Source organism: Chitinophaga vietnamensis, assembly GCF_902167635.1.
In the GTDB taxonomy this organism is placed as follows: domain Bacteria; phylum Bacteroidota; class Bacteroidia; order Chitinophagales; family Chitinophagaceae; genus Chitinophaga; species Chitinophaga vietnamensis.
Map to the genome: position 1 here is coordinate 692,057 of NZ_CABHMS010000001.1, position 115,343 is coordinate 807,399.

Consider the following 115,343-nt stretch of genomic DNA (forward strand, 5'->3'; position numbering starts at 1 on the left):
TACCGCCTGGGTGGCTGGAACCGGCAGCTGCCGGTAAAAGAGCGTTTGCTGCTGGCTACCTTCTTTTGCGAGTCGCAGCCCGGCGAGCTGCTGGCGCAGCTGAAGCCGGAGTGGAATAGGCAGATACAGGCTTCCCTGGCAGAAAAGGCCGCCCTGGCCGGACAGCCGCCTGTGGAACCTGCTGCTGTTTTTCCACTGCTGGATGAATTGTCTGAAGAGATAGATACTAACGCTTTCGCCTATACGTTTTTAACGCAGCCGCATTTTTTCATCCGCATACGGCCTGGCAAACAGGCGAAAGTATTGCCATTGCTGGATAAGGCTGGCATCTCTTATACCTTGCAGGAAAATAACAGCACGGTGGCTTTGCCCAATGGTACCAATATAGAAGCCTTGCTACCGGAGAAAAGCTGGTATGAAGTGCAGGATGCATCCAGTCAGCAAACAGGCGCGCTTTTCCATCCCAAGGCGGGCGAACGCTGGTGGGATTGCTGTGCAGCAAGTGGCGGCAAGTCGATCCTGTTGAAAGATCAGCAGCCGGATGTGCAACTGCTGGTGACCGACGTGCGCCGTTCTATCCTCGAAAACCTGCAACAGCGCTTCGTTTCCGCTGGCGTAAAAAAATATGAGGCGCGCGTGGCCGATCTTACTGCTCCCAACTTCGCCGCCACAATGGGCAAGCAATTGTTTGACGGCGTGATACTCGATGCGCCTTGTAGTGGTTCCGGCACCTGGGGCCGCACGCCGGAAAGCCTGTCTTTCTTCAAGCGGGAAGAGATACAACATTACCAGGACCTGCAAAAACGTATAGCCGCCAACGTGATCCCCTTTGTGAAGAAAGGCGGCTCGCTGATCTATATTACCTGTTCCGTTTTCCGGAAAGAGAATGAGGAACTTGTTAAGTTTATCGAAGACAACAGCACGCTGAGAAAGCAGGAGGGTGGCCTTATTCCGGGCTATGGCAAAGGCGCTGACACGATGTTTGCAGCGAGGTTGGCGTGATTATGTTATTTTTAGAGGAAATACCTGCCCATGAAAAGAACCGGTATACTGCTGCTGGTACTGTTACCCTTGCTGACTGCGGCCCAAACCCGCTTTAATGTCCGGTTCTCTGAACCCCTGGCCGTTTACCAGTTTGTTCAGAGCCTCTCGGCTCATGCGCCAGATAATGCCTTTAAAGATGCCTACCAGCGCTCCGCTTTCAATGATCCGGCTCATAATGGCCTGCTGGCGGTGTTTGACACCCTGCGCACCTATTACAGTTACGACTATACGAATTATCCCTATGGGCAGAGAACGCAAGGCTCCACGGAGGGGCTGCTGAAGAAACATCTTATCAATGCTGCTACTATCAATGATTTCAAGCTACAGGCAGTAGGTATCATTCCCAATATTGATCTCATCACGCTCACGGATATACTGAATCAGTTCCAGCCGGTTTACCGGTCACTTATTTATCTACCTAATAAAACTGCTTTCGAAAAGCAACTGGATACGCTCCGGTATCTCGTCAAAACAGTGAATATTCCTGCTTATTTCGACGCTGGCGTGCAATTCTATCATGCTGCCTGGGATAGCAGCATTCCTTTCGAGTTTGCAGTATATCCACTGCCGGATGCCGGCGGCTTTACGGCTTCGGCCTTCCAGAACATCGCGGTGAGCGCGATGCAAACGCATCTGGAAGACTACAATGTATTGTTGTCTGTGATGATGCACGAAATTTTCCACATCCTGTACGATGAGGAATCGCCGGCTTTTAAAATACAGCTGGAGCGCTGGTTCAACGACCGGCCCACGAAGAGTAGCCGTTATGCCTGGCTGCTGCTCAACGAGGCGCTGGCCACAGCCATGGGCAATGGTTACGTGTACCGGCAGCTCAATGGCCAGCTGGATAGCACCGACTGGTACAACCGTACTTATATTAATAAGATGGCGAAACGCATCTATCCGATGGTAAAAGATTACATTGATCGCAGGCAGGCTATTGACAAGGATTTTGCAGATGCCTACATCCGCATATATGACCGTGATTTCGACTGGCTCTATGATGTGGATAATGTGCTGGCTTATCGTTATCTGTTGACAGATGATGCACAGGATTTCCAGGCCCTCGGGCGGTTGTTCCCCTATCGTTCGGTGTATGAATTTAGCGATGAGATATCCGGATCATCGGTGGAGAAGATGAGCACGACGCCAATCACCAAGCTGGTGGCCATTTACAAGGATCATCAACGGAAACTTTCATTGGTGAAGAGCACATTTGAAGAGCTGAAAGATTGGGCTCCTGATGCTACCACTGATTTTACGCGCGCCATATTACTGAAAGACAAAACCTGGCTGATCATCTTTAATAATGTGAAAACCAATACCGCAGACAAGCTGGGGGTACTTAAACTAAAAAAGGATGGATATTAATATCCATCCCTTCCTTGTATCAATCATTCAAAACCGAGCTAAATAATGGCTGCACGCTGGATGATGCCGCCGCCTACTACATCGTCGCCTTCGTAGAATACGGCTGATTGTCCGGGTGCGATACCTTTTACATTTTCATAGAAATCCACTTTCACTTGTCCGTTTACATTGTACAGGTTGCTAAGTGCGCCTTTGTCTTTGTAACGGATCTTGGTGATGGCTTCCATGCCTTCAGGGATGGTATCATATTTCCCCATATTGATGCCGCTCACGAACATTTCGTTCTTTTGCAGTTCATCTTCGCTGCCGAGTACGACGGTATTGGTTTCCGGGATGATCTCGGTGACGAATACAGGGCGGCCAAGGGCGATTTCGAGGCCTTTACGCTGGCCGATGGTGTAGAAGGGGTATCCCTTGTGTTTACCTACGATGGTGCCGTCTGCCAGTACGAAATTGCCGCCGTTGACCCTTTCTTCGAGGCCTTCCACTTTACGTTTCAGGAATCCGCGGTAGTCGTTATCCGGCACGAAGCATATTTCATAGCTTTCAGCTTTCTTGGCGAGTTCAGGATAGCCGAAGTCGAAGGCCATTTGCCTGATCTCTGTTTTGCGGTATTTACCCAGCGGGAGCAGGGTACGGGAGAGCACATCCTGCTGGATGCCCCAGAGCACATAGCTCTGGTCTTTCAGCTCATCGACACCTTTGCTGATCACATAACGGCCGTTGGTATGCTGCCTGATCTGGCCATAGTGGCCGGTGGCAATAAATTCGCAGTCCATGGCATCGGCGCGTTTCATGAGGGCGCGCCATTTGATATGGGTGTTGCAGAGCACGCAGGGATTGGGCGTGCGGCCTGCAATGTATTCATCTACAAAATTATTGATCACAAAATCCCCGAATTCGTCGCGGATATCCAGCACAAAGTGCGGGAAACCGTGATGCACCGCGGCGGCGCGGGCATCGTTGAAAGAATCGAGGTTGCAGCAGCCGGTCTCTTTCTTGCTGGCGCCTGCTGATGCATAATCCCAGGTTTTCATGGTGATGCCCACCACTTCATAGCCCTGTTCGTGCAACATGAGCGCTGTAACGGTACTATCGATACCGCCGCTCATGGCTACCAGTACTTTTCCAAGCTTGCTCATTTCAAAAAAAGTTTAAGGAGGCAAAATTACTTAAATTCCGGCCAACCGCCATCCACACATTATTGATTGTAACAATGTCAGTATCGATTTTGATGATGGCAAAGGCACATTATTATAATTTAATTGCAAAATGTTAATCCGGAATTATATATTTATTGTGTCAAGACGTATTTAGCATAAATTACATGTGATGCTTCCGATTTTAAATAAAGAGCTAGTGCTCAACCGAAAAGATTCCGGCGTTCATGAAAAACAATTCCAGTTTCCGGAAAAAATATTGCAATTCGGCACCGGCGTACTGTTGCGTGGCCTCGTAGATTACCTGGTGGATAAAGCCAATAAAAAAGGGATCTATGAAGGACGGATCGTGATTGTAAAGTCCACCGATGGCGATACCAGCGATTTCGACCGCCAGGACAGCCTCTACACCACGCACATCAAAGGTATTGCCCAAGGCGAGCTCGTTGATCAGGCGCTGATCAACGCTTCTATAAGTCGCGTTTTGCAATCGAATGCAGATTGGCAGAAGATTTTGGAAACCGTTCACCAGCCTGCATTACAGACAATCATCTCCAACACCACAGAGGTAGGCATCCAGTATGTCGAAGAAAAACTTTCTGCCGGCGTACCGTCTTCCTTCCCCGGTAAACTGCTCGCTATCCTCTGGGAGCGTTATCAATATTTCAAAGGCGGCAGCAACACCGGTTTTGTGATCGTACCTACGGAACTGGTGGTGAACAACGGCCAGCTATTGAAAGAGATCGTATTGCAACTGGCCGTGTACAATGAGTTGCCAGCAGCCTTCATCGGCTGGGTGCAGGCAGATAACCACTTCTGCAATTCGCTGGTAGACCGCATTGTGCCGGGCAAGCCCCGCAACCTGGCGGAACAGGAAGCCAAAGCCGGCTATACCGACCAGTTGTGGATAGAAGTAGAGCCCTTCCTGTTGTGGGCCATCGAGGGGAATAGTTATATCCGTTCGGTGCTGTCGTTTCATGAGGCAGATGAGCGCATGCTCATCACGCCCAGCATCACGCCATACCGGGAACAGAAACTGCGCATCCTCAATGGCAGCCATACTATCACAGTGCCGCTGGCATTTCTTTCCGGCTTCAACACCGTGTATGAATGTATGGAAGATGAATACCTGCGCAACTTCTTTCAACAAGTAATATTACAAGAGATATTACCTACCATCAAGGATATTTGTCCGCAGGCGGGCAGCTTCGCACAAGATGTGCTGGACCGCTTCGCCAATCCTTTCATTGCGCACAAACTGATCAGCATCACTTTCCAGGAAAGCTCCAAAATGAATGCGCGCAATGTGCGCACATTTGTGCGGTATTATGAGCAACAGCAGTCGCTGCCTCCATACATGTGCCTGGGATTCGCTGCCATGCTGCTTTTCCTGAAACCGGTGCGTGAAGAAGGCGGTAAATATTATGGTAGCAGACAAGGAGAAGAATACCTGATCACCGATGATAATGCCGCCATCTTTGCAGCATACTGGCGTGATCATAATAATATCGGAGAGATGGTACAACAGATATGCCGCGATGAGCGCCTCTGGGAAACCAGTCTGGACGCGCTTCCCGGCTTCTCTGCTACGGTGGCTGAACATTTACAGCAGCTGCAAAGCAAAGGCGTAAAACAATTTATTCACCAGGGATCAGCTTCTTAAATCATTCATTGTATATGAAGGCATTCTTATCTGAAGACTTTTTACTCCAAACGGAAACGGCTAAACGATTATATTTCGATTATGCACAGGAGATGCCTGTGATCGATTACCACAACCATTTGCCGCCCGATGAAATTGCACAGAACAAAGCATTCAGGAACCTGACGGATATCTGGCTTCGTGGCGACCACTACAAGTGGCGTGCGATGCGCGCCAATGGCGTACCTGAAAAATATATCACCGGCGACAGCGACGACTTCACCAAGTTCCGTCACTGGGCCGCTACAGCGCCTTACACCATGCGCAACCCGCTGTATCATTGGTCGCACATGGAACTGCGCAATCCTTTTGGCGTAAAGGAGCTGCTGAATGAATCCACGGCAGAGAAGATCTATCAGCAATGCAATGAGCAATTGCCTGCGCTCACTACACAAGCCCTGCTGAAACATTTCAAGGTAGATGTGTTGTGCACGACAGATGATCCGGTGGATTCGCTGGAACATCATGCGGCCATTGCCGCGCATCCTTTCGGGCCGCGCGTGTTGCCTACTTTCCGGCCAGACCGGGCCATGGCGGTGGATAATCCGGCCGCTTTCAATGCCTTTGTGGATCAACTGGCGACCGTTACCAATAATGATATCAGCAGCTTCAAAGCGATGATGGAAGCGCTACACCAGCGCCATACCTATTTCCATGAAAAAGGCGGGCGGCTGAGTGATCACGGCATCAGCACCTTTGTATTTGCACCAGCTACGGAAAGCGAGTTGGAAAATATTTTTGTGAAAGCCCGCAAAGGCCAGCCGGTCAATGATCTGGAGAATGAACAGTTCAAGACTGCCGTGCTGCTGCAAGTATGTGGATGGAACCATGCACGCGGCTGGGCGCAGCAGTTCCATGCGGGCGCTATCCGCAACAACAACAGCAGGCTGTTGCAGTTGCTGGGCGCCGATGCCGGCGTGGACTCCATCGGCGATTGGAGCAATGCTGCGCGTATGAGCGCATTCTTTAACGAGCTGGAAAGAAAAGATCGTCTTGCTAAAACCATCGTGTACAATCTTAACCCGGCAGATAATGAAGTGTTTGCCACCATGATGGGGAATTTCCAGGATGGTACTGTGGCCGGAAAGATGCAATACGGCTCCGGATGGTGGTTCCTGGATCAGAAAGACGGTATGGAGAAGCAGATGAACACGCTTAGCAATATGGGCTTGCTGAGCCGTTTTGTAGGCATGCTTACCGATTCAAGAAGTTTTCTTTCTTATTCGCGGCACGAATATTTCCGTCGTATTTTGTGTAACCTGTTAGGACAAGATGTGGAGAACGGAGAGCTGCCGGATGATATCAAATGGCTGGGCAAGATGGTACAGGATATCTGTTACAATAACGCGAAAGCATATTTCGGATTTTAGATGAAAGCAGTAAAAGTAATTACATTCGGAGAGATACTCCTGCGTTTGTCGCCACAGCTGGCGCAGCATACTGCCGCTGCGTATGTAGGCGGCGCAGAAGCCAATGTGGCGGCGAGTTTGGCGGGATGGGGCACCCCGGTAGCCTACCTGAGTAAAGTGCCTGATAATGGTTTTTCAAGAGATGTATTGCAGCAATTGTCCAATATTGGCATTGACACGGGCCGAATGTTATGGGGCGGCGATCGCATCGGGTTATATTACCTGGCGCAGGGCAGCGATCTTAAACATGCGGAAGTCGTGTATGACCGCAAATATTCTTCTTTCAGCGAGATTGAATCGGGAACAGTGAACTGGGACGAATTGCTGGGCGATGCCGAGTGGTTCCATTGGAGCGCTATTACGCCGGCGTTGAGCCAACAAGCGGCAAACGTTTGCAGAGAAGTGCTGGAAGCGGCCGCCCGCAAGGGAATGATCATCTCCACAGATCTTAATTACCGCAGTAAATTATGGCAATACGGCAAGAAGCCTTTTGAAGTGATGCCTGAACTGGTGCAGTATTGCGATGTAGTGATGGGCAATATCTGGGCAGCGCATACCATGCTGGATACCGCATTGGATACCGTGGCCATGGAAAACGCTACCAAAGCGGTTTTCCTGCAAACGGCGGAAAAGGTGGCAAAGGAAATAACGGCAACGTATACACGCTGTCAGCGCGTAGCGTTCACTTTCCGTTTCTCCAGTGCTCCTTCGCATAATCAATACTATGCGTTTTACTATCATGCGGGGCATATCAGCATTTCAAAAGAGTATGAAACAAATGCAGTAGTAGACCGTGTAGGCAGCGGCGATTGTTTTATGGCAGGCCTGATCCACACGCAATTGCAGGGGCAGAACGATCAGCAGATCATTGATTTTGCAGCAGCGGCGGCCTATTCCAAATTCTTTGTGAAGGGAGATTTCAACACCACACCGATTAATGATATCATTAAACTTATATAGCCATGAGTGCACCACAACCTGAAGTGATCATTGCGGCATTTGAGCAGAGCGGGATCATTCCTGTGTTTTACCATGATGATGCCGGCGTTTGCATCGCAGTGCTGCAAGCCTGTTACGATGCGGGTTTGCGCGTATTTGAATTTACCAGCAGGGGCGCTCATGCGCGTGCTAATTTCAAGGCGCTGCTGGACAAGCGGAATGCGGCGATGCCGGGAATGCGCCTCGGTATTGGCACGATCAAGAACCAGGCAGATGCCGCCTACTATGCCGGTGCAGGAGCTGATTTCATCGTATGCCCGATTATCGATACAGAGATCACGGCCTGGTGTAAATCGCAGCAAATACTTTGCGTGCCTGGCTGTATGACGCCTACAGAGATTTCCGTAGCGGAGAAACAGGGGGCGCAGCTGGTGAAACTGTTTCCCGGAAACGTGCTGGGGCCAGGCTTTCTGAAGGCGATCAAGCCTTTGTTCCCGCAATTGAAATTTATGCCTACCGGCGGCGTAGAGCCCACGCCGCAGAGTATCAACAGCTGGTATGAAGCAGGTGTGGTTTGTGTAGGGATGGGTTCCAACCTGCTCACCAAAGCATTGATCGATGCGAAAGACTGGGCGGCCCTGAAGGAAAAAATTATGCAAACGTTTGCAATTGTCCGGCGTAATAATTAATTTAAGCCACTTATAAATTCCAAAATCAGCCGTAATGAATTCCACAACTATTGGTAAGTATCGCTGGAGAATCTGTGCCTTGCTTTTCGTTGCCACCACCATTAACTACATAGACCGTCAGGTATTGGGTTTGCTGAAGGGTGATCTCTCTAAAGAGTTCAACTGGTCAGAAACGGATTACAGTAACCTCGTAATGACTTTTTCTGCGGCTTATTCTATTGGCCTGCTTTTTTTTGGCCGCCTGGTAGACAAGCTCGGTTCCAAGATCGGGTATACCGTTTCTATTGTGGTATGGAGCCTTTCCGCGATGGCGCATGCTTTGGTAAGAACCACGCTGGGATTCGGCATCGTACGATCTGTATTGGGTATCAGTGAAGCGGGCAATTTCCCGGCGGCTATCAAAGCAACGGCGGAGTGGTTTCCGAAGAAAGAGCGCGCACTGGCCACTGGTATCTTTAACAGCGGCGCTAATATTGCAGCCGTAGTAGGGCCTTTGATGGTATATTGGCTGGCCCGCAACCATGGCTGGCGTCATGCCTTTTTCTGGACGGGCGCTATCGGCTTTGCCTGGCTGATACTCTGGATCATCTATTACGAAATCCCTGGCCGCCACAAGAAAGTAAGCAAGGAAGAATATGATTATATCCATTCCGATCAGGAAGTGGAAGCAGAGAAGCCCAAGCCGGTGAAATGGGCGAAGCTGCTGGGTATCCGTCAAACATGGGCATTTGTGTTCGGCAAGTTGCTCACCGACCCGGTATGGTGGTTCTTTCTTTTCTGGTTGCCTACTTACCTGGAATCTATCTTCCATGTGGATATGAAGTCGAACCTCGGTTTACCGATCATCGTCATCTATTCTATCACCAGCTTTGGCAGTATTGGCGGCGGATGGTTATCTTCCTATCTGATCAAAAGCGGCTGGCCTATTTTCAAGGCGCGTAAAATATCGATGCTCATTTTCGCTCTATGTGTGTTGCCAATCACATTGATACAATTCACCAATAACGTATGGATGGCCATCCTGATCATCAGTTTGGCTACAGCGGCGCACCAGGCCTGGTCTGCCACTATCTTCACCACTGCTTCCGATATGTTCCCGAAACGCGCCGTTAGCTCCGTAGTGGGTATCGGCGGCATGGCCGGCTCTATTGGCGGCACATTGTTCCCGATAGTAGTAGGTTCCATGTTACAGCATTACAAAATGATGGGCAACATCGGTATTGGTTACAATATCCTTTTCGGTATTTGCAGCGTCGCATACCTGCTGGCATGGCTCGTGATGCACCTGTTCGCCCCGAAGATGGAACAAGTTAGATTGCCTTAGGATTTACGAATTTATTGATTTACGGATTTATTGATTTAAATAAAAGCGGAGATGACAACATTGTTCATCTCCGCTTTTTTATTTAAATCAATAAATCCGTAAATCAATAAATCCGTAAATCCTCCTAAAGGCTTACGCCGCGCTTCCAGGGGATGAAATCATCCTGGTGCAGTTGTTCTGCTTTGGTATGCACTTCACCGCTGGCGGCTTTGATCACGTATTCGAGAATTTCTTCGCCCATTTCAGCGATAGAGCGTTGGCCGCTGATGATGGAGCCGGTGTCGATGTCGATGATATCGGGCATGCGGGTGGCAAGACGGGTATTGGTGGCGAGCTTTACGACGGGGGCGATCGGGTTGCCGGTAGGCGTGCCGAGGCCGGTGGTAAAGAGTACGATATTGGCGCCGGAGCCTACTTCTGCGGAGGTGGACTCTACGTCGTTGCCAGGTGTGCAGAGGAGGTTGAGACCTGGTTTGGTCACATACTCCGTATAGTCGAGCACGTCAGTAACGGGGGAGGTGCCGCCTTTTTTCGCTGCCCCGGCGGATTTGATGGCATCGGTGATGAGGCCGTCTTTGATATTGCCGGGAGAGGGGTTCATGTAGAAGCCTGAACCTACAGACTGGGCCTGGTTTTCATACGCACGCATGATGCGGATGAATTTATCGGATATTTCGTCGGTAGTGCAGCGGTTGATCAGTTCCTGTTCTACGCCGCATAGTTCCGGAAATTCAGAAAGGATGCTGGTGCCGCCCAATGCAACGAGGAGGTCGGAAGTATGACCTACAGCAGGGTTGGCGGAGATGCCGGAGAAACCGTCGGAGCCGCCGCATTCCAGTCCTATTACCAGTTTGGAGAGCGGTGCGGGTTGGCGGGACAGTTTGTTGGCTTCTACCAATGCGAGGAAAGTATCTTTGATGGCGGCTGATAGCATGGCAAATTCAGAAGGGCTCTTCTGTTGCTCGTATACCAGTACCGGTTTGCTGAAGGCAGGGTTGAGTTTTTTCACTGATTCCATGAGGATGGATACCTGCGCGTGCTGGCAACCAAGACTGAGCACTGTGGCGCCGGCAACGTTCGGGTGGTGGATATAACCTGCCAGCAGGGCGCAGAGCGCGTCGGAGTCCTGGCGTGTGCCACCGCAGCCGCCCTCATGTGTGAGGAACTTGATGCCGTCGATATTCGGGAATATTGTATTTCGTTTATCCGTTTCCGTTACCTTGCCTGCTTCATATTGCCTGATGGCGTCGAGATCACCTTTTTTGTAGAGTGATACGAGGTCTTGCACCTGATCGTTATATACCTCTGCGGGCGCGAATCCCAGGCCTTTTTCGAAGGCGGTTTTGATCACGCTTACGTTTCTGTTTTCGCAGAAAACGAGGGGGATCACCAGCCAGTAGTTCCGGGTGCCAACTTGTCCGTCTTCACGATGATAACCCATGAAGGTGCGGTTGGCCCATCTGCTCACATCAGGCGCCTGCCATTGCTCGCTGTCATCTTTTTCATGGAAGGCGTTGGCGTCGTGCACTACATTTTCAGTGGTCATGCCTTCGCCGCTTCTGATGGTCCTGGTGGCTTTACCTACCAGTACGCCGTACATGAGGATGGCGTCGCCGCTGTTGATATCGTTGATCAGGAATTTATGTTTAGCAGGAATATTTTGCTTTAATTCGATCTGGTGGCCGTTAAAGGAGATATTGGTTCCGGCTGGCAGGTCCTGAAGGGCTACCAACACATTATCGTCTGGATGAATTTGTAAATAAGCGTTCATAAAAGCTAAAGTAGTAAATAACGGTTCCTGCTGGTAATACTAAAATATTAATCCATGATAAGATTTTGACTATTTGCTCAAACCGCTGAAATCGCGTTGTATGGCAAGTTACGAATGAATCAGCATTAGTTAATACCGTATTACCAGCCCTTTGAGCGAAGAAGAAATATTTTTTATGCAAACGTTTGAATTATTGTGACATTTAAATACTTTTGAATGCATGCATTAGCAGCAGTGAACAATACGCCCCGGGATAATTGTCGGGGCGACAAATTAAAACCTTGCATCAGAATGAAGCTGAAGCGTATCGTATTCCACGTTTGCCTGCTGGCCGGAATGGCCGGCACTGCGGCATTGCGGGCACAGGGACCTGCACCGCGCAACTACCTGTACCAGGAATGGCAGCATGCCGGCGGCGAAGCGGCCTTCAGCCAGGTGGATCACTGGAAACAATCTCAATACCATCACATCCTGCAACAGGTGGATGCCCTGCCGGCAGCGGTCCGCGCAACCCTCGCGCATGATGCCGACCAGGCCATGTCGTTTACCTGGCCGGCTCTCACCGCCGCGCTGTACCTGCAATTCCGCGACAATGGTAACCGCACCAACTACGAAAATGCACAGTTCGAACGACGTAAAGTGCTCAGTACATTAGTGGCAGGAGAGCTTGCCACCCGCAATGGCCGCTATATCCCGCAGATCGTGAATGGTCTCTGGGCCATACTGGAAGAGAGCTCCTGGGTGCTGCCCGCGCATGTGGGCGCGCAGAAAGCAGGCACCGACCTGCCCGATCCTAATGAACAGATCGTTGACCTCTTCGCCGGCGAAACAGCCGCCACTGTGGCCTGGACGCAATTCCTCCTGCATGATGCGCTCGACAAATATTCTCCCATCATCAACAAACGCATCAACTATGAACTGCAACGCCGCATCGTTGAGCCGTTCCTGCAACGTAACGACTTCTGGTGGATGGGCTTCCAGGGCAATCATACCGTCAATAACTGGAATGTATGGATCAATACCAATGTGCTCGAAACAGCTTTGCTGTCTGTAACGGACACGGATACACGAAATAAGGTGATTGAGAAAACAATCCGCAGCGCAGATAATTTCGTGAACGCCTATCCTGAAGATGGCGGCTGCGATGAAGGCCCTTCCTATTGGGGACATGCCGGCGGCAAACTGATAGAGCTATTATCCTGGCTGCACAGCGCCTCGCAGCAAAGGCTCGACTGGAGCCACCAGCCGCTGATCCATGAGATCGGCGCCTATATCTACAAGATGCATGTAGATGCTAACCGCTTTGTGAATTTCGCAGATGCTTCTGCCATCAACATCCCGCCGCCACATACGGTGTACCTTTACGGGCAACTCTTCCAGGATGCTTTGCTGAAAAGGTTTGCAGCCTATCTCTATCATCTCGATAATCCTGATACTAATAAAATAAAAGCAGGTTCATTACCTTTCTTTGTATACGACGTGCTGCTGCGCGATTCCCTGTTGCAGACTACCCCCGCCGCACCTTATACAACCATGAACTGGCTGCCGGGCTTACAGGTATTGTCTTTGCGCTCACAGCCAGGTATGGCGAAAGGCTTGTTCTTTGCCGCACAGGGCGGGCACAATGCTGAAAGTCATAACCATAACGATGTCGGCAATTTTGTGTTGTATATGGATGGAAAGCCCGCCATCATTGATGTGGGCGTAGGCACCTATACCAAACAAACCTTCAGTGCCGACCGTTACAAGTTATGGTATATGCAGTCGCAATGGCATAACTGCCCTACCATCAACGGCGTGCAACAAAAGGATGGCAGGCAGTTTCAGGCGAAAGACGTACATTTCTCTTCCAACAAACAAGGCCAGGTGTTGCAGATGGACATCGCTGCGGCCTACCCGGAAACCGCCATGGTGGCACGTTGGCAACGTACCTTCACTTTCACGCCAGCGAATGCATCTTTGCAACTGGATGAAGACTATGCGCTCAAAAGCTGGAATACGCCTTACCTGCTGCATTTCATGACATGCCTGCCGGCGGATACCAGTACCCCCGGCAAGATCATATTGAAAGGAGAAGGTACACAACTTACTATGACTTACGCCCCCGCTTTGTTTACCGTGATCACTGAACAGCAGTCTATCAATGATGCGCGTTTGTCGCCCGTATGGGGCAGCAGTGTAACGCGTATCAGTTTGCGTGCACGGCAACAGCAGCTGACAGGCAAACATACCATCACATTTACACAAGGCCGCTAAAACAAGATGGTAGCGGGTTGTAGCGGAAATTGAAAAATAGCGTTTGAATATTGCAAACGTTTGCATTAAATTGGGGTTTGAAGCGGTATGGTGGATGATTAGATACGTGTTACCGGGCTATCGCTACCGGGCTATCGCTCCTACGGAGCTGAATGATGGTTGACGACAACGGAGGCTACCGAGCTATCACCCCTACGGGGTGTATTGTAGCGGATGAATATGATCCACGAATGTATCATTGTATCGGATGAAAAAACGATCTACCAATATATCGCCCCTATGGGGGCGGATTGCGGTATATGAAAAACGATCTACCAATATATCGCCCCTACGGGGCGGATTGTGGTGGATAAAAAATGATCTACCAATATATCGCCCCTATGGGGGCGGATTGTGGTGGATAAAAAATGATCTACCAATATATCGCCCCTATGGGGGCGGATTGTGGTGGATAAAAAATGATCTACCAATATATCGCCCCTATGGGGGCGGATTGTGGTATATGAAAAATGATCTACCAATATATCGCCCCTACGGGGCGGATTGCGGTAGATGAAAAATGATCTACCAATATATCGCCCCTATGGGGGCGGATTGTAGCAAAAAAAATGATCTACCAATATATCGCCCCAGCGGGGCGGATTGTGGTATATGAAAAACGATCTACCAATATATCGCCCCTATGGGGCGGATTGCGGTGGATGAAAAATGATCTACCAATATATCGCCCCTATGGGGGCAGATTGTAGCAAAAAAAATGGTCTACCAATATATCGCCCCAGCGGGGCGACATATTGGTAGAGAAATAGCTATCAAGAGCATCACGCCCCGTAGGGGCGTAATATTGGTAGAAAAAAAATTCAATAATTACTAAAACATCTAACAGCAATATATGAGCACATATTATGAATCGAGGTATGCGAATAGCCCCGCGGAAGTGAAACAAATGAATACAGAACAGCTGAGAACTGCTTTTCTGATAGAGAAAATATTTTCCAGTGATACCATATCCTGGGTACATACTCATTACGACCGCTATCTCGCAGGTGGCGCAATGCCTGTAAGTGGGCCACTGAAGCTGGAAACCATCGATCTGTTGAAAGCCGGCTACTTTCTTGAAAGAAGGGAACTAGGTATGATCAATGTTGGCGGCGATGGCATTGTAGAGGTAGATGGAGAAAAATTCGAGCTTGCTTTTAAGGAAGCATTGTATATCGGTAAAGGAAAAAAAGAAGTCATCTTCCATAGCAGGGATAAAAGCTCTCCGGCGAAATTCTACCTGAATTCCACTCCGGCGCATCATACTTACCCCACCAGGAAAGTATCGAAGAAAGAAGCGGAGATCGTTACGCTCGGTGCCCTGGAAACGTCCAATCACCGTACGATCAACAAGCTGCTGGTTAATTCCGTACTGGAAACCTGCCAGCTGCAAATGGGTATGACGGAACTGCAACCTGGCAGCGTGTGGAATACGATGCCGGCGCATACACACGACAGAAGAATGGAAGTATATTTTTATTTCGAAGTGCCGGAAGGGCAATCGGTTTGCCACTTTATGGGCCAGCCGCAGGAAACCAGGCATATCTGGATGCAGAATGAACAGGCTGTTATATCTCCGCCCTGGTCCGTGCATGCCGGCGCAGGCACCAGCAACTATACATTCATTTGGGGTATGGCCGGCGAAAACCTGGACTATGGCGACATGGACCATTGCAAGATCACTGATTTACGTTAATGAACTGATAACATCCGCATCATGAAAAACATTATCGCAGGAAGTTTGATCGGATTGGCGCTTTTACATACGCCCTCCGCTTATGCCTTGCCGAAAGACTCGCTGAGCGAGACTTTCAGCGCACCCAGCGTGCGCGCGCAGATGGAAAAAGTAGCCAGCTGGCAATGGCGCAATATCGATAACAAAGGCTGGGCCTATCCACAAACCAACTGGACCAACGGCGCCATGTACACCGGCATGGTGGCGCTTAGTCGACTGACAGATAACCCTTATTTCATCAACCGCCTGGTGCAGGTAGGAAAAGATAATAACTGGAACACAGGACCAGACCGGTTTTTCGCTGATGAGTATTGCATCGGTCAGCTATACGCACAACTTTACAGCGTGTATAAAGATCCTGTGATGGTGGCGCGTTTCAAAGCACTGGCCGACAGTATCGTAGCGGCGCCGCACACGGAATCGCTCGACTGGAAAAACGGTATTCATCACCGTGAGTGGGCCTGGTGTGATGCCCTGTTCATGGGCCCTCCCGCGCTAGCTTACCTCTCCACTGCCACTGGTGATCCTCGCTATCTCGAAACAGCGGATAAGCTCTGGTGGAAAACCACCGATTTTCTTTTTGATAAAGAAGAGAATTTGTATTTCCGGGATGCAAGCTATTTCCCCAAGCGGGAGAAGAATGGCGCTAAAGTGTTCTGGAGCCGTGGCAATGGCTGGGTGATGGGCGGCCTCGCCCGTACGCTGGAAAACATGCCGGCCACTTATCCCAACAGGAGCCGCTTTGTGGAGTTGTTCAAGAAGATGGCCTATCGCATCGCTTCCCTGCAAACCGCCGATGGCACCTGGCATGCAAGCCTGCTCGATCCTGCTACTTACGAAGGCAAAGAAACTAGCGGTACTGGTTTCTACGTATATGCGTTGATGTGGGGTGTGAACAATGGCATCCTGCCGGAAAAAGATTTTATGCCGGCGATCTACAAAGGATGGGCTGCACTCACCAGTTGCGTGCATCCCAATGGTAAACTGGGATTTGTACAGGCCATCGGCGCAGCGCCCGGAAGCGCCACCGCAGATGATACGGAGGTATACGGCGTAGGCGCGTTCCTGTTAGCCGGCGCAGAACTGATCAAATATGATCTGCATAAAAATGCAGTCGCAGATATTGAGATCGTCAACAACACGGGCCTTAACCGTCCGGATGAAATGGTGGAGATACCTTATCAGCAATTTACTGCTCATCTCTCCAAAAATGTAAAAAAGAATTTTCGTATAGTGAATAGCGTTAGCGGGCAACCTATCGTTTATCAACTCTTATACGAAGGCAACAAAGAGCCGCAGAAAGTGCTGCTGGCGCTGAATCTGGCGCCTGGCGCTACGGTGCATGCCGCCGTGCTCGAAGGTGATCCTGGCGCTGTTACCGCCAGAGCTTATGGCCGTTTTGTACCGGAACGTAAAGATGATTATGCCTGGGAGAACGACCGCATCGCTTTCCGTATGTATGGCCCCGCCCTGGAGAAGACGCCGCAAGAAATGGCCCACGGTATTGACGTATGGGCGAAACGTACGCCGGAGATGGTGATCAATACCTGGTATAAATTGGATAACTATCATCACGATAATGGCCAGGGGCTTGATTTCTATAGTGTTGGTATGACCCTCGGCGCAGGCGATAACGCCCCCGTTGGAAAAGATACCATCTACTATCCTAAAAATTTCCGTCAATGGAAAACGTTGGACAATGGCCCGCTGCGTACCGCCTTCGCGCTCACCTATGATAGCTGGGATGCTGGCGGTGTAGCCGTTACCGTTACTAAAACCATTTCGCTTGATGCGGGTTCGCAGCTCAACAAAGTACAAGTGCAATATCATTTCAAAGGCGCTTCGTTGCCCGTGATCACCGGTATCGTAAAACGCAAGGAAGCCGGCAAAGTATTGCTGGATGAGACCTCCGGCGTGATGGGCTATTGGGAACCCACGCATGGAGAAGATGGTACGCTGGGCCTGGGATGCGTATTTACGGCGCCAGTTACCGGTATGAAAACTGACCAGGTACATGTGTTCACGCCCGGTACTGTTAATAACAATCAGCCTTATGTGTACTACACTGGCGCAGCCTGGAGCAAGGGCGGATACATTGCCGGCGCAGATGACTGGTTCAATTACCTGGAAACGTTTGCACAACGCGTAAAACAGCCGGTGACCGTAAAAATGACCGGCAAGCAATAACAGTGCGGAAAAAATTAATTATTATTAGAGATGAATATATTTGAACTGAATGGCAAAACGGCCCTGGTGACCGGTTGCAAGAGAGGTATTGGTAAGGCGATGGCGGTAGCGTTAGCAGCTGCCGGCGCTGATATCATCGGTGTATCTGCATCACTGGAATTAACCGGTAGCGATGTGGAGAAAGAAGTGACCGCGCTGGGCAGGCGTTTCAAAGCCTACCAGTGCGACTTTGCAGACCGCAAGGCTTTGTATGCTTTCATTGCAAAGGTAGGGAAAGATGCACCCGCGATCGATATACTGGTGAACAATGCAGGCACCATTATGCGGAAGCCTGCCGCCGAACATCCCGATGAATACTGGGACCAGGTGATAGATACCAACCTCAATGCGCAATTTATCCTGACCCGTGAAATCGGTAAGGGCATGCTTGCCAGGGGCAAGGGAAAGATTATCTTTACAGCATCACTGCTGACTTTCCAGGGCGGGATCAATGTGCCGGGCTATGCAGCCAGCAAAGGCGCTGTGGGTTCATTGGTGAAGGCTTTCGCCAACGAGTGGGCGTCAAAAGGGGTGAATGTGAATGCCATTGCCCCGGGATATATTGCTACCGACAACACCGCCGCGCTGAGGGCGGATCAGCAACGCAGCACCTCCATCCTGGAACGTATACCAGCCGGGCGTTGGGGCGAGCCGGAAGATTTCGCTGGCCCTGTGATATTTCTGGCCTCCCGGGCTTCCGACTATGTACACGGTACCATCCTCACCGTAGATGGCGGCTGGATGGGAAGATAGCAGCATTCAATCATTGCAGGAAAATGTAATTGGCAAATGAGCAAACGTACCGAAAAAACAATCGTTGATATCGCAGCAGAACTGCAATTATCTGTATCCACCGTTTCCCGCGCACTGAACGACCATCCGGCCATCAGCGCACGTACGAAAGACCGCGTGAAGAAGACGGCCCGCAAAATGGGATACCGCCCCAATGCACTGGCCGCCGGGCTGCGCAACAACAAAAGCAAAACTATCGGCCTCATTGTGCCGCGTATCTCCATGTTTTTTCCTGCTGCCATCAGCACCATCATCCAGAATAAATTACAGGAGTTTGGATATAACCTGATCATCTGCCAGTCGAACGATTCTTATGAACAGGAAGTGGCCCTCGTTAATACGCTGTATTCCGCCAGGGTAGACGGTTTGGTGGTATCTACCACTTTGTACACCACCGATTTTTCGCATTTCGATGTGTTCAAAGACAATAATATTCCGCTGGTATTTTTTGACCGTGTTCCGAAAGATTATAACGTGAAGGTGATCAAGGGAGATGATTACCTGGGAGGATATACGGCTACTTCGCATCTCATCTCGAAGGGATGTAAAGATATTGTGCATATCTCCGGGCCGCTCACCTGTAACCTTTACAGCGAGCGGGTGGCGGGCTATAAGAACGCCTTGCAGGAACATAAGCTACCGTTTAAGAAACAACGTATCTTTTACCAGGAGTTGTCGCGCGATAATGCCTGGGCGGCCTGTGAAAGAATATTTGCGCAAAAGCCATATCCCGATGGCATCTTCGCGTCTAATGATACCACCGCCATTGCGATTATGGAGTACTGCCGCAAGATCAATCTGCGCGTGCCGGAAGATCTCAAGATCGTTGGGTATTCCAATGATCCGCGTACCGAGATCGTAACGCCGCCAATCACTTCTGTGGATCAATATCCGGGTATGATGGGCGAGCGGGTAACTGCTGCATTGATGGACCTGATCAATAACCGGCAAACCGGCGCCTCCCGCTATTCACAAGAGATCATTCCTATTCAGCTCATTGCCCGGGAATCCACTGCCGGCGCTACAAAAGGCAGCAAGAAAAAGAAAACCGCATTGACCTAACTCAGACGCATATACGATGATGAAAAAGAACTTTTTTATAGCCATTATTTTGTCGGCCATATGTATGCAAACGTATGCACAGTCCGGCATTGCCAATAAGGAACTGTTGAAAAAAGCAGACGCCACTTTGCAATTCGCTGCACGCCAGTACAAACACATGATGCAGCATGTACCCGACAGCGTACTGCCACGTACCACCAATACCAAAGACGGCAGCCTGCTCACTTCCAATACTTCATGGTGGACCTCCGGCTTCTATCCGGGTACCAACTGGTATCTCTTCGAATACACCAAAGACCCGGCCTTCAAGGCAGAAGCCCTGAAGCGCATGGCGCTGGTAGAAAAAGAAAAGAATAACAAAGGAACGCACGACCTGGGTTTTATGATGTATTGCCCATTCGGCAATGCTTACCGCATCACCAAAGACCCGGCCTATAAAGCAGTACTGCTCACCAGCGCAAAATCATTGTCTACCCGTTTTAATCCAACAGTGGGCTGCATCAAATCATGGGATCATGGCAGCTGGAAATTTCCGGTGATCATCGACAATATGATGAACCTGGAACTGCTCACCTGGGCCACCAAAGTGAGCGGCGACGCGCAATTCGAGCATATTGCCAGAACGCATGCCAATACCACCATCCAACATCATTTCCGTCCGGACTACAGTTCTTACCACGTCGTAGATTATGATCCGGCTACCGGCGCAGTATTGCAGAAGAAAACACACCAGGGCGCTGCGGATAGCTCTGCATGGTCGCGCGGGCAAGCCTGGGGCCTCTATGGCTACACTATGATGTACCGGGAAACAAAAGACAAAGCCTACCTCGATCAGGCTCATCATATTGCTGATTATATACTTAGTAATCCTAACATGCCGGAAGACCTGATCCCTTATTGGGATTATAATGCGCCCGGCATCCCGAATGCCCCGCGCGACGCATCTGCCGGCGCTGTAGCGGCATCCGCATTGCTGGAACTGAGCCGCTATGTGAATAAAGCAGATGGCAAACGCTACTGGAACGCCGCAGAAAAAATGCTGGCCAGCCTGTGCAGCCCTGCTTACCTTGCTAAAGAAGGAGAGAACAACGACTTTATATTGATGCACAGCGTAGGTTCCCTGCCGCACAATTCTGAAGTAGATGTGCCGCTCACCTATGCAGATTATTATTTTGTAGAGGCCTTGTTGCGCTATAAACAATGGGCTAAATAATTGAAGATGGACAGACGTCATTTCCTGAAAGCAGTACCACTGGCCGGCGCGGCCACTGCCTTGCATACCGACAAAGGGCTATTTCATGATATCGCGGCGCCTGCTGCTCCCAAAGGGTCTGACCGTGATTACCTGGCGAACCTGTTACTACGTATATGCCATCCCGTTATTGACCATTTGAGCAAGGAACAGCTGCGCTGGCAGATGCCTAAAGCCACTTCGCCGGGTTATGGCAAGCCGGTGGATAAAGTCACTTACCTGGAAGCCTTTGGCCGCACGCTGGCCGGCCTGGCGCCCTGGCTGGAAATAGGGCCCGACAATACGGTAGAGGGAAGCCAACGCATTCAAATGATCGACGCTACACGCCTGGCACTGGCCAATGCCGTGAATCCGGCCTCAGCGGACTATATGAACTTCACCGGTAAGTACGATGCACAACCCCTGGTGGACGGCGCTTTCCTGGCGCATGGACTGCTGCGTGCGCCAACACAGCTGTGGGAGCCCGCCAGCGGCCATACCAAGCTACAGGTGATCGATGCATTGAAAAGCCTGCGCAGCATCAAAGCCTTCAACAATAACTGGCTGCTGTTTGCCGCCATGATAGAAACCGCCCTGCTGCAATTCGGCGCGGAATGGGACCGTCAGCCGGTAGACCTGGCCATCAACAAAATGATGGAATGGTACAAAGGCGACGGCATGTACGGCGATGGCGCACAATTTCATTTCGACTACTACAATTCCTTTGTGATCCATCCGATGCTCACCGATATCCTGAAGGTGCTGGCAGAGAAAGGTGTGGGCAGCAAAGAACAATATGCCTTGCAGCTAAAACGTATGCAGCGCTATGGCGAGATACTGGAACGCCAGATATCGCCCGAAGGCGCTTTCCCCGTGGTAGGGCGCTCTATGGCTTACCGCAGCGGCGCTTTCCAGGCGCTCGCGCAACTGGCGCTGGAACGGCAATTGCCGCCTTCACTATCGCCGGGACAAGTAAGAAGCGCACTAACGGCTATGGCTAAACGCATTTTTGATACTCCCGGCACTTTTGATGCCAATGGCTGGTTACAGATCGGCTTCTGCGGCCATCAACCGCAGATCGGTGACGGATATATTTCTACCGGCAGCCTTTACCTCTGTACCACCGGTTTCCTGCCGCTGGGACTTCACACAGGAGATCCTTTCTGGACCTCCCCATCAGAGGACTGGACGGCTAAGAAGGTGTACGGCGGCAGCGGGGTGAAAGCGGATCATGCGATTGATATTTAAGCGACTGTTGTCTGGCTCAGGATTATAATGATTGAAAGGATTACCAGGATTTTTTTTTATCAGGATTAATAAAGATTAAAGGAGATTGATGGGAAGATCAACGAGGTTCCAGCCCTTGAAGCGCTCAAAGCGCTTCAAGGGCTATTATCGCGAATATCTTTCCATCAATCTCCTTTAATCTTTATTAATCCTGATAAAAAAAATCCTGGTAATCCTTTCAATCATTATAATCCTGAGCCAGACAACAGTCGCTATTTCTTAAATAGCGGAATACTATTTTCCCCGTCAGGCGTCAGCCATTTTTCGTAGACGAGCCTCACCGGTTCATAGTCTTTGCTGGCGAGGAATTGCTGCATGCGTATGTTGTTGGCGAGCGTGTATCTTACGATGCGGCGTACGCCTTTATCGATATATATTTTTTCCAGCGCCTCATTCATGCTGCGGTAGATACCTTGTCTGCGAAAAGCCGGATCTACATAGCCGTCAGACACATAGAGGGTATCGCCGGTATAGTCTTCGATGCGGCTTTCATCGCAGGGTTCTACGTAGGCGAAGATGAATCCTGCCGCTTGTTGATCAACGTAGGCAACGATGCAGGCGCCGTCATATTCTTCCTGCATCTCTATCACATGCTGCATATAATCGGTGGCAATCTCTTGCCAGTTGGCGGTTTTATGGAAAAATGCCTTTTCCGATTCATGCAGGGCTTTCATCATGCCTGCGATCATTTCGTAGTGATCCTTTATTCGTACAGGCGTTAACGTTATCATGGAAAATGATTTTATTCAGGCCTTATAGGGCTGCCGGTCCAGTCGGTGCCGCTTTGTAATTTTTCTCCTTTCATTACCAGCGACAATGGCGCGAGGTTTACATCGTCGCCGATCTCGCTGTCGTAGAGGATGATGGAACGTGCGCCTACGCTGCTTCTGCGGCCGATCTTGATGGGGCCGATCTTCATCACGCGGTCTTCGAAGAGGTGCGTTTGCGGGCCGCTGTCTTCATTGAGTGCGGTATCGCTGCCTATTTCCACCATATCAAATTCGGTGATATCGGTGGTGAAGAGCCATACGCGGCGGCCGGTTTTAACGCCGAGGAAGCGCAGCAGTACCGGGAGCCAGGGCGTGCCTTTCAGGTATTCGAGCAGGAATGGCACGGAGAGCGCTTCGTAAGTAGACGTGATGCCTTCGCTGCGCCATACCTGCGAGGTCCACATCGGGTTCTGTTGCGGCTTGTAACGGCCGGTGAATACCCATTTCAGGAGTACGGTGAATATGAATGCGGGCAGGCCCAGGAAGAAAAGATAATAGAACGGGAATTGCAGTACTATCATCCACCAGGGCTTGTCGGTAACGAGGTCATGGCCATAGGCGATGAACAGGACGCTACAGATGATCACCACTGTTTCAGGGATGAGGATACGGATAAACTCCGCGATGCCGCGCGCCAGCTTCCTTTGCGGCGATGGATTGGTGGTGAGTTCCGGCGGGAAGAAGCGGCTTTCCTGTCTTCTCGGTAATGCGATGGCCGGAGATCCGAACCAGTCGCGCGCATTGCTGCTGGCCAGCTGCTCTTTCGATGGCGGTGTGGATAACACGCCGATCAGCATATTTTCCGGCAGCACATAACCTTGTGGTATCAGTGCGCTGTTGCCTACGAAGCTGGTATTGTGGATAATTGTTTTTTCGAGCGTGAGCTGCTGTGCGCGCACATCAGATTCGCCGAGTGTTACAGCGTCGGCTACGAATGCGCCGTCGCCGATTTCCAGCAGGGGATGGGTAACGCTGCTGGCGGTAGATACTTCTGTATTCTTGCCGATCTTGGCGCCCAGTGCGCGGAACAGGGAAGATATATATATCGTGGCGAAGATCGGATGTATCACAATGAGTGATAATGACATCATCTGATCGGCGAACCATTTGCGCACATAGAACATGCTGTAAACGGGATACACACCGGGTTTGATGCCCCATTGCAGCAGGCGGGTAAGCACGACAGTCTGTAAGGAGAAAAGGATAATATAACTCAATGCCAGTGATGGCGTGATGACCATATAGTTGAAGTTATAATCCGGTGCAGCGTTATCCAGCTGATTGAGCGTGATGATGGTAGGCAGTAATGGCAGCAGTACGGTGAAAGGAAATACCAGCAGGAACATCGAGAAGATGACGCTGTATTTCATACGGGTAGCCTTTGAAACTGGCAGTGGTTGCGGCAGTTCGCTGATTGCTTTTTTCACTTTCAGTTGCGCGGGGCTGCCATACCATACTTCACCAGAGGCGATGGTGCTGCCGGCGGGCAGGTAGCTGAGGTCCTGTAATTCGCCCCAGTCTTCAATTACGGTATCGCCGGCGATGACGGCGCTACTACCGATATAAGCATGATCGCCGAGATGTACGGCGCGTAATTTCAGGAGGCCGTCTTCCACCCAGGCATTGTTGATCACGGCTTGTGAGCTGATGCTTACATCGCTGCCGATGGTCACCAGGTCTTCCGCGCCGATGGTCACTGCGCCGAGTTGCGCGTCCGGGGCTATTTTCACGCCGAGCATACGCAGGAAGGCAGGGTATAACGGCGTGCCGTTGAGGAACTGTGAAGGCATGAGCCTTTGCATGGTTTTCACCAGCCACCAGCGGAAATAGTAAGCGCCCCATAGCGGGTAGTCGCCGGCTTTCATTTTGCCGATCACCAGCCATTTGGTGGTGATGATGAGAGCGGAGAACACAGGCGGGAGGAGGCAGAACATCCCTAGAGCGGTAAAGATCGCGTAGGATAATTTGCCGGTAGCCTGTTCGATATAATAATACCCGAGATAGGGGAGAAATATCTGCATGGCGAAGAGGCCGAAGATCACAAGTACTGCGATGGTTTGGGCGGTCCAGCAGCCGAGATGGCGCCACCAGGGCACTTCATTGAACTGGCGTTCTTTTTTCTTGCCGGGTTGTTTTTGTGCGGCCCAGGTATCTACGAGGGCTTGCAGCGGGCGATGGATATAGATATCTTTCAGCGATGCCTGTGGCACGTTGCCTTCGCGGCGCAGCCTGGATACAAAGGCGGCGGCGAGCAGGGAGTGGCCGCCGAGATCGGTGAAGAAATCTTCCTGCAGGTCGATCTTGCGGTCGGGGAATACTTTGGCCAGTACGGCGTTTACCCTGTCGGCCAGTGGCGCATTCGGATCGATGGCTTCGTGCGAGGCTTCCTGTGCAAAGGCGGCTGGCAGCGGCAATGCTTTGCGGTTGATCTTTCCGCTGGGCAGGCGCGGCATATCGTCCAGCGTAACGATCACGCCGGGGACCATGTAGGCAGGTAGTGTTTTGGCAAGTTCCGTGCGCATGGTTTGCTCGGTGATCTCCTTGTTATCTTCCTTCACTACATATCCTACCAGTTGATCCTGGTCGTTATTATCTTTCTTCACGGCTACCGCTGCTGCGGCGATGCCGGGAATATCGTGCAGTTTATTTTCTATCTCTCCCAGTTCAATGCGGTATCCGCGTAATTTGATCTGGTCGTCGAGCCTGCCCTGGAAGTCGATGTTGCCATCCGGTAATATGATGGCGGCGTCGCCGGTGCGGTATACGCGGTTGCCGGGCAAGGCATCGAGGGAGGCGGGTTTGTCCACAAATTTTTCCCGGGTGAGTTCGGGGCGATCGATATAGCCGAGGCCTACGCCGGGGCCGGTGATCACGAGTTCGCCGCGGTCGCCCATCGGGAGGAGATTGAGTTGTTCATCCACTACGGCCATGTTATAGTTGGGCAGCGGGTGACCGATGGTGATGGTATCGCCGGGTTTCAGTGCGGCGAAGGTGGCGCTCACGGTTGTTTCCGTAGGTCCGTAACTGTTATAGAACTGCCGGGGCGGCGTGGCCCAGCGGGCGAGCACCTGTGGCGTACAGGCTTCGCCGCCGGCGTTGATGAGACGCAGGGAAGGGATGTTATCTTCCATTACGGCCAGCAGGCTGGGTACGGCATGCAGTACGGTGATCTTTTCGCGTTTCAGCACATCGCCGAGTTCGTCGATGGCTTTGGCGGTGGTAGCGTCGGCCACCCACAGGGTAGCGCCTACAAAGTAGCTGATCCAGGTTTCTTCGCACCACATATCGAAGGATACGGAGAAGCCCTGGTATACTTTATCGGTAGGGCGGATATTGAGCACGGTTTGTTCCGCTCTAACGAGATGACATATTTGTTGATGGGTGATGGGGATACCTTTGGGTTTGCCGGTGCTGCCGGAGGTGTAGAGCACGTAGGCAAAATTTTCGGGCTGCGGTCCTGCGGAGAGGGTGAAATGCTCCTGCGCTTCGGGTACCGGCGGTACGGCGAGGATGGCGGCTTGCAGCTGCAATGGTTCCTGGCTGAAGCAGGCGGCTGCTTTCACTTCGGCGAGTACGCCTTCCACACGTTCTGCGGGCATTTCACGGTCGAGCGGCACATAGGCTGCGCCGGCCTTTACGATGCCGAGAATGGCGGCATGCAATTCGGGGCCGCGGGGCCACCATACGCCTACTACGCTGCCGGGGCCGATGCCTTTTGATTGCAACATGGCAGCTACTGCATCGCTCCAGTGATTGAGCTGAGCGTAGGTAAACGACTGGTGCTGGAATATCAGCGCCGTATGCTGTGCATGCTGCTGTACCGAATGGGCAAAAAGATCTGCCAGGGTTTCGTGTTGAATCAAATCCGGCCGTTGGGGTCCCAGGACTGTACTATAACCATTCATATTTTGCTGCCAGAAAATTGGTGAAATTAAATTTGATCGTGATTGTTTTGTTGCGCATTATGCGGCGCTCGTGTGTTGCTCGTGGTAATAAAATCTTACCCGTAAGATAAGCACAAATTCCTGAAACCGCGTCAATGCTGATGTTCGCAAACATATTCACGAAAAAGTATATAAATTAAAGGTTGCGGGCAAATTTACGTTTTATAGTAGATGAAACGCTTATAATCGCCTTAAAAAATCTTTATCATAGCGCATTACAGCCTGTAGAACAACAACAGAAACGTCAAAAAGGTTGACGGATAACGTTGACGGATATACGTTGAGAAACCGCCGGAAAGGATTAATACATAACTAATTCATAATGAAGGAATGTTTTCCGATATTATCGTGAAAAAATATTTATCTGGAAGATTGCTATTAAATCGGAAAAAATTTCTATAAATTTAGCTCACCTATTCGCAGTAGCAGAACGAGCTGTCGAACTGATTATATAGTTTAGTCACAACCAAAATCTGAATCTAACATGAGGAAATTTCTACTCGTGCTGGCCAGCATGCTATTATTGCTAGCATCTTCCCTGTCGGCGCAAAATCGTACCCTTACAGGCCGTGTCACAGACGAATCGGGCAATCCGCTGCAAGGCGTGACCGTTAGTTTGCCTGGCGGCAAAACAGGTACGGTCACCAACGGCAAAGGTGAATTTACCCTGGCCGCTCCTGCCAACGCTAAAACATTGCGCGTATCTTTTGTAGGTTTTGAAGCGAAGAACATCACGCTCACATCAGATAATAACCTGGGTAGCGTAACACTTGTACCTGATAGCAAATCTATTTCCGAAGTAGTAGTAGTAGGTTATGGCACCCAACGTAAAAGAGAGGTGACCGGCAATATCGCTTCCGTAAAGGGTACCGCAGTGGCAGAACTTCCGGTACAGAGCTTTGAAGCCGGCCTTGGTGGCCGCGCTGCGGGCGTACAGATCACCGTGCCGAATGGTGTGGTGAATAACCCGCCGGTATTCCGCATCAGGGGTACGAACTCTTTGTCGCTGAGCGCTTACCCGCTCATCGTGATCGATGGTATACCCACCTTCACCGGTGATGTAGGCTCTACCAACGCGCCTTTGAACCCGCTCGCCAGTATCAACCCATCAGATATCGAATCGATCGATATCGCGAAAGATGCCGCCGCTACTGCCATCTACGGTAGCCGTGCAGCCAACGGCGTAGTGCTCATCACCACCAAAAAGGGAAAGGCAGGCCGCGTACGCCTCAACTATGATGGCTGGGTAGGCTTTACACAACCCACCCGCTTACCCAAGTTGCTCAACGCGAATGAATACCTGACGATCAAAAATGAAGCACTGAAAAACAAGGGCAGAACAGACCAGTATGTGCCCAACTATGATGCAAACGGCAACATGATCGATACCCGCTGGTATGATATCGTTTACCGCAAAAACGCTGTAGCACAGAGCCACAGCGTAAATGCTTCCGGCGGAACAGAAAATACCAACTACTATTTTTCTGCGGGCTATACCAAACAACAAGGTATCCTTCAGCGCAATGATTTCATCCGCAAAAACCTGTTGTTCAACATTGATCAGCGGATGGGTAAGATCTTTTCACTGGGCGCCAAACTTGCGTATTCCAATGAACAGAGCCTGATATCCGGTTCTTCCGGATCACTGGAAGGAGAGGCCTTCAACTCCGGCGGTTTGGCCAGGCTGGCCTTTCTCACGGCGCCCATCACTTCTCCCTATAATAATGACGGCACCTATAATATCAACGGCGCCAACATCGGCGGTGGCAAGAACACTTTACAAACAGGTATCTATAATCCTAAAGTGCTGCTGGACCTGGATCACTCCAATACAGAAGCGAATCATATCCAGGGTAACGTGTATGCGCAGCTGAAACCGTTCGAGTGGATGACCCTCCGCACTATGTATGGCGCAGATTATATCCTGCTGAACAACGATATCTACCTGAACAATATCCAGGGTGATGGCCGTGCTTCCAAAGGCGATGCTTCCAGCATCTACACACAAACCAAAAGATGGGTATGGACCAATACCCTGCAACTGGACCACTCTTTTGGCGATCATAACTTCAACCTGCTGCTGGGTTCCGAACAACAGCGCGACCAGCGCGAAAGGTATGGCCTGGAAAGACAATACCAGTCTGATAAATATTTCAACAACACCGAAGGCGGATGGCTCATTGATCTGTCGAGAGCTTTACTGCGCAGAGAAAACTACCTGCTTTCTGCATTCAGCCGCCTGAACTATAATTATAAAGAAAAATACTTCCTCGGCGCAAACCTCCGCCAGGACCAGTATTCCGCCTTCGGTACCAATAATAAGAAAGGGGTGTTCTACGGTTTCTCCGCAGGATGGGAGATCGCGAAAGAAAGCTTCTTTGAAAATAGCAACCTGAGCAAACTCTTTAGCAGCCTGAAATTGAGAGGCAGCTATGGTAAAGTGGGCAACTTCGCCGGCCTTGGTGATTTCGACTTTATGTCTTTGTACAAACCAACACTCTATGGCGGCAACGGCGCGCTGTTCTACAACCAGGCGGGCAACCCCGATCTCGGATGGGAAGTGAGCAAGAAAACAGATGTGGGCCTTTCCTTCGGTATGTTTAAAAACCGTTTGAATGTAGAAGCAGCTTACTATTACAACAACATCGACGGGTTGATCCTGTTCCTCGCTTCACCGCCCTCCTCCGGCGTACCATCTACCATCCCGGCCAACGTAGGTTCTATGTACAACAAAGGCGTGGAAGTGACCATCAACGCCACACCGGTGGCCAAGAAAGACTTTACCTGGAACACGTCTTTCAATCTCACCTACAATAAAAATATGATCACGGCATTAACCGGCGATCTCACTTCTATTCCATTTTCTACCAGCTCACTGGAACAGACTTCTGTGAACCAGGTAGGCTATCCGGCCAGCATGATCCTCGCAGTGCCTTCCGGCGGCGTAGATCCTGCCACTGGTTTCCGCATCCTGTATAATCCTGCCGGCCAGGCCGAGATCTATAACTCACTGAAAGGCGCTTACTTCTATCTCGATGGTAAAGACGCGCCTTCACTTGGTACCAAAACAGCACAGCCTTATAAAAATACCAATCCGAAATTCTTCGGTGGTTTTGACAATACATTCCGTTACAAAAATTTTGAGCTGAATGTATTGCTCACCTATCAAACCGGCTTCTATGTGTATTATGGCAGTAACGCAGGTTTGAGGGATCAGCGCTACTGGAACAACAGCACCGATGTATTGAGAAGATGGCAGAAGCCCGGCGACCAGACCGATATCCCGATGGTGGTATATGGAGACAACGTTTCTAACGGTTCCGCCTATGCGATATCCGCTAACGTTTTCAAAGGCGATTTCCTGAAGCTGCGCACAGTAGGTATCACTTATTCATTGCCGGAACAGCTCACCAAAGCGGCGCATCTCACAGGCGCCAAAGTATACGTGAGAGGCCAGAACCTCGCGGTATGGACCAAGTATCCAGGCCCCGATCCGGAAGTGTCTTCCAACGGTAATAATGCATCAGGACAAGGTATCGACCGCAACACACTTGCCAACGGACGCACAGTAACAGTAGGTGTTAATGTTAATTTCTAAACCGAATGAAGATGAAAAAAATCAGTGTATATATTTTATTGTTGACGATAGCAGGACTGGGTGCGTGCCAGAAAGACAAGCTCAATCCGGTGCCTACCACCGATATGCCCGATTTCCTTGCATTTCAGAACAGCGAGCGTATTGCCAGTCAGGTGAATGGTTTGTATGCCGTGATGAAAAACGGCAAGTTCCTGGGCGGAAAATTCCAGATTGCGAATGAGGTGAGAGGAGAAGATTACCAGAACGAACTATCTAACAGCGTTACGCTGAACCTCACCTGGCGCATGTTTGTGGGCAATGAAACACAGGAAGTGAAAGAGATATGGTCGCAGGGATACCTGGCGATTAACAATGCCAATGTGTTCCTGGACGGCATGGCCGCTGCAGGCACAAAGGTAGTGGGCGATTCCTTATCCAAAGTGTATATCGGCGAAGCGAAATTTGTGAGGGCCTTGTCTTATTTCTCCCTGTTGCAGTTATATGCGCGTCCGCATTGGGATGGCGCCGGCAGCAAACCCGGTCTGGTCCTGTATCTCGACGGGCACACCAAATTAGGTAACTATGCGCGCGCCCGCAGCACGGTGAATGAAATTTATGCGCAGGTGATCAAAGACCTTGACTCCGCAGAGATGTTGCTGCCTAAAAAGAAAGCCGGTACTACAGATGCTGTGACCCGCGCCAACGCATGGTCGGCCATTGCGCTCAAAGCAAGGGCGTACCTCTACATGGAGCAATACGACAAGGTAGTGGCCGAGGCCTCCAAGATCGTATCTGCAACAGCGCCTTTTGTATCGCCTGGCAACCATGGCCTGGAGCCAGACATCACGAAAGTATTTGCCACGCCTTATACTACTGCCGAATCTATTTTCTCTTTGCCTTTCACCAGTACGGTAGGTGATTTCCCCGGCACGCAAACACAGCTGGGCTTTTATTTCTCGCCTAATACCGCTGGCGGGAATGGCGAGTATTCGCTCATCTCAACCGGTATCATCTCGGATTCCAGCTGGAAACCACAGACCGATGCCCGCAGGAAATTTTTGCTGGCAGTACCACAATCCGGTGGCAAGCCGCCAAAATATTATCTGAATAAATATCCGACTCCCAGCCCTTATACCGACTGGGCGCCGATCCTGCGTTATGCAGAAGTGTTGCTGAACCTGGCGGAGGCTAGAGTTCGTATATCCGGCACCGTTGATGCCGGCGCTGTGGCATTGTTGAGTGCAGTAAGGCACCGTTCCGATCCCAGCGTCACTTACACCACCGCCGACTTCGCCGACGCAGCTACATTACTCGCAGCCATTCAGAAAGAGAAACATATCGAGTTACTGGGAGAAGGATTCAGAAGTATGGAGATCACGCGCCAGGGCGCTACTTTCCCTGCCAGAGGCGGCGTGGGCGCGGTGGCGCCATCTGCGAAAGCCTATATCTGGCCTATCTCTTCAGATGAACTTGTTTATAATAAATTATGTGTGGATAACCAGTAGTTGTCCATGTCAAACGTTTTCCTCTTTGGTTAAAACGGCAGGCATTTTTTAGTGCTGGTCTTCTTTCATAAGCAATAATAGGGCTACCTTATCAGGTGGCCCTTTTTAATGTGCATTTACGGATTTTTTGATTTACGGATTTATTGATTTAATTGGAAGGAAGATGGCAACATTGTTCATCCGCTCCAGTTAAATCAATAAATCCGTAAATCAAAAAATCCATAAATCCTTAAGCTGCGTCGTGGAAGATGATGCCCAGCGTGTAGCGTTGGCCGGTGTGTACGGAGCTGACGCCGTGTTTCATGGCTACGCGGTAGTAGCCGTGGGAGCCTTTGACGGGCCTGAAGTTGGTGGTGAACAGGAGCATATCGCCCTGGCGGGGTTGGAGCACGATAGCCCTGGACTGCGCTCTGGGGCGCTGTTCCGTGAGTACGAACTCGCCGCCGGTATAGTCTTTACCGGGTTCGTTGAGGAAGAGGACGAGTTGTATCGGGAAGAAGAGATCGCCGTAGAGGTCCTGGTGGAGCGTGTTGTGACCGCCTTCGCCGTATTGCAGGATGAGGACGGTGGGCTTTGTTTGTCCTTTGCTGTGGCAGAGGGCTTGCAGTGCCTGGAATTCCGCAGGGTAAGTGCCGGGAATGTTGAGCGCTTTCATCCAGGCATTGGCGACGGGAGCCAGGTGAGGGTATACGGTTTCGCGTATCTGTTGTATGACTAACGGTAACGGATATGTGAAATATTTATATTCCCCGAGGCCGAAGCGGTAGCGTTCCATGGTAATGGTTTTGCGGTACAGCTCCGGCTGTGGATATTGATGGATCAGCGTTTGACAGGCGGCTGCATCCAGTACGCCGGGTAGCAGTGCATAGCCGTGCTGGTGCAGGTGATCCCTGGCCGAATCCCAGTTCAGCGCTTGTATGCGGGTGATGATGTTATGCATGATCTAGTCTTTGTGCGGGTCTGTTAATGCGGCTTCCCAGCCTATCATGGCGGTTTTGCGGGTAGCGCCCCAGTGGTATTGTCCGAGTTGTCCGTTGGCATTGATGACGCGGTGGCAGGGGATGAGGAAGGCCACGGGGTTTTGTCCTACGGCGGTACCTACGGCCCTGGCGGCATCCGGGTGTTGTATCCGTTGTGCCAGCTGGCTGTAAGTGGTGAGGTTGCCCATGGGTATTTTGAGCAGCGCTTCCCATACCTTGAGCTGGAAGGCGGTGCCTTTCAGATGGAGTTTGATCTCCGGTAACTTGTTCCAGTCCTGCGTGAAGATGTACAATGCATTTTGCTGGATGATGTCGGTCATTTGTTGCAGTTGTGCCTGCGGGAATTGCGCAACGAGGTTATTGAGTGCTGCGTTGCGGTCGTCGGCGAAGGCGAGGTAGCAGATACCTTTGGTGGTGGAGGCTACGAGGATATTGCCGAAGGGGCTTTCCGCGAAGCTGTAGTTGATGGTGAGCGTTTTGCCGCCGTTCTTGTATTCGCCGGGCGTCATGCTTTCGATATTAATGAAGAGGTCGTGCAGCCTGCCGGTGCCGCTGAGGCCTGATTCGAAGGCCGCATCGAGGAGGGTGGCTTTTTCTTCTTTCAATATATTTTTAGCATGTTCGAGCGTAAGGTATTGCAGGAATTTCTTCGGCGTAACGCCGGCCCAGTCAGCGAATACGCGCTGAAAATGGAATGGGCTCATATGTGCTGCGGTGGCCACTTCCCGGAGGTCGGGCTGTTCTTTGAAATGATCTCTGATGTAGTTAATGGCCGTTGCAATTTTATCGTAATTGTTCATGGCTTATTGTTTCTACAAAAGTAGTTCGGTCAAAGCTAGTGGAAAACCCGGAAATTGCGGATTATTTAGGGATTTACGGATTTTTTGATGTGAGAATTTAGGGAAAATCAAAAAATCCGTAAATCAAAAAATCCGCAAATAATTTGTAGATTTCATACTAAATAAAACCCATGGTCATGAAAATCAAGAAGAATTTTCTCATAGTGGCTGCTGCGCTGTTATCGGCCGGCACCCTGTGTTCCCTGTCACTGCCTCAAGAAAAAGAGGGTCCTAAAAATCTGAAGGTATTGCCTAAAAGTATCAGCCATGAAGAGTTGATCGTGGTGATGAGAAACTTTAATGCATCATTAGGCGTAAAATGTAATTTCTGTCATGCACAGGACAAAAACGATCCCAAACATCTGGACTTCGCCAGTGATGAGAATCCACACAAGGGCGTAGCGAGGGATATGATGCGGATGACCAAACGTATCAACAAGAAATTCTTCAAGAGCAGCGATAACATGACCATCACCTGCTATTCCTGCCACCATGGAAACGAAGAGCCGAAGAGCAAGCCGGATGAAGTAGCTGCACCCCCTGCGGCGCCACAAAGCCCGTCTTCAAAATAAAACTATTTGATTATTTGGGTATTTTGATATTTAGCTTCGGAAAGACTTTCTCCGAAGCTAAATATCAAAATACCCAAATAATCAAATAATCAAATAGCTTTCGTATCTTTGGTACCGTCTTTTGAGTTAAAAGCATATAAAAACCAATTACTGCTCCTCCCTCAATGGTCATGAATGCCAGTAGTGAAGCGGCATTCACATTAATTAACGGACCAGATAAACTTTCAAATTTTTTGTAATAGCTCATCCGGTCACCCCGCGATATATACAGATACCGGTTCCCTTCTCATGTGAATGAATACAACATCTGTATCCGGGTTAAACAGACATCATACATGCAATTTGAGCAATTAGGGCTGATAGCCCCCATTTTGAGCGCGATCAAGGACGAAGGTTACACGACGCCGACCCCCATCCAGTTACAATCCATTCCCATCGTATTAGCCGGTAAAGACCTGCTGGGATGCGCCCAGACAGGCACCGGTAAAACCGCCGCCTTTGCGATCCCTATCCTGCAAACGTTATACAATACACGTTCTGCCACGCAGGGATATAAACATATCCGTGCGCTGATACTCACGCCTACACGTGAACTGGCCAGCCAGATCGGCGACAGCTTTACCGCCTACGGTAAAAATACCGGCCTTAAACATGATGTGATATTCGGCGGCGTGCCGCAACACCGGCAAACCATTGCCTTGCGTAACGGTACCGATATCCTCATCGCCACACCCGGCCGCCTGCTGGACCTCATGAGCCAGGGCTACATCTACCTCAGCCACCTCGAAGTATTTGTGCTGGATGAGGCAGACCGTATGCTGGACATGGGTTTTATCAACGATATTAAAAAAGTGATCCGTGAGCTGCCGCAGGAAAGACAAACACTTTTCTTCTCAGCTACCATGCCGCCCAGCATCTCACAACTGGCCAATTCCCTGTTGTATCAACCGGAGAAGGTGACCGTTACGCCGGTATCTTCCACCGCAGAGCGCATTGAACAAGCGGTATACTTTGTGAGAAAGAAAGACAAACAGGCTTTGCTGGAACTCTTGCTGAAAGATAAACAGTTCCGACGCACGATCGTGTTCACCAAAACGAAACATGGCGCGGACCGTATTGCCAAGAACCTGCGCAAACGCAATATCACAGCGGATGCGCTGCATGGCGACAAATCGCAGGCTTCCCGCGAACATGCGCTGGCCAGCTTCAAGAGCGGCCGCCTGCGCGTGCTGGTAGCTACGGATATCGCTGCCCGCGGCATCGACGTGGACTCGCTGGAACATGTGATCAATTACGACCTGCCTAACATTGCAGAAACCTATGTGCACCGCATTGGACGTACCGGCCGTGCCGGCGCTTCCGGTATTGCATTATCATTCTGCGATACAGAAGAACGGCCGTTCCTCAATAGCATCAATAAACTGATCAAGCAAAAAATACCGGCCGTGCCGCATCCTTTCGAAGAGCCCGCGCTCAACGAAGCGAGGAACGCGAACCCCGACAGCCCGCGCCCCGAGCCGCGCAGGCCCAAGCCTAACAAAAATAAGAACAGGCGTGGCCGCGTAGATAAAAGAGATACCAAAATAGATTTCTAACTTATAAAAGCCCTTGAAGCCATTCAAGGGCTTTTTTATTTCAGAGCTGTACAACAGTAATAATCGATGTAAATTGCAGGCGCTTTTAAAAAGAAACAGTAGAAGAAGATGGACGAACACAGATCGCATTGCCCGGTGAACCTGGGACTGGAAGTGCTGGGCGACAAGTGGAGCCTGTTGATCATCAGGGATATCATGTTTGAAGGCAAGCGCCATTTCCGCGAGTTGCTGCAATCAGAAGAAAAAATAGCTTCCAATATACTTACCGACCGTTTACAGATGCTGGAAAGGGAAGGCATCATCAAGAAAAGTAAAGATCCCGCACACAAACAAAAATACATTTACAGTTTAACTGCCATTGGTATTGACCTGCTGCCCTTGATCGTGGAGATCAGCGCGTGGAGCATCCGGCACCGCCCGGTGGATACTGCCAGCAATAAACATATGGTGACTTTGGCAAAAGGAGGCAAGGAACTGCTGAAGGAAGTACGGAAACATCTGGTGAAGCAACATCCGTAAGCAGGCGTCCTGCAAGGCTTTCCTGCTCCGCGAATGCGGGGCGGGCTATCGCGGCATGCAACATGCCGTGGTATCTATCTGCCACATGTATAATAAATATTGCTAATTTGAATAGGGATGATTACATTCGCGGGTATGTTTGGACTATTCAAGAAAACGCCTGTTGCGCCGCCGTCCTTCGATGCGCTGGCTGCCTATCCGCATAAAGACTGCTACTTTCACCGTACCGCACAATGGTATTGGGTGACCAACAAAGAGATCACTATCATTGATCCGCATCAGCCGCGCATGGTGACGCTGGATCAGCTGCCGCAGATGGTGTTCCTCAGCGCGGGCGGTAGTAAAACGGTGGAGGAATTTATTCGCTTCACAGTATCGAAATATCGCCGTGGCGCGCCACCACAGCTGGATGCAACTATCATCGCGGAACTGGATTCCCTGATTCGTGAAAAGCTGATCGCGCTGAGCGATGCGCCGCAATCACCGCATGCAGATCATGATATGCCCCTGAAACTTACCCTGCAATATTGACGGTTTTTTCCAATTTCATGAACAAGGCGGAGGATACTTTTGTATCATCTGTTAACAATAAAAATATGCTGAAAATGGAAATCCCGAAAGGTCATCAGGCCGTAATGCCTTACCTGATATTGGAAGGCGCGGAACGCTTTATCCGCTTCGCGCAGCAGGTATTTAATGCAATGCTCACGTACACCGCCAACCGCGACGACACGCAGTTGCTCAAACATGCGGAAGTAGCGATCAATGGCAGCACCATCATGTGCTGTGATGCCACGGAAGAATGGAAGCCACAACCAGGCAGTTTCTTTGTGTATGTAGAAGATGCGGACAGCACTTACCAAACAGCATTGAACAATGGCGCAAGGTCGGTGATGGAGCTGAGCAACCAGAGCTATGGCCGCACTTGCGGAGTAAGTGACCCTTGCGGCAATACATGGTGGATCACTTCGATACAGGCTTGAAATGGGTGATGGCGGTAGCCACTTTATCTTTGACCATATCTAATGTTTGAAAGTAGTTCAGAGACGCATACACATTGCTGCCGTTTTTTAGCGCCAGCACCAGGAAACTCTTATAGTATCTATATTTGATGCGCTCTACGATAAACGTACCGCTAATGTCCGTCCATGGATAATATTGCGCGTCCAATGAAATGCCTTCTGGCGCAATCACGATCTCTTTGGCTAATTTTTTATTAAAATACGGGCGGAGCATCCTTTCAATGATGATGCCCGCCAGGGAGAAGGGAAGGATCAATAGATAATAGTAGCTGTTTTTCAAACTTTCGGCTAGCACATTTGCCATCATCAATGAGCAGAAGACGATGAGGAAGGTAGTAGAGATACTCCAGGAACGGGGCTGCTTCATCACGTAGCGGTCTTCGTTGAAGTGAAGTTGGAAAGTATGATTATGACTATCATCTGTTGTCGTGATTTTGCATGGCACTCCTGCCAGGAGCGCTAGTGGGTGTTCTTCTGCAAACACCTGATCATAGCCGGGTATAGGGGATGTGGGCAGCATAGGCATTGTGATTGCGTAAGGTGGATGGTTTTAGATAACAGGCTTGAAATGTGTGATGGCAGTGGCAATTTTATTCTTCGCCATATCTACTGTATTAAGATTTTGCATGGATACATATACGCTGCTGCCGTTTTTCAATGCCAATACAAGGAAACTTTCGTAATATCTGTATTTGAAGTGCTCCACGATAAAAGTGCCTGCGATCCCTTCCCAGGGATAATATTGCCTGTCCAGGTAAATGCCCGATTGATTGACCAGTATCTTTTTTTTGTAGGTTTTAAACAAGCGGGAACGGACCTGTTCTTCCACGAAGTTGAAAAGGATAGCAAAGGGTATTATTAATAGATAGAAATATTTGTTATGGGCAGCAGAAGCAAGTACATGGCTGATCATCAGAGATGCAAAAACGACGCTGCATGCGTGGGCAACATGCCATGAAACTGAAGTCAATATCACAAATTGATCACCGTTATATTGAATATGGAACGTGTGATTGTGCTTGTCGTCTGTGGAAGTAATGGTGGATTGCAAATGGAGCCTGGCAGACCGTGGCGCCTCTATGGCGTATACTTGTTCGTAGCCAGGTGCAGTAAGTATGGGGAGCATAGTATCGGGTATTACAATGAATTTAATGAAATTAATTAACTTGCCAAAATGACCAGACGTTTCCGGAGAATCGTTGTTATTCTCAGTATTGCATTGTTCCTGTTATCCCTTTTTCAACCATCATTTTATACGAATGGAGCTGCAGCCTGGGGGCTGAGCCCTTTTTTAACTGGCTGGCTGGGCGTATTTGTATGTGGCGCTGGCATTTCCTGGTTGGCCAATCCCGCATTGCTGGCGGCATGGATCATTTTTTTCCGGAAGAAGACAGCGGGATTGATCTGCGGCGGACTGGCAGCCATTTTCGCGGCGAGTTTCCTTTTGTTTCCAACCATTATGGTAGATGAGGCGGGGAATATGAGACCGATAGAAGGCTATGGCGCTGGCTATTGGCTATGGCTGGGCAGTTGCGCGGTGATGTTCGCCGCCGGTTTATACGACTGGATTATTACTAAAAAACAGTAACTTCCGGATACCTAAACTGCTTACCTTATGAACTGGAGTTTAATTTTTAAACTTTCACTCTTCGGTCTTGCGATGGCATTGGGCACTGTTTATTTTATCCCTTCCAATGTAGAGCCGTTTTGCTGGATTGTCATCTTTGTGATCTGCGCTTACTTCATCGCCAAAAACTGCACCTCAAAATTCTTCCTGCATGGCTTTATGGTGAGTATCTTCAATTGCGTATGGATAACGGGTGCGCATATACTCTTATCCGGTACATACCTGGCGGGGCATCCCAAAGAAGCGGAGATGATGACGCATATGCCGGCGCCTGACAGTCCCCGTTTAATGATGCTGATGATGGGGCCTGTGGTAGGTATTATTTCAGGCCTGGTGCTGGGGTTGTTTGCCTACGTGGCCGCTAAAGTGGTGAAAAGATAAATGCGTCCGCTGGTGAATGTAGTAATAGAACAGGCTTCCTGCGAAGTAGGCCGCTACATCCCATATATCAGCCGTGTATCGTGTTGAATAATGCGGCATCAGCCACTCAAAAACGAAGGAGGTATAGGCTGCTATCAGCAAGAGCCAGGATAGCGGATAGCGATAGGCCGGATCCTGCACAATATAGCTGCGCGTGAAGGTGAGCATGCCATGCGCCATGGCCGGCACTGCGATGAAATCGGTAAGATGATCATTCAGCAATGGTACCGGGCATTGCAGCTGCCTGCATAGATGTATGATGCCCCAAAGCAGGCCATAGCTGCAAAATAGCGGATCGAACAAGCGTTTCATTTTACAAAACAAAAGCTACCGCTGTGATGAGCGCCAGCGTGGTGAGTAATAACATCACGGCAAAGAGGTAGAAGCCACTGTTTTTTAAAGCCCTTTTGACCAGGCCATCTTCCGGTTTCACCGGGAACAAGGCGCTGCGCAAGCTGCTGAACAAACCCTTTTTGTCTTCTTCCTGTTCCATAATATTCTATTTAGTACAAATGTACTAATTGTAGGCCAAATGGCCTAATTTTTTATTTCCGGGGAGGCATGTCCCCGCGGGAGCGGGTGGATCGTCATCTATACAAACAAAAAAAAATATCATGAAAGAGTTTGTATTGATCTTCAGAAGCAGCCATGATCCGCATGCGCAGCCATCGCCCGCGCAGTTACAGGAAAGGATGAACTGGATGGCCGGCATAGCGGCGAGGAACCAGCTGGCCGACAAAGGCAAGCGCCTTTCTGCTGCCGATGCCAGCACCATAAAACCAGGAAATGTAGTAGCAGCAGGCCCTTACACCGCGAACGGCGAGTTCGTTGCAGGATACATGATCATAAAGGCAGAGGATATGGAAGCTGCGATCAGCATTGCGCAAAGCAATCCCATATTGCAATTGGGTGGTAATATTGAAGTGAGGGCGGTGCTTGCGCCGTGAGGGAAAAGCAGGTTATGCACCTTACTCTTCGCCGGTAAAAAAACTGCTTATACCGATTTTTTCAGGTCGCTGGCCCCTTCCGGGATTGTCTGCACAACAGGCGCCATCTAGTTTTGCATCACAATCTACACAACTATGAAAACAAAAAGCATTTTAATATCAGGGGCCAGCGTAGCAGGGCCGGCACTCGCTTACTGGCTGAACAGATACGGCTTTGAGGTCACTATCCTCGAACGTGCACCGGGTATACGTCCTGGTGGATATGCGGTCGACTTCCGCGGCGCCGCCATAGAAGTGCTGGAGAAAATGAACTTGCTGGAAAAAATGCGCTGCCACGCCACACTTACCGGCGCTATCAATATAGTGGATAAACATAACAGACGGATCGCCCGTATGCCTGACGGCTTCACCAGCGGCGAACTGGAAATACTGCGCGGTGACCTGGCCAACGTGCTGTACGATGCTTCCCGTCATGATGTGGAATATATCTTCAATGATAATATTACTTTCCTCCGTGAACACATCGATGGAGTGGAGGTCACTTTTGAAAAACATGCGCCACGCAGCTTTGACCTGGTGATTGGAGCCGATGGTCTGCATTCCAATGTGCGGAAGATCGCCTTCGGTAATGAGGCGCAATTCAGACGTCACCTGGGTCTGTACTTCGCCATTTTCAGCGTACCCAATTTCCTGAAACTGGGTATGGACGGCGTGTTCTATGGTACGCCCGGCAAGCGCGCCGGCGTTTTTGGTGCCTGCGATGGCGCTGAAGCCAGGGCCACACTTTATTTTGCATCGGCCGCTCTGCAGTACAACCGGCATGACATTGACGAACAAAAACTATTGGTACGTGAGCGTTTCGCACAGGAAGCATGGGTGGTGCCTGAACTGCTGGAATACATGGATGCCTCACCTGATTTTTATTTCGATACGATGAGCCAGATCAAAATGGAGCGTTGGCATAATGGCCGCATAGCATTGGTAGGCGATGCAGCGCATTGTGCGTCGCCAATGTCGGGCCTGGGTACCAGCATGGCTATTGTAGGCGCTTACATACTCGCCGGCGAGTTGAAGAAAGCAGCAGGAGATTATACATTGGCCTTCCGGCACTATGAAGCACAGATGCGCCCCTTCGTAGAAAAAGGTCAGCAACTGGCCGAAGGTGGCCCCACCTGGTTTGTACCCACCACACCTTTCAAGCATTGGCTCAGCTTACAACTGTGGAAAATATTACCTTATTCACCCTGGAAAAATATGATGATAGAAATGCCAGCGAAGATATCTAGAATGATAAAGCCAGTGGTATATTGATCTATCTGAAAAGAAATCATCTACCTTCGTTTGCGTATGAAAAAAATATGTCTCTTCCCACTCGTCATATCTTCCATCACCACCTTCGCGCAACAATCGCTGCAAGCACGTTTGCAGGAAGTGGCAGCTACCATCAAAGGAAAAACAGGCGTATATGCTGAAGTGCTGGAAACCGGCGATACTGCTTCATTACACGCTACTACACACTACCCGATGCAGAGCGTATATAAGTTCCCGATTGCGCTGGCCATCCTGCAAGAGGTGGATAAAGGCCGCTTGCGGCTCGATCAGCCGGTGCAGATACGGAAATCAGTACTGACCTTGCATGGACACAGTCCTATCCGGGATTCCTTTCCCGAGGGCACTACCATGCCGCTCCGCGAAGTGCTGCGTTACAATACCTGTGAAAGCGACGGTACCGCCTGCGATGTATTGCTAGGCCTGCTCGGCGGCACGCGCAATGCCGAAAAAGCAATACATGCATTGGGCGTTCGCGATATCGCAATTGCCACTACAGAAAAAGTGCAGATGGAAGATGAACTGGTGCAATACCGCAACTGGTGCACACCGGCCGCCATGGCGCAATTGCTACGCATCTTCTATACTAAAAATATATTATCGCCCGCCAGCAAGGCCTTGCTCATCAAGGATATGACAGAAACGCCCGTAGGGCTCAAACGCCTGAAAGGCGAGCTGCCACCCGGCACTACTGTGGTGCATAAAACGGGTACTTCTAATACCGTACAAGGACTTACCCGCGCCACGAATGATGTGGGCATCATCACCCTGCCCAATGGAAAACATCTGGCCATCGCGGTGTTTGTGTCGGATGCCTATGGCAGCACGGCCGAGCGGGAAGGTATCATTGCGCAGATGGCGAGGCTGTGTTTCGATGCGTTTACATCGCGCTGATACGTAGCACCACACTGCTTCTGCGCGCGCTCACTTCCGGATTGAAACCCACTTTCATCAGGAAATCGCCGGAATAAGTGGGTGCGTTGTTGATGGGAGAAATAGTACCGGGATAAAGATTGATCTCTTCGATACGATATTGTTTGGCCGGATCAAGACCTTGCATTTTGATGGGAAGGCCGATGGTGGTGGAGAAGGTAGTGGCCACGAAATAATTGAATACGATGGCCTGTGTTTTATCGCTGCTTACATAGGCCATGGATGCGGTTTTCTCCTTGTATGGATCTTGCAGGCGGTATTGTTCTCCATGCCATACGATGTCTTTTATACTATTATAAGTTTGTACGGCTTGCTGGCAGAACTGAAGGTCCTGTGGCGTGAGTTCATTTACACGGATATCAAATCCGAGTTTGCCCATCATGGCTACATCCGTTTTGAATTTAATGGGTTGTTTGCCCATATCGGTCACGTGGTTGTCCAGGGCGATGGAGGGGAAGTAGTAAGAATATTCCCACTGTATGAAGATGCGGTCGAAAGCATTGGTATTATCGCTGGGCCAGCATTCTGTGAAATACTTGAGCGCGCCGTAATCCACGCGGGAACCACCGCCGGCACAGAGCATCATGGGTACCTGCGGATGCCTGGCACGTATCTTTTCCAGGATGTGATAGAAGCCTTGTACGTATTCGATATAAAAATGATCCTGGTTTTTCAGGTAAGGAGAATGCGCGTTATAGATGAGCGAATTACAATCCCATTTGATAAATGCCAGCGCTGGTATATCGTTGAAAAGCCCGTCTACCGTGCGGTAGATGAAATCCTGCACAGCGGGGTTCGCAAGATCGAGTACCAGTTGATTGCGCATATAGTATTCTTTTCTGCCGGGTTCGCGGATCACCCAGTCGGGATGTTTTTCATACAGTTCGCTGCGCGGGTTCACCATTTCGGGTTCTATCCAGATACCGAATTTAACGTCTGTGGCGCTGGCTTCCTTTGATAGCGCTGTGAAGCCATTCTTCAATTTTTGTTTGTTGGGCTGCCAGTCGCCCAGGCCGCCTTTGTCGTTGTTACGCGGATATTTGTTGCCAAACCAGCCATCATCGAGCAGGAACACATCTACGCCGAGCTTTTTGGTATCGTGCAGGAGTGCGTTGAGTTTGGCCTCATCGAAATCAAAGTAGGTAGTTTCCCAGTTGTTAAGCAGGGTAGATCTTTCTCCCTGGCCATTGAGCAGCTGGTAGTTCCTGGCCCATTGCTGGAGGTGACGGCTCGCTGCGCCTTTCCCTTGGGCAGAATAGGTGAAGATGAATTTAGGCGTAACGAAAGCCTGACCAGGCGCCAGCGTATAGTTGGAAGCATAGTTGTTGATGCCCGCGGTGATGCGCAGATAGTTTTCATCGAAGGTTTCAAAATCGATGCGGAAATTACCGCTCCATGCCAGGGTGCCTGCGATCACTTCGCCTGTTTCTTCGGTTGCCGGATGGTTGAGCGATACCATGAATGAAGAAGATTGCAGCAGGTTGGCGCGTGCGCCCAGTTTGGAATCCAGCGTGAGGATACCGGGCGGCAAGGCTGCTTCATAAGCGTTCATCTCCCGTCCCCAGCCGCTGTGGTGGCTCTTGAGATAAAATGCTTGCGCCCCCAGCGTGAGATTGGCGGAAGCATATTTATTCAGTACTACATTCCCTTTTTCATGGTGCTGGATCACTGTCCATGCCTCGATCACATCTTCCCTGGAATAGGACTGATAGTACAGGGTTACCTGTAGATGATATACGGGGTCTTCCAGTCGTATAGCCGTTAACGTTTGGTTGTCATCGATCCTGTTCACCGTATGTGATACGTAATGCAATGCGGTGGATTTATCGCCATTGCTGTGTGTAAGGGCCAGTGCGGGTTCCAGCAGGTGAAGCGATCCGGCGGCAGTATAGGCTTCGTGTTTGTTGAGGAGGTCGTCGTTGCCGGGTTTGAATTTGTCAAGCCCGTGTATGTACGCATATTCGGCGTTGCTGCCGAGCTTCGGCCCGAAATAGGCGAGCAGCAGGGAGCTGTCTGCGTCGGTTTGTAAAGACAGCGCCGTATGGCTGGTTGTTATATTGATCGTTGTTTGTGCGGTAGTGGCAAAGGTGATTGTAACCAGACATATTGTTAGCAGAGAAATGAGTTTCATAACGCAGGCAGCAGTTTAGTTTTATGAACAACTTGAGGGTTGTTTAGGATGACAAAAGTTCAATTATTTTTTGTTAAGTTCGTATATCATCCATCGAATAACCATGAGAAAAACTTTATTCGCCCTCTGTATGCTGTTATCCTCTGCTGCTTTCTCCCAGAAATCCGAGGCGCGGAAAGCGCTTGCTAAATACAAGATCGACCCACATGTGCTGGATCAGCTCTCGGGGCGGCATACAGATGGTTACGCCTTCGACCTCAAAACCACCACAGTAGCCGATGGCACGCAGAAGGTAGAAATAGCGCGGCATGATCCCGCGAAAGCTAAAGAAGCGCAGTGGGCCCTTGTGAGCGTAAATGGCGGTCATCCTTCCGGCGATGACCAGAGCGCTTTCAGGAAAGCGCACGGCCAGCACATTCCGCCACAACGCCCGGATAGCAATACTTACAAGGTAGTGAAAGATGATGGCCACGAACTGGTGATCAGTTATCAATATGATCCGGCATCGCTGGTATCGGATAATGCATTTCTGAAACAAAGCCAGGTAAAGTTGTTCTTCAATGTACAAACGGGGCGTCTGGTACGCTCGGAATCGGCCATCACCAAGCCTTTCAAGATCAAGCTGTTTTCCGGGGAACGTATGAACTCCGCTGCCAGTTATGTGTATATGGATAAGGAGCAGGTGTACCTGCCGGTACACGAGGAGATCGCGATCACTTTAAGTTTGTTGGGCAGATCGATCACGATGCTGACGAAGAATGATTATTCCGGTTACCGGAAACCCTGATGCCGCCTTACGCTACGGCAGGCAATTGAAAATGAAACGTGCTCCCTGTGCCAGGCGCACTTTTCAGATGAATGCTCACCTGATGCAGGTCCAGTATCTTCTTTACGATGGCCAGCCCGAGGCCCATGCCATCGCTGCGTTCGCCGGAGGCGGGCAATTGTTTGTAACGTTCAAAGATGTGCGGCTGATCATCCGGATGGATGCCAATGCCATTGTCGGATACGGCTATTTCCACACCGTTGGCTTTCTGTTGCAGGGTGACGATGATGCGGCCGCCCGGCGGTGTAAATTTCAGTGCATTGTCCAGCAGGTTGCGGATCACACGTTCTACCAGTGCAATGTCTGCAAACACAGGCGGGAGGCTGGCTGGCGCCTGTATCTCCAAAGTGATCCGTTCCTGTTTCGCCAGGATCTGATACTGCATCATCACATCCGATACCAGTTCATTCAGCAGGAATACTTCTTTCACAGGCTTTACCTGGTTGGCTTCCAGCTTGGCGTATTCAAATAGCTGGCCGATAAGATTGGATAATTTATTGGAGGTGGAATAGATGATATCCAGGTATTTTTTGCGGGTGGCTTCGGCCAGGTCATTGCCTTTGATGATGAGGGTTTCGATATAGCCCTGCATAATGGCCAAAGGGTTCCGCAAGTCGTGGGAAACGTTGGCGATCAGCTCTTGTCTCAGTTTATCCGTTGCCGTTATCTTTTCAATATTATCTACGATCACATCTGCCATTTCATTGAAAGTGGAAGTAAGCAGGCCGATATCGCCGCCTGCATGCCCCGTGATACGCGCGCTGAGGTCGCCCTCTTTGAAACGCCTTACTACTGCGGCGATCCGCGAGATGCTGCCAGTGATCAGGAAGAAGGTGATCAGCCCTACCAGGCAGGCCACGCCCAGTGTTACAAAAAAGAGGGTAGAGCCAAGGCTGAACAGGAAATTATTGGTCAGGGCTGCAATGGCTTCATCCTGTTTTTCGCTGGCGAGGATCGCATATACGTAGCCGGATAGCCGCTTGTTTTCATATACCGGCGCCGCAGAAAAAATACTCTGGCGTGCAGGGTTCTTGGGATTATCGCCGGAGATATAATTCTTGCCGCCTTCACTGATAAATTTTTTCACCGGCGCAAGATCTACGGTGTATCGTTTCACGGTTTTATCCGGCACTACAAAATCTGTGATCTTGCCGCTGGTATCCAGCAAATATACTTCCACGCTGGGGTTGATCACCATGATGGAGTGGATGATATCATGTGTAACGAGCGTATCAGGTTTGCCATTTTTAATAGGTGGTGCAAATTCCACGAGATGCTGCGCTGTAGAACCATACAGCTGCTGATTGGCTTCATTGAAATATTTACGGGAAACATTGGAAGCGATAAATACATACACAATCCCCAGGATGATGAGCAGTGCGGTGAAAGCGGCTGCTATCTTCCAGAACATCCTGTTGCCACTGAGCGTTTTTACAGTCATGACATCATCATTTAAAGTTCTTCATTAAACCGGTAGCCGATGCCCCAGGTGGTGAGAATGAACAGTGGACGGGAAATATCTTTCTCGATCTTTGAACGGAGCCGGTTGATGTGCGAATTGACAGTATGTTCATACCCTTCAAAATCATAGCCCCATACGAGATTCAGCAATTGTTTGCGGCTATAGCTTTTGCCGGGGTTGGAGGCCAGCAGGGCGAGGAGGTCAAATTCACGGGGAGATAGATCTACGCGTTGATCTTCGATGCTTACCTTTCTTTTATCCATATCGATAGAGAGATGACCGAAGCGGATGTGCAGGGGATCGTGTTCACTGGCGGCTGTTTGCGCCTCTTCATGCCGGCGGAAGATCACTTTCACCCTTGCGATGAATTCCCGTACACTGAAGGGTTTGGTGAGATAATCATCTGCGCCGGTCTCCAATCCCATTACCTTGTCGATCTCTTCCGATCTGGCGGTGAGCATCATCACCGGTGTGTGCCTGTCGGTCATGCGCAGGCGCCGGCACACTTCCATGCCGTTCATGCCGGGCAGCATCAGGTCGAGGATGATGAGATCGAAACGTTGTTTGGTAGCGATTTCCAGCGCTTTGTCGCCCTGGCGCTCGCAGGTAAGCTCGCAGGGAAAATCACCCAGGTGGATCATCAGTAGTTCAAGGATGTCCGGGTCATCTTCTATTATCAGCACTTTCTTCATGAAACAAAAATCTGGTTTTTTCAAATGCAAAGCACGCCGTGATACTTTTGTTATAATTCTGCAACCGTTTTGGGATAAGAAAGTAATTGTTTTGTAGCTGTTAAACAAAACTATTGTTATGAAAGCAGTTAACCTTTCTATCGCTGCGGCTATGGCAGGTATCCTTACGGCAGCTTCTTCCTGCAAGGATGATAATACGATGATGCCACCGGATATGCCTTATACATTCAAGGTGGATAATGTGCAACAGGTGCAACCCTTTGTGGAAACAGGCACTTTCAAAGGCGAGGGTACGCCGCCGGTGATCAGGCCCGGACAAAGTGTGAGCGTTACTTTCTCGGCAGGCAAAGGGCAGGCGGTGAGCTTTGCCACCATGTACGGCTGGAGCAATGATCTTTTCTTTGCGCCCGCTAATCCGGGTATTGCATTGTATGATGCGAGCGGCAATCCTGTGGAAGGTGATGTGTCTTCACAGATCAGGTTATGGGATAATGGCAGCAAGATCAACCAGATGCCTGGCGCTTCCAATCCCCATAACAGCGCGGATCAGAACGGGGTGGTAATGGAAGTGAATGGCACCGATGCACAGGGATTTTCTTATCTCCCTGCCAGCAAGCTGGTAAATGCATCGCTGAAGTATAATCAAAACTCCACGTTTACGCTTACCATCACCAATGTTTCCGGCGGTACTGCCAATGAAACGCCGATCAGTCCGGGTGTATGGGTGATCTCTAATTTCCTGGGCGGCGCGCTCCTGAATAAAACACCTTTATACACGGCCGGACAGCCCACTGCCAACGGTTTGCAGCCGCTCGCCGAAAAAGGCGACAACAGCGTGCTGGCCGCTTACCTGAACGCACATACGCAGGTAGCCACTGGCTTGTCGCCGGTAGTAGTAGTGGTATACAATGGCAACAATAAACCCATCTTCACACAAGGAGCTGTTGATCCCGGTAATGGTCTTGCCGATCTGTCGCAGGAAGGCAATCAAACAAACCTGGTTGGCAACCTGAAAAAGGCCGCAGGCGTGAAGTACGTATATGTGCTTTCGCCATCCGACAAACCCGTTACGCCCGGTAATAACGCCCAGGTGCAGATACAGGCCGCTGCCGGCGACAAGATCGCTTTTGCCACCATGTTTGGCAGCAGTAATAACTGGTTCTTTGCCTTTGACGATATGGGCGTACCGGCCAGCAGTAGCGGCGACCTTACCGGCAATGTGAAACTATGGAACGATGGTACGGAAATAGACGAGTATCCCGGCGCAGGCAATCATCAGCCACAATTCAATCCGGGGGCTAAAAACCCCACCAGCAAGCCTGTTGCGGAAGTGGACCGGACCATGTATGCTACTTTGCCGGGAGTGAAGGATGTGATCAGGGTGACCTTGAGTAAATAACACAACAAAGCAGCGCATAGCCTGCGCTGCTTTGTTACATTAGTTTGCTTAACAGAAATAGCCATTCCTGCGGGCATCTTCATCACAACCGATAAAGGTGTGATAAGAAACTTTACCTCCTGAATGTGGCTTTTGTTCATTCAGCGAGCCGAGAGTGGTTTTGTCGAGTGTCAGTTTTTTCTTCGTCAAGGAGATTTTTTTCTTTTTCATGTTTCATAACATTTAATGGTAAAGCAATGGACTATCAGAAAGAATGATCTCTTTCTGAAAAACTTGAAATAATGTAATACTTGTGGAAAACGTCGGGTTATGGGTTACAGGTTAATGGGTTATTTAGTTATTTGGATATTTTATTATTTGGCTATTTGAAGATAACCGAAAATAGCCAAATAATAAAATATCCAAATAATTAATTTTTTACTGCTGAGCCATACAATGTAATTTCTTTGATAGCCGCTTTGCTGCTTTCGGGTTGTATGCCACTCACCGTAATGCGCACCAGTTTCGCTGTGGTGGCCGGTATGACGACTGCTTTATAATCCTGTCCGGATACTTTTTCTGTGCTTTTTACTTCTTTCCAGTTAATGCCGTCATTTGATACGGCGATGTTGTAGGTATACCAGTCGCTGTCTTTTCCCCATATGATACGGCTGCCATTGAGCAGGCAGGCCGCTTTCAGGTCAATGGTGATCACCTGCGGGAAACTGGCGCTGCTGGCCGTCCAGCCGGTATTGGCATTGCCATCTGTGATGGTGGTAACGGTTGTTCCACCCGCTGTAACGATTTTATTTTGGAGAGATATTTCATGTAACGATGTGCTGTTGGTATTATCCGGATAGTAGTTTTTCTCCCGCAATTCGTATTCGCTTGTCCATGCAGCGTGGTTGCCATCATTTACAGTTGCCGTGGTGGCGGGCGTGGTACGGAACGTTTTTGTGGCAGATCTCAGGCCGGCGGAAGTGGCGCTGATACTGATGTTACCGGCTTTGTTGCCATGGCGGATGATGCCATAAGCGATGCCGCCTTCAGTAGCCTGCCGCGCAATGCCTGCTGCCGGTATGTTACCACCTATCAGCGCGCCACTACCGGTAACGCTTATACGAATATCGTACGATTGCCCGGCGGTTGTATTGGATACCAGCGTGCCGTTACGGTCGCATACTTTTACATAGAAGGGCGTCATCTCCCAGCCGTTGGCCTGTGCCGGCTGCGGTGTTGCAGGGATCACGATCTCAAGGTGGTCTGGCGCCAATGGTGTACGCACTGTATGTTCCGCTACCTGCCGGCCGTCAACAAAGCCGATAGCTTTGAGGGCGCCCGCTTCATATTTGCCGGTGTGAAACAGGTAGTAAGGATAGCCTCCTTTGGCAGCTATATGCGGGGCAGTGACGGCATTTTGCGTACGGGTGCTTTGCCCGACAAGATGCCCGTTACGGAAGAGTTGTACGGTGTCGCAATTGGAGCATACCAGCAGGTTGCTGTCTTCTGCGAGGTTGTTAAAGCTGGCAACGAACACCGTTGGTCCGTATGCCGGGTTACGTGGGTCTTGCATTGCCTGCAGCTGGTAGTAGCTGAATTTTTCATAGCGGTCGAGGTCCACCACGCCGCTGAAAGCGGTAACGGAATCGGAGCCGCGGGTATAGTCGTTATAGCTCCACACGAAATAGCCGCCTATCCTGGGGTTGGCATCGAGGCCGCCATGATCCCAGTAGCCGCCGGCATCTTCAGCGGTTTCACCATTGAGGGCATTCTGACGGAGGATACACTGGTTGATCATTCCTTTGGCGGTGTACATTCTGCTGGCACGCAGGCTGTGCTCTTTCGCGGCATCGGCCATCCAGGAATCGCCCCATTCACGGGTGAGGAAAGGGCGCGAAGGCATGGGGTCGGTGCCATCTTCATTCACTACCTTATAAGATACATTGTAATAGCTGCGGCTGCGGGCATTGAAATCATCGGCTACAAACAGTTGGTTGCCGGGCATTTCCTCGTGTGCGATGGCTACGGCCTGTTGCATCCACCAGGCCGGTGTGGGCGATTCGTTGAGCGATGTTTCCCAAAGGAATACCGAAGGGTGGTTCCGGTCGCGGCGGATCATCTCCCGGATGTTCTGATAAGTATTGGCTACAAAAAGGGTGTCTTTGCTGAAGAACTGCCATCCTGGTTCGCATTCAATCACCAGCAGGCCGATGGAATCGCAGGCATCGAGGAAGGCGGGCGACTGCGGATAATGCGCGGCCCGCACCGCATTGAAGCCACCGCGTTTCAACTGGGCGGCGTCCAGGTACTGGAGGCGGTCCGCGGCCGCATCACCGATGTATTCATAAGCCTGATGCCTGTTGGCGCCCCGCAGGTAAAGCTTTTGACCGTTGAGATAAAACCCGTCTGCACGAAAATCCAGATGGCGTATACCCGTTCGCGTTAGTAGCGTATCGCATATCTTTCCATCCCGGTAAACAATAGATTGGAGCTTATATAAGTACGGATGATCGGGATGCCATAAAGATGGATGGGAGACTGTAAACTGCTGTTGGAAAGTAGTATCTGCAGATGCCGGTAAAACCGCTTCGCTGGTGGCTGATGCCACTACATTGCCCTGTTCATCTGTCAACCTGGATATCAATCTTGTATTCGTATAATCGTCGCCGTTATTAACCAGGTGTGTACGCACCTGCACCGCAGCAGCCTGCGCACTCACGTCGGGATAGCTGACGAATACGCCGCCACCTGCTACTTTATTGGCTTCCAGCGGATGGGAGATATGCAGCGGATCGGTGATCAGCAATTGCACATTGCGGTAGATGCCACCGAAATAATTGAAGTCCAGCTTGCCTTGCGGCTTGCCGGGAGGCGTTTGCGGATCGTCCAGGTTGGATACGCGCACTGCCAGGATGTTCTGCTGATCCCAGCGCAGGTGCTGCGTGATATCCACCACAAACCCGATGTAAGCGCCGGCATGTGTGGCGATCTCCCGGCCGTTGAGATATACGGTGCAATTCTTTTGCACGCCATCAAAGCAAATGCTGATGCGCTTGCCGCGGCATTCCGCCGGCAGGCGGAAGTAACGGCGGTACCAGCCGGCACCCTGGTATACCTTGTTGCCGCCATTGTGTTTCCTTTCAATGCGCATTACATGCGGTATGCTCACGGCGCTCCATTGATGGTCATTGAGGTCCGGGCTTGCCCCATCCGGCACATCGCCGCGATGGAAGGCCCAGTGTGTGTTAAAGTCAAGCACCCTGCGCGATTGCGCGCTGGCATGCAGGGTGGCGCAGAGGAAGAAGATGGAAAATAAATATCTCACGGTAAGTAATATAACAATTACGCCCCCGATGTGGGGGCGTAATGTTGGTAATTTTATGATTAATAACCCGGGTTCTGTGTCAGATTTTTGTTCAGGTCCCTTTCTTTTTGTGGAACGGGCCAGAGGTAATCGCGGCCGGCATTAAATAATCTCATTTCCACTTTCACATGGTCGCCGCTGAGTTTGAGCTGACCATTGTTAGGGTCAACGGTGCCGAGGCGGGTGCCATATACTTCACCCTGACGAACGGCGGGGCCTATCTGCCAGCGTTGTATATCGAACCAGCGGAGGCCTTCCAGCGCCAGCTCCACGCGGCGTTCACGGCGTACGAGGGTACGTAGCTTGTCCTGGGTATTGTAAACAGATCTGTCTACAAGGGGCATGCCTGCACGTTTGCGGATTGCATCCAGCGCATCATAAACGGTGCCATCGATCACGCCGGATTCTATCTGTGCTTCCGCATAGGTGAGCAATATTTCGGCATAGCGGATCACGATCATATTCAAGCCAGTATTCCACATGTCGGAGAAATCAGAGAGATGGGATGTGAATTTCCTTTCGATATAACCGGTAGGTGAGTTATTATTACCGTTGTAATAGTCCGGGCTGCTGGCCTCGATGGAATTGTAATACTGTCCTTCGTATAACGCGCCCGGATATACGATGCTGGCGCCAAGGCGCGGGTCCCTGTTCTTGTATGGATCATCAGGGTTATAGCCGGAGGCAGGATCATCGATGGTTTTACCATTGGCCATCTCATAGGCATCTACGAGCGACTGGGTAGGGCTAAGTGAAGCCCAGCCGCCAAAGCCGGAAGAGGGCATGATGCCTACGTCGCCGTTGGGCAGGTCATTGGCTTTGTATTGCACATCAAGGATCACTTCACTGTTATTTTTATTGGCGATGCGGAACAGATCGGTGTAGTTGGGATAGAGTGTATATCCGAGGCTCATGATCTTTTTACAATCGGCGATACAGTCGGCGTATTTTTTATCATACAGTTCTATCCTGGCTTTGAGCGAGAGTGCGGCGCCCTGTGTGATGCGGCCTACGTCGTTGCCGCTGTAGCTTTGGGGTAGATCCGGTGCAATGGCGGTCAGCTCATCGAGGATGAATTTTCGCACATCCGCGGCGGCTGTCCTGGTAACGGCATTGGCCTCTGCGGGAGTGAGCGTTTTGATCACCAGGGGCACATCGCCATACAGTTGCGACATGATGAAATACTGATAAGCCCTGAGGAAGCGCGCTTCGCCTTTGAAGCGTTTCTTCAGCTGATCATCCATCTTGGTAGGGTCTACGTTTTCAAGGAACCAGTTACAACGCTGGATGGTGGTGTAATCCCAGCGGTTGAGCACATTGGGATCGGCAGGAGTGGCAGAGCCATTGCCGAGATGCTGGAGATTATCCCAGAACCATTGGCTGAAGGTGTTGTCGCTCACTGCATCCATATAAAAGATGTTGTAATCGTTCTCCCATCCGGAATAGCAACCATTGAGCGCGGCGCTGGCATCTTTGGCGGATGACCACAGCGATCCGTTGCTGTAGGTGTTGGTAGGAGTTTTTTCCAGGTAGTCTTTCTGACAGGCCGTTCCCAGAAGGGATGCGGAGAGTATGGTATATAATATCTTGTTTTTCATGATGTCTTTGCTTATCGGTTAGAAAGTCACGTTTACGCCGAAGGTATTCACCTTCACCTGTGGATAATTGTAGATGCTACCGCTGATTGATTGTTCGGGATCCACCCATTTGTAGAGGTGATCGAACGTGAGGATATTCTGTCCGCTATAATAGAATCTTACTTTGTTGATACCGATTCTGCTGGTGATGCTCTGCGGCAGGGTATAACCTATCTGCAGATTTTTGAGGCGCAGGTAGGAACCGTCTTTTACCCAGAAGGAAGACGGTGTGCCGCTGGGATCATGCTGCATATTGCTGGACCAGATACGCGGGAGCGCTGCATCTGTATGTGTAGGTGTCCAGGTATCAAGCAGGGCGGAGGTAGGTCTGCCAACCGTAGAGCCTACAGCGCCGAGTTTGCCGATATCGATGTACGTTTTGAAACCGGCAGCGCCCTGGAAGAACATGCTCAGGTCGAAGTTTTTCCAGCTGCCACTGAGATTGAGGCCGAAGGTCACTTTCGGGAAGTAAGAACCGAGGTATTGCTTGTCTGCGGCTGTGATGGTGTCGTTGTGATCAAAATCGCGGTATTTCAGATCACCGGGAGCGATGTTAGGGCCTTGGTAAGGAGCTTTTTTGATCTCGTCCTGTGATTGGAAGATACCATCTGCCACATAGCCATACAGCGAGTTTACAGGGTATCCTGCCTGCTGGAACGTATAGCCGCTAACGATAGGTCCGGTACCATGCAGGTCAGTAATTTCTGTAGTAATGATAGCGGTATTGAAAGTGGCGCTATAAGTAAAGTCTCCTTTTTTATCAGCATATCCTGCTACGAATTCCCATCCTTTGTTCAGCACGGCGCCTGCATTTTGCGGAGGCGCTTTCAATCCATAGACTGCACCAACAGGAACGGTGAGGAGGATGTCGGTGGTTTTTTTGTAGAAGTAATCAGCAGAGAAATTGAGCTTGCCGTTGAGGAAGGCAGCATCGAGGCCGGCGCCTGTTTCCGTGGTGGTTTCCCATTTAAGGTTTTGATTAGCGCCATTCACCGGGGCAAGGCCTGGAGCCAGTACGGGGGAAGTGCCGCCGAACACATAATCCTGTTTGGGGCTTACGCTCGCGATATAAGGGTAATACGGGAATGCCGGATCAGCGGCATCATATGTTTTCACATATTGGTTACCCAGTTGTCCCCAGGAGGCGCGCAGTTTCAGGTTGGAGATTATTTTTTTAGCGCCATCGAAGAAACTTTCACGATCCACATTCCATCCTGCGGAGAAGGAAGGATAGGTGCCCCATCTGTTATCTGAAGAGAAGCGGCTGGTGCCATCGTAACGGAGATTGGCTTCCAGGAGGTATTTGCCATCGTAATCATAGTTGAGGCGTCCGAACCAGGATTGCAGGCCCAGTTCGTAGGTGTAGCCGCTGGTGGTTTGTCCGTCGGCAGGAGCTACGTTAACATCCGTGATGAGGTTATTGAGGAAACCTTTACGGTAGCCGTCATCAAAGGTGCCTTTGGTGTGTTCTTGTGAATAACCGCCCAGTATCTTGAAGTTGTGGCGGTTGAAAGATTTGGCGTATTCAACCAGCAGTTGTGGTGTGAGCGTGTTGGTGAAGGCATTTTCATCTCTCACGTTAGAAGGGCCCTGATAGAAGGAAGGTGCGCCGGTAGCGGTATAATATTGTTGATCTGCCGCAAATTTCTTGTTGTGGTTGATCTTCATGATGTAGGCCAGTGACGGTTTTACGTGCAGGCCTTTTATCAGTTCCCAGTCAACGCCTACATTGCCGATCAGGTCATAATAGGCGTATTGATTGAGGCTGTTACCTTCGAGCCATGCCATCGGGTTACCATCGCCGATAGAGCCATAGTTGCCGTTGGCAAATTTGTATGGTACGGTTGAAGAGATACGGTTGATCTGGCGCACCAGCTGGCTGAAGTCGCCGGTATATGGGTTGCTGGGCTCTCTGGTACCGGAAGAAGTAAAGCCGATGTTGGCATTTACGTGCAGGTTGCTCTTCACTTCGGTGCTGAGGTTGAGGCGCGACGTATAGCGGTTGGCGTTAGTTTTCTTTACGATACCATCTTGGTTAAAGAGGCCGAGCGAGAGGTTGAACTGTGTTTTTTCGGTGCCGCCGGAGAGGCCCAGGTAATGATTTTGCTGGATACCGCTGCCTTTATAGAACAGTCCGAGCCAGTCGGTGTTGGGATAATTGTAAGGATCGGAGCCGTCTTTGAACTTTTGTATTTCAGCATCGGTATAGCGGGCAGTTTTGCCTTCGTTGATCCTGGCCTGGTTAAACAGTTGTGCTGCCTGCCAGGAAGGGAGAAAGTCGGGCAGGCCGGTAGCTTTCTGTTTACCTACATAAGCGTTATATGTTACCTGTACACCGCCTTTCTTGCCTTGTTTGGTAGTGACGAGGATCACGCCGTTAGCGGCGCGGGAACCATAGATAGATGCGGATGCCGCATCTTTTAACACGGACATGCTGGCCACATCATCCGGGTTGATGTTGTTGAGAGCGCTGAGCGTGGTAATCACGCCGTCGATCACTACTACGGGGTCGGCGGTGTTGAGAGTACCGATACCGCGGATACGTATTTTGGCGGCGTCGGCGCCGGGCTGGCCGCTGGCGCTGGCCACAACAGTTACGCCGGGCATGGTGCCTTGTAAGGCGTTGCCCAGGCTGGTAGCTGGCCTGTTGGTCAGTTCCTTGCTGCCGATGCTGGATACGGCGCCAGTGAGGTTGGCTTTCTTCTGTGTGCCGTAACCCACTACCACCAATTGTTTCAGCGAGCTTACATCAGCTTTCAGTTTAATGTTGAGCTTTGTCTGGCCGCCTACGCTCACTTCGGCGCTTTCGTAACCGATGCTGGTAATTTGCAATACGGCATGTTCATCCACGCCATTGAGCTGGAAATTGCCTTCAGGGCCGGTGATAGCACCTTTGCTGGTACCTTTCACTACCACCGATACGCCGGGGATGCCGGCGCCGTTTTCGTCGGTCACCCTGCCTGAAATGTTAAGCTGTTGCGGCGCTTCGGCGGTGGCAACAGCAGTAACAGGTTTGTTATTGCGGGTAATGAATACCGTATTGCCCTGGATATCAAAGCTGAGCTGCTGTTCCCGCAGCGCCGCTTCCATAGCTGATTTCAGGGGAGTGTTGCGGAAGTCCACCGATAAGGGATGGCTGTCTTTCAGGTCTTCTTTATCATAAAAGAAAAAGTAACCTGTTTGTTCCTTGATCGCCTTGAGCACCTGGCTCAGACTGGCAGACCTCGCGGAATAAGTGACAGTTTGGGCGTGGGTGCTGGCGCTTACCTGCATGGCCACGGCGAGTAATATAAAAGTGGTTAGTTTCATTACTAACAAGATTTTGGCGGGCACCTTCGTGTTGCTCCAATAATCACGGGTACCGGAATTACAAATAGCCGATTGTTGCATACTTTTGCAATGTTTGGTTGAATTGATAAATAATGTTTACGGACATGTTTACACATCAAACCGAATGGAAGCCGGGGAAGGACGCCAATCTTTGACCCCGGTTTTTCGTTTTTGACAGGTAAAAACAGTTGGTGGATACTACGTAGCAGGCAGTGTTCTGTTCATTGTTCAGTTTTTTTCGCGTTCATAACTATGGCAGGATAACGATCCTGTTACCATTTTCTATCCTGTATCTGATTCTCGTTTTGGACAGCCCTTTCAGTACTTGCGCCAGTGTAAGGCTCCGGCCTATCTCCCCGGTGAATGCACGTGAAGGAATGCTTCCTTCGTAAGCTACTTCTATATTATACCAGCGGGCGAGCTGCCGCATTACCGTTTGGATATCGGCATTGTCGAAAGAGAAGTACCCTTCTTTCCAGGCCACACTGGCGGCGGTGTTCACATTACTGAGCACCTGTATATTAGCGCTGCCGTTGGCAACCCTTGCCTGCTGGCCTGGTGCAAGCAGGTGTTCGTGGCTGCCCGTTTTTATTTTCACCGCACCTTCCAGCAAGGTGGTGTGGATGGCTGCTTCATTATCGTAGGCATTGATGTTGAAATGTGTGCCTAATACTTCTACAGACAGGCTGCCGGCCTTCACTTTGAAAGGCTGATTCACCAGTTGTGCTACTTCGAAATATGCTTCGCCGGTGATGTTTACATTTCTTTCGTTGCCGGTGAAGGCGGTGGGGTAGGTGATAGAAGAACCGGCGTTGAGCCATACGGTGGTGCCATCGGCCAGGGTAAGCTTGTATTGCCCGCCCATCGGCGTTTTGAGCGTGTTCCAGGTGATGGCCGTGACGTTTCCTGCATTGGAATATTGCAGTTGCCCGTTGGCGGCTTTGGTGATGCTGGTATTGCCTTGCCGTGCCAGCGTACCGTTGGCGGCGCTGTCGAGCGATATCTGTGAGCCATCGCCGAGTACAAGTATGGCCTTGTTGCCGCCGGGTTTGATATCGGCGTTGTGTGCGGCTACCGGCGCCACATGTGGCGCTGGCATGCTGTGTGGTGTCCGCAGCCAGAGGCCGGCGCCGATGAGCAGAACGGCTGCTGCGGCTGCCCACCACTTCCAGGGCGCAATGCGGCGTACCACTGCTGCGTGCAGCGGCGCTTTATCGGCGTCCAGTATCGCTTGCAGGGTGGCCTGCCAGCCGGCACGGTCGTAACTCCCGGCATCTGCCAAGGTATCTATCGAATGGAAATGATTGATCTGGTCAATGGTCTCACCATCTTCATCCTTCTCGATCATGGCAAGCAATTCCGCATATTCTTCCGTGGTAGCGCGCGATTCCTGCGCCTGCTCTAACAGGTATCTCAGTCTTACGATATCCGGCAAATTCCTCTGTTTAGTCAGTTTTAATAATTGTTCACTTTTAATAATTGCTCACTGGCGCCGGCATAAAAACAAAGCGCCTACTATGACGTATCGGCTGCTGGCAAAAAGTACCTAGCGGCCATAAAAATTTTTTTAGAAATTAACAGTGGCGCCCAAGAGTACCAGCGGCAATATAATGCCACGTTGGATGAGATGATCGCGTATGGACTTCCTGGAACGTACCAGGGAGTTTTTGACAGTTTGCTCAGACAGGTGAAGCCTGTCGGCGATTTCCGCTGTTTTCAGCGCTGTATCACGGCTCAGGAGATAGATCTTCTGAGCCTGCGGTGGCAGCAGGCTCACCGCCTGTTTTACCAATGAGATGGTTTCAGTGAAAGCTACACTTTCTTCTGTAAGATTGGAATAATCTGCTTCCGGCAATGCCTGCAGGGTACGCTGCCGCACTCCCTGCCGCTGCAACCAGGTATAGCAGCGGTGATATACGATCTTGAATATCCAGTGATGCGGCAGCTCCACACTGCCAAGCTTTTCACGCCCCAGCCATATGCCCAGGAACACTTCCTGAATAATATCTTTTTCCGGCCCCGTTGTTTTGATGATACGGGCGATCACCGGCTTTATCTGCGGAACATACAGGTGAAAAAGTTCCTCGAAAGCCGCCTCATTACCCCCAGCGATCTGTTGAAATAATGCTGTTAAATGTCCTGAATGATTATGCATGATCTGCATCCTGCTTCACAATGTGCGAAATACGTGCATTGCAAAATACAAAAAACTGGATAATTATATGATTGTGGCAAGGCCTGGATATTTCCCTGATCCGGAATTAAGCAAATTGTATATTCACACCAGCGACCCGGTAATATTGGATATCAGAAGAGAACGCCGCATGGAGGATGGTGATGGCAAACTGGATGTGGCTGTGGCAGACCCAACGAAATATCATTGAACCCGGCACTGATACAAAACCCAGGATGGCAATGACACATATGAAAAAACATCTGATACTGATCGCCTGCAGCTTGCTGCTGGCGGTACTTTCAAAGGAAACAAATGCACAAGTAAAAGCTTTCCGCTTTGCCGTGATGTCGGATACGCATATCGGCAGCGATAATGCCGCGGAAGACCTGCAACGCAGTGTGGACGATATCAACAATCAGGCAGACCTCGCCTTCGTGATCATCTCCGGCGATATCACCGAATTTGGCGCCGATGCAGAACTGCGACAGGCCAAAACAATCCTCGATGGCCTCAGGAAGCCCTGGTACATCATTCCCGGTAACCATGATACTAAATGGTCGGAGAGCGGCGGTAATACTTTTCGCAGCGTTTTTGGCGGTGAAACATTTTCGTTTAGCCATGGGGGTTATCGCTTCCTGGGCACTAACAGCGGCCCCAACATGCGCATGGGACCGGGCCAGGTGCCGAGAGAAAATATTGTATGGCTGAATCAGCAGCTCAAAAATATGGATACCAGCACCCCCATCGTATATGTGAACCACTACCCGCAGATCGGCGATATGGCCAATTGGTACGAAGCCATCGACCCGCTGAAGCAGCACAACATACAACTGGTGCTCTGCGGCCATGGGCATGCCAACCACGTATACGATTTTGAAGAGATACCCGGCGTGATGTGCCGTTCCAACCTGCGCGCAAAAGACAGCATCGGCGGATACAATATCGTCACCTTTGCAGATGGGAAAGCTACTTTTGAAGAACGTACGCCGCTGGCAGGCAGGAACCGTCAATGGGCGCAGGTGCCTTTGAACAGCCACATGGCAAGGCCCGGCCAGCAAGTGTTTGCGCGGCCGGCCTTGTCCGTGAAAGACGCCTCGCTGCCGGTAAAAACAGCCTGGCTATACGAAGATAAAAATGATATCGGCTCCGGTATGGCGATCTATCAACAGCTTGTCATCTCTACCAATACCGGCGGTGAAATATATGCGCTCGATCTGCAAAACGGCCAGCGTAAATGGACCTTTGCCACCAAAGGAAAAGTATATGCTACGCCCGCTGTAGCCGGCAACCGTGTGGTGGTAGCATCTACAGACAATAACATCTACTGCCTGCAAGCCGCCACCGGCAAGCCATTGTGGGTGTATAAAACAGATAAGCCTATCGTAGGCAGCAGTTTGATCGTTAATGGAGTGGCTTACACCGGCTCGTCCGACGGGCATTTCCGGGCAATCGATATCAATACCGGCAAGCTGCGCTGGGAATATACCGGCGTGCAAGGCTTTGTAGAAGACCGCCCACTTTATTATCAGGGTAACATTTATTTCGGCAGCTGGGGCAACGACTTTTATGCGCTGGATGCCAATAGCGGCGAACTGAAATGGAAATGGAACAATGGCGCCGGCAACAGGATGTATTCTCCAGCGGCCTGCTGGCCGGTAGCGGCAAATAACCGCGTGTTCATCGTAGCGCCCGACAGGTACATGACGGCCTTCGATGCCGCCACCGGAAAAGTGATCTGGCGCAAAAATATGCCGGACAAAAAAGTGCGTGAATCCATTGGCTTGTCGGCCGACAGTAACGCCGTGTTCGTGAAAACGATGGAAGGCCGTTTGTTGGGCGTATCTCCCAAAGCGGATTCCCTGCAACCGGATTGGCAGGCGGACGTGGATATGGGCTATGAGCTGGATCCCGCGCCCATCGTGGAAAAGGAAGGTGTTATCTACCTGGCGTCAGGCACTGGCGTGGTGTATGCAGTTGACAGTGCACAACATAAATTATTGTGGAAATATAAATTATCCAATTGCCTGGTGAATGCCGTGGCGCCGCTCGATCGCCAACGGGTGCTGATCAGTACGATGGATGGCAAAATGGCGATGATCACTGCCAAACATTAAAGCTGTTGCTTTTTCAATTCACTCACCGCATGGGTAACGGCACGTGCGGTGAGCGCCATATACAAGATAGAAGGGCTCTGGTTGCCGGTGCTGGTCATGGCGGCGCCATCGGTCACGAAAACATTTTTGCAATGGTGCAATTGGTTCCATTCGTTCAGCAATGAATTTTTCGGATCGCGGCCCATGCGGCATCCGCCCATCTCGTGGATATCAAGGCCCGGCGCCTGATGGTTATCGTGCTGTGAAATATCTTTACATCCTGCCTGATCCAGCATCTCGCTGCTCTGTTGCAGAAAATCACGCACCATCCTGTTATCATTCTCATCATAATCCACGGATATCTTCAGCAGTGGTATGCCATATTGGTCCTGTTGATCTTTACTGAGTGTAACAGTATTGCTTTCTTTCGGAATCGTTTCTCCCTGCATATACATGTACACGTTCCAGCCGCCGGGCTCCTGCATGGCGGCTTTCAGCGCTGCGCCAATGCCATCAGGATCGGCGTAGAACAGATGCTGCCGGTGTGCGCCCATGAAAGTGGTGAAGCCGCCAACATAATCCGTATCCTGTTTATGCAGGTTACGGTAATTGGCGATGATGGGCTCCGAAGGATTGCGACCGAAATAATATTTATCTTCCATACCATCCAGCTTTGCTCCAACCGATGCGCGGTAATTATGAAACGCGATGAACTTCCCGAGATAGCCATTGTCGTTGCTAAGGCCATTGGGAAAGCGTGCAGACGTAGAGTTGAGCAGGATGAGATTACTGTTTAAGGAAGATGCATTGACGAAGATGATCCGGGCGAAGAAATCGGTGCCGGCTTTGGTATGCGCATCGATCACACGAACGCCGGTGGCGCGCTGCTGTTGCGCATCGTAGATGATGGAATGCACAACGGAATGCGGCCGCACGGTAAGATGTCCGGTACGTGCGGCCCAGGGCAATGTACAGGATACGCTGCTGAAATAACCGCCAAAGGGGCATCCGCGCATACACATATTCCTGGCCTGGCATTGCGCGCGGCCTTGCTCCAGGTGAATGGGCTGTGGCTGTGTAAGGTGCGCCCAGCGGGCATGTACGAGGCGCCTGTCTTTATAATGACGACTGATCGCTTGCTGTATGTGCGCTTCGCCGCAGTTAAGGTCGAAGGGCGGCAGGAACTCGCCATCGGGCATGGCTTCTAAGCCATCGCGCCGGCCGCATACGCCGATGAATTTTTCCACGTGGCTATACCAGGGCGCGATATCTTCATAGCCGATGGGCCAGTTGATGCCATAACCATAGCGTTCCGGCGCTGTAAATTCAAAAGGGCTCCAACGCTGGCAGGCGCGCCCCCAGGTGAGTGATTTGCCGCCTACCTGGTAACCGCGTATCCAGTCGAAAGGTTTGTCTTGTATGTAAGGATGATCTTTATCCTGGATAAAAAAATGCGCCGTATCTTCTCCAAAACCTGCGGCCTTGCTGATGAGCGGGTTCTCCTGCAGGAAGGCTTTGGTCATGCGGCCACGGTGGCGGAACTCCCAGGGCGCCATGGTGGCCGTGGGATAGTCTTTATTGTGTTCTACATTCCTGCCACGTTCGAGTACCAATGTTTTTAATCCTTGCTCACAAAGCTCCTTGGCGGCCCATCCGCCGCTGATGCCGGAGCCGATCACGATGGCATCGTAAGTGTTTGTTGCTTGTCCGCCGGAATTGATGTTTACCATGCTTATAAGATAATCAATTTCCAGCGCTTGATCAATACTACTTAATCACTACCACTGCGGCACTGCCCGCAGGTACATTTACAATGAATTGATTATTGGAAGGGCCATATGCCGGCGGATTGCCAGGCGTAAAGCGGCCGTTGGCATCCGGCTGACTGCCGGCAAAGGTAACGCCATCGGTGGCGGTAATGCTTGGCGCCGTTAGTGTAAACGCCTGTGCGGTGCTGGCCTGCATACCTGGTGTGATGGTGAAGGAGATATCCTGATTATCTTCTTTATTGATCAATGTAATATATTCTGTAGCCCCGTCTTTACACACGTATACGCTGGTATTGAGCTGTGCCGCATTCACATCCGCTGGCACGATGCTGCCATGCGCCGCCTGGTGAAATGCCAGCAGGGCGTAGTATTCCGGCCTGGCCACTGCCACGCCGTTGCTCATGGCGATGGGCGTATAGGCGCCGCCTTGTCCGCCATGAAAGTTCACTCCTTGACCATTGTATTTTGCTACTGTCCACATATAATCCAGTGCCCACAAGGCAGCTGCGAAAATGTCACTCACGCCTTTTTTACCGCCATCGTATACGCTATTGCATTCCGACAGGCGATAAGGCAGCGAATAAGGCTGCGCGCTGTTGTACAACGCATTGAGATAAGCAGGTAGCTTGGTATCCGGCGCGAGGATGGTATGATAGGTGATGCTGCTGTCGGATGCAGGCCCCGTGCGGTAATAGTGGCCATCTATCAGTTTGACATTATTATGTGCTGCGGTGGCAAAGGCGCTGATCCAGTTGGTGCGATAGGCTACATCCGGCCCTGCGAAAGGGCTTGCCGGCAGCGCGTTGCGTACCGACTGGAAGTATTGCATCCACTCCGTTTGGTAGTTGCTGTATTGATAGGTGGGATCGCGGTGGCCGTTCCTGGAAAAGAGGTCCGGCTCATTGCCCGTTTGAAATGCCTGAAGACTGCCACCCAATGCATTGCTCACGTATCCTGCTTCTGCGGCTGCTTTCTGCGGATTGTACACGCCGAGGTTAAGGCCGAAGAGCACCGGCCATCCGGTAGCTTTGGCAAAGGCGGCAAAGCGGTCGATATCGGTGGTAGTAAGTGAATCCTTGCCAGTAGCGGCAGTGCGGGGCGCGCCCGTCCATACCAGACGGTCGCTGCTGTTGCCGCCTACACGAAGCACGCCATTGCCGAGATTGCGTATCAGCTGGATCAATACTGTGTTGGACGGCGTGAGGAAAGTGCTGTCGGGCAATGCGCCGGCTTCATAGCTGAAGCCCGCAAACGAAGCAGGAACGGGTATGCCGTTACCGTCGGGATGTACGATCACCGTTACCGGCGTGCCTTTGGGCTGCGGAGAAGAAGATAAGTTGTCGCTTTTTTTATTGCAGGCTGTTGTCAGCAACAGGAGCAAGGGCAATAAGCAGATATGGCGCATGCTGTTTTTTTTACCAATACACCGACAGCAGATACCCGAAAAAGTTTAAAAGCATTTACGGATTTATTGATTTACGGATTTACGGATTTACGGATTTGAGAATTTGAGAATTTAAATTTCCATGAAGATTTACATGGAATTTAAATTCTCAAATTCTCAAATCCGTAAATCCGTAAATCCGTAAATCAATAAATCCGTAAATCCTAAAACAGGCTCCACTTCGGCTTCCATTCTTTCAGCTTCACTGCTGCTGCTTTGTAGTCTGGCATTTGTTCCGTAATGCGTTTGAGTATTTGTATAGCTTCTTTTGTCTGGTCGTTGTTCTTGTAGGCATTGGCCAGTGCGAAGGCGAAGGTGGCGGTATCTTCATCCCATGCCCAGTCGTTTTCATCGTTGATAGCGATACATTTTTTACCGTAGCCGATAGCAGCCAGGTTGTTATGCACGCCTACGGCGGATTGCGTGAGGTAGCCGTAAAGCATGAACAGGTCGGTATCGGTGGTATTGGCATCCCCGGAGAGGATGACATGGCACTCTTGCAGGTCGGGCAATGCGCGTTCGTAGTTGCCTGTTTTCAGGTAGGCGCGGCCACGGAAATAATATATTTTGGCCTTTGAATAGGCTGGAATTTTATCGAAGCCTCCGATGGAAAGGCGACTGGTAGCGGCGCCTGCGCAAAGTTCATACTGTCCGTTCTGATAGTATAGCTGCATCAGGTTGAAGTAGGAATCGCTATCGTCGGGATATTTTTCTAAGTGTTTTTCCAACAACTGTATGCGCTGTGGCAGGTCGTCGCCGGCGATAAGGCCGCGTGCCGTGGTGATCTGGTTTACCTGGTGCTGTGCCGCTTCACGTTCGTCATGGTCGAGCTGCTCGATCTGTTCGGCAAGACTTTCATGATAGAGCGCCATAAATTGCTCGTACCATTGGAGCGCCCGCTGGGGATCGTTGAGGCCAGACATGCAGGCGTCGATAAGGAGACTATAAGTGCCCGCAATCCTTTCCGGGTCCAGTATTTCGGCGTATTCGAGCACGGTGGCCCAGTCTTCTACAGCCTGTGCATAGCGGCCGGCGGAGCGGTTGGCATAGCCTCTTGAATTGATCTGTTCCCAGAAGGGCGACATTTCATAACCGATGGTGTGGATATCGATGGCCTCTTCGTAGCGTTGCAGGTTGGCGAGGCTGAGACCATAGTTATTGCAGCACATCGCGAAATGATGTTCATGATGCGCCATAGGTGTGCCGCTGTTTTCAAACCAATAGGCTTTGTATTGCTGTATGGCCCGGCCATAGATCTCGTTCACCAGTTTATCACGGGCGTCGTTATCAGTGTAGCTGAGTACCTGCCAGTCGTCGAGGCTCATGCCTGCCTCATACCAATCATAGGGCATGTCATGTTCAATGGCGGGCAGGGATGCCGGGAAATGGCCTTCTGTCTTGTATTTCGCATATGCCCAGCGCGCAAGGATCATGGGCAGCGGTTTCAGCGCAATACCTTTTTCGAAATAGGGTAATGCATTTGCATATTGTTTGGCGAGGAAGAGCGCACGTCCGGTATAGTTCCAGAAATAACCTTCTTCCGGAAACTGTTGTATCAATTTTTTACCCAGCGATATTTGTTGCAGCCTGATATCTGCCGTATCATCCGATGCCAGTGTTATTTCCGGGAAAGTGGCCGTGGCATAGCAATACAGGTGGGCCGTGGCTCGTGTGGGTTGCCGCTCATAGGCATGCCGGGTAGATTCGAGGAGAGCTGCAAATTCGTCGGTGATCTCCGAGAGTGTTTTCGGTATGATGGTGAGCAGGCTGGCAACGAAGTCGTAATCGCCCAGTTCCATGGCCAGCGTGGCTGCCGGCAGGTAATCGTGCTGCCAGGGAGCATGTGCCAGTGCGGCGTGGTATTGCGCGAGTGCGGCTGCTTTATTTTTCTGATGGGTGTGTAATATTGTTCCCGCGGTATAATGCATTCTGCCCAGCAATACATTACGCAGCGGTTGTTCGTCGCGATAGACGGCAGGCGTTTCCGTGATGATCTGTTGTATATCGGCCAATGCGGCGTTGCTATCGCCTTGCCGCATGAAGGCCTGGGAGCGCCATTCAAGGTAACGCAGGCGGGCGGCGGGGTCTGCGTCTTTCAGCAGTTGTGCGCAATCAGCGATAGCACGCGCGGCTTCATTCTCCACATACGGACTGTAAGCGCCGATATACGCCCGGTAAGATAATGCGCCCGCGTGTGTGGGATCAAGCGCCAGCAGCTCGTTGAACGCCTTGTAGGCATCTTGCATCAACTGTGAGGCTTGTGTAGCGGAATGTGTGGCGAGCGACAGGTCAAATAAACAGCGCGCCCGGATATAAAGCAGTTCCTTATTGCCCGGATGCTGCGCCAGTAAGGCATTGGTCGCATTTAATGCAGATTCAAAGTGCTGTTCTTCATACAGCTTTTCAATTTCTTTGATAGTCATGATGGGTTATTTATGGATGTTTCTTACTTTCAAATATGCAAGGGTACTAATGGTTTCCGGCGCGAAGTTAATCATTTAAATTTATAGAGATGATCACAGAGAAAGTTAAACAGGAATTGAAAAGATATGCGCGGCATCTCAGCCTCGTAGAAGATTTCGCCGTAAATGATATACCTGCCGCCTGGACGGAGATACTTCAGGCTGGCAACCCGGATGCCCTGCGCGCGAAAGTGCTGGCGCTGTGGAAACCTTATGCAGACCGTCTTTCAATGACCATGGACTATATCAGCAAGCACCTTCAGATGGCTGCATTGGTGAAAGGAGGCGATGCCTTTTTTCTTTTATACGTATTCGAATATGAAGACGACCTGCGCCTGTACGCAGGCGGTGTGCCTGTTATTGCGCACGACAAACTGCAATTGTTACCGGAAGATCTGCGCGCATTTTATACCGGCCTTCACAATGGCTGGACCTGCGCCGTATCGCAGGCGCTCGGTCCCCAAGCCCTGGAAGATATTCAATACCTGGATGCATTTGAATGGGGCATACTGGACGATATAAATGTGAAGAAGCTGGGAATAGCGCTGGATAAGGCTTACAGCATATTCAGCAATGCAGGGCCGGGATATCTCTGCTTGCAAAACGAAGGCAGTTATTTCCGGTCTTTCATCTGGTGGACCAACCAGGCGCCCGAACTGAACATCGACTTTTGGCCGGTACTGGACGCCTGGATAGAGATCGGTCTTACAAATTAACTATAGCTTACTTACTTTAATAGAAGATGTTTTGTCGTTCATGCTGGCGTCCAGGCAATCAGCATCCGCGGTGAGTGTGAGGCTTTGTCCCTGGAAATTATCATTTTCATACAGCGTGATGCTGTATCCCGGTGGTACTGTCACTGCGGAGATGTCGTCATTTGTGATGCCCATGCCGGTCAGCTGGCTGAGCGTGTAATTGCCCGGTGCGAGCCGTTTTGCCCATCCGCCGTAATTACAATCTTTATACACCGTCACTTTATTTAACTGGTAGGCTCTTACATAATCCACATCGAGATAATCGGGATAGGTACCTGCAAAGCGATCGCCACCGAAACCGGTGATCTCCATGCTGAGGAGCATGAACTCACTTCTCCTCGAAACGGCGCTGTCGCTGCTCCAGCGCACAATGCCATCTACATAGAAAATATAACTGTTAGGCGTCCATTCCAGTCCGAAAGTGTGGAAGCCATTGCCGGAGCCGGGGATGGTTTCTTTGGAGCCGGTGGTCCTGTGGTTGACGCCATAGCCGTTCCAGTGCAGGTTCTGGCGGATGATGTCCGGGCCATTGGCGAGATGATATTCAAACACATCGATCTCGGCGCCATCCACCGTAGGGTTATTGGTGGCGCCCATGGTAGGGGATTGCAGCCAGAAAGAGCTGTGGGGGCCGAGAGAGCGGTTCATGCGGCACCGCGCCTCGAAGTAACCATACTTTTGTAAATAGGTTTGATGCGTGGCCAGCTGGCTCGCGGAAAAGTTGTTACCATCGCGCTGTGCGGCCAGCCGCACAAAGCCGGAATCGCTCATGATCACATTTGAGCGCAGGATCAGCGCATATCCCCTCATGGTATTTTCGGAACGGTAGCGCCATTTGGTAGTGTCTAATGCTGTGCTGTCAAATTCATCGTGCCATACCAGCTCATAATCGCTGAGCGCTGCCGGCAGTGCGGCCGGCGTGGTATCGCCCTGGGCTATGGGCTTGCCTTTGATTGGCGCCAGCGAATCCTGGCGGCTGCAGGCCGCCGCCATCGTGGCAGCGGTGAGTACAAACAATACAGAAAATTTTTTCATCTGAACGTGGTTTTGGGTGAAGGAAAATGTGATGTCAATTTCGGATAATCGCTGCGTTAAGAAGGGGTAAAATCTTAACTGTCTGAGGGGAAAATTATAAATGCAAATATTTTTTTACTACTTTCGACCTTGAAAATGATTGTCGACCCAACACCCCCATGACCCAACGAAATATCTTTATAAAAACGCACGCAGCATGGCATTACCATTTATAGAAATTATTGAATCTGTTACACCCGATCCGAATTTGCTGATGTGGAAATTTGCAGATGAAGATAAAGAGATCAAGAATGGCGCGGTATTAACCGTGAGAGAGAGCCAGCATGCCCTCCTGCTGAATGAAGGCCAGCTGGCAGACGTGTATGCTCCTGGCCGGCATACCTTGAAAACGGAAAACATGCCCCTGCTCAGCCACTTGCGCGGTTGGAAATATGGTTTTGAAAGCCCGTTTAAAGCAGACGTATATTTTTTCAATACCCATCAATTCGTGAACCTGAAATGGGGAACGCCGGCGCCTGTGCTCATGAGCGATCCACAGTTCGGGCAGGTGCGGGTGAGGGCATTCGGTACTTATAATGTGCGCATTGCAGCGCCCGACCGCTTCTTCAAAGAATATGCAGGCACCTATCCGCGCCTCAGTATCATAGAACTGGAATGGCAGCTGCGCGATTTTATCGCGCCGAAATTCGGCGAGGTGCTGTCGCTCGCAAAGATATCCGTCGTAGATGCCGCCGGTAACATCTCCGCATTGAACGAAAAAATACAGCCGCTGATCCAGCCTTACTTTACCGACTTTGGCCTGGAAGTGACCCGCTTTACCATTACCAGCATCACCCTGCCGGAAGAAGTATTGCAGCAGTATGATAAAGTGACGGGCATGAACATGGTAACGGACATGAACAAGTTTTCACAATACAGCATGGCCAATGCGATGGATAAAGAAGGTTCCGCCATCGGCGATGCGGCGCGGCAAGCCGCTGCCATCGGCATGGTTACCAATATGGTGGCCAACAGCGCTACGCCCAGTCCGGCCGCACCTGCCAATGATATCACCGAGCGGCTCAAAAAGCTGAAGAACCTTTTTGAAGCGCAATTGATAACGGAAGCTGAATACGCCGCCAAAAAAGAAGAACTACTAAAATTGCTGTAATGGAACAGGAACAGAACAAACGGATATCCGGCTACCTCGAAAAGCTGAAACAGAAAGCAGTTTCACAGGAACACTATGGCGGAAACGTTAACCCGGAAGAAGCAAAAATGGATATCCGCGATTGCCCCAAATGCGGCGCCGGCAGGGCTTTCCACAAAGGCCTCACCACCTGCGCCTATTGCGGCTTCTCCTTTATGGACGTAAAGCTCAGCGATGGCGTGCATATCAAAAAGGAAAATAATTCATAGCCGATGTTCGACCTTTTCAAGAAGAAATATAACAATCCCGAATTGCTCGAAGCGCTCAAAACGCAGCAGGAGCGCTGGTTTACCTTCCTCGATAAGATAGAGGCGCGTATGGATGAGATGACCGCCGCCGCTGTACCGGAACTGCGCGATATCTTCCTCAAAGATGAAGATCCCTATAAACGTGCGCACGCTAATATGCTCTCCGGATTGATCGGGCAGGTCAACCAGATGCGGCAGAAAGTGGATGATGCCCTGGAAAATAATATCCATGCTTTCGTTTATTCCACAGAAGCTACCTTGCCTTCCATCACCTCTTCCGCAGGAACGGAATACCGCAACAAGCTGCATGCCTTTCGCATGGCTTGCCTGAACCGGCATTTTATTTTTGATGAAAAGCTCCATCATGCCATCAACCTGCTCAAAGAAGCCGCAGGAGAGCAGGACCTGGAAGCCGAATACCAGCAGGAGTTACAGGCCTTTGATCGCATCCGTGATAAATTCAGCTGCGTGCAGTGTGGCGGAAATATCACTCTGCCGCAAATGTTTTTCATCGCTACGTATGTTAGTTGTCCGTTCTGTCATTCGCAGAATACTTTCCTGCCTTCAACCGGCGCGCGCATGGTATTGCACCACGCGCGCAGCCTGGCGGAGCAGCGCACCGCGCATTTGAAAAAGGCCTATGAGCAGTCGGGCAGTAATGAAATGTACCAGCAATATCTCCGCGCGATGTTCGACGAATGGAACAAGATAGTGCCGGATATGAAAGAAGAAAATGAGAAATTCTATCAGCGCCTGTTACACGATCACAAGATTTATCATTCCTAAATATAGATAGTATGTCAAATCCATTATTAGAACCCATTCACGGCATTACATTGGAAGATTACAGCGCCGCCTGCGCCAAACTGGGCAGCGGTATGAGCGAAGACGCAGTAGCAAAAGCACTTGGCGTGGAATTGCCCGTGTGGCAGGAAGCTAACCTCCTGTGGCCTGAACGCATGAAACAGGATTCCTCCTTTCAGATCGTAACACTCTTTGGTCAATATTTCGGACAGGCAGATCAACACCCTAAATTCAGCGGTGTGCAGGCCGCTCCTCTTGCCGGCGCTAATACCGCCAATATTGAAAAGATCAAATCCGACAGGAGCTTTTACGAAGAGCTGGAAGTAGCCAGGCAGGTAGCCTATGAATATGGCCACGATGGCGCGCAATGGATCGTTGACAAATACGGTATTCCTTTAGGCGATTTCCAGGTAGCAGCTTCTATCTGGAATGACCAGATCCAGCAGGAACTACAGCGCGACGCTCCCGGCTACATGCAACGCCAGGACGCTTACAGAGCCAAATACCAGCAACAGTTTGCGCAGGCGCAAGGTGGTAATGTGGCAGATGATATCGAATTTTAAATGATGTCGTGTTTATACTATTATTTAAGCCCTGCTTGTAGATAACTTCCGTTTCTTTATCACCTATAAATCTACTGATCGATGAAAAAGAAACAGATCAATCAAAAGCAGAGATTGTCGCTCAACAAAATTATTGTAGCCAACCTGAGCGCCGCAAGAAATGTGACAGCGCCGGGTTTCAACGCCTCCGACGGTACCGGTAACACTACCGTGGACACGCACTGGCCCACTACCGGCATATTTGCCAATGACTGCACCACGGTGGATACGCACTGGCCTACTACCGCTTCTGGCGTACGTTAGTAAGAAAGCCCTCCGCATTACAACGGAGGGCTTTTTTTTCAATAGTAAATATCTACGATGCCGGAAGGCGAACCATTACTTACCACTACGGAATGCTGTCCGCAATCAGTAACGGCATTGGCTACCGTCCACGACAGTGGCGCGTTTACGCCACCTCTTTTTATCTCAATGTTGCTCAATCTTGTTTTGCTGGTGTTAGGATAATCTGAACACTGTGTAACGCCATATGTTTCCAATGATTCAGCTGCCCAGTATAATTTGTTGATGTTACTTACCGTGAGCGTAATGGCCGGATAGCCTACGAAGGCAGAGGTGTAACTATAGCTGGAACCGGAAGAGCCGGTGAGTGTCATCACACCTTGCAGGTTAGTACCTGGGCTTACCGGAACCAGGTCGCTGAACAAGGCAGTGCCGCTTTGTCCGTCCACGTACCAGTTGGCGATCGCCCAGTAGTCGCCGCCACCAGCAGCGGAAACGCCCCATTGTAACACGGGTTGCAGGATATAAGAGGAGTTCTGCAAACCATTGAACAGGAAGAGCACCTGGCCGGAAACGGTAGCAGGAGCGGGCGGCACGGTCCAGTTGGTGTTGAAGTAAGAGATGGGGGTAGAAGTGGTATTGTTCCAGTAAGTGTAAGTGATCCATCCGGAACCGAGCGGCAGCACACGGCCGTTAGGAACGTTGACATTGGCGGGATAGTCGGGGCCATTACCAGGTTTGTTTTCCAGGGTACCAAAATCCTGTTCCGCTTTGCCGGTCATGTTGTTGATCTTGCGCAGCCTGCCGCCTTCGCCGCTCAGGTGATAGCCGCTTTCGATGTGAAAAACTTTTGATTTTGGCCGCCAGCCGCCAGGGGTCAGCACTTCATCGCTGTGCGATGAAACATTGGGCGTGTTGGTAGTAGCAGTAGTGTTAGCCTGCTCTTTCTGACAGGAAAAAAAACTTACAGTGCTCAGCAGTAAAATGCCGGATAATAAAAGAGGATTCTTCATACAAAAAGGGTTGTGGGTGAGGAATTGGATAACAAAACAAGATTACTGTCGACAGATTTCGTAGCGCTAATATAAGAGAGTGCATTGCAATAGATCTGCACAAGATAAATTTTAATAGCTGTCTGTCAGTAAAAATCTTTTTTATTTATACAGATACTATATTGCAATACCTGTACCTAGCATGTGTAAAATGTTGAACCCTTCCAAAAGCGTAACAGCATTGACTTTCATGGAAAGATACTGTGCCCGGACAGTACGTAGTATCATGATAATAACACCTTGTTCTTTTAATACTTGATAATTTATAAAGAAATAGTTTATGACCCGACCCTATATCATGAAAGCATTTTCAATATTCATGATCTTTTTGTTAGCCGTGAAGTTCAGCGATGCGCAAAAAGTGTATCAGATACGTGCCGATAGTGTGCGCATCTATAATGTATGCGATACTGCTGAACTGATCCTGGAAAACCGTACGCAAAACACCATCGGCTTCCTGTACAACAAAGGCAAAGGCCGCACAGAGTTCAGGCGCCTGAAACTGGAACGGATTGGCAGCAACAGCATTGCCATAGCAGGCCAGGATACGCTTAATATCCAGGGACTTTCAAAAGTATATGTAGATACCATCTACCGCGCGGGCGATAATATCCAATACCGGATTAACGGTAACGTATATACGTTATATGCGCCGCTGTCTGCCGAAACCTTGCAAAGCGTTACAGACAGAGGTAGTAATACCAACAGGTTGATCAGTGTGGCGAAAGACAATGTGCTCGACCCGAATCTTTACGCCCGTGGCAACTTCGAGGCACGCGGCGCTTCGGCGCCCTCGTATGGTTTTCAGATACCCGGCGTTGACGGCGTGGCGTTGTACTATCCCGGTGCTGGCGCTAACCTGCGTGTGCGAAGCGGAGGTGGTATCGATGGCCAGCTCTGGTCTTCTGCCAACGATAATGAATTTCTCAAATACAGGAATGTGATAAGGGGTAATGATCTGGATAACCTTGGTGGTGCAAATGGTATTTATCCTGTTAGTTATACAGGTTATTCTTCCGGTGTGCTGAACTTCTCCACAGGCGGCAGTTTGGGCACCTTCCAGCTGGAAGCCAATTACGACGGCCTGTTACGCTGGCGTAATAAAACAGACAGCAAAACCTGGACAGATTGGAAGACTATCTGGCATACCGGAAATTTCAATCCTGCTGATCTCTCTGCCAATACCGAAGGCAATTGGGGCCAACAAAAAAACTATGGAGACTACAATGATTTCAACGCCGTGAACAGATGGGGAGGCACCTTTGTACACGGCACTGCTAATGGTCCTGCGGTGCCGGGCGCACAACAATACTATCACATGAAACTCTCGCTGGGCAGTGATTACAGCGGCGCCACGGGCGCCGGCAATGGCTTTGCCATGCAGCTGGCCATACCCAGAACACCCTTAGGTGGCAATCCCTATCTGTCTGTAAGATACCTGGAAAACGGCGCCTGGGGCAGCTGGAGCAAAATATGGAGTGGTTATTCCGATCAAACAGGCAGCATAGCGAATGATAATTCGTATATGCGTTTCCATTGGTCGGGCCAGAATGGCCAGCCCGCCTGGTTATGGGGCGGTAACAGCGCCAGTGATATGTATGTGTATAATCCTGCAAACTTCAGTGTGAATAATGCCGATAATCTGGGCAATATCTCCGAACAGGGCTTTGCCAGGGCAGGTGTAAAGGAAGGCGGCATCGACTGGAATAGCCTTACCGACAGAACCTTTATCGGTTCTATTGCCGGATCGGTCAACGGGCCTATCAATAATGGTGTGTGGTGGAATATCATCAACACACGTCACCGCAACGGCGGCGGCGATGGAAACCTTTACGGGATGCAGATTGCACAAGGTATGACAGCTGATAATGACCACATCTTTTTCAGGAGTCAAAATTCCGGCGCCTGGTACCCGTGGCGGGAGTTCTGGCACAGTGGCAATGTTACGTTTGCTACTTCCGGCGCTAACATCGCGTTGAAAACAGATGCCAATGGTTATATCATCACCGACAACTGGTTCAGAACAGGCAACAACACCGGGCTTTATACATTGGATGGCAGTTACCTCTACAAAAATGCCAATGGCAGCTGGGCATTGAGAGGCGTTGCCGGCGCTACTGCTTCCTGGCTGGAAATTCAAACAGGGGATGGTACGAACAGGGGAGGATTTTATGGAGATGCAAACGGTAACATTGGCCTTGTTAATGCGGGGGCTAATGGCTGGCGCCTGAGAACAGATGGCAGCGGCAACCTGTTTGTAACCGGGCAGGTAAGCGCCACAGCCTTTTATCAGGCATCGCAACGCAGCCTGAAAAGAGATATTCATCTCTTCAATAAATCGGCCTTATCTATCCTGAATACCGCGAGGGTGCAAACATTCAGGTATAAAGCAGATAGTACCAATATTACGCACATCGGTTTTATTGCAGATGAAGTGCCGGATGAAATGGCTTCGCCGGAGCGGAAGGGCGTAGATCAGGCGAATACCGTGGCATTGCTGGTGAAGGCATTGCAGGAGATGAGCGAGAAAGTAGACGCCTTGCAAAATAAAGTGCAGGCGCTGCAACAGCAGGTGGATCGATATGAGAGAAAATAATAATCGTTGCAATGGCTGCATGAGCCCTGCTTATGCAGCCGTTGTTATTGCGCTATTCCCAATTGTTTCCGGAGTTTCCGTACTTCGCCCTGTAGTTCCTGTACCCGGCCAAGCAGGTGTTTGATCGCTTCCATTCCTTCCATATTGATATCAAGATCATAATGAAGGTGCATATATTTTTCCAGGTTTGTCAGCTCTTCATAGGCGATATAATTTTCTTCTTCTGAACGGAGGATCGCTATGAGGCCGTGTTCATCCAGCTCCTGGATGAAGGAGGCTTCGATCTGGTAGTATACACAACATTGTGTGACGGATATTTTTTCAATGTTTTCCATGTCTTTGTTTTTAGCGTTCTTTTGCCAGCTGTTCAAATAATTCTTTTTCTCTTTCGCTTAGTTTGGTTGGTAGTTGTATTTGATAGGTGATGTAGAGGTCGCCGAAGCTGCCTTCCTTTTTATACACGGGGAATCCTTTTCCTTTCAGGCGTACTTTGGTGCCGTTCTGTGTTTCAGGCGCTATTTTCAATTTCAGTTTTCCGCCCAGCGTGTCGATGATTTCTTCTCCGCCGAGGATGGCTTTGTAGAGGTCGAGCGGTACTTCGGTGTAGAGGTCATCACCCTCACGGGTAAACGAAGTATTGTTCTGTATATCGAAGGTGATGAAGAGATCGCCGTTGGGGCCGCCATTTACGCCGGGGGCGGCGTGGCCGGTCAGTTTTATTTCCTGTCCGTTCGCGATGCCTGCGGGTACAGTTATGCGGATGTTTTTACCGTTGATGGTAAATGTTTGCTGATGTGTTTTATAGGCGTCTGTGAGCGACAGTTGCAGGGTGGCGTGATAGTCCTGACCTTTGAAGCGCGTTTGCCGGCCGCCGCCGCGATGGCCGAACATAGAGCTGAAGAAGTCGGAGAAGCCGCCTTCATCGTCATCGAAGTGGTAAGTGTACTGTTCGCCGCCACCGGCATGGCCGGAGGCTTGCTGTTGCCGGCGTGCTTCTTCAAATTGCTCGGCATGTTTCCAGTCTTTCCCGTATTGGTCGTATTTTTTTCTTTTCTCCGGGTCGCTCAATACTTCATTGGCTTCGTTGATCTGCTGAAACAGCTTCTTTGCTTCGGGATCGTTGGGATTCAGGTCCGGATGGTGTTTGCGCGCCAGTTTCCGGTAGGCTTTTTTTATTTCTTCCGCCGTCGCATTTTTATTGACGCCCAGGGTCTGATAGTAGTCAATATAGTCCATTCCCTAAAATACGCAGATTTTATCAAAACAAGAAACCCGCCAGGGTAGCTGGTTTTCGGGATAATTTGTTCAAGGATTGCCGGCGCCATTCTTTATTTCGCCGAATATGCCTGCAGCATGCTGATCGTGGGAACGAAGAACAGGGCGCCGGTGTGTGGTGTGCTGAAATCCAGTATTCTGTCGTGGTTACCGGGCGGTACGCCTATGTACATACATTCCAGCATTTTTCGTGTGGTGCTGAAGGTGTTGGCATAGGAGATAAAGTAGGTGCCGAACTCGCCTTTGGATGGATGTCCGAAAGGCATATTATCGCGTATGATCTTCAGGTCATTGCCCTCATCATCCGAGATGCCTGCGAGTGCGCTGTGCGAATTGTTGGGCTTCACATCGTCGGGCATCTCAATATCACTCATTTTATAACGGCCGATCACTTTCTCCTGTTCCGCTGTGGATAAGGCCCCCCAGCCTTTCATATCGTGAAGATATTGCTGTACGAAGAGATAGCTGCCGCCTTTGTAGGCGGGATCTTCATCTCCCACTACGGCAAAACGTTGCCGTTCCAGGCCAAGGGGATTTTCTGTTCCATCCACAAAGCCGAGGATAGAGCGGCCATCCCAGTAACGGAACCCGTGTATCTCCAGCAAACAGGTAGCCACAGGGCCTAGTATGCCAGCGATGGCCGTAGCCATATCAAAGCAGATGGCCATATCGGTAGCCCTCAGGTGGAAATGCAGATCGCCGGGAGTAGCCACCGCCGTGTGTTTGGCGCCGGCAATGGGCTCGAAGTTTTTCAATTCCTTTGGTAAAGGAGTGGGCAATCCCAGTTTGATCCAGGCATCATGGCCTACGCCCATCACACAGCTGCACCTGCCATCGGGTACGCGTATTGCCAGTGAATGATTGAGGTTCTCCACCAGCGCGCAAAGCTGTTCAAAAGCCGACCTGATGTTGGCGCCGTCTTCAAATTGCCATACAGAAAATATGGTGTTATTATTCGGGTAGTCGGTTACGTTTTGTGATTCCGGAAGTGTTGTGATGGCCATGTTGGATCGATTGCGGGTGTAATGTAAGGATAAAAAATTTTTACTGAACTATTTACCTGATCTGGCAGGTAATTTTGTTTGCAATAAGCTCGTATATTTGTGTATGATATGAAAAAGCTCACCCGCTATAGCAATATCGAGGATTTGAAAGCAAGTAAGGATCAACTGCGACCTCGGCAATCCGGCTTAAAATATAAGTCGGAGTTGATCAACTTAATTGCTGTTATGAGAAAAAACTCCTCTGCTGTGAAGCTATCTAAACCAGGTAACTCTTTACTGTAAACTACCGATCCTCCCCCGGATGAACCTACCAATACAGCGATAAAAAAAATGCCCAACCCGCTTAACGGATTTTTTTAAATGAATAATGTCCTTTGATATATTTGTTGAGATAAGTACCCTTGGAGCCAGCTTGCTTCATCGCCAGGTATACGGCTTCCGGCACATTCTTGTAATCATATACCATTCCTGATACAAAAATGATTCGCAGCGTCCGGGTATTGCTGTCATACTGCATATGTGCTACTACAGACGAAGGCATATTTCCTACGGCTCAATTATCATACCCGGATACAGGTTATAAGCAACCAGGGCCGGCCGGATGCGATGAATTAAGGAGATGCTTGTCTGTTGTACTATTGCAGTGTCTTCATCTACCTTTAAAAAAGACAAAATCATCTCTTATGTAAAAAACTATACACGCCGAATTTCTTTACTGTCGAACCGGGATATTCTGTGGCCGGGCCATTGTGCCGGCGTATGAGCAAATTTCCAACACATAAGCATTGATCAGCACCCGCGTTGGTAACCCGCAGCAGCAAGGTGTTATTTGTCTGTACTTTATTCTCCATGATTGCCGGCACATGTGCCGCAAACAATAACTATGTCTTTTTAACCCGACAATTTCTACACCCAAAAATGACCTTATGAAAAGAGCACTATTTATTTTATTGGCCCTATTGTTAACCGCACCTGCGCTCCATGCACAGGTGAGCAAAGGTGGCAGGCCCTACAGCTATTCCGCTACCCTGGCCCGCGATATTCATGTTAAAACCATTGCGGCAGTACCTGCACAAAAATTGCAACTGGAAGATGAGCAAAATCTGAAACAGGGATTGCCACTTCGTATAGGCATTATCGTGCCTGTATCCTATTCCCTTGATAATTCAGGTACCTGGACCAACCTGCCCGATGGCGGCCGCCTCTGGCGACTGCAGATAGATGTGCAAGGCGCTGTTGCCACCTCGCTCTACTATCAGGATTTTCTTCTGCCGGAAGGCGCTACGCTCTATGTTTACAACGGTGATCATACGCAGCTGATTGGCGGCTACACCAGCGCCAACAACCAGGAAACAGGCGTGTTTGCCACCGAAATACTCAAAGGCAGCACCTGCATACTTGAATACTACGAACCGAAGGCCGTAAGCGGAAAAGGCCATTTCACGATCAGCGGCGTAAATAATATTTACAGTAACAAGATACCGGAATCAAAAACTACGCTGACAGATAAAAGCGTGGGCGCTTCCGGTACCTGCAACGTGAACGTGAATTGTCCGGAAGGCGCCAACTGGCAGAATCAGAAACGGGCAGTTGCAAAGATCTTGCTGAAGCTGGGTTCCAGCGCCTACCTCTGTTCCGGCGCACTGGTCAACAATGCCCGTAAGGATTGCAAGCCCTACTTCCTGACAGCCAACCATTGCGGGTCCAATGCCAGCGCATCCGACTTTAACCAGTGGATTTTCTATTTCAACTACGAATCGCCCAATTGCAGCAACCCGGCTAGTGAGCCGGCCAGTAACACCATCACCGGTTGTGTGCAACGCGCCCGTGCCGGCGATGCCGGCAACGTAGAAGGATCCGATTTCCAGCTGCTGGAATTTACCCAGGCAGTGCCTTCTTCCTACAATGTTTATTACTCCGGCTGGAATGCAGGCGCAGCGGCCAGTCCAAGTGGTGTAGGCATCCATCATCCTGCCGGCGATATCAAAAAAATCTCTACTTATTCAGCGCCGCTCACCGCAGCTAACTATGGCGGTGGCGGTACCGCGCCGTATACCCACTGGCAGGCCAACTGGGTACAAACTCAAACCAACTGGGGTATTACTGAGGGCGGCTCATCAGGTTCTCCACTGTTCAATAATCTCGGCGAGATCGTAGGACAGCTCTCCGGCGGACCTTCCGGTTGTACGGTTGCCAACACCAGCAAATATGATTACTACGGCCAGATGGCCCGCAGCTGGACATCCAATGGTACGGATGCCCTGCATCAGCTGAAACCCTGGCTGGATCCCGATAACACCGGCGTGCTGGAACTGAGCGGCACCAACTATCCTTGCGGAGATACCACACGGCCACCTGTTTGCACGGATGTATACGAGCCCAATAACACACTCGCCACCGCGGCCAGCATCACTACGGGAACGGATATACGTGCTACGATCGCTACCGCCACAGATACAGATTATTTCAAAATACAGCTCACAGATTCGAGCCGGCTCAATATCGTGCTGGATAACCTGCTGGCGAACTTCGACCTGAGACTGCTTTCTGCCAGTGGTACACAGCTGGCCATCTCACAAAATACCGGCACCACCGCAGAAGCGATCACCTATACTGCCGCTGCCGGCACCTACTACCTCCAGGTGTATGGCTTTAATGGCGCGCATGCTGATTCTATCTGCTACCGCCTCAATGCTGCTGCAACGGTGCTGGGCGCTTGTACAGATCAGCTGGAACCTAACGATACGCAAGCCACTGCCGCCGCTATTGCAACGGGAACGTATATACGTGCGCAGATCGCCACAGCTACGGACGTGGATTACTACAAGTTCACCACTACTGGTACCAATGATCTCGTGATACGCCTCGACAGCCTGCCGGCAGATTATGATCTGCAGCTGCTTTCCGCTTCCGGCACGCAACTGGGCATTTCTCAGAACGGTGGCACCACACCGGAATCTATCACCTACGGCGCCAGCGCTGCCGGTACCTATTACCTGAAAGTATACGGTTATAACGGCGCTTTCAGCAACACCAAATGCTACCTGCTCAATGTAACGGCAACACCGGTTACTGCCTGCACAGAAGCATATGAACCGAACGATACCCGCGCCACAGCTGCCGCTATTCCTGTGAATACGGCTATTTCAGCGCAGATCTCTACTGCAACCGATAAAGACTGGTACAAGTTTACCAATACGGCCAGTCAGCCGCATATTGAAATCTTGCTGACCAATCTCCCGGCAGATTATGATGTGGTGCTTTACAATGCGAGCGGCACACAACTGGGCATCTCACAAAATTCAGGTACCGCTAATGAAAGAATTGTGTACAACAATGGTGCAGTGGGCACTTATTACGTGCAGGTATATGGTTACAACAGCGCGTTCAGCAATACCCGGTGTTACCAACTCACGGCCAACATCAGCAGCACGCCGAAAGAGGCGCCAGCTGCAGACAAGAGCGGGAAATTTATTGGCGCCACGGATATCAGGTTGTATCCCGTGCCGGCAAGAGATATCGTATATGTGGAACTGAGCAGCCCATTCAACAAACAACAACCGGTGATCATCACCGACATCAACGGAAAAATAGTTTACTACAAGCAACACCGTATTGTAAACGGTTTTAACCGACTGGAAATATTATTGCCGTCTGCATTAAAAGATGGTACTTATATCCTTTCTGTCGACAGATCACATTCCAGCAAATTTATATTACAACGGTAAGATTCATGCAAAACGCCTTCAGGCCTTGGTCTGAAGGCGTTTTCTTGTTTTTTTGTGATAATAAAGATGTGAGAAGGGTTTGCAGGGCTTCCAAACGGATCATCCGACCGTATTGATCAGGTATTTGGAAGATGAAAAAATTGAAGAGGAAGCGATAGGTATAAAAAAATGCCCATGGAATTTCTCCATGGGCATTTTTTTTATATTATCATTCAATTATTGCGGACCGAGATTTGTCCACGTGCCCCAACCATTGGCAGAGGTCCAGTCCAGTTCCATCAGTTCATTGTTTGAATTCAATGCAAATACCTTCAGCAGGTCCCGTGAAACTTCGCAGGCGGTAGGTGCAGAAGCAATATTGCCTTGCAGGTCTTTCCATTCCAGCCAGTCCTGACCATTTACCCATGCTTTCACCATCAGTTGATTGCTGGTGCCTTTGGCAAAAATCTCATGATTGTTTTCTGTTCTGCCAGTAGCTGCCGGTGCGGAAGAGATCTGCCCTCCCAGTTCTGCCCAGGGATACCAGTAGCCGGAAACCCAGTAAAGCTGCACCAGTTGATCATGATTGCCTTTTGCAAATACGTTGATAGTCGTAGCTGTTCTGGCAGAAACACTGGGAGCAGATGTGATGAAACCACCATGGTCTATCCATCTACCCCATCCTCCAGATGCTGTCCAGTTAAGCTCTATCAGGTGATTGTTGGTATCTCTTGCAAAAACAGCGATGTCATTTGCAGAGATGGACGCAGAAGTGGGTACATCTGTAATATAACCACCGAGGTCTGTCCATGTAGACCAGCCTTGTCCGTCCACCCAGTTGAGTTGCAGCAAATGGTTATTGGGCCCCTGTGCAAACACGCTGATGGTATTGGTGCTTCTGGAAGAAGCTGAGGGCGCCGATTGGATATTGCCACCAAGATTTTCCCACTTGCTCCATCCATCGTTGCTGGTCCAGTGTTTGTGCAGCAAGGTGTTGGTGGTGCTTTTGGCAAAAAGGTCTACAGAATTGGTTGTCTTTCTGCTCACAGCAGATACGTAAGACGAGATTTTGTAATTAGGTTCGGGATCATTTTTCTTGCAGGAGAATAGCATTACGCTTGCAGCGGCGGCCAACAAAATTTTTGATTTCATAAATTGATTTTTGGAGATAGGAATATTTAAATGACGGAATATATGACGGTGGCAAAAGTATAAAAAAATGCAGTGCTTATCTGCCGCAATCGATAAAAATAAAAAACCCGCTCTCAGAGCGGGTTTACTCATTTCCTCGCGGACCAGACGGGACTCGAACCCGCGACCTCCGCCGTGACAGGGCGGCATTCTAACCAACTGAACTACTGATCCTCAATACTGGCGGCCTTTTGAGCCGTTTTCTATCCCCTGATTGGGGTTGCAAATATAGGCACAATTATTTCAAACCTCCAAATTTTTTTCTTCTCCCCCGGGAAAAATTGTAATGCCACCAGTTTTACCGGCCTCCAATGCGGAGCTAACTTTTCGTATGCCCGTAATAGTAATACAGCCCTGTAAAACCGCGGATCCGGTCACATAATATGATTTTAAGCAATTTTTAATAGGTGTGTTAACAACTGATAACAAATAACATGAAAATTATGCAGTATATTGATACTGTCACTAAAATCATCTTTTATGATCTGGACTATCATAATCGGCGGCGTAGCAGGATGGCTGGCCGGTAAACTCATGCGTGGTGAAGGTTTCGGGGTAATAATAGATATTGTTGTCGGTGTGATTGGCGGCTGGTTCGGCGGTTGGCTCTTCGGCAAACTCGGTATCCATATGGGCAGCAGCCTCTTAGGATCATTGATAGTTGCCCTGATCGGCTCTGTAATCCTTATCTGGCTTATCCGCCTTATCAAACGCGGGTGACAGCAATGTCAGAGCAGAAAATTTTAAAAAAGCGCTCCGTATGCGGAGCGCTTTTTTTTATACTTGCAGCAGCACGCTGATTAGCTGTATATCCTTTGCTGTAAAGCATTTCAGAGGATAGCGGATAAATAGATTCTGTAGAGAATCTGTAGAAAATATTAATAAACCGTTACCGGATAGTTATGAAATAATTAAATGGTTTCACACGCATAAATATTTGAAATGATCGCGTATAAATTCGCATCAAATTCAAATTATGTACAAACAAATGATCCGATTCATTTCTTTTGTACTGTGCATGTTACTTTTTCAGAAAACCTATAGCCAGACCAGTGTCAACCAACATCGTACGCAGGTCAGAGACACCATCTCAAAAGTAAAGCAGTTACATCAGGTATCCGTATTCGGTACACTCAGCAGGGAAGAAGAACCCGGCTCCAGAGCCCGCGAACGACATGCGGACAATGTCACCAACATCATCTCTTCCCGCGCCATGGAACGTTCGCCGGATATCAATGCCGCCAACGTTTTGCAACGCATGAGCGGCATTACCGTGCAACGCTCCGGCGGCGGCGATGAAGCGTATTCCATCATCCGCGGTATGGAACCGCGTTACAACAACACGCTGGTAAATGGCGTGAAGATCGCCAGCCCGGATGAGAAATCGAGGTTCGTGCCTTTAAACATCATCCCGTCTGATCTGCTGAGCAGCATCGAGATCAGCAAATCACTACTGCCTGAAATGGAAGGCGATGCCATCGGCGGCACCGTGAATATGATCATGAAAGATGCGCCGGACTCCCTTACCTTCAAAGCCACGGCAGCACTGGGTTACAGCCAGCTGTTCTTCGACCGCCGCTACATCGGGTTCGGAAAAAATGAAATACGCCCGCTCAGCCCTCTGCAACGCAATCCACCGGGATATAAAGCGCAACCGGATGATTTTTCCCGTTCCAACCTCGACTTCAAGCCGCAAACACCACTGCCCACAGGCGTTTTCGGGTTTACCTATACGCAACGTTTTCTGAAGGATAAACTGGGTATTATCATCGCAGATAATATACAGCAACAGTATTATGGAGATAACAGCCAGTTCAATGGCATCTCACCGGAAAACCAGACCATCTCCAACAAGCTGCACGCCATAGATGTGTCTAACAGGCAAGGTAGTACGCAGCAGCTGAACAATGGCCTGATCACGCATATCGATTACCGGTTCAATGAACGTCATCATATTGGTGTGGATAACCTGTTCCTCTACTCTTACCTCGCGCAGGCGCGCCTCAGCAACGATACCACCCTGGATGGAACCGGCCGCCATGGCCCCGGCACCGGGCAGGTATTTTTTAACGATCGTTCTCTCACACAGAAAGAATATATCGAGAACCTGAAAGTATCCGGCCGACATCTGCTCACGCCTGCATTACTGCTCGATTGGGCCGGTATCTGGTCTGCCGCCGGCAAGCGCGCGCCAGACAGGGCCACCCTCACCACCGACCTGCTCGTAAGGCCCGACTATACCGTTACGGACCGTTACTTCGATGGCATAGAACACATCTGGCAGAAGAATAACGATCACGACTATACGGGGATGATCAACCTCGCCTGGCGCACCGCCTTGGGCGCGCATCCCCTGGAATTGAAAGCCGGCGGTTTGTACCGCTCCAAATCGAGGTACAATACCCAGGACCTCTACGATCTCAGGCCGCCTACTGTTAACAGCAATGGCGGCGCCACCAGTGGTAAGCCACCTTTCACAGATATCTATAGCGCACAATGGTCCGTATTCAACAGCGCTGGCTCCGGCGCCTATGATCCTAATGCCTACACCGCAGATGAGAAAGTGACCGCCGCTTACATACAAGCAAAACTGCAATGGGAGCGGCTGGACATCGCCGGCGGCCTGCGTTGGGAAAATACTTTACAAGATTTCACCACCGCCAAACAAAGCATCACGGCCGTTACATCCGCCACCATCAAGTATTACGACCTCCTGCCAAGTGTGAACCTGAAGTATCGTCTGGCCCCTTTACAAAACCTGCGGCTGTCTTATTATAAATCGATCTCCCGCCCTAATTACTTCGAGCTGGTGCCTTACACCATCCGTGGCCTCGACTTCGACGAGCGCGGGAACCCCTACCTGAAACATGCCATCGCAGATAATTTCGACCTGCGCTATGAATGGTATCCGCATGGAGAAGAACAGCTCTTTGCCGGCGTATTCTACAAACGCATCCAGGACCCGATAGAACTGGGACTGCTGGATGCCGGCATCAGCGGCGGACAGATCTACTATACCCCACAGAATTATGGCACGGCCCACAACTATGGCTTTGAACTGGCCTTCACCCGCTACTGGGGACGTATAGGCGTGACCGGTAATTATACCTATACCCATTCTGCTATCACCACGCCCAAACAATTGTATTACCAGGCCAATCACGATGCCGGCCTGCCGCAGATCGACAGCTTTCATGTGAATGAAACACGGCCACTGCAAGGACAATCGGATCACATCGTGAACCTCTCCCTGTTGTACCGCGATACCAAACATGGCCTGTTTGCGCAGCTGGCCTATGGCTTCATCGGTCGCACATTGGCGGAAGTGTCTATTTATTACGCATCGGATTATTATCAGCGTCCTATGTCAACACTCGCGTTCTCCATGGAAAAGGATGTACGTCGCCATCTAACCATATTCGGAAAGTTCAACAATCTGCTCAACACCGCCACCACCGTGGAAGCGCAGCGAACGTTACTGGTAGCAAAATATGCGTATCAAGCTACCTATAGTGTAGGTATCAGGTATAATCACTAACACTTAAAACTGAATTTCATGCAACAACCCATTTTCGCTGCTCGCACCAGTTTCCGGGCGATGGCACTCGCGGCACTGGCAGCAGTCTCGCTGTTAGCCGCCTGCTCCAAATCCAATTCCGTGATCACGAACCAGCCGGCGATATTGCCCGCCAACGCGATCACCGCTACAACGCTCGCCGGTGGCGCTGTAAAAGGAGTTATGTTATCCGACTCCACCTACACCATCAATGGTAATATCACCGTACTTGCTTCCGATACCCTCACCATACAGCCCGGCGTTACCATCAGGGTAACCAAAAATTCTGCTTTCTATGTGCAGGGGATGATCATTTCAGAAGGTACAAAAGATAAACCGATCACCTTTACGACGCCTACGCAGCAAGCCGGCGACTGGGGCGGCATCCAGGCTGATAGCGCCAAATACGTGAGCTTCAAATGGACCAAACTCCTATGGACCGGCGGGCCGGATTCCAGCGGCAATCCACGTAAAACGCTCTTCGTGGCAGCGCCCATACAGGTGAACGTGTGGGATTGCTGGATACAGGGCGGCCAGGATGATGGCGTACGTTGCCAGAACGGCGCTAAAATCAGCATCCTGCGTAACACCATCGATGCACAAGGCACCACCGACGGAGAAGCCATCAACATCAAAACCGGCGCCACCGGCGATATCGCCTACAACGTGATCTGGGGCGGCGCAGGCAGCGCTATCAAAATTGAAACCTCTACCACCGTGCAGATACCTACCACCTACGTACGTGTATACAACAACACTTGCGTAGACAATGGCTTCCGCCGTGGCGCCGCCGAGCCAGGAAGAGGCATCCTCTGCGATGCTTTCGGCAGCGGTGAGTTCTTCAATAACCTCATCGTCAACAACTATCAAGGCCTGGATATCGCGCCGGATGCGGATACCGCCAAGGTAACCTACGGTAACAATTTCTTTTATGCTACCGTCGACACCCTGCGCGCAGGCTTCTATCCTGTTGGCTCTGTAGGCAAACCTCAATCCGGTGATATCATCTCCACGGGCTCCAATAACAACAACCCGATGTTCATCACCTACACCAGCAATCCGCCAAACCCTTCTCTGCGCAACAATCCCAACAACTTCCACCTGCAATCAGGATCTCCTGCAATAGGCAAAGGCAAGGCCTCCTACAACAACGATATCGGCGCCTTCACAAGCGATGGCAAAGGGAACCAGCATTGATTGACGCGAGATTGGCCGGATTTAGATCAGGATTTATCAGGATTAAGATTAAAGATTGGCGGAAGATCAACGAGGTTCCAGCCCTTGAAGCGCTCAAAGCGCTTCAAGGGCTATCGCCGCGAATATCTTCCCGCCAATCTTTTAATCTTTATTAATCCTGATAAAAAATCCTGTAACTTCAACCTTAAATCCTGAGCCAGACAACCTTCGCGTTCATACAATTTCCTATATTGCAGCCGCAAACCCTGTACACTATGTCAACCACGCTTATCCTGATCATCGTTAACGTTATTTTTTCCTGGATCGGATTTCGCAATCCCACTTTTTATGAGCAATGTATCTTTGAGATAGATAAGATTTTGGTGCTGAGAGATTACAAACGCCTCCTCACATCCGGTTTCCTGCATGCCGACTGGCGGCACCTGGTCATGAATATGTTTTCCTTGTTACTGTTCAGTAATACCCTGGAAGGGGCGGTGGGGTCTTCCGGTTTTCTGTTGATCTATTTTTGCAGTTTGCTGGGCGGCAGCCTTTTCATGCTTTTTGTACATCGCTATCAAAGTGATTACCGCGCTTTGGGCGCCAGTGGCGCAGTATGCGGCGTGATCTTCGCCGCTATCGCGTATCAGCCGGATATGATGGTGTTCCTTTGGATACTGCCGGTTCCAGGTTGGATATTTGGTATCGGCTATGTGCTGTATACTATTATGGGCATGTTCCGGCGTAGTGATAATATCGGCCACGACGCGCACCTGTCGGGCGGTGTAACCGGTATGCTGCTGATGATAGCTATGAGGCCATATATTTTACCGGAGCATCCTGTTGTGATTGCGGCTATATTGCTGCCGGTGCTTGTGGTAGCCGGCCTGCTGATACGCAACCCGCATATCCTGTTGACAGACTCCTCACAAAAGGCTTTTATGAATATCGACCAGCGCTATAATGCCGCCAGAACCAGCCGCCGCAAAGAGGTGGACGCCCTCCTTGAAAAGATACACGAAAAAGGAATAAACAGTCTTACCCAGGCAGAGCGCAACTTACTGGACGAATATTCACAGGAGATAAATTGATGCGCATTATATTTAATGTCAAACACGCTACTATGAAACGACTGTTCTGTCTTTTGCTATGCCTCCCTTTGATCACTGCTGCACAGCAGCGCCAGAAAGTATTTACGGAAGATATTGATCGCTTCTGGCAGGCTTACGATAGCGTACGCACAACGAAAGACTCGCTCAGACAATTATATTTTATTCAGACATTGTATGTAGATAAAGGCACGCCTGGATTGCACGCGTTCATGGCCGCGAGGGATTATTCAGCGCCGCTGTGGGTATCACTTATCAACCGGCTCCCGAAGTTCTGGGAGTCTATACGGCAGAATACTTTGACGGCAAAATCCCGCTCCGCAGAGATAGAACAAAGCCTGGCACGGCTCAAAAAGCTATACCCCGAATTGAGAAATGCTGCCATGTATTTCACCATCGGCGGACTTCGTTCAGGCGGTACCGTTAGAGACAGTATGGTGCTGATAGGCGCCGAAATTGCTACCGGCACTGCCGCGGTGGATGTCTCCGAATTTCCCACGAAATGGCTGGCCAACGTTTTCAAATCGCAGGAGCTGGATAATATCGTTCCCCTCAATATTCACGAGTACGTACATACGCAGCAGCAGGGCGAACCCGGTAATCTGCTGGCAACGGCCATCCACGAGGGCGCCTGTGAGTTCGTCACCGAACTGGTGATGGAGAAACCGTTGCAAGGCATTCATATCAGATACGGTAATGCGCACGAAGCAGAGCTGAAGGCACGCTTCAAAGAAGAGATGTTCTCCGACGCCGCCTACCGCTGGATGTACGATGGCAGCGATACCGCCGACCTGGGCTACTTTATGGGATATGCGATCTGCAAAGCCTATTACCATCGTGCCGCCAGCAAAACGCAGGCCGTGAAAGATATCATCCGGCTGAATTACTCCGACAATAACGCCGTAGAACACTTTTTACAGCAGTCCGGCTACTATGCCGGAAAGCTCGACAAGGCCGCCTCGATGCGTCATTTCGATGCGCAGGTCCCGCAGGTGATCAGCATCTCCCCACTCGGGAAAGACAGCACCATGGCGGCCGGCGTCAGCACTATGCAGATTGTTTTCTCCAAAGAGATGCGCGAGGGCAGTCATTCTTTTTCCCTCAGCAACCGTGGCAAGGAGTATTATCCTCCCTTCACTGTAAAAGGCCTGGCCGCTGATAAAAAGACATTCGTTTTGGAGATGAAGCTGGAAGCCGGCAAGGAATATGAGTTCCTGATCACCGGCAATTCCTTCCGCTCTGCGGATGGGTACCGCCTGCGGCCTTACCTGGTGAGGTTTAGAACGAAATAAAGATGATGAGTGTTCATCACACCAACAACCCTTCCGATGCCAGCACGCGGTTAGCAATGTTCCTCGTAAACGGCGGGCAATCAGCTGTGCTGCTGCCTCCGCAGAGTGGCAGGTGTATACAGGATTTGCAGGAGCATCCCGTGGCATACAGGTGCTGTACAAAGGCATCGGTATAATAGGGATGGAAGAGATGGGCAGATGAATATTGATAAAGATGATACAATTCTTCCGGATGGAGGCGGGCAGGGGTGTGCAATACTTTCACGGAATCAGGTTGCAGTGCGTTGCGCAGCAGGTGCTGCAGGCTGGCCTGCTGATTGGGCTGATACGTGAAGGAGGCCGCCGGCAGCCATTCACAGCGGATGTTCTGTACCGCCATAAATTGCATCAGCGCCAGTTCCTCTCCTGCGGTAAGGTCGGTGTAGCAGTAGAGGGTGGCCTGGGCTTGGGCCGACAGCAGGCGCAAAACGTCTGTCATAGCGGGAGTCCAGTTTTTCCAGCAATTGCCGGCTATGAGTAACGTGATGCAGGCCTGCAGCTTTTCCGGCGGGGTCGTGTTTAGTTGAAACAACAGTTTTTGCAGCATGCCCGTGGTATTCGCGATACGCTTGGGTTGCCACAGGTCTCCGGTAACGAAATGCAGGTGGTTGTGAATCGTATGTTCCAGTACAGGCACAGTAAGGGCTTCTTCCGGATGCAGGTATAGCAGCTGGAAGGTGAACACCACATCATAGGCGGCAGCCAATGCCGGAAGCTGTGCATCCAGTTGTTGCAGCCATTCAAGGCAGGGGAGGTGTTCCTGTAACACCAGTATCAAACGGATGGTATGTTTGCTCTCTTTCGCTTGCTGTATGGGAAGCTCCCGACAGATCTTCTCAATTGCTGGCGGCAACATACTGGCAGCATCGGAGAGTATGGGCAACAGCAGGGTAGTGATGTTGGCCGCATGATCCGCCGCAGTAGCCAGTTTGCGCGCTATAATAGTGTCGTTTTCATATTCTCCGGAAGGTACTGTCATCTCATATCTGCTCAGCTGCTGCTGCAATGCTTCCGGCAAAAGATGGCATTGGCCGGTATGCAGCAGGTCAAGATTTTCACGGGAAATGCGTACGGTATTGCCGGTACGGGTACTAAACAGCAGCATGTCTGCCGCAGGGGCATTTTCAAAAGCCGGTATCGGTATCTCCAGTAAAAACCTGGATACTTTCATTCTCATCATAAAAAATACAGGTTATATGGTGCAGGGGGCTGCTCAGAGCCGGTAGCCTGACCTACCGTTTTCGTCCGGCTGTATTGCCGCCAATTGAAGCCACCACAATAGGTAGCCGGAGTCTCTTTGTTGTCGGCCAGGTTACCTGTCATTACCTTGCTCTGAGGGGTAACAACAATGGACGATATGAGGGATGATATGGATAGTTTCATTGTATTACGTTGTAAAAATGCATTTTGACCGCCGCCAGTGAAAACTTTTTAGATGTAATGATGCACTTGATCGATGAAATGCGCACGATCTTCTACATGCTTCTATGGAGGAGCGCCGGGAATGCGGACCGGGATAGGATGCATAATATTTTATCTTAATGTAGTATCAAGAATAATTTGTTATTCAGAGAATCATTTTTTTACTTATTTTCCGAGTGTAAAGCACTAGAGCGTAGTGGAACCACAGATTAAATCGACCAATGCTAACCTTTTTTAGACGCAATGTCAACAACACGTCTCCCGGCGCACAACGGCTGGCGGACAGGTTTGCTGTTTTCCTGTCGGAAGAAAGCTATACGCCAGGCGTGAGGGTAGCCACACACGCGCTGATGTGGCTGGCCATGGCCGTCCTCTATACCTTGATGCTGGCTACCAATTTTTCGGAGAAGACCAGCATCACACTGGTATTTGTAGCAAGGAACATCATCGGCTCGATGGGCTTTTTTTATTTCACGTTCTACCTGGTGATACCCAGGCTGCTGCTGCGGGGCTATGTGGTCCCGGCCATCATCTGCCTCTGTATACCGTTTTATTTCTGGTCTATCATCAATTACCTGTCTTCTGTTTGGTTGCTGGAGCGTTTTAATTTCGACAACAAAGCCCTGCGGCACGACGTAGAGCGGGTAGTGGCCGGCGGATGGGCAGGCGTGTTCAAGCTCACGCATATATTGCGTATATCCATTGCCGTGATCATGACCGTAGCGCCGGCAATGATCATCAAGCTGGTACTGGATTTCATGCGTACCTCCACCCGCAGCCTGCGCCTTCAGCGCGATAACCTCAACCTGGAAGTGAGCTTTCTCAAATCGCAGCTCAATCCGCATTTTCTGTTCAATACCCTGAACAATATCTATGCATTGTCTATCAAAAACGATGCATTGGCCCCCGATTTGATTATGTACCTGTCGGAAATGATGCGTTATACTTTATACGATTCCAATACCGAGAAAGTGGCATTGAGCAAAGAGGCAGAATTTCTGAAGAATTATGTGGAGCTGGAGAGCATCCGTTACGGCAAAAGCGCCGATATTTATTTCAAATGTGACCCGGAAGGGCTGGAAGCCCACCAGATCGCGCCTTTGCTGATGTTCCCTTTCGTGGAGAATGCTTTCAAATACTCGCACAGCACGGCAGTAGGCCATTGCTGGATACATGCCGCCATGCATGTGGAGGAAGGCCGGCTCTTTTTCGAGATCACCAACAGCAAGGGCGAAGTGCCGGAAAAGAAAAAAGGTATCGGTGGCATCGGCCTGGCCAACACCCGCAAGCGCCTGTCGCTGCTGTATCCTGGCAGACATGAGTTGGAAATGACCAATGGCCCGGACGCGTATAAAGTAAAACTTGTGCTAACTTTGACCTAACCGTTTTTTATGGACCAGAATATTACCTGTTTAGTGGTGGATGACGAGCCGTACGCAAGGGACCTGATGGAGACCTATATCTCCCGTATCCCTTACCTGCAGCCCGTTGCTTTTTGTGAAAAGGCTTTTGACGCGATCGATGTATTGCAGCAACAGCCGGTAGACCTGCTTTTCTCCGATATCCAGATGCCTAATATCAATGGCATTGAAATGATCCGTTCACTGAGCAACCCGCCCTTTGTGATCTTTGCCACCGCTTCGCCAGATTATGCCATCGACGGTTTTGAACTGGATGCAGTGGATTACCTGGTGAAGCCTATCTCTTTCGAACGTTTCCTGAAAGCGGTGAACAAGGCCAAGAACCACATCCAGCAGAAGAAGCCACAACCCGCCGTGGTGGCTCCCAAACCGGTACAGCCCGCCCCCAATCACCTGTTCGTAAAAGATGGTTATAAACTCTCGAAGATACTTTTTGAAGATATTTACTATATAGAAGGAATGAAAGATTACATTAAACTGGTATGCAAACAGAAGAATGTGATCACCTATATGCGTATGAAGGCGATTGAAGATGCCTTGCCGGAAGACCAGTTCATCCGCATACACAAATCCTATATTGTACGTGTACAGGCCATCAAATCCATTATCGGTAACATGGCTGAGCTGGTTAATAATGAATCGGTAGTGATCTCCAAATCGTGTCGGGCAGATCTGAATAAACGTTTGGGTATCACAGGCTTTCAGGATACGGAAGAATAATATATATAGAAGAGGCACTGTATTTGTTTGTTAGCCCTGGCCGGCGTCCGCCCGTTGGTCGAATAAAACCTGCATTATGTCTAATAAAATATGCTGGCCCGCCGGATATGCCGATATTGGGGCTAGAGAAGAATAACGGAGCCAATTTAAATGTATCATATGAAAAAATCAACTGCACTCACAAACGCTTCGTCCAAACTTATGCTGGACAAGGAAATCATCTCGAAGGCAGATGTGATTGCCATCAAGAACCTGAATGCAATGAAAAAAAACAGGGAAGGAGACCATCCTTGGACACTAATCCCAACTACGCCTACAACTGCCGGTGACGGCGGCATGAACACATTACTTTCTACCATCTGATTTGTTATTCCATCACCCACCCTTCTCATCCACCAGCTGTTTACCTGCGAAAAGATCATGCAATACAGGTGCGCCATAATAGATGATGAGCCGCTGGCGCTAGATATACTAGAGAGCTATATTCAGCGTACAAGCCACCTGGAATTGATTGCAAAAACCAATCAATTCGATACAATCGTGCGGTTGGTGAATGAGAAGCGGGTAGATCTTGTATTAATAGACCTGAACATGCGCGGCATCCGGCTGGACAGCCTGCGGCACTTATTGGGAAAAGAGTGCCGGTTTATCCTGGTAACAGCGTATCCGCGCGATGTTGTGGAAGATATGGGAGGTTATAACGGTCACGGCTATATTGCCAAGCCGGCCAGTTATAAACGATTCATCAGGGAAATTGAACGTTTGACGACCAATTGAGGGTTATTTCGTCGTGAATACCTGTTGTTTTGTCGAAAATAATTTAGCTCCTCCGTTTTTTACAAAAACTTGCACCAGGAACGAAACTGGTCCCTGTAGATCATCCATCTTGACATATATGAGCCAGGTCCGGCTGGATGGCAGGGTAGTGCGGGGTATAACGTTCTAGCATTGGTCTGTAAAAAACGTCCGGTATCCCCGGAGCCCCCTGTGCTACACCTGCCATCAACCGGGCGGGCAGTAAGGAGCCACATTAGATAAAAATATTGCTTGGCTATGCCTGAACTAGTGTCACCAGGTTTTTACCTGCTTCGTCTGCCTTTGCTTCCGTTAGAACGGGCCACAGCCCCCGGAAGAACCGCGCACACGTTTGCAGCAGACATAGCAGCTTCCTATGAAAGCCCTATTTTACAAGAAGCCGTCTACCTGGCCAGCCCCGCCCTGTACGACGAAATGATGAAGTGGCTGGGCAGCGCCGACCGCGCCGACGCCCGCCACCAGAAACTGGTACTGGCATTGTATCGTTACCTGCTCAGAATGAGCACACGCGCTACGCCCTATGGCCTCTTCGCCGGTTGTGCCCCCGGCGAAATTACACAGGCCCCGTCCCGGCTGGAGGTCAACACTACCCGTACCATGCACCGGGTAACACGGCTGGACATGAATTACCTTTCGGAGATCGCTGCCGCATTGGTACGCATCCCCGAAGTACGTTCGCAGATCAGGTTCTTTCCCAACAACAGCCTGTATCTCAACGGAGAATCTTACCGCTATTTCGAATATCAGCAGCCGGACAACAAACGGCGATATTTCCTGAGCGGATTTACCTGCACGCCCTACATCGCAGCAGTGATGGTAGCCGCTACCAACGGCGCCTACCTGTCGCAACTCGTAGAAGTGCTCCGGCAACAGGATATTGCCGAAGAGGAAGCAGCCAACTTCTTGCAGGTGCTGATAGACAACCAGATATTAACAGCTGAAACCGATCCTGCTGTTACCGGCGGCGATTATCTTTCCAGGATGATCCTGCTGCTACAGCGGTGTTCTCAGCCACCCGCCGTTATTAAGCCCTTATTGGCCATACAGCAGCTGCTGGAGCAACAGCAGCATGGTGTAAGCCGATACCAGGCGATCAGGGAAATGTTGCAAGTTCATTTCCCTGATATTAACGGCAAAGACTTCATCCAGTCCGACCTCTTCTTTACCCCACAGGCCAATCAGCTCAATAGCGCTACCATACAGCGTTTGGCAGATCAGCTTGAAAAACTTTCCATCCTCGCACAACCCGCCCCCGGCGCCGACCTGGACACGTTCAAACAACAGTTCGTCCAGAAATATGATCAGCGTGAAGTGCCGCTCATGCAGGCGCTCGACAGTGAGTCCGGTGTGGGATACGGCATTGTGAGTGGCGACAACTCCAGCTACACACCATTGATTGATGACCTGGTGATACCCGGAATGCCTGGCGCAGCCAGCATTCCATGGGATCACTATCACCGGCTGGTATTACAGAAATTCCTCGCCGCGCAACGCCAGGACGATACCGAGATCGTGATCACCCCCGAAGAACTGGATAGCCTCGCCGCCAAACGGGAACGGCCATCCATGCCGCCTGCTTTTTTCCTGCTCGGCTCTCTCGTAGCTACATCGTCCGCCGCTATGGATGCCGGCGATTTTTCCTTTGTGCTGAAATCATTTGCAGGCCCGAGGGCCTTGTCGCTCCTCGGCCGCTTCGCCGCCAGCAACGCCGCGCTGGCGCAGCAGCTGCAAACATATGCGCTACAGGAACAGGCGCAAACCCCGGACCGCATCATCGCCGAAATTGTTCATCTGCCCGAAGGGCGTACCGGTAATGTACTACTACGTCCACGGCTATACGATTATGAGATACCTTTCCTCGCTAATGCCAGTGTAGATCCCGAGCATCAGCTACCGCTGAGCGACCTCTATGTGAGCGTGCGCGATCAGCGCGTGATACTGCGTTCGCGCCGCCTCGGCAAAGAAATTATTCCCCGGCTTACCAGCGCCCATAACTATGCGCAGGGCCTGCCGGCTTATAAGTTCCTCTGCGACCTGCAACAGCAGCAGGAAGCGCGCAGCCTGAGCTGGGACTGGAGCTTCCTCAGCGAGCAGCCTTTCCTGCCTGCCGTACGCTACGGAAACATTGTGCTGAGCCGCGCCCGGTGGCTGCTCGATCAGAAAGAATACCAGGCCTTGCTGGATCAGCTCACGCCGGAAGCAGCCTTGCTGGCCCTGTGGGAGAAGTATAACGTGCCCGGCTATACGTTGTTGTCGGAAGGCGATAATGAATTGCCGATCGAGATCAGCAATCCTTATGCACAATTGCTGGTATTGGAAAAATTGAAGAAAGGAAGCGTGTTGTTGTTTGCCAATCCTTTCCAGGCAGATGCCAAACTGGTATCCGGTGATGAGGGCGCCTACGCCAACGAAGTGATCATTCCATTCGTCAACAAGGCATATGTATATAAGGCGGCCGTACCGGCCACTCCGCCGGCAGAGGCCTTGCAGCGTGTATTTGCGCCTGGTAGTGAATGGCTCTATGCCAGGATCTATTGCGGCCCGAAATGGATGGACAAACTCCTCACACGCGAGCTGCAACCACTGCTGGCCCGTTTGCAACAATCGGGATTGGTCAAACAATGGTTCTTTGTACGCTTCCAGGATCCTGACCATCATCTGCGCATCCGCATGATGCCATCCTCGCAGGCCGCTACCGGTGTGATCATACATCGCCTGCAGGAACATTTTCATGCCTACATCGAAAATGATGTAGTGAAGAAACTGCAATACGATACTTACATCCGCGAAACAGAACGTTATGGCGAACATACCATGGAACTGAGCGAGCAATTCTTTTGTTACGACAGCGAGGCCGTGATACAGTTGCTCGGGTTGATTCCGGGCAGCGAAACCAGCGACCGCTGGCTGTTTGCGCTGAGAGGAGCCGATGACCTGCTCACTGCTTTCGGTTTGCAGGAAGAAGAGAAACTGGCGCTTTGCCGCACACTCCATACCCGCTTTTTTAAAGAGTTCAATGGCGATGATGCTTTGTTGTTACAATTGAATCATAAATACCGTCATCATACAAGGCTGATCTTTGCGATGCTCCAACACAAGCCGGAGATGATGTTTCCTTCGCCGCAGGCAAGCGCTGTATTTGAACAACGCATACTAAAGTTAACGGATATACGAAAACAGCTGGAAACTATGATGGACAAGGGTATTATCCATCGCAGCGCGCACCTGGATCTGCTGCCGCACTACCTGCACATGTTCATGAACCGCCTGTTCATCGCCAATGCGCGCTTGCACGAACTGGTGATCTATCATTATCTCATCAGATATTATACATCACGCGTAGCGATGAAACATCAGAACTTAAAATCCAATTAAAATGAGGATGCCTTTCTAATAGCTGCGTGAAAAAAACGTAATATTGATATACTGTTAGTTTTAGCAAATAGTTACAACAACGATCTGAGAGCACAGACCATTATCTTTTAAACTATTAACCCTTTGAGCAAAACCTGAAATCGCTGAGAGCCTGAAATCCACCATCGGGAAAATTTACGGTTAATTATGCAGGCGCACGGAGGCCAGTATGATCATTGCTTTTAAGGCGTTCCTTTTACTACAGGCATAACGCAAGGCTATGAATATAGCTGATGTATATCTTTTTTTCATGCAGATACGATAGTATTCAACAACCCAAAATCTCAGTCAATGAAAACTCAAGCATTTCTGTTTCTTATCTGTCTTTTTGCAGGCGCCACGATGGTATCCTGTCAGAAAGATCATTCGCAGAGCAAAACTGATGGACCTAAAATCGCAGATGCGGTGTTAGCCCAAATCAAAGCAAAAGGTTTCAGTACGTCGAATGTACACGCAGTAAACGGTGGTTACCTGGTAGAAGGTGACATCTTTTTAAGCGACAAAGATCTCGCTAAAAAAGGTGGTGTAAATACCAAAGTCAGAGTAGCTAAAACCGAACAGTATTCCACCAATAACCTGGTAAATGGCTTACCTCGCACTATTACGGTGAAAGTGGTGAACCTGGGTTCTGCTTTCGTGCAGGGTACCGACCTGGCTATCCAGCGCTATAATGCATTGGGCCTGCGTTTGCAGTTCCAGCGTATCACCAGCGGCACAGCGGATATCACCATTCAGGGCTTTAACCAGGGCCCCAGCGGTGGTTATATTACCCTGGGATCATCCGGTTTTCCTGATGACTACGGCAACCCTTATTACCTGGTACAGATGAATACCAATTCAGCTGCCTATGGCAGCAACCCGAACGTATATTATGTTGGTTCCGTGATCCAACATGAGATCGGCCACTGCATTGGTATGCGCCACACGGATTATATGGACCGTTCCTATAGCTGCGGCGGCGATCCGATAGATGAAGGCGACGGCGGTGTGGGCGCTGTATGGATCGATGGCACACCCAGCGGTCCCGATGCCAACTCCTGGATGCTCGCCTGCTCCAACGGCGGCAACCGTACTTTCAACAGCAATGATATCATTGCTTTGAATTACCTCTATCAATAACATATCACCAGCTCTGCATGAAAGATTCAGGTTACGCCCCGCCCGGGGTGTAACCTTTTTTTGGGCCCAATGGGGGGCAGGGCTCATCTGCGGCGTCATATGAATAACTTAGACCTACACTGATTAGAAATTGTAATTGATGACGCGCACCTGCAACTGCTTAATGAAAGCGTGGGTGGTATTGGTTTGTCTGTTGCTGCTAGCAAGAAACGTTTGTGCACAAGGTTCCGTCATGATTCACGGGAAAGTGGTGAACAAATTCACAGAGGAGCCTTTGCCATTTGCCACTGTGTACTGGAAGAGCGCCGGTTTCGGCGCCATGACTGATAGCACCGGCGCTTTCAGTCTGAAGAAAAGTCATATAACCACAGATACGCTGGTTACGCGTTACGTAGGATATGTGCAGCAATACCTCCCTTTACCGCAAACCGGCCATACACCGCTGATCATAGCGCTGGAAGCCGCCATGAAAGAGGGCGTGGAGATAAAAGCCCATATGGACAAAGGCCTCGTATGGTGGCGCCAGGTTGTAGCGCATAAAGATGTCAACGCCCCCGCACATTACAACACCTACTACGCAGAGCTGTACAATAAACTGGAAATAGATCTCGCCAACATCAACAAAGAACGCTGGGAACATAATAAGCTGTTCAAGCCCTATACGGCCATCATCCAGCGCATGGATACTACTTCTGAACAAAAGCCTTTCCTGCCCGTATTCCTCACCGAATCTGTTTCTGACTACTATGTAGCCGCCGCGCCACCACGCATACGGGAAGAGATCCGCGCCATCAATACCAGCGGCATTAAAAATGAATCCGTGCTGGAATACCTCGGCGGTATTAACCAGAAAGTGAATTGCTACGATAACTACCTCTATATCTTCGGACGTGAATTTGTAAGTCCCGTAGGCGTTACAGGCGATAAATACTATCATTACAAAGGGCTTGACACCGTTACCGTAAACGGGCAGCAATATTTTCATCTGGCCTTCAGTCCCAAAAGAGAGGGCGAGAATACCTTCTCCGGAGATTGCTGGATACAGCGCCGCACCTGGGCTTTACAGAAGATCAGCCTGTCGGTTTCCGGGGCTGTTAATATCAACTTTGTGAAGCGGCTCGATATCATACAGGAGTTCAGTCAGCTGAATGAACATGAATGGGTGGTGGCCAAAGACCGTGTGATCATAGAGCTGGCGCCGATGGGCAAGCATAAGACTACTTTCATCGGAAGGAAAACAACCTTGTATCGCAACATCGCGGTGAACCGCGAGGATATCAACAGTAAGTTAGAGGCTAATAAAAGTAAAGAGCAGGTGGTAGTGAGCGATAGCGCCCTGCCCGCCGGAAAGGCTTACCTGGCGGAGCACCGGCCGGAATCGCTGAGCCTCAATGAGCAACATGCGATTACGTTGGTAGATACCTTACGCGCCATGCCGGCATTCCGGCGTTTGAGTAATACGGTTACTTTTTTGGTAGATGGCCATATTAAACTGGGCAAAGTGGAAATAGGCCCCTGGTACAAATGGGTGAGCCGCAACCGCCTCGAAGGCATGCGTTTCCGTTTCGACCTGGGTACCACGCCGGAGTTCAGCCGTAACCTGCGCCTGTTTGGCTACCTCGCCTACGGCTGCAAAGACGAATCGCTGAAAGGCAAGATGGCCGTGTCTTACAGGCTGCCGAGCGACAAAGGCTGGAGCCTGATGGCCTACTGGAAAGATGATATCGACAATACGCAACGCGGCTTCAACGGAGAAGAAGTATCGCTCGATAATATTTTCGGACAGATAGTGCGGCGCCACGGCATCCCACAGAAATTTATGCGGGAAAATGAAATGAAGTTCGCGGTTACCAAAACCTTTCCATCACATTTCTCTATAGAAGGTAGCACGGCGCGTACCGTGTATACCACCTTCGATCCCTTACCGCCACATAAGATGTACCTGCCGGACGATGAAGACCGGAGCCATGTAGTGAATACGGCTTTCCAGCTGAAGTTCCGCTATGCTCCCGGAGAAAAAGAGATCCGTACTTTCCGCAAGGTGCGCAGGCTGAAAGGCAATCAGCCGGTAACGGAGCTGAGCTATACCTTTGCGCCCTCGGGCGTGCTGGCCAGCAAATACAATTACCAGAAGCTGAACATGAGCATCACGCATCAGTTCCAGATACCGCGCTGGGGCCGTGTAAACTACATGGTGTATGCAGGGAAGATATTCGCAGACAAGATACCATTCATGTTATTGCAGATGCATCCCGGCAATGAAACCTATTATTACAACAAGGAAGCATTCAGTTTGATGAACAAATATGAGTTCTTCAGCGATCGTTATGCGGGTGTGAACATCGAACATAATTTCGATGGAAAGTTATTGAACCTCCTGCCTTTCATGCGCAGAACCGGCGTACGCCAGTTCTGGAACCTGAAAGCAGTTACCGGCGATCTCTCCCACGCCAATAAAGTGTATAACAATATTGAATACGGAAAATATTATGGCATGCGCTCATTGAATGGAAAAGTATATACAGAGGTGGGCACAGGTTTCGACAATATCTTCCGTTTCTTCCGGGTAGATGCTGTATGGCGCTTCTATCCGCAGAAAGCAAATGTATCTTATCTCAGCAACTTCGGCGTGTTTGGCAGTTTCCGCTTGCAGTTCTGACGATATTCGTACGTGTTAACATTTCGCCCCTACGGGGCGAGATGTCATCAGCAATGCGTTGCTACCAATATTCCGCCCCTACGGGGCGTAGCATTGGCAAAAGAGACAACCGCCCCGTAGGGGCGGAATATTGGTAGGGGCGAAATATTAATAACCATTCGTTCATCTGATAAACCTATGTGCCATGAGTATGCAACAAGCCAGACTTATTACTGTATTGAGTGCCGTGATGTCGCCTTTTGTGATCGCGCTTTGGATCAGTGCACTTGTTCCGGAGCGGGATGACGAGATCGTTGGCCTGTCTGTTTTCTTCACCCTGATCATGAGTTTATGCTATCTGCTCGGCAAACGTAGCCAGGCGCTTCACCGGAGTATGACGAGATAAAATAAAACCCGCGGCTGCCGCGGGTTTTACTATTATCCTTTAATTTATTGCAAAGACTGAATGGCCGCTTTGATATTAGGCAGCGGCCCGATATGTCCGCCGCTTCCTTGTGCGGTGCCGGTGTTGATCAGCAAGGTGCGCATTGCTCTGGGCGCCAATACTCCACCTTTATTCAACTTATACCATGATTGCACGGCGATCACCGCAGATGCTACGATAGGCGTGGCAGAAGAGGTGCCGGAGAAATCGTTGGCATAATCCTTATTCAGGCCGCCATTGTATAAAGATCCGTAGCCGGTGGTGGTAACGGTCCAGTCGCCCCAACCCTGTAAATGCACGTTGGCGCCATAGGTGGAGAAGCTGGCTTTGTTCCGGCCTGATTTCGTGCCGGCGCCTGCGATGATGGCGCCATTGTCGCCACGATTGCGGTAGCTGGCATAGAAAGGATCATCAAGGTTTTGATTGCCGTTGCCGGCGGCGGCTACCACAATGATGCCGGAATCCGTTGCTGTTTTAGTGATATCCCATACTGCCTGGTTATAATCGGCGGGAACATATTGGCCTCCTTGTCCGCCGGTTTGCATTTCATATAAGAAAACATCTCCGCGGCGGAGCCGGGCCAGTCCTGCTGCAATGCCACCGGGGCGGCCATTTACGCGTTCGGAGATCACATACATACTGTCGGCGCCGTATACCATACCGGTTACACCGAAGCCGTTGTTTTGCGCCAGCAGGATGCCTGCTACGGCAGTGCCATGATCTTTATATTGATCATCCGGCGGTGGCAGCACTTCGATGGCCCTGGCGCCAATGAGGTCTTCGTGGTTTTTGTTGAAGCCCCATTCGATGTCCGCGATCCGTATGCCAGCGCCGGTGATGCCTAACGACCACGCATATACGGCGTTGATGCCCCGTACGGTGGCATCGGTGGCATCTACATCGTTACGGTAATACTGTTGTGCGGAAAAGTCGGGCGTAGCGGGCGGCGGCGGCGGCGTTACCGGCTCCATGGCGGCGTATTCCACGATGTCGAGCTTTTCAAACTCATTGGCCAGCGCGAGCACATCGGCGGGCGCCATGGCGCTGGCTTCTTTCACGTACATCAGGCCTCTGAAGGCGTAGCGGTTGAAAACGCCTGGCGCCACAGCGGCTGCACGGCCCTGCTTCATCGCAGCTTTTTCTTCAGGGGCAAAGGGGATCGCCTGCTCATAGTTGTAGGCGTTGATACCGCCGGAAGACCTGCCCCAGGCCTGTGCGGCATCGGCGGTGCGCTGATCCGCAAATACGGGTTTGTTTTTTTCAACAGCCAGTATCTCGGCTGCCTTGAATTTTACCAGCAGGCGGTATTGATCTACGCCTGGCGTGATGCGGTTCTGGCCTTTCAATCCGCCGGAACTATTTACCTGGTTAACAGGGTTGTTGGCAGGGGTGTCCTGTGCTCTCTTGGTACATCCTGCAATGCTTAAACATAGCGCAAAGGCTAACAAAAGACGAGTTTTCATGATGTATGTATTGTGGTTGATGGAAAAATGCTACAGTATGCTTAAAGTACAGTTCACTGTGTCAGTTACGGGTTAATGTCTAAATTAACGATTATGGGCAGCATTATGTTCGCGGTGACGCACCAATATAATGTAAAACCTGACCGTAATTATATAACTGCCTCCATTCTTATTCATCTAATTTTGTGTCATCAATCATAAATATACATCTATGGAAAGCCATCAGCACGAACAGCATCACGGACATGAGCATCATCATGAACAACATCAGCATCACGATCACCATCACCATCACCATCAACATCAGCATCATGATCATCACAAGGGCCATGACAGCACCGGTGGCCATAATGAACATGCCGGTCATCATACCGGGGATTTCCTGAAACGCTTTTGGGTATGCCTGGTGATCACCATGCCGCTGTTGCTGCTGTCGCACATGATACAAACATGGTTGGGAGTAGAGTGGTCTTTCGCTGGCGATCAATATTTATTGCTGGCATTAAGCACTTTCATTTTCTTCTATGGCGGTTGGCCTTTCCTGACAGGAATGGTAAGTGAACTGAAATGGAAAAACCCTGGCATGATGACGCTGGTGGCAGTAGCCATTACTACCGCCTATAGCTACAGCGTGGCTGTGGTATTCGGTTTGCGCGGCATGGACTTCTTCTGGGAACTGGCCACTTTGATCGATATCATGTTGCTCGGCCACTGGCTGGAAATGAAATCGCAGATGGCGGCATCCCGCGCGCTGGAATCACTGGTAGAACTGTTGCCTGCTGTGGTGCACGTAGAACGTCATGGACAGGTATCCGATATTCCTTTGAAAGATTTACAGCACAACGATGTGGTGCTGGTGAAGCCAGGGGAGAAGATTCCGGCCGATGGCCTGATCCTCGAAGGTAACTCCGATGTAAATGAAAGCATGCTCACCGGCGAGAGCCTGCCAGTGAAGAAAAGCAAAGATGCCAAAGTGATCGGCGGCGCCGTGAATGGCAGCGGCGCATTGAAAATACAGGTAACCGGCACCGGTGGCGACAGCTATCTCAATAAAGTAATTACCCTCGTACAATCTGCACAGGGCGCGAAATCCAAAACGCAAAACCTCGCGAATAAAGTGGCGAAATGGCTCACCATTGTTGCTATCAGTGTAGGCGTGATCACCTTCATCGTTTGGCTGATGGCGGGCAAGGAATTGTCTTTCGCATTGGAAAGAATGGTAACGGTGATGGTCACTTCCTGTCCGCATGCACTGGGCGTAGCTATTCCGCTGGTAGTGGCGATCTCTACTTCCCTTTCTGCGGTGCATGGCTTGCTGATCCGCAACCGTACTGCATTTGAGAATGCGCGAAAACTTACTACCATCATCTTTGATAAAACCGGCACACTCACCAAAGGATCTTTTGAAGTACAGCAGATGATTCCCCTGAATAATACATTTTCCGCCGATGACCTGCTGCGCTATGCCGCTGCGGTACAGCAAAACTCCGAGCACCATATTGCGCAAGGTATCATGCGGAAACTGAAAGAGAAAGGAATGGAGCTGTGGAAATCTGCTGACTTTACGTATATGCAGGGGATAGGCGTGAAAGCTGTGGTGAACGGGAAAGATATAGTAGTTGCTGGTCCTAACTATTTCAAGCAGCAGCATATCGCCATGCCGGTTGTTCCTGCGGAAGTGGATCAGTCAACCGATACGGTGGTATTTGTATGGATAGATCATCAACCCGCTGGTATCATCACGCTGGCGGATGGCCTGCGGGAAAGCGCCGCCGCAGCTATCGCTGCATTGAAAAATATGAACATCAAATCCTTCCTGCTTACCGGCGACAATGAGCAAGTAGCTGCCGTCGTTGCGAAGAAACTCAATATGGATGGTTATCTGGCTAATGTACTGCCACATGAAAAGCAGCAGAAAGTAAAAGACTTCCAGGATAAAGGCGAGATTGTAGCCATGACCGGCGACGGCGTGAACGATGCGCCCGCCCTTGCACAGGCTGATGTGGGCATCGCGGTAGGATCAGGCACAGATGTGGCAGCAGAAACTGCGGACATCATCCTGGTTAACTCCGATCCGAAAGATGTAGTACAGATGATCGCATTTGGCCGGGCCACTTACCGCAAAATGGTACAGAACCTGTTGTGGGCCGTAGGTTACAATGTGATCGCCATACCGCTGGCTGCGGGTGTCTTATATCCTTCTTTTGTGCTAAGCCCGGCCACGGGCGCGGTGTTGATGAGTTTGAGCACCGTGGTGGTGGCGATCAATGCGAAGTTGCTAAAGGTATAAAAAACAAATGAGCGCCACCTGGCGCTCATTTGTTTTTTATACCTTTAACGGATGAAATCCATATCACTGCGAAAAGCTATCCGCAATGGACTGGTAGATGACATCGCCACTAACCTCGAGTTTATTGATGAAAATGTTCCTGACCTGCGTGTCATGATCTTCGATGAAGACGTAGTAACAGATGACCAATTCGATCTTTATGAGATGTATACAGAAGAACATATTGCCGGTTGCATCTTCAAAAAAAATCTTACTGTCCACAACTCCATCATCGATTACGAACCTGATACTTATTCCGCCTTTCTGCTGATTAATGGCGACCTGTCGTGTACCAACCTGGTAGCGGGTTGTACGGAGATCATTGTAAACGGGAATGTGCAGGTGCAGGATACTTTCATTGGCTATTATAATCATGGTCGTGTGGAGATAAAGGGTAACCTGCATGCGCGTGTATGGATAGAGGACGACCATCAGACGGAAGTGCGTGGAACAGTCACGGCGGCGGCCTATTCCGATTTTGCAGAATGGCGGGAACTTTTGTTGCCGGCGGTGGCAGATGAACTGGTGAAAGATAATTACCTGTTTGCAGGAAATGCCGCACTGATATCACGTATCGCCGCCGGGAAACCGGTGTTCGGGCAAGGCGCGGAACGTACCGGTATCACTGCCGAAGATTTCCAGCGCGTGGTGAATACTTCTTTATTTGCACCAGGTGTGGATAAGCTGGTAATAGACGTTGATAGCTGGTATATCTCAATTACCAGGGGCCGCAATATCTTCCTGAAAAATAAAATGGAGCAACAATCCTATTCGCTTGCTGTAGATGAAGAAGGAACGTATTATATGTTGTACGAATTACCAGACAGGGAATGGGAAGAGATACCCGGTGTGGAATCCCCGCAGTGGGAGCGGTTGTTGAGATATTTTCCCCGGGCGTTGCGCATCCTGCAAGCGCAAGAAAGATGGAATGAACAGTATAAACGAAAGATGGCGCCGGAGCCGCTTTGGAAGGGCATCTGGCAACTCATCCCTTCTGATGATACGGCTGCTTTTCAGCCGGTGGCTACCGATATCATGAACCGCGTATTATATGCCGCCGCCTACCCATATGCGTATATACATGCACGTTATACAGAAGAAAGCGCGCGGCGCGGATTGGCAGCTGCGCCGGAATGGCTGAGCGCCATCGCGCTGGTGGATGGTCTGTTGCAGCACCAGCTGATCGCCGAGCTGTCTGTTTATCAACCCCTGTCTGCACAACTCGATCTCCTGAATGTAGTGGTGGCCAAATACTGGAATACCACGCTCAATCTCCATGACGACTACGCCGATGCGCCGATCGATGATGACTACCTGAAACTGGTCAATGGCCAGCTGGCGGCATTCGGCATCGGGGTGATGCGCCTGGATGCAGGCATTGACAACTACCTGCTGGCCTGCGTACAACTCCATGCCACAGACGCTTTGCGCGAAGGCCTGCAAGCCGCTAATGTACAGCTGATCTACCCGGCGTAAAGTAAACTTGCTTTTGTCAAGTATTTTTGCGTAAATTAGCGTATGACCAGCGATATCATTCAATCTATCCGTGACTTCAACCGCTTTTACACGGCTATACTGGGCGTGGTGAACAACCATATCCTGGAAAGTGAATATTCCTTGACGGAAGCAAGGATTATCTATGAGCTGCGGGCATCGGCGGCGCTGACTGCCCGGGAGCTGAAGGAGAAATTATTCATCGACGAAGGATACCTGAGCCGTATCATTGCGCGTTTTGTGAAAGAGGGCGTGCTGCGTAAGCGGCAGGCAGCGGGGGATAAGCGGGTGTACTTGCTTGAGCTGAGCGCGAAGGGGCGGAAGATCGCTACGATGATCGACCAGCAGTCGGACCTGCAGGTAGCCCGCCTGATCGGGCACCTGGACAAGCGCGAACAGCAGCAGTTGGTCAGCCTGGTTACACAGGTAAAAGATCTATTGACTAAACGATAACACGTTATGAACGAAGTAGCCATCAAAGCCGCTGCCAGCGCGGCGGAATACCAACAAGCCAGGATGTTGTTTGAAGAATATGCCGCTTCACTTCCTTTTGACCTGGCCTACCAGGACTTCCAGAAAGAGCTGGCTGAGATAGACCAGCAATATCACCAGCCGGAAGGCGCGCTGCTCCTTTGCCGGGTAGACGGCGAGGCAGCAGGCTGCGTAGCTGTGCGCCGCTTCGCTGAAGGCGTGGCCGAACTGAAACGGCTATACGTAAAACCAGCCTATCGTAACCTCAAGCTGGGCAAGCGTTTGCTGGAAAGCGCCATCAACACCGCCCGTGAACTGCAATATGATTTCATACGGCTGGATACCGTACCGGGGCAGGCAAAAGCGCAGGACTTGTATCGCTTCCTCGGCTTTTACGAGATAGCGCCGTACCGTTTCAGCCCAATCGAGCATACCATTTATATGGAGATGAAGTTGTAGTGACGCCTTAATAATACTGCCTTCTTTTTACCGCCGTTTGAACGACTGGCAGGAGGCGGAGAGCAAAGAAGATTCACGCACCTATTCTTTAACAGCGTTGTAAAATAAATCATAGCGCTGGCTGCAGGCCAGCGCTATGATTCAATGGCGCCTGCCAAAATTCCGCAGGAACTCCCTCGTAAAAGTAATGCTCCTGTGTGGATCCAGCAGCACGGGTGGCGCGTTATCTGGCGCCATGTTCAAAGTATTGTTATTGTCTGTTACTACCCTGATCGTGTTGTCGTCTGCCGCTACTACTGTTACTCCGATCGTTGCTTCAAATAATTCTGATCTGCCATTTACACGGAAGAAGAAACGTAGCTGGAAGTGTTCGCCCACTGTGGCGACCGCCGACAAGCCGCCGCCATAGGTGGATGGATAGGCGGTGTTGCTATGCGCATTGGTAACCCTTGGCGTGGCACGTACTACCGTGCCGCTGGAAGGCGTGCCGCCGCTGTGTGGCGGCGTGTGCGGGATACCAGGCGTGCCGGGTGATGATGGTTTTCTTGTTTCTCCTTTTACGGTCCAATGGTGCCAGTAGCCAGGGATGGGTACGCGCGTGCCGCTGCATCTGTCTACAGGACCGCCTTCAAATTCGAGGTTCATCGTATGTCTTACTTCTCCGTTTTCATAAGGCACAAAGCCCGTCAGGCTTTTCTTTGGCGCATCAAGACCGTAGTAATAGCAGCCATCTGCCTGTGTGGGGAAGAAGCCGTCCAGTTGCAGCCTTTTTGGGTTTGCCCGGTGACCGTATTCAGAATTAGCGCGTCCATCGCCATCTTCATGATAGGTGGTTGGATCGAGGTACACGCCAGGGGTCAATAATTTTCTTGCACGTACAATTCTTCCATCATCATATTCCGTCTCGAAATAACCTTTGACGTTCTGTTGGTATTCTCCGCAAGCACAATCGCACCCTGCTTCGGGATCATGTCTGAAGCCGATGAGCATATCAAATGCATCCGCCTGCAGCATCAGGAATGGCCATTGTGTGAACATAGGAAGATCGCCGGAGGGGAGGAGTGCCCAGCTTACGCACGCGTGTCTGGGCGGCTTTTTCGGCTGTTCTTTCGGGTCTTTTGGATCTTTCGGGTCCTCTGTACCCGGCGGTGGCGGCTGTGTGCCGGGCGGAAGCACCGGAATGATCGGCGGCAGTGTGCAAACGCTGGGCAGGGCAAGGCAAAGACAAGCCTCCCAAAAAGCGCCGCAGAGCAGGATCGGGATCAATATCAATCCGCCGCCGCCAAGTCCGCAGAGGATAGGCGTTTGTGAGCAATCCCAATCACGGGTTGCTGGCGGTTGTCTTCTTCCAGGTGGCACTGGCGGCACTGGTGGCTGTCTGCGGCCGGGCGGTATCACCGGTGGTTGCGGCCCGGGATCCCTGTTGGGCGTATCTTGTGAAGGCGGCACATCCTGTTGCCCGGGCTGGCCGGGAAGATGTTGCCGCGCGGCGTTGACAGTTGATACCAGCAGCATATCCACCCTTCTGTTGCGCGATCTGCCGGAAACCGTTTCGTTCGAAACGGCGGGATTATCTTCTCCTTCTCCTCTGCTGCTGATCCTTGATCCCAGTCGCGCGCTCAGGTAGCGCCTCACTGCGGCTGCCCTTCTCACTGACAAGGGATCATTGACAACCGGCTCACCGCTGGAATCAGTGTTGCCTACTAACTCTACCCGCCAGTTCTGTGCATTCGTTTGGCTCAGCACAAGAATCAGCTCATTCAATACTTGTATATGATAAGGTTTCAGCTGGGCGCTGTTGATGGCAAAATTGTAAATGCTTATTGACAGCGGCTGCATCGATACTTCTGCCTGCCCCGGTGAAGATTCCGACTGTGCTATTTCCTGGCTGCGCGACATCTCTTCGTCGCCGGTCCGCTGGATGGATTCTTCCGCGCTGCCGGACAGTATATCCATGGTTTCTTCCTGATCCACTACGCGGTTTATTTTCCTGCTGATACCGCCCTGCTGGATCGTGTGCGTAAGTTCATGTGCCAGCAAATGCTTGCCACTGGCTGTTTCTGGCGAAAACTTGCCAGCATTGAAATAGATATCATTACCTACTGTAAATGCCTGTGCACTCAGCTCGCGCGATAGTGCTGTTGCATAGCTGGCGGTATGTATCCTGACATCGGAAAAATCTGATCCGAAGCGGCTTTCCATGAACTGTTGGGTGTTGGCAGGAAGTTTATCGCCCCGGCCTTTGGTGGCTTGTATCTGTGCGGTAGCGCTGGCGCTGGCGGTGATGCCGCCTTCTTTTCTTTGCAGGAAAGAGGTGGCAGGTTTTAATCTCACCTGTTCTTCTTCTTCGCAGTGCGCGCATTTACGTTGCAGAAAAGAAGCGGTATGCGCTTGCTTTTCTTCTTCTTCGCAATGGGCGCATTTGCGTTGTACGAAAGTAGTTTCAGGCATGCGCATCACTTCATCGGCTTTGCGTTCGGCCTCATCTTCCAGTGGATCGTCAGGCGCGCCCACGGAGAGTTTGGGCATGATCGTAAACGGGCTGGACAACATGGTGACCAACTCTTCTTCCTGTGGTGCTCCGGTTCTTTCAGCGGTGGCGGCAGTGATAGGAGCAGCCTTTTGGGGAACGGCTGTGGAGGTGTTCATTTTTGGGGTGTGTATCTGAACAGTAAGTTACAAAGAATTTTCGGATTTGTGGATTTATGGATTTACGGATTTAATTGAAGCGGAGATGAGGTTGTTCATCTCCGCTTCAATTAAATCCGTAAATCCGTAAATCCACAAATCCGAAAATCCTACCTGGTCCAGGTTACCCTTGCTGTTTTTACATCGCGGGAGTTACCGCCGATCATGATATCGAAATCGCCGGGTTCCCAATCGTATTTCAGGTTGTTGTTATAGAATTTTAGATCTTCTGGTGTGATATTGAAGGTGATGGTTTTGGATGTTCCTGCCTTCAGCTGTATTTTCTGAAATCCTTTCAGCTCTTTTACCGGGCGGCTTACGGAGCCCGCCAGGTCGCGGATGTAGAGCTGTACCACTTCTGCGCCGTCGTATTGGCTGGTGTTGGCGAGCGTTATGCTGGCTTGCAATGTTTGATTGCCTTTTAAAGCAGCGGCGCTCAGTTTTATATCTCCATAACTAAAGTTGGAATAACTTAACCCAAATCCGAAAGGATAAACAGGATCATTGGAGACATCGAGATAGTTGGAGCGGAACTTCTGGAACCATTTCCCTTCAGCAAGTGGGCGGCCGGTATTCAGGTGAGCGTAGTAAAGTGGTATCTGGCCTACGTTCTGAGGGAAGGTCATGGTTAATTTTCCAGAAGGGTTTACATCGCCGAAGAGCACATCTGCGATGGCGGTTCCGGCTTCGGAGCCACCGAACCAGACGTTCAGGATGGCGGGTACATTTTTCTCTTCCCAGTCGAGCGTAAGCGGGCGGCCTGTGAACAGCACGAGTACCACGGGTTTGCCGGTTTTTAACAATTCACGGAGGAGGTCTTGTTGCGCCTGCGGGATATTCAGATTGGTTCTGCTGGCGCTTTCGCCGCTCATCTCGGCGGATTCGCCCATGGCGGCGATCACTACATCCGCTTCGCCGGCGATCTTCAGCGCTTCATTTTTCATCTCTTCCGCAGATCTTTTATCCCGGTTCAATGTTTTGCCAAACATGGTGGCGCGTTCTTCGAGTGTGGCATCGTCGCTGAGGTTGCAGCCTTTGGCATAAGTGATGGTGGCTTTATTGCCCAGCACTGCTTTGAGGCCCGCCAGTAAGGGGATAGAGCGGTCTTGTACCGTGGCTACGCTCCAGGTGCCGGCCATGTTATTGGCGGCATCTGCGAGTGGGCCTATCAGCGCAATTTTGCCTGATTTTTTCAGCGGCAGGATATGGTTATTTTTCAGCAGCACAAAACTTTCCGCAGCGATCTGTCGGGCAGCGTTACGGTGTTCCGCCGTGAAGATGTCTGTTTTAGCACGTTGCGCGTTGCAGTATTTATAGGGATCGGTGAAGAGGCCTAATTTATATTTTGCTTCCAGCACGCTTCTGCAGGCAGCATCGATTTCGGCGAGCGTTACTTTTTTCTCTGATAGCGATTTTTTCAATGTTTTCAGGAATCCTTCTCCCACCATATCCATGGCTACGCCGGCTTTCAGGGCGAGAGCCGAAACGGTTTGCAGGTCGCCCATACCGTGATCGATCATTTCATTGATACCGGTGTAATCAGTTACCACAAAGCCTTTAAAGCCCCATTGCTGGCGCAATACGTCTGTGAGCAGCCAGCGGTTGCCGGTAGCGGGGATGCCATCAACCACATTGAAAGAGGCCATCACGCTGCCTGCGCCTGCCTCAACAGCCGCTTTGTAAGGAGGGAAGTATTCGTTGTACATGCGCCAGTGGCTCATATCGGCGGTATTGTAATCCCTGCCTGCTTCGGCGGCGCCATAGAGCGCGAAATGTTTGACACATGCCATGATATTGGTGTTGGACGAATAATCGCCCTGGTAACCTTTTACCATCGCTTTCGCAATTTGCGAACCCAGGTAAGGGTCTTCGCCATTGCCTTCTGAAACCCTGCCCCAGCGCGGGTCGCGGGCGATATCTACCATAGGGCTGAAAGTCCAGCAGATGCCATCGGCGCTGGCTTCGATCGCCGCAATACGTGCCGACTGCTCAATTGCTTTCATGTCCCAGGAGCAGGAGAGGCCCAGCGGAATGGGGAAAGTGGTTTCGTAGCCGTGTATCACATCCATACCAAACAGCATGGGTATCTTCATGCGGCTCTCTTCCACGGCCACTTTCTGAATGGCCCTGATCTTGTCGACCCCTTTAATGTTGAAGAGGCCACCTACTTTTCCTTCTTTAATATTCTTGCCGATATCGGAGTTGGTAGCGGCGCCGGTGGTAAATTCCCCGGCGCTTGGCAGGTTGAGCTGTCCTATCTTTTCATCCAATGTCATCTTGCTCATCAGGTTGCTGATGAAAGTATTCATCCTGGAAGCTTGCTGTGCCTGCGTGCCAAGGTAAGCCGGCATGGAGGCGAAGGCAAGCAGTAGCATCTTTTTTATCATGGTTAAATGGATTTTTATTCATGGTCAAGATAGTAAAAAATGAGGAGCTCCCGGAAGGCGGGGGCTATTCCATACTCTATACTGCCTTGAAACAGGGAGTATCCTGCCTTGATCCATATAGTAAGCGTTCACCGGGTGCTGATCAATTCAGGTGATTCTCATACAATCGGTATGGAAATTTATTTAAACCTGAAAAATTACAGAAGAAACCTTTGTTTTTGAATGGCCGGGGCAAGCGCTTCTTACTAGCTTTGTATAAAACAAAACAATTTATGCTTCACACTAGTAAATACGCAGCCCTGTTGATTTTTACGATGATCTTTGTATACAAAGGATTTGGCCAGGGCGTAGATGAATTACGATATTTCAAAACCGGCGACGGGGTCAGGATCGCCTACCGGCTCGATGGCGCCGCCGACAAGCCCGTATTGGTACTGGCCAATTCCATGGCCACAGATATGAGTATGTGGGATGGCCAGATACCTGCATTTACCAAATACTTCCGTGTGTTGAGATTTGATACCCGCGGCAGCGGCCTTTCAGACGCGCCCGAAGGAGACTATTCCGTGGACCGGGCGTCAATGGATCTTGTTGATCTGCTGGATTCACTCCATATAGACCGGATACATTTTCCGGGCTTGTCGTTCGGTGGCTGGATCGGGCAATGGCTGGGCATTCATGCGCCATCGCGTGTTAATAAGTTGGTATTGTCCAATACTTCTTCTTACATGGGGCCTGAAAAATATTTTAATGAACAGATACAAAAGCTGCGCAACGGCGGCAGCCTGGAGCCCTATGCCGCGATGTTTATTCACAACTGGTTCCCGGATAATTTTGATCCGGCCGAAGTGGCCAGATTCCGTGCGATGGTGCTCGTTACCCCGCCACGCGGCCTCGCTGGCACATTTGCGGCTGTTCGTGATGCAGATTTGCGCAAGACCATATCGCTCATTACCACGCCTACCCTTATCATCGGAGGAACAAATGACAGAGCCACCCCTCCCGAACATAGCAAGCTGATTGCCCAAACCATCCCTCATTCAAAATTGGTGATGCTGCCGGTAGTTCACCTGTCGAATGTTGAGGATAAAGCGACCTTCGAAAAAACAGTGCTGGATTTTCTGTTGAAATGATACTGTTTCCAATATAAAAGCGCAATACATTTCATCCATGTATTGCGCTTTTATAGCGTTACAGGCATCGTGTCTTTTTGTTAATCCGATCAGAGATAATATCTTGCATAAGCAACACCTCCAGCGAATGAAATATCTCTTTAGTTTTTTCTTCTTGCTCTGTACAATCACTGCTTCAGGTCAGGCGTCCTTCCCTGTCGGTTTTAAATTAATAAAAGGAGATAATCCAATGGGAGAAGATGATAGATACAGCAATGGGAAAGAAGTTTTTCAAACGCATCTCTACTGGAGATCCTATGATCACTACATCTGGAATGATGAAAAATATAAACAGTATGTAGCAGATGGCATGGGATTTCCATTTCATCAAACCAGGGATAGCCTTCTCTGGGGAACCGGGAAAACTGCCGATGGATTTTACTCTTATGCAGTGGTAGACTGGGGCGGTGAAGTATTTGAACTTTTTTCTAAATACAATGATACCGACTTCTCTTACTATTCGAAATGGCTGATAACTTCAATAAGGGAATATCGTAAGAAAGGGAAGCGGTTCATATTCGCCAGGAGAATAATCAAATAAAAAAAATCATTACAAACGTACAAATCACCCAGGCCTGAAAATAAAATGAAGTGCCAGTGATAAGTAAGTCAGCAGCTGGACATTTTGTCCG

The 115,343-nt window shown here is 50.3% G+C and carries 92 protein-coding genes and 1 tRNA gene (2 of these 93 running past the window's edge); 57 read left to right on the forward strand and 36 right to left on the reverse strand.

Annotated elements, in window-relative coordinates; genetic code table 11:
* Together FPG75_RS02930 and FPG75_RS02935 are read left to right on the forward strand one after the other, a co-directional pair.
* Window positions 1-1,002 carry the 3' portion of an RsmB/NOP family class I SAM-dependent RNA methyltransferase gene (locus FPG75_RS02930; protein ID WP_144695821.1) on the forward strand. The gene continues 213 nt to the left of window position 1, outside the view, so only the last 1,002 of its 1,215 coding nucleotides appear in the window; the start codon falls outside the window, past its left edge; its stop codon occupies window positions 1,000-1,002.
* A gap of 30 nt (window positions 1,003-1,032) precedes the next feature.
* Window positions 1,033-2,415 (forward strand): hypothetical protein, encoded by a 1,383-nt coding sequence (locus tag FPG75_RS02935; protein ID WP_143305058.1) that lies wholly within the window; start codon window positions 1,033-1,035, stop codon window positions 2,413-2,415.
* A gap of 38 nt (window positions 2,416-2,453) precedes the next feature.
* On the opposite strand, the gene mnmA is transcribed toward FPG75_RS02935, so the two are convergent.
* Entirely contained in the window at window positions 2,454-3,557 is a 1,104-nt protein-coding gene (gene mnmA, locus FPG75_RS02940; protein ID WP_143305059.1) for a tRNA 2-thiouridine(34) synthase MnmA, read from the reverse strand.
* Window positions 3,558-3,747: 190 nt separating this feature from the next.
* Here mnmA and FPG75_RS02945 point away from each other — a divergent pair, with 190 nt between their 5' ends.
* The 5 genes from FPG75_RS02945 to FPG75_RS02965 are packed head-to-tail and all read left to right on the forward strand — an operon-like array spanning window position 3,748 to window position 9,638.
* Window positions 3,748-5,238: a tagaturonate reductase gene (locus FPG75_RS02945; protein ID WP_143305060.1), complete on the forward strand. Its 1,491-nt coding sequence runs from the start codon at window positions 3,748-3,750 to the stop codon at window positions 5,236-5,238.
* A 14-nt stretch (window positions 5,239-5,252) separates the two neighbouring features.
* The gene (uxaC, locus tag FPG75_RS02950; protein ID WP_143305061.1) at window positions 5,253-6,647 is read left to right on the forward strand and encodes a glucuronate isomerase; all 1,395 of its coding nucleotides are present in this window, start codon (window positions 5,253-5,255) and stop codon (window positions 6,645-6,647) included.
* Window positions 6,648-7,646, forward strand: coding sequence for a sugar kinase (locus tag FPG75_RS02955; protein WP_143305062.1), 999 nt, complete (start codon window positions 6,648-6,650; stop codon window positions 7,644-7,646).
* Between the two features lie 2 nt (window positions 7,647-7,648).
* Entirely contained in the window at window positions 7,649-8,314 is a 666-nt protein-coding gene (locus FPG75_RS02960; RefSeq protein WP_143305063.1) for a beta/alpha barrel domain-containing protein, read from the forward strand.
* Between the two features lie 34 nt (window positions 8,315-8,348).
* Window positions 8,349-9,638: an MFS transporter gene (locus tag FPG75_RS02965; protein ID WP_143305064.1), complete on the forward strand. Its 1,290-nt coding sequence runs from the start codon at window positions 8,349-8,351 to the stop codon at window positions 9,636-9,638.
* Between the two features lie 124 nt (window positions 9,639-9,762).
* Here FPG75_RS02965 and FPG75_RS02970 read toward each other — a convergent pair whose 3' ends face one another.
* Window positions 9,763-11,409 (reverse strand): UxaA family hydrolase, encoded by a 1,647-nt coding sequence (locus FPG75_RS02970; RefSeq protein ID WP_143305065.1) that lies wholly within the window; start codon window positions 11,407-11,409, stop codon window positions 9,763-9,765.
* Window positions 11,410-11,700: 291 nt separating this feature from the next.
* Between FPG75_RS02970 and FPG75_RS02975 the strand changes: the two genes are divergently transcribed.
* From FPG75_RS02975 to FPG75_RS03005, 7 genes are all read left to right on the forward strand, one after another.
* A complete protein-coding gene (locus tag FPG75_RS02975) occupies window positions 11,701-13,665 on the forward strand; it encodes a heparinase II/III domain-containing protein (protein ID WP_161596642.1) in 1,965 nt (654 codons plus the stop codon).
* 892 nt (window positions 13,666-14,557) lie between these two features.
* On the forward strand, window positions 14,558-15,400 hold the full coding sequence (kduI, locus tag FPG75_RS02980) for a 5-dehydro-4-deoxy-D-glucuronate isomerase (RefSeq protein WP_143305067.1): 843 nt from the start codon (window positions 14,558-14,560) through the stop codon (window positions 15,398-15,400).
* Between the two features lie 21 nt (window positions 15,401-15,421).
* Window positions 15,422-17,626: a glycoside hydrolase family 88 protein gene (locus FPG75_RS02985; RefSeq protein WP_143305068.1), complete on the forward strand. Its 2,205-nt coding sequence runs from the start codon at window positions 15,422-15,424 to the stop codon at window positions 17,624-17,626.
* 30 nt (window positions 17,627-17,656) lie between these two features.
* A complete protein-coding gene (locus FPG75_RS02990) occupies window positions 17,657-18,418 on the forward strand; it encodes an SDR family oxidoreductase (RefSeq protein WP_143305069.1) in 762 nt (253 codons plus the stop codon).
* 36 nt (window positions 18,419-18,454) lie between these two features.
* The gene (locus tag FPG75_RS02995) at window positions 18,455-19,519 is read left to right on the forward strand and encodes a LacI family DNA-binding transcriptional regulator (RefSeq protein ID WP_143305070.1); all 1,065 of its coding nucleotides are present in this window, start codon (window positions 18,455-18,457) and stop codon (window positions 19,517-19,519) included.
* A gap of 64 nt (window positions 19,520-19,583) precedes the next feature.
* The gene (locus FPG75_RS03000) at window positions 19,584-20,732 is read left to right on the forward strand and encodes a glycoside hydrolase family 88 protein (RefSeq protein WP_236652713.1); all 1,149 of its coding nucleotides are present in this window, start codon (window positions 19,584-19,586) and stop codon (window positions 20,730-20,732) included.
* Window positions 20,733-20,738: 6 nt separating this feature from the next.
* Window positions 20,739-21,998 (forward strand): DUF2264 domain-containing protein, encoded by a 1,260-nt coding sequence (locus tag FPG75_RS03005; protein WP_143305072.1) that lies wholly within the window; start codon window positions 20,739-20,741, stop codon window positions 21,996-21,998.
* A 251-nt stretch (window positions 21,999-22,249) separates the two neighbouring features.
* On the opposite strand, the gene FPG75_RS03010 is transcribed toward FPG75_RS03005, so the two are convergent.
* Complete coding sequence (locus FPG75_RS03010; protein ID WP_143305073.1) at window positions 22,250-22,768, reverse strand: GNAT family N-acetyltransferase; 519 nt, start codon at window positions 22,766-22,768, stop codon at window positions 22,250-22,252.
* A gap of 11 nt (window positions 22,769-22,779) precedes the next feature.
* Window positions 22,780-26,670 (reverse strand): Pls/PosA family non-ribosomal peptide synthetase, encoded by a 3,891-nt coding sequence (locus FPG75_RS03015; protein WP_201747873.1) that lies wholly within the window; start codon window positions 26,668-26,670, stop codon window positions 22,780-22,782.
* Between the two features lie 565 nt (window positions 26,671-27,235).
* Between FPG75_RS03015 and FPG75_RS03020 the strand changes: the two genes are divergently transcribed.
* On the forward strand, window positions 27,236-30,349 hold the full coding sequence (locus FPG75_RS03020) for a SusC/RagA family TonB-linked outer membrane protein (protein WP_143305075.1): 3,114 nt from the start codon (window positions 27,236-27,238) through the stop codon (window positions 30,347-30,349).
* Between the two features lie 11 nt (window positions 30,350-30,360).
* Complete coding sequence (locus FPG75_RS03025; RefSeq protein WP_143305076.1) at window positions 30,361-31,833, forward strand: RagB/SusD family nutrient uptake outer membrane protein; 1,473 nt, start codon at window positions 30,361-30,363, stop codon at window positions 31,831-31,833.
* Between the two features lie 229 nt (window positions 31,834-32,062).
* On the opposite strand, the gene FPG75_RS03030 is transcribed toward FPG75_RS03025, so the two are convergent.
* Both FPG75_RS03030 and FPG75_RS03035 read right to left on the reverse strand, forming a co-directional pair.
* A complete protein-coding gene (locus tag FPG75_RS03030; protein WP_143305077.1) occupies window positions 32,063-32,773 on the reverse strand; it encodes a 2OG-Fe(II) oxygenase in 711 nt (236 codons plus the stop codon).
* A 3-nt stretch (window positions 32,774-32,776) separates the two neighbouring features.
* Window positions 32,777-33,613 (reverse strand): methylated-DNA--[protein]-cysteine S-methyltransferase, encoded by an 837-nt coding sequence (locus FPG75_RS03035; protein ID WP_143305078.1) that lies wholly within the window; start codon window positions 33,611-33,613, stop codon window positions 32,777-32,779.
* 176 nt (window positions 33,614-33,789) lie between these two features.
* Between FPG75_RS03035 and FPG75_RS03040 the strand changes: the two genes are divergently transcribed.
* From FPG75_RS03040 to FPG75_RS03060, 5 genes are all read left to right on the forward strand, one after another.
* Complete coding sequence (locus tag FPG75_RS03040; protein ID WP_143305079.1) at window positions 33,790-34,224, forward strand: c-type cytochrome; 435 nt, start codon at window positions 33,790-33,792, stop codon at window positions 34,222-34,224.
* 335 nt (window positions 34,225-34,559) lie between these two features.
* On the forward strand, window positions 34,560-35,819 hold the full coding sequence (locus tag FPG75_RS03045) for a DEAD/DEAH box helicase (protein WP_143305080.1): 1,260 nt from the start codon (window positions 34,560-34,562) through the stop codon (window positions 35,817-35,819).
* A 108-nt stretch (window positions 35,820-35,927) separates the two neighbouring features.
* On the forward strand, window positions 35,928-36,338 hold the full coding sequence (locus FPG75_RS03050; protein ID WP_143305081.1) for a winged helix-turn-helix transcriptional regulator: 411 nt from the start codon (window positions 35,928-35,930) through the stop codon (window positions 36,336-36,338).
* 135 nt (window positions 36,339-36,473) lie between these two features.
* A complete protein-coding gene (locus FPG75_RS03055) occupies window positions 36,474-36,869 on the forward strand; it encodes a hypothetical protein (RefSeq protein WP_143305082.1) in 396 nt (131 codons plus the stop codon).
* A gap of 65 nt (window positions 36,870-36,934) precedes the next feature.
* Window positions 36,935-37,321, forward strand: a complete 387-nt coding sequence (locus FPG75_RS03060) for a VOC family protein (RefSeq protein ID WP_201747874.1) — start codon at window positions 36,935-36,937, stop codon at window positions 37,319-37,321.
* On the opposite strand, the gene FPG75_RS03065 is transcribed toward FPG75_RS03060, so the two are convergent.
* Complete coding sequence (locus tag FPG75_RS03065; protein ID WP_143305083.1) at window positions 37,302-37,880, reverse strand: hypothetical protein; 579 nt, start codon at window positions 37,878-37,880, stop codon at window positions 37,302-37,304. The two genes, FPG75_RS03060 and FPG75_RS03065, sit on opposite strands and share 20 nt — an antisense overlap.
* Window positions 37,881-37,910: 30 nt before the next feature.
* Window positions 37,911-38,486 carry a hypothetical protein gene (locus FPG75_RS03070; RefSeq protein ID WP_143305084.1) on the reverse strand — a complete coding sequence of 192 codons (576 nt, stop codon included), beginning with the start codon at window positions 38,484-38,486 and terminating at the stop codon, window positions 37,911-37,913.
* A gap of 48 nt (window positions 38,487-38,534) precedes the next feature.
* Here FPG75_RS03070 and FPG75_RS03075 point away from each other — a divergent pair, with 48 nt between their 5' ends.
* Window positions 38,535-38,948, forward strand: a complete 414-nt coding sequence (locus tag FPG75_RS03075) for a hypothetical protein (RefSeq protein WP_143305085.1) — start codon at window positions 38,535-38,537, stop codon at window positions 38,946-38,948.
* A gap of 27 nt (window positions 38,949-38,975) precedes the next feature.
* The gene (locus FPG75_RS03080; RefSeq protein WP_143305086.1) at window positions 38,976-39,368 is read left to right on the forward strand and encodes a hypothetical protein; all 393 of its coding nucleotides are present in this window, start codon (window positions 38,976-38,978) and stop codon (window positions 39,366-39,368) included.
* Here FPG75_RS03080 and FPG75_RS03085 read toward each other — a convergent pair.
* Together FPG75_RS03085 and FPG75_RS03090 are read right to left on the reverse strand one after the other, a co-directional pair.
* A complete protein-coding gene (locus FPG75_RS03085; RefSeq protein WP_143305087.1) occupies window positions 39,312-39,710 on the reverse strand; it encodes a hypothetical protein in 399 nt (132 codons plus the stop codon). The genes FPG75_RS03080 and FPG75_RS03085 overlap by 57 nt on opposite strands.
* Before the next feature lie 10 nt (window positions 39,711-39,720).
* Complete coding sequence (locus FPG75_RS03090; RefSeq protein WP_143305088.1) at window positions 39,721-39,900, reverse strand: hypothetical protein; 180 nt, start codon at window positions 39,898-39,900, stop codon at window positions 39,721-39,723.
* A gap of 121 nt (window positions 39,901-40,021) precedes the next feature.
* Here FPG75_RS03090 and FPG75_RS03095 point away from each other — a divergent pair, with 121 nt between their 5' ends.
* The 3 genes from FPG75_RS03095 (at window position 40,022) to bla (ending at window position 42,577) form a co-directional block, all read left to right on the forward strand.
* Window positions 40,022-40,354, forward strand: coding sequence for a YciI family protein (locus FPG75_RS03095; RefSeq protein ID WP_143305089.1), 333 nt, complete (start codon window positions 40,022-40,024; stop codon window positions 40,352-40,354).
* Window positions 40,355-40,489: 135 nt separating this feature from the next.
* Window positions 40,490-41,665, forward strand: a complete 1,176-nt coding sequence (locus FPG75_RS03100) for an FAD-dependent monooxygenase (RefSeq protein WP_143305090.1) — start codon at window positions 40,490-40,492, stop codon at window positions 41,663-41,665.
* Window positions 41,666-41,701: 36 nt separating this feature from the next.
* Window positions 41,702-42,577: a class A beta-lactamase gene (gene bla, locus FPG75_RS03105; protein WP_143305091.1), complete on the forward strand. Its 876-nt coding sequence runs from the start codon at window positions 41,702-41,704 to the stop codon at window positions 42,575-42,577.
* On the opposite strand, the gene FPG75_RS03110 is transcribed toward bla, so the two are convergent.
* Window positions 42,564-44,747, reverse strand: a complete 2,184-nt coding sequence (locus tag FPG75_RS03110) for an alpha-galactosidase (protein ID WP_143305092.1) — start codon at window positions 44,745-44,747, stop codon at window positions 42,564-42,566. The two genes, bla and FPG75_RS03110, sit on opposite strands and share 14 nt — an antisense overlap.
* A gap of 103 nt (window positions 44,748-44,850) precedes the next feature.
* Between FPG75_RS03110 and FPG75_RS03115 the strand changes: the two genes are divergently transcribed.
* Window positions 44,851-45,534, forward strand: coding sequence for a hypothetical protein (locus tag FPG75_RS03115; protein WP_143305093.1), 684 nt, complete (start codon window positions 44,851-44,853; stop codon window positions 45,532-45,534).
* Between the two features lie 7 nt (window positions 45,535-45,541).
* Here FPG75_RS03115 and FPG75_RS03120 read toward each other — a convergent pair whose 3' ends face one another.
* Window positions 45,542-47,014 carry a HAMP domain-containing sensor histidine kinase gene (locus FPG75_RS03120; RefSeq protein ID WP_143305094.1) on the reverse strand — a complete coding sequence of 491 codons (1,473 nt, stop codon included), beginning with the start codon at window positions 47,012-47,014 and terminating at the stop codon, window positions 45,542-45,544.
* A gap of 11 nt (window positions 47,015-47,025) precedes the next feature.
* A complete protein-coding gene (locus FPG75_RS03125; RefSeq protein ID WP_143305095.1) occupies window positions 47,026-47,727 on the reverse strand; it encodes a response regulator transcription factor in 702 nt (233 codons plus the stop codon).
* Window positions 47,728-47,845: 118 nt separating this feature from the next.
* Here FPG75_RS03125 and FPG75_RS03130 point away from each other — a divergent pair, with 118 nt between their 5' ends.
* Window positions 47,846-49,126, forward strand: coding sequence for a spondin domain-containing protein (locus FPG75_RS03130; protein ID WP_143305096.1), 1,281 nt, complete (start codon window positions 47,846-47,848; stop codon window positions 49,124-49,126).
* Window positions 49,127-49,174: 48 nt separating this feature from the next.
* Here FPG75_RS03130 and FPG75_RS25930 read toward each other — a convergent pair whose 3' ends face one another.
* The 6 genes from FPG75_RS25930 to FPG75_RS03155 all read right to left on the reverse strand — a co-directional run bounded on the left by FPG75_RS25930 (window position 49,175) and on the right by FPG75_RS03155 (window position 59,591).
* Entirely contained in the window at window positions 49,175-49,336 is a 162-nt protein-coding gene (locus FPG75_RS25930) for a hypothetical protein (RefSeq protein ID WP_161596643.1), read from the reverse strand.
* A 199-nt stretch (window positions 49,337-49,535) separates the two neighbouring features.
* Complete coding sequence (locus FPG75_RS03135) at window positions 49,536-52,430, reverse strand: glycoside hydrolase family 2 TIM barrel-domain containing protein (protein ID WP_143305097.1); 2,895 nt, start codon at window positions 52,428-52,430, stop codon at window positions 49,536-49,538.
* Between the two features lie 59 nt (window positions 52,431-52,489).
* Window positions 52,490-54,067 (reverse strand): RagB/SusD family nutrient uptake outer membrane protein, encoded by a 1,578-nt coding sequence (locus FPG75_RS03140; RefSeq protein WP_143305098.1) that lies wholly within the window; start codon window positions 54,065-54,067, stop codon window positions 52,490-52,492.
* Between the two features lie 18 nt (window positions 54,068-54,085).
* The gene (locus FPG75_RS03145; protein ID WP_161596644.1) at window positions 54,086-57,415 is read right to left on the reverse strand and encodes a TonB-dependent receptor; all 3,330 of its coding nucleotides are present in this window, start codon (window positions 57,413-57,415) and stop codon (window positions 54,086-54,088) included.
* A gap of 271 nt (window positions 57,416-57,686) precedes the next feature.
* Window positions 57,687-58,871: a FecR family protein gene (locus tag FPG75_RS03150; protein WP_143305100.1), complete on the reverse strand. Its 1,185-nt coding sequence runs from the start codon at window positions 58,869-58,871 to the stop codon at window positions 57,687-57,689.
* A gap of 132 nt (window positions 58,872-59,003) precedes the next feature.
* A complete protein-coding gene (locus FPG75_RS03155; RefSeq protein WP_161596645.1) occupies window positions 59,004-59,591 on the reverse strand; it encodes an RNA polymerase sigma factor in 588 nt (195 codons plus the stop codon).
* Between the two features lie 73 nt (window positions 59,592-59,664).
* Here FPG75_RS03155 and FPG75_RS25935 point away from each other — a divergent pair, with 73 nt between their 5' ends.
* Window positions 59,665-59,820, forward strand: a complete 156-nt coding sequence (locus tag FPG75_RS25935) for a hypothetical protein (RefSeq protein WP_161597035.1) — start codon at window positions 59,665-59,667, stop codon at window positions 59,818-59,820.
* Window positions 59,821-59,851: 31 nt separating this feature from the next.
* On the forward strand, window positions 59,852-61,726 hold the full coding sequence (locus FPG75_RS03160) for an outer membrane protein assembly factor BamB family protein (RefSeq protein ID WP_236652714.1): 1,875 nt from the start codon (window positions 59,852-59,854) through the stop codon (window positions 61,724-61,726).
* On the opposite strand, the gene FPG75_RS03165 is transcribed toward FPG75_RS03160, so the two are convergent.
* From FPG75_RS03165 to FPG75_RS03175, 3 genes are all read right to left on the reverse strand, one after another.
* Window positions 61,723-63,435, reverse strand: coding sequence for a GMC oxidoreductase (locus FPG75_RS03165; RefSeq protein WP_143305102.1), 1,713 nt, complete (start codon window positions 63,433-63,435; stop codon window positions 61,723-61,725). The two genes, FPG75_RS03160 and FPG75_RS03165, sit on opposite strands and share 4 nt — an antisense overlap.
* A gap of 37 nt (window positions 63,436-63,472) precedes the next feature.
* A complete protein-coding gene (locus tag FPG75_RS03170) occupies window positions 63,473-64,879 on the reverse strand; it encodes a glycosyl hydrolase family 79 C-terminal domain-containing protein (RefSeq protein WP_143305103.1) in 1,407 nt (468 codons plus the stop codon).
* A 203-nt stretch (window positions 64,880-65,082) separates the two neighbouring features.
* A complete protein-coding gene (locus tag FPG75_RS03175; protein WP_143305104.1) occupies window positions 65,083-67,341 on the reverse strand; it encodes a tetratricopeptide repeat protein in 2,259 nt (752 codons plus the stop codon).
* 89 nt (window positions 67,342-67,430) lie between these two features.
* On the opposite strand from FPG75_RS03175, the gene FPG75_RS03180 reads away from it, so the two are divergent.
* Window positions 67,431-68,096, forward strand: a complete 666-nt coding sequence (locus tag FPG75_RS03180) for a hypothetical protein (RefSeq protein WP_143305105.1) — start codon at window positions 67,431-67,433, stop codon at window positions 68,094-68,096.
* Here FPG75_RS03180 and FPG75_RS03185 read toward each other — a convergent pair whose 3' ends face one another.
* Window positions 68,097-69,170: a family 16 glycosylhydrolase gene (locus FPG75_RS03185; RefSeq protein ID WP_143305385.1), complete on the reverse strand. Its 1,074-nt coding sequence runs from the start codon at window positions 69,168-69,170 to the stop codon at window positions 68,097-68,099.
* A gap of 196 nt (window positions 69,171-69,366) precedes the next feature.
* On the opposite strand from FPG75_RS03185, the gene FPG75_RS03190 reads away from it, so the two are divergent.
* The 5 genes from FPG75_RS03190 to FPG75_RS03210 all read left to right on the forward strand — a co-directional run bounded on the left by FPG75_RS03190 (window position 69,367) and on the right by FPG75_RS03210 (window position 72,277).
* The gene (locus FPG75_RS03190) at window positions 69,367-70,320 is read left to right on the forward strand and encodes an SPFH domain-containing protein (RefSeq protein ID WP_143305106.1); all 954 of its coding nucleotides are present in this window, start codon (window positions 69,367-69,369) and stop codon (window positions 70,318-70,320) included.
* Window positions 70,320-70,568, forward strand: coding sequence for a hypothetical protein (locus tag FPG75_RS03195; protein ID WP_143305107.1), 249 nt, complete (start codon window positions 70,320-70,322; stop codon window positions 70,566-70,568). Before FPG75_RS03190 ends, FPG75_RS03195 begins: the two co-directional genes overlap by 1 nt.
* Before the next feature lie 3 nt (window positions 70,569-70,571).
* Entirely contained in the window at window positions 70,572-71,393 is an 822-nt protein-coding gene (locus FPG75_RS03200; RefSeq protein ID WP_143305108.1) for a hypothetical protein, read from the forward strand.
* 11 nt (window positions 71,394-71,404) lie between these two features.
* Window positions 71,405-71,974, forward strand: a complete 570-nt coding sequence (locus FPG75_RS03205) for a DUF6620 family protein (protein WP_143305109.1) — start codon at window positions 71,405-71,407, stop codon at window positions 71,972-71,974.
* An 81-nt stretch (window positions 71,975-72,055) separates the two neighbouring features.
* Window positions 72,056-72,277 (forward strand): hypothetical protein, encoded by a 222-nt coding sequence (locus FPG75_RS03210; RefSeq protein ID WP_143305110.1) that lies wholly within the window; start codon window positions 72,056-72,058, stop codon window positions 72,275-72,277.
* A gap of 38 nt (window positions 72,278-72,315) precedes the next feature.
* Here FPG75_RS03210 and FPG75_RS03215 read toward each other — a convergent pair whose 3' ends face one another.
* Window positions 72,316-73,269, reverse strand: coding sequence for a hypothetical protein (locus FPG75_RS03215; protein WP_143305111.1), 954 nt, complete (start codon window positions 73,267-73,269; stop codon window positions 72,316-72,318).
* Window positions 73,270-73,588: 319 nt separating this feature from the next.
* On the opposite strand from FPG75_RS03215, the gene FPG75_RS03220 reads away from it, so the two are divergent.
* Window positions 73,589-75,904: a pyocin knob domain-containing S74 family peptidase gene (locus tag FPG75_RS03220; protein ID WP_143305112.1), complete on the forward strand. Its 2,316-nt coding sequence runs from the start codon at window positions 73,589-73,591 to the stop codon at window positions 75,902-75,904.
* A gap of 44 nt (window positions 75,905-75,948) precedes the next feature.
* Here the strand turns inward: FPG75_RS03220 and FPG75_RS03225 are convergent, their stop codons facing one another.
* The 4 genes from FPG75_RS03225 to FPG75_RS03240 form a co-directional block, all read right to left on the reverse strand.
* Complete coding sequence (locus FPG75_RS03225; RefSeq protein WP_143305113.1) at window positions 75,949-76,239, reverse strand: chaperone modulator CbpM; 291 nt, start codon at window positions 76,237-76,239, stop codon at window positions 75,949-75,951.
* A gap of 10 nt (window positions 76,240-76,249) precedes the next feature.
* Window positions 76,250-77,140 (reverse strand): DnaJ C-terminal domain-containing protein, encoded by an 891-nt coding sequence (locus FPG75_RS03230; protein ID WP_143305114.1) that lies wholly within the window; start codon window positions 77,138-77,140, stop codon window positions 76,250-76,252.
* Between the two features lie 92 nt (window positions 77,141-77,232).
* The gene (locus FPG75_RS03235) at window positions 77,233-78,183 is read right to left on the reverse strand and encodes a Dyp-type peroxidase (protein WP_143305115.1); all 951 of its coding nucleotides are present in this window, start codon (window positions 78,181-78,183) and stop codon (window positions 77,233-77,235) included.
* A 343-nt stretch (window positions 78,184-78,526) separates the two neighbouring features.
* Window positions 78,527-78,724, reverse strand: coding sequence for a KTSC domain-containing protein (locus FPG75_RS03240; RefSeq protein ID WP_143305116.1), 198 nt, complete (start codon window positions 78,722-78,724; stop codon window positions 78,527-78,529).
* 385 nt (window positions 78,725-79,109) lie between these two features.
* Between FPG75_RS03240 and FPG75_RS03245 the strand changes: the two genes are divergently transcribed.
* Complete coding sequence (locus FPG75_RS03245) at window positions 79,110-81,911, forward strand: pre-peptidase C-terminal domain-containing protein (protein ID WP_143305117.1); 2,802 nt, start codon at window positions 79,110-79,112, stop codon at window positions 81,909-81,911.
* Between the two features lie 216 nt (window positions 81,912-82,127).
* Here the strand turns inward: FPG75_RS03245 and FPG75_RS03250 are convergent, their stop codons facing one another.
* Entirely contained in the window at window positions 82,128-83,042 is a 915-nt protein-coding gene (locus tag FPG75_RS03250) for a carbohydrate-binding protein (protein ID WP_161596647.1), read from the reverse strand.
* A gap of 139 nt (window positions 83,043-83,181) precedes the next feature.
* Window positions 83,182-83,255, reverse strand: a tRNA-Asp gene (locus tag FPG75_RS03255).
* 306 nt (window positions 83,256-83,561) lie between these two features.
* Between FPG75_RS03255 and FPG75_RS03260 the strand changes: the two genes are divergently transcribed.
* From FPG75_RS03260 to FPG75_RS03280, 5 genes are all read left to right on the forward strand, one after another.
* The gene (locus tag FPG75_RS03260) at window positions 83,562-83,801 is read left to right on the forward strand and encodes a GlsB/YeaQ/YmgE family stress response membrane protein (RefSeq protein ID WP_143305119.1); all 240 of its coding nucleotides are present in this window, start codon (window positions 83,562-83,564) and stop codon (window positions 83,799-83,801) included.
* A gap of 268 nt (window positions 83,802-84,069) precedes the next feature.
* Complete coding sequence (locus FPG75_RS03265) at window positions 84,070-86,619, forward strand: TonB-dependent receptor domain-containing protein (RefSeq protein ID WP_161596648.1); 2,550 nt, start codon at window positions 84,070-84,072, stop codon at window positions 86,617-86,619.
* Window positions 86,620-86,637: 18 nt separating this feature from the next.
* Window positions 86,638-87,834, forward strand: a complete 1,197-nt coding sequence (locus FPG75_RS03270; protein ID WP_143305121.1) for a right-handed parallel beta-helix repeat-containing protein — start codon at window positions 86,638-86,640, stop codon at window positions 87,832-87,834.
* Between the two features lie 254 nt (window positions 87,835-88,088).
* Window positions 88,089-88,904 carry a rhomboid family protein gene (locus FPG75_RS03275; RefSeq protein ID WP_143305122.1) on the forward strand — a complete coding sequence of 272 codons (816 nt, stop codon included), beginning with the start codon at window positions 88,089-88,091 and terminating at the stop codon, window positions 88,902-88,904.
* A gap of 32 nt (window positions 88,905-88,936) precedes the next feature.
* Window positions 88,937-90,214 carry a gliding motility protein GldB-related protein gene (locus tag FPG75_RS03280; protein WP_143305123.1) on the forward strand — a complete coding sequence of 426 codons (1,278 nt, stop codon included), beginning with the start codon at window positions 88,937-88,939 and terminating at the stop codon, window positions 90,212-90,214.
* Between the two features lie 16 nt (window positions 90,215-90,230).
* Here FPG75_RS03280 and FPG75_RS03285 read toward each other — a convergent pair whose 3' ends face one another.
* Entirely contained in the window at window positions 90,231-91,433 is a 1,203-nt protein-coding gene (locus FPG75_RS03285) for a hypothetical protein (protein WP_143305124.1), read from the reverse strand.
* Window positions 91,430-91,636, reverse strand: coding sequence for a hypothetical protein (locus FPG75_RS03290; RefSeq protein WP_143305125.1), 207 nt, complete (start codon window positions 91,634-91,636; stop codon window positions 91,430-91,432). Before FPG75_RS03290 ends, FPG75_RS03285 begins: the two co-directional genes overlap by 4 nt.
* 260 nt (window positions 91,637-91,896) lie before the next feature.
* Here FPG75_RS03290 and FPG75_RS03295 point away from each other — a divergent pair, with 260 nt between their 5' ends.
* The 8 genes from FPG75_RS03295 (at window position 91,897) to FPG75_RS03330 (ending at window position 102,209) form a co-directional block, all read left to right on the forward strand.
* Complete coding sequence (locus FPG75_RS03295) at window positions 91,897-93,057, forward strand: sensor histidine kinase (RefSeq protein WP_143305126.1); 1,161 nt, start codon at window positions 91,897-91,899, stop codon at window positions 93,055-93,057.
* A gap of 9 nt (window positions 93,058-93,066) precedes the next feature.
* Window positions 93,067-93,816, forward strand: coding sequence for a LytR/AlgR family response regulator transcription factor (locus FPG75_RS03300; protein WP_143305127.1), 750 nt, complete (start codon window positions 93,067-93,069; stop codon window positions 93,814-93,816).
* 159 nt (window positions 93,817-93,975) lie between these two features.
* Window positions 93,976-94,179 (forward strand): hypothetical protein, encoded by a 204-nt coding sequence (locus FPG75_RS03305; protein ID WP_143305128.1) that lies wholly within the window; start codon window positions 93,976-93,978, stop codon window positions 94,177-94,179.
* Between the two features lie 57 nt (window positions 94,180-94,236).
* The gene (locus tag FPG75_RS03310) at window positions 94,237-94,593 is read left to right on the forward strand and encodes a LytR/AlgR family response regulator transcription factor (RefSeq protein WP_143305129.1); all 357 of its coding nucleotides are present in this window, start codon (window positions 94,237-94,239) and stop codon (window positions 94,591-94,593) included.
* A 276-nt stretch (window positions 94,594-94,869) separates the two neighbouring features.
* Window positions 94,870-98,007 (forward strand): lantibiotic dehydratase, encoded by a 3,138-nt coding sequence (locus tag FPG75_RS03315; RefSeq protein ID WP_143305130.1) that lies wholly within the window; start codon window positions 94,870-94,872, stop codon window positions 98,005-98,007.
* A 330-nt stretch (window positions 98,008-98,337) separates the two neighbouring features.
* Window positions 98,338-99,165: a M57 family metalloprotease gene (locus FPG75_RS03320; RefSeq protein WP_143305131.1), complete on the forward strand. Its 828-nt coding sequence runs from the start codon at window positions 98,338-98,340 to the stop codon at window positions 99,163-99,165.
* 232 nt (window positions 99,166-99,397) lie between these two features.
* On the forward strand, window positions 99,398-101,824 hold the full coding sequence (locus FPG75_RS03325) for a DUF5686 and carboxypeptidase-like regulatory domain-containing protein (protein ID WP_161596649.1): 2,427 nt from the start codon (window positions 99,398-99,400) through the stop codon (window positions 101,822-101,824).
* A 184-nt stretch (window positions 101,825-102,008) separates the two neighbouring features.
* On the forward strand, window positions 102,009-102,209 hold the full coding sequence (locus tag FPG75_RS03330; protein ID WP_143305133.1) for a hypothetical protein: 201 nt from the start codon (window positions 102,009-102,011) through the stop codon (window positions 102,207-102,209).
* A gap of 44 nt (window positions 102,210-102,253) precedes the next feature.
* Here FPG75_RS03330 and FPG75_RS03335 read toward each other — a convergent pair whose 3' ends face one another.
* Complete coding sequence (locus tag FPG75_RS03335; protein WP_143305134.1) at window positions 102,254-103,711, reverse strand: S8 family serine peptidase; 1,458 nt, start codon at window positions 103,709-103,711, stop codon at window positions 102,254-102,256.
* 211 nt (window positions 103,712-103,922) lie between these two features.
* On the opposite strand from FPG75_RS03335, the gene FPG75_RS03340 reads away from it, so the two are divergent.
* From FPG75_RS03340 to FPG75_RS03355, 4 genes are read left to right on the forward strand one after another with little or no spacing between them, the layout of a single operon-like run.
* A complete protein-coding gene (locus FPG75_RS03340) occupies window positions 103,923-106,001 on the forward strand; it encodes a copper-translocating P-type ATPase (RefSeq protein ID WP_143305135.1) in 2,079 nt (692 codons plus the stop codon).
* A gap of 51 nt (window positions 106,002-106,052) precedes the next feature.
* Window positions 106,053-107,516 carry a DUF6630 family protein gene (locus tag FPG75_RS03345; protein ID WP_143305136.1) on the forward strand — a complete coding sequence of 488 codons (1,464 nt, stop codon included), beginning with the start codon at window positions 106,053-106,055 and terminating at the stop codon, window positions 107,514-107,516.
* 42 nt (window positions 107,517-107,558) lie between these two features.
* Window positions 107,559-107,987 (forward strand): MarR family winged helix-turn-helix transcriptional regulator, encoded by a 429-nt coding sequence (locus tag FPG75_RS03350; protein WP_143305137.1) that lies wholly within the window; start codon window positions 107,559-107,561, stop codon window positions 107,985-107,987.
* A 6-nt stretch (window positions 107,988-107,993) separates the two neighbouring features.
* On the forward strand, window positions 107,994-108,464 hold the full coding sequence (locus tag FPG75_RS03355; RefSeq protein ID WP_143305138.1) for a GNAT family N-acetyltransferase: 471 nt from the start codon (window positions 107,994-107,996) through the stop codon (window positions 108,462-108,464).
* 141 nt (window positions 108,465-108,605) lie between these two features.
* Here the strand turns inward: FPG75_RS03355 and FPG75_RS03360 are convergent, their stop codons facing one another.
* Window positions 108,606-111,113, reverse strand: a complete 2,508-nt coding sequence (locus FPG75_RS03360; protein ID WP_143305139.1) for an eCIS core domain-containing protein — start codon at window positions 111,111-111,113, stop codon at window positions 108,606-108,608.
* 149 nt (window positions 111,114-111,262) lie between these two features.
* Window positions 111,263-113,539, reverse strand: a complete 2,277-nt coding sequence (gene bglX, locus FPG75_RS03365; RefSeq protein WP_143305140.1) for a beta-glucosidase BglX — start codon at window positions 113,537-113,539, stop codon at window positions 111,263-111,265.
* 272 nt (window positions 113,540-113,811) lie between these two features.
* Between bglX and FPG75_RS03370 the strand changes: the two genes are divergently transcribed.
* Both FPG75_RS03370 and FPG75_RS03375 read left to right on the forward strand, forming a co-directional pair.
* A complete protein-coding gene (locus FPG75_RS03370) occupies window positions 113,812-114,672 on the forward strand; it encodes an alpha/beta fold hydrolase (RefSeq protein WP_201747875.1) in 861 nt (286 codons plus the stop codon).
* Window positions 114,673-114,799: 127 nt separating this feature from the next.
* The gene (locus FPG75_RS03375; protein ID WP_143305141.1) at window positions 114,800-115,252 is read left to right on the forward strand and encodes a hypothetical protein; all 453 of its coding nucleotides are present in this window, start codon (window positions 114,800-114,802) and stop codon (window positions 115,250-115,252) included.
* Window positions 115,253-115,276: 24 nt separating this feature from the next.
* On the opposite strand, the gene FPG75_RS03380 is transcribed toward FPG75_RS03375, so the two are convergent.
* Window positions 115,277-115,343 carry the end of a hypothetical protein gene (locus tag FPG75_RS03380; RefSeq protein WP_236654189.1) on the reverse strand. 974 nt of this gene lie beyond the right edge of the window, so the window shows 67 of its 1,041 coding nt (coding positions 975-1,041); its start codon lies beyond the right edge, outside the window; the stop codon is at window positions 115,277-115,279.

What these genes read in the sequence shown, in the direction of transcription:
- FPG75_RS02990 (WP_143305069.1), top strand. Translation starts at nt 17,657, where the DNA reads ATGAATATATTTGAACTGAATGGCAAAACGGCCCTGGTGACCGGTTGC.
- FPG75_RS03315 (WP_143305130.1), top strand. Translation starts at nt 94,870, where the DNA reads ATGCCTGAACTAGTGTCACCAGGTTTTTACCTGCTTCGTCTGCCTTTG.
- FPG75_RS03310 (WP_143305129.1), top strand. Translation starts at nt 94,237, where the DNA reads ATGCAATACAGGTGCGCCATAATAGATGATGAGCCGCTGGCGCTAGAT.
- FPG75_RS03285 (WP_143305124.1), bottom strand. Translation starts at nt 91,433, where the DNA reads ATGATGAGAATGAAAGTATCCAGGTTTTTACTGGAGATACCGATACCG.
- mnmA (WP_143305059.1), bottom strand. Translation starts at nt 3,557, where the DNA reads ATGAGCAAGCTTGGAAAAGTACTGGTAGCCATGAGCGGCGGTATCGAT.
- FPG75_RS03300 (WP_143305127.1), top strand. Translation starts at nt 93,067, where the DNA reads ATGGACCAGAATATTACCTGTTTAGTGGTGGATGACGAGCCGTACGCA.
- FPG75_RS03170 (WP_143305103.1), bottom strand. Translation starts at nt 64,879, where the DNA reads ATGCGCCATATCTGCTTATTGCCCTTGCTCCTGTTGCTGACAACAGCC.
- FPG75_RS03120 (WP_143305094.1), bottom strand. Translation starts at nt 47,014, where the DNA reads ATGACTGTAAAAACGCTCAGTGGCAACAGGATGTTCTGGAAGATAGCA.
- FPG75_RS03160 (WP_236652714.1), top strand. Translation starts at nt 59,852, where the DNA reads ATGACACATATGAAAAAACATCTGATACTGATCGCCTGCAGCTTGCTG.
- FPG75_RS03195 (WP_143305107.1), top strand. Translation starts at nt 70,320, where the DNA reads ATGGAACAGGAACAGAACAAACGGATATCCGGCTACCTCGAAAAGCTG.
- FPG75_RS03175 (WP_143305104.1), bottom strand. Translation starts at nt 67,341, where the DNA reads ATGACTATCAAAGAAATTGAAAAGCTGTATGAAGAACAGCACTTTGAA.
- FPG75_RS02985 (WP_143305068.1), top strand. Translation starts at nt 15,422, where the DNA reads ATGAAAAACATTATCGCAGGAAGTTTGATCGGATTGGCGCTTTTACAT.
- FPG75_RS03090 (WP_143305088.1), bottom strand. Translation starts at nt 39,900, where the DNA reads ATGGAACAGGAAGAAGACAAAAAGGGTTTGTTCAGCAGCTTGCGCAGC.
- FPG75_RS03290 (WP_143305125.1), bottom strand. Translation starts at nt 91,636, where the DNA reads ATGAAACTATCCATATCATCCCTCATATCGTCCATTGTTGTTACCCCT.
- FPG75_RS03220 (WP_143305112.1), top strand. Translation starts at nt 73,589, where the DNA reads ATGACCCGACCCTATATCATGAAAGCATTTTCAATATTCATGATCTTT.
- FPG75_RS03115 (WP_143305093.1), top strand. Translation starts at nt 44,851, where the DNA reads ATGAGAAAAACTTTATTCGCCCTCTGTATGCTGTTATCCTCTGCTGCT.
- FPG75_RS03280 (WP_143305123.1), top strand. Translation starts at nt 88,937, where the DNA reads ATGAAACGACTGTTCTGTCTTTTGCTATGCCTCCCTTTGATCACTGCT.
- FPG75_RS25930 (WP_161596643.1), bottom strand. Translation starts at nt 49,336, where the DNA reads ATGAAAAAGAAAAAAATCTCCTTGACGAAGAAAAAACTGACACTCGAC.
- FPG75_RS03305 (WP_143305128.1), top strand. Translation starts at nt 93,976, where the DNA reads ATGAAAAAATCAACTGCACTCACAAACGCTTCGTCCAAACTTATGCTG.
- FPG75_RS03065 (WP_143305083.1), bottom strand. Translation starts at nt 37,880, where the DNA reads ATGCTGCCCACATCCCCTATACCCGGCTATGATCAGGTGTTTGCAGAA.
- FPG75_RS03250 (WP_161596647.1), bottom strand. Translation starts at nt 83,042, where the DNA reads ATGAAATCAAAAATTTTGTTGGCCGCCGCTGCAAGCGTAATGCTATTC.
- FPG75_RS03060 (WP_201747874.1), top strand. Translation starts at nt 36,935, where the DNA reads ATGCTGAAAATGGAAATCCCGAAAGGTCATCAGGCCGTAATGCCTTAC.
- FPG75_RS03100 (WP_143305090.1), top strand. Translation starts at nt 40,490, where the DNA reads ATGAAAACAAAAAGCATTTTAATATCAGGGGCCAGCGTAGCAGGGCCG.
- FPG75_RS03270 (WP_143305121.1), top strand. Translation starts at nt 86,638, where the DNA reads ATGCAACAACCCATTTTCGCTGCTCGCACCAGTTTCCGGGCGATGGCA.
- FPG75_RS03040 (WP_143305079.1), top strand. Translation starts at nt 33,790, where the DNA reads ATGAAAATCAAGAAGAATTTTCTCATAGTGGCTGCTGCGCTGTTATCG.
- uxaC (WP_143305061.1), top strand. Translation starts at nt 5,253, where the DNA reads ATGAAGGCATTCTTATCTGAAGACTTTTTACTCCAAACGGAAACGGCT.
- FPG75_RS03340 (WP_143305135.1), top strand. Translation starts at nt 103,923, where the DNA reads ATGGAAAGCCATCAGCACGAACAGCATCACGGACATGAGCATCATCAT.
- FPG75_RS03020 (WP_143305075.1), top strand. Translation starts at nt 27,236, where the DNA reads ATGAGGAAATTTCTACTCGTGCTGGCCAGCATGCTATTATTGCTAGCA.
- FPG75_RS03035 (WP_143305078.1), bottom strand. Translation starts at nt 33,613, where the DNA reads ATGAACAATTACGATAAAATTGCAACGGCCATTAACTACATCAGAGAT.
- FPG75_RS03225 (WP_143305113.1), bottom strand. Translation starts at nt 76,239, where the DNA reads ATGGAAAACATTGAAAAAATATCCGTCACACAATGTTGTGTATACTAC.
- FPG75_RS03370 (WP_201747875.1), top strand. Translation starts at nt 113,812, where the DNA reads ATGCTTCACACTAGTAAATACGCAGCCCTGTTGATTTTTACGATGATC.
- FPG75_RS02945 (WP_143305060.1), top strand. Translation starts at nt 3,748, where the DNA reads ATGCTTCCGATTTTAAATAAAGAGCTAGTGCTCAACCGAAAAGATTCC.
- FPG75_RS03210 (WP_143305110.1), top strand. Translation starts at nt 72,056, where the DNA reads ATGAAAAAGAAACAGATCAATCAAAAGCAGAGATTGTCGCTCAACAAA.
- FPG75_RS03070 (WP_143305084.1), bottom strand. Translation starts at nt 38,486, where the DNA reads ATGCTCCCCATACTTACTGCACCTGGCTACGAACAAGTATACGCCATA.
- FPG75_RS03245 (WP_143305117.1), top strand. Translation starts at nt 79,110, where the DNA reads ATGAAAAGAGCACTATTTATTTTATTGGCCCTATTGTTAACCGCACCT.
- FPG75_RS03360 (WP_143305139.1), bottom strand. Translation starts at nt 111,113, where the DNA reads ATGAACACCTCCACAGCCGTTCCCCAAAAGGCTGCTCCTATCACTGCC.
- FPG75_RS03140 (WP_143305098.1), bottom strand. Translation starts at nt 54,067, where the DNA reads ATGAAAAACAAGATATTATATACCATACTCTCCGCATCCCTTCTGGGA.
- FPG75_RS03095 (WP_143305089.1), top strand. Translation starts at nt 40,022, where the DNA reads ATGAAAGAGTTTGTATTGATCTTCAGAAGCAGCCATGATCCGCATGCG.
- FPG75_RS03010 (WP_143305073.1), bottom strand. Translation starts at nt 22,768, where the DNA reads ATGATAACGTTAACGCCTGTACGAATAAAGGATCACTACGAAATGATC.
- FPG75_RS02960 (WP_143305063.1), top strand. Translation starts at nt 7,649, where the DNA reads ATGAGTGCACCACAACCTGAAGTGATCATTGCGGCATTTGAGCAGAGC.
- FPG75_RS03260 (WP_143305119.1), top strand. Translation starts at nt 83,562, where the DNA reads ATGATCTGGACTATCATAATCGGCGGCGTAGCAGGATGGCTGGCCGGT.
- FPG75_RS02965 (WP_143305064.1), top strand. Translation starts at nt 8,349, where the DNA reads ATGAATTCCACAACTATTGGTAAGTATCGCTGGAGAATCTGTGCCTTG.
- FPG75_RS03030 (WP_143305077.1), bottom strand. Translation starts at nt 32,773, where the DNA reads ATGCATAACATCATCACCCGCATACAAGCGCTGAACTGGGATTCGGCC.
- FPG75_RS03235 (WP_143305115.1), bottom strand. Translation starts at nt 78,183, where the DNA reads ATGGCCATCACAACACTTCCGGAATCACAAAACGTAACCGACTACCCG.
- FPG75_RS03125 (WP_143305095.1), bottom strand. Translation starts at nt 47,727, where the DNA reads ATGAAGAAAGTGCTGATAATAGAAGATGACCCGGACATCCTTGAACTA.
- FPG75_RS03265 (WP_161596648.1), top strand. Translation starts at nt 84,070, where the DNA reads ATGATCCGATTCATTTCTTTTGTACTGTGCATGTTACTTTTTCAGAAA.
- kduI (WP_143305067.1), top strand. Translation starts at nt 14,558, where the DNA reads ATGAGCACATATTATGAATCGAGGTATGCGAATAGCCCCGCGGAAGTG.
- FPG75_RS03200 (WP_143305108.1), top strand. Translation starts at nt 70,572, where the DNA reads ATGTTCGACCTTTTCAAGAAGAAATATAACAATCCCGAATTGCTCGAA.
- FPG75_RS03275 (WP_143305122.1), top strand. Translation starts at nt 88,089, where the DNA reads ATGTCAACCACGCTTATCCTGATCATCGTTAACGTTATTTTTTCCTGG.
- FPG75_RS03185 (WP_143305385.1), bottom strand. Translation starts at nt 69,170, where the DNA reads ATGAAAAAATTTTCTGTATTGTTTGTACTCACCGCTGCCACGATGGCG.
- FPG75_RS03345 (WP_143305136.1), top strand. Translation starts at nt 106,053, where the DNA reads ATGAAATCCATATCACTGCGAAAAGCTATCCGCAATGGACTGGTAGAT.
- FPG75_RS02970 (WP_143305065.1), bottom strand. Translation starts at nt 11,409, where the DNA reads ATGAACGCTTATTTACAAATTCATCCAGACGATAATGTGTTGGTAGCC.
- FPG75_RS03110 (WP_143305092.1), bottom strand. Translation starts at nt 44,747, where the DNA reads ATGAAACTCATTTCTCTGCTAACAATATGTCTGGTTACAATCACCTTT.
- FPG75_RS03325 (WP_161596649.1), top strand. Translation starts at nt 99,398, where the DNA reads ATGATTCACGGGAAAGTGGTGAACAAATTCACAGAGGAGCCTTTGCCA.
- FPG75_RS03165 (WP_143305102.1), bottom strand. Translation starts at nt 63,435, where the DNA reads ATGGTAAACATCAATTCCGGCGGACAAGCAACAAACACTTACGATGCC.
- FPG75_RS03050 (WP_143305081.1), top strand. Translation starts at nt 35,928, where the DNA reads ATGGACGAACACAGATCGCATTGCCCGGTGAACCTGGGACTGGAAGTG.
- FPG75_RS03230 (WP_143305114.1), bottom strand. Translation starts at nt 77,140, where the DNA reads ATGGACTATATTGACTACTATCAGACCCTGGGCGTCAATAAAAATGCG.
- FPG75_RS03335 (WP_143305134.1), bottom strand. Translation starts at nt 103,711, where the DNA reads ATGAAAACTCGTCTTTTGTTAGCCTTTGCGCTATGTTTAAGCATTGCA.
- FPG75_RS03055 (WP_143305082.1), top strand. Translation starts at nt 36,474, where the DNA reads ATGTTTGGACTATTCAAGAAAACGCCTGTTGCGCCGCCGTCCTTCGAT.
- FPG75_RS03080 (WP_143305086.1), top strand. Translation starts at nt 38,976, where the DNA reads ATGAACTGGAGTTTAATTTTTAAACTTTCACTCTTCGGTCTTGCGATG.
- FPG75_RS02995 (WP_143305070.1), top strand. Translation starts at nt 18,455, where the DNA reads ATGAGCAAACGTACCGAAAAAACAATCGTTGATATCGCAGCAGAACTG.
- FPG75_RS03350 (WP_143305137.1), top strand. Translation starts at nt 107,559, where the DNA reads ATGACCAGCGATATCATTCAATCTATCCGTGACTTCAACCGCTTTTAC.
- bla (WP_143305091.1), top strand. Translation starts at nt 41,702, where the DNA reads ATGAAAAAAATATGTCTCTTCCCACTCGTCATATCTTCCATCACCACC.
- FPG75_RS03145 (WP_161596644.1), bottom strand. Translation starts at nt 57,415, where the DNA reads ATGAAACTAACCACTTTTATATTACTCGCCGTGGCCATGCAGGTAAGC.
- FPG75_RS03330 (WP_143305133.1), top strand. Translation starts at nt 102,009, where the DNA reads ATGAGTATGCAACAAGCCAGACTTATTACTGTATTGAGTGCCGTGATG.
- FPG75_RS03295 (WP_143305126.1), top strand. Translation starts at nt 91,897, where the DNA reads ATGCTAACCTTTTTTAGACGCAATGTCAACAACACGTCTCCCGGCGCA.
- FPG75_RS03130 (WP_143305096.1), top strand. Translation starts at nt 47,846, where the DNA reads ATGAAAGCAGTTAACCTTTCTATCGCTGCGGCTATGGCAGGTATCCTT.
- FPG75_RS03355 (WP_143305138.1), top strand. Translation starts at nt 107,994, where the DNA reads ATGAACGAAGTAGCCATCAAAGCCGCTGCCAGCGCGGCGGAATACCAA.
- FPG75_RS03000 (WP_236652713.1), top strand. Translation starts at nt 19,584, where the DNA reads ATGCAAACGTATGCACAGTCCGGCATTGCCAATAAGGAACTGTTGAAA.
- FPG75_RS02955 (WP_143305062.1), top strand. Translation starts at nt 6,648, where the DNA reads ATGAAAGCAGTAAAAGTAATTACATTCGGAGAGATACTCCTGCGTTTG.
- FPG75_RS03375 (WP_143305141.1), top strand. Translation starts at nt 114,800, where the DNA reads ATGAAATATCTCTTTAGTTTTTTCTTCTTGCTCTGTACAATCACTGCT.
- bglX (WP_143305140.1), bottom strand. Translation starts at nt 113,539, where the DNA reads ATGATAAAAAAGATGCTACTGCTTGCCTTCGCCTCCATGCCGGCTTAC.
- FPG75_RS03005 (WP_143305072.1), top strand. Translation starts at nt 20,739, where the DNA reads ATGGACAGACGTCATTTCCTGAAAGCAGTACCACTGGCCGGCGCGGCC.
- FPG75_RS03205 (WP_143305109.1), top strand. Translation starts at nt 71,405, where the DNA reads ATGTCAAATCCATTATTAGAACCCATTCACGGCATTACATTGGAAGAT.
- FPG75_RS03045 (WP_143305080.1), top strand. Translation starts at nt 34,560, where the DNA reads ATGCAATTTGAGCAATTAGGGCTGATAGCCCCCATTTTGAGCGCGATC.
- FPG75_RS03180 (WP_143305105.1), top strand. Translation starts at nt 67,431, where the DNA reads ATGATCACAGAGAAAGTTAAACAGGAATTGAAAAGATATGCGCGGCAT.
- FPG75_RS03320 (WP_143305131.1), top strand. Translation starts at nt 98,338, where the DNA reads ATGAAAACTCAAGCATTTCTGTTTCTTATCTGTCTTTTTGCAGGCGCC.
- FPG75_RS03190 (WP_143305106.1), top strand. Translation starts at nt 69,367, where the DNA reads ATGGCATTACCATTTATAGAAATTATTGAATCTGTTACACCCGATCCG.
- FPG75_RS03240 (WP_143305116.1), bottom strand. Translation starts at nt 78,724, where the DNA reads ATGCCTTCGTCTGTAGTAGCACATATGCAGTATGACAGCAATACCCGG.
- FPG75_RS03075 (WP_143305085.1), top strand. Translation starts at nt 38,535, where the DNA reads ATGACCAGACGTTTCCGGAGAATCGTTGTTATTCTCAGTATTGCATTG.
- FPG75_RS03155 (WP_161596645.1), bottom strand. Translation starts at nt 59,591, where the DNA reads ATGCATAATCATTCAGGACATTTAACAGCATTATTTCAACAGATCGCT.
- FPG75_RS03215 (WP_143305111.1), bottom strand. Translation starts at nt 73,269, where the DNA reads ATGAAGAATCCTCTTTTATTATCCGGCATTTTACTGCTGAGCACTGTA.
- FPG75_RS03025 (WP_143305076.1), top strand. Translation starts at nt 30,361, where the DNA reads ATGAAAAAAATCAGTGTATATATTTTATTGTTGACGATAGCAGGACTG.
- FPG75_RS02935 (WP_143305058.1), top strand. Translation starts at nt 1,033, where the DNA reads ATGAAAAGAACCGGTATACTGCTGCTGGTACTGTTACCCTTGCTGACT.
- FPG75_RS02975 (WP_161596642.1), top strand. Translation starts at nt 11,701, where the DNA reads ATGAAGCTGAAGCGTATCGTATTCCACGTTTGCCTGCTGGCCGGAATG.